Here is a 115,343-nt window from a genome sequence, read left to right as displayed (position 1 = left end):
CTTTGAAAGCAATATTTAACTCCTCGTCGGTCATAACTATACGTTAGCAATGATACTTTCTCCTCCTTTAACTTTTTGATTTAAAGTAACTTTTACTTCGGTTCCCACGGGTAAATATACATCTACTCTAGAACCAAATTTGATAAACCCGCTATCTGAGCCTTGAGTTACTTTTTCACCTTCTTTAGCATAATTTACAATTCTTTTTGCTAATGCCCCAGCAATTTGACGATAAAGAATCTCAACAAAACTGTTTTTTACTACCACAGTAGTTCTTTCATTTTCTTCAGATGCTTTTGGATGCCAGGCAACCAAATATTTTCCAGGATGATATTTACTAAATTTCACCTCACCATTAATAGGATGTCTGGTAACGTGGACATTGATTGGTGACATAAAAATAGATACTTGTAGTCTATTTTCTTTAAAATATTCTTTTTCGAATACCTCTTCGATTACCACTACTTTTCCGTCTACAGGAGCTACAATGGTATTGTCACTTACATCGGTATGTCTCTTTGGATTTCTGAAAAATTGAAGTATCAGTATCAAGAAAACTAGGGTTACAGAAAATATGGCGATGATCCATTCATCTATTTGTATGGAAACATATGCTGCTGCATTAATACCAAGAAAAAGTACTATTGCTACTGAAATGATTTTATAACCTTCTTTATGAAACATGCTTTAAAATTTGTAAAAATGCATATAAAAATGGACTGGCAAATATAATACTATCTAAACGATCAAAAATACCACCATGACCGGGCATAATGGTGCCGCTGTCCTTTACTCCAGCTTGCCTTTTAAATTTGGATTGTATAAGATCACCCAGAGTACCAAAAATACTCATAATTATGCTTATAATCAACCAGGTCGTAACTGAAAGAGAGTCAGTAAATATTGCTATTAAATATCCTGCTAATAGTGTGAATGCAAAACCACCTGCAAATCCTTCAATTGTTTTTTTAGGGGATATGCGTTCTAATAGTTTATGTTTTCCGAAATTTTTACCAACCAAATAGGCAAAGGTGTCATTCGTCCACATCATTAAAAATGGTCCTGCTACTATAATTGGGTTGTAAGTACCTTGATCACAAGGAATGAGTGTTAAAAATACAATCGAGGTAATCAGGTAAAAAATACTGGTGGAGTATTTTCTTTTCTCAAACATCGGTATAATCCTTATCAAAATAAGGTCTCGGACTAAAAATAACTGTGTAATTATAGTAAGTACTAGGAGTGCCAAAGTAATATAAATAGGAATCTCAAAATTAGGTATGTGAAATAAGAGGAGCAATCCAATAAAAATCAGGTAAAGCCAGGATTTTTTTAAATGGATTAATTTTTGAAATTCATAAATACAAATAATACCGAAGATAAGGAATACTCCAATAAAGGTATATTTAGATATAAATATCGAAATCAATAATATCGCGATATAAAAAAAACCCGATAAAGACCTTGTAAGCAGTTCCTTCATATTATAAATCTTCCAGCAGGAGCAAATATAGATTTTTTGAGCTACTTCCGTAGCTTAAGAAGTCTTTTTCTTTTTGCGGCTCGAAGTTTTTGATGGTAGTAATGTTGGAAGGAATTGAGTTCTTGTTTTTTTCTTTAATCCCTTTTAATCCTTCTCCTATACTGCTAACTAATTGACTAGTGGATGCTAGTATGACAAAGTCATCTGGCAACTCAGTAAGTTTTTTTTCTCTTAGTTGATTTGATGATATAAGTATAGCACCGCTATCCGCTATAAGATATTCGCAAGTGGCAAAAAAGAAGGAAGCAGGAGATTTTTTTATGTAATTAAGATTAAATCCTGAAAATTTATGTTCAAGTCCCATATCAAAACAACACACATCTTTTTCGTACCAATCATTTTCTAAAAGAATCTTATCAAAAGAGTCAAGTACTTCATCTTCACTGTCACAATATAAAAACTTGCCTCCATTTCTTTTGAAATTAATCATAAAACTTTCATCAACCGGTAGATTGATTTCAGGCATATATTTACTGCGATCTTCAGCTAGACGTTCCTTACTCTTTTGGTCTGATTTAGATTTTGAGGAAAATATTCTTCTAAATAGACTCATTTTTAGATTCGATCGGGGATTACGGATTAACAATACTTTCAAAGATAAAAAAATCTTAACCCAATATTCTTATTAGGTTAAGATTTTTTTAATTTACTAGTAAAAAATCTAAAAGTACCTTATGAAGGCTCTATAATGGTTTCTTCTTTCTTCCCGAAAGGACGTTTGCCAAATATTTTCTCTAGGTTATCCTTGAAGATTACTTCTTTTTCTAATAATACTTCGGCCAGCTCGGTTAACTTATCTTTATTATTTTCTAATAATTTGATAGCTCGCTGATATTGTTCTTCTATAATATTAGAAATCTCTTTATCAATTAGTTCGCTGGTCTGCTCACTATAAGGTTTGGTAAAACCATATTCACTTTGACCGGAAGAATCATAATATGTTAGATTTCCGATTTTATCATTTAGTCCATAAATGGTTACCATCGCACGTGCTTGTTTGGTCACTTTTTCCAAATCGCTTAAGGCTCCGGTAGAAATTTCATTAAAGATTACCTTTTCTGCCGCACGACCTCCTAATGTAGCGCACATTTCGTCTAGCATTTGGTTAGGACGTACAATGAGTCTTTCTTCTGGAAGATACCAGGCTGCACCAAGCGATTGTCCTCTAGGTACTATGGTAACTTTAACCAAAGGTGCTGCGTGTTCTAGCATCCAACTTACCGTTGCATGACCGGCCTCGTGGAATGCAATGGCACGTTTTTCTTCTGGAGTAACGATTTTGTTTTTCTTTTCTAATCCACCTACTATTCTATCAACTGCATCCAGAAAATCTTGTTTTCCAACGGCTTTATTCCCTTTACGAGCTGCTATAAGAGCTGCTTCGTTACAAACATTTGCAATATCGGCACCAGAGAATCCTGGCGTTTGTTTTGATAAGAAATCAGTATCCAGTCCTTCTTCCTTCTTGAGAGGCTTAAGATGTACTTCAAAAATCTCTTTACGTTCTCTAACATCCGGAAGATCGACATAGATTTGTCTGTCGAAACGACCTGCTCTCATTAAAGCTTTGTCTAAAACATCGGCACGGTTAGTTGCAGCTATTACAATAACGTTTGTATTTGTTCCAAAACCATCCATTTCTGTTAAGAGCTGGTTTAAAGTGTTTTCTCTTTCATCATTAGATCCTGAGAAATTATTTTTTCCTCTTGCTCTACCTATGGCGTCAATTTCATCTATAAAAATAATGGCCGGAGATTTCTCTTTTGCCTGTTTAAATAAATCACGTACTCTAGATGCACCTACACCCACAAACATTTCTACGAAATCTGACCCAGACAAAGAAAAGAAAGGTACTTTCGCTTCTCCTGCAACAGCTTTTGCTAACAAGGTTTTTCCAGTTCCAGGAGGGCCTACAAGCAATGCTCCTTTTGGTATCTTTCCTCCTAGAGATGTGTATTTTTCGGGGTTTTTCAAGAAATCTACAATTTCTTGTACTTCTTCTTTAGCACCTTCTAAACCAGCAACATTTTCGAAAGAAACTTTTACATCTGTGTTTTGATCAAAAAGTTTAGCTTTTGATTTTCCAATATTAAATATTTGACCTCCGGCACCGCCACCAGCACCACCGCTCATTCTTCGCATAATGAAAATCCATACACCAATAATCAATGCAAAAGGAAGGAGTGTGATAAATATATCACCCCACATATTGCTTTCGGTATCGTAGCTAACCTCTGTGGATAACCCATTCTCATTTTTTATTCTAGCGATATCATTCTCAAAATTTTGCAAGTCCCCAAATTCAAATTCATAATCCGGATCATTTGGACTTTTAGGAAGGATAGAGTTATTATTGTTTTTAGAATGTTTTTCTTGACTTTTTGCTTCTTGAGTAAGAAAAACTTTTGCTTTTCGTCTGTTAATTATTAATACACGCTCTACCTCACCATTACTTAAAAAGTTGTTAAAATCAGAAGGTGTAGTCTCAGGGGCAGATCCCATATTACCACCACCCAAAAAATTTAATGCTAAAAATCCAATAATAATTACTGCATAAATCCAATATGCACTAAATTTTGGTTTTTTATTTGGTTCCATTTTTTTATTTTCTTTCGCCATTTATGTTTTTTTAATAGTTTGTTTCTATAGTCGTTGTTTTCGCATCTCCCCATAGTCCTTCAATGTCATAAAATTCTCTGATGTGTTTCTGGAAAACATGTACAACTACATTTACGTAATCAATTAATACCCATTCTGCATTTTCGCTCCCCTCTACATGCCAAGGCTTATCTTTAAGTGATTTGCTTACTGTTTTTTGGATTGAATTAACGATGGCATTTACTTGAGTGTTAGAGGTTCCGTTACATATGACAAAATATTGACAAACTGTATTTTCGATTTCTCTTAAATCCAATATATTAATGTCATTACCTTTTACTTCTTCAATGCCTTTAATAATTTGAGTTATTAACTGATCAGTACCGACTTCTTTTTTAATCATGCATTTTTTTAATTTGTGTAAAGTTATTACTTTTTATGGTTTTAATGTTTGTATTTGCAGACATTTGTAAAAACTTTCACATCGTTATTTATGGATATAATCAAAGTTGATGCCATTGACTCTACAAATAATTTTCTTCGGGATATGAATCGCGAGAAATATTTGCAGAAACCTGTTTGTGTGGTTACAAGAGAACAACTAAAGGGGAAGGGCCAAATGGGTACAATCTGGCAAAGTAATCCCGGAGAAAACCTTACCTGTAGTGTGTTTATGCCTGTTGAAGAATTAGACGTTATCGATCAATTTTATGTTTCTATGACTGTTTCTCTGGCTGTTAATGATACTTTGGATACCTTTTTATTGCCTAAATTATCTATAAAATGGCCAAACGACATTCTGTCAGACAGGTACAAGGTATGTGGAATTTTAATAGAAAATGTTGTTAATAATGGCAGATTACGAGGAGCTATTATCGGGGTTGGAATAAATGTAAATCAAGTTAGTTTTGATAATCTTCCGCTTGCCGGATCTTTGAAACAGCTTTTGGGTAGAAATTTCGATTTAGATGAAGTGTTAACGGTATTGCTGGCAAAGCTGGAGTATAGATTTTCTAATCTCCGACAGGCTGCTTTTGCAAATATTCAAAAGGAGTATGAGGCATTACTTTTTAGAAAAAATAAACCCTCTACATTTTTAGATGTAAAGGGTGATTCTTTTGTTGGTATCATTCAGAACGTCACTTCTTCAGGAAAACTTCAAATACTACTGGAAGATGAAATAGTCAAAAGTTTTGATCTGAAAGAGGTCAGATTGTTATACTAATACTTTGGTAAATTAAATCTTGCTAATATTTTCACTTAATGTATTGATGAAATTTTGGATTGGATTTTTAATCATCATCCCCATCATAGCATTAAACTGACCTTCAAAAATAAGTTGAGTAGTACTTTTTCCATTACCGATATCTACAATATCTGCAGTTAATGTAAATGGTAGTTTGTCACTAGCGGCTCCAAGAATAATCGTACTGTATTCTGTGCTTCCTTTTTGTTCTAAAATGATTTCAGGCATTCCTTTTAGTTGGAAAAGAAATCTTGAGTCACTTAATTTTTCAAATTTCTGTTTGCTTTCCGGCATTAGTTGTTCAAAGTTTTCAACTTTAGTCAAAAAATCAAAAACTTCTTGTTGAGTTTTTTCTACAGTTACTGTAGGGCTTTCTAAGTTCATTGAGATTAAAAATTTATTGATTCCACTCGGCTGGATTTATTCTCCAATTTTGTAGTGTTTTTTGTTGTTCCTCTGTGATATAGTTTGTATCCAAAGCTTGTTCCAGAAGATTTTCATAATTACTTAAAGTGTGCAAAGATAATGCCGCTTCTTCAAAGTTTTTTGAAGCAATATCAAAGCCATAATTAAAAATAGCAACCATTCCTTTCACATTGGCATTTACCTCATTCAATGCTTTCACCGCATTTAAACTACTTTTTCCGGTACTGATTAAATCTTCAACTACTACTACATTCTTTCCTGAAGGTACGATGCCCTCTATCTGATTTTTCCTTCCGTGCTTTTTTGCTTCTGGTCTTACGTAAATAAAAGGCAGATTTAATTGTTCTGCAACCAACATTCCGATGCCGATAGCACCAGTTGCAACTCCAGCGATTACATCTGGTTTGCCATATTTTTCTTCAATAAATTTAGCCAGGTTTTCTCTTAAAAAATTGCGAATCACAGGATATGACAGGGTCACACGATTATCGCAATAAATAGGAGATTTCCATCCAGATGCCCAAGTAAAAGGGTCTTGCGGTTGTAATTTAATTGCATTAATTTGCAACAATAGTTCGGCAGTTTTTTTTGCTGTATTTTTATCGAAAATCATAGTTGCAAATGTATAAAGTTTTTGTGAATAATACCCCCATTATTCTGTCTTCAAAAAAGGAAATTGAAGATTATGAAACAATTCATATTAAAGAGGTAGAATTTTCCAAAATAATAAGAGATATTTTGAAAAAAGAGAATGATGGGATCGAGGCCAAATATCATTTTTATCACAAAACCGAAGAAAAACTTTTGGAACACTTGTATGCCAAATTGCCTGTGGTTATAGCTGGAGGTGGAAAGGTATACAATCCTGAGAACGAAATCTTGTTTATAAAACGTAATGGGAAATGGGATCTGCCAAAAGGAAAAGTTGAAAAAAAAGAACATTTGGAAACAGCAGCAATTCGTGAGGTAGAGGAGGAGACTGGTGTTACCGGATTAGAAATTACTAAATTTTTATATAAAACTCACCACGTATTTAAAAGAAACGGAGAATTTCGGTTAAAAGTAACTTATTGGTTCGAAATGAAAACGGATTTTGACGGAGAACTGGTACCTCAAAAAAATGAAGGAATTACCAAAGTAAAATGGAAAAACAGAAAAAAAGCAAAAAAGGCTTTAATCAATTCGTATGCGAATATAAAAAAGCTTTTTTCACACGACTATTTGTCTTAGCAGACAATCTATTTTTTGTAATGCTATCTAATTAACTTATAGTGAAATCATATATAATACTTCTTTTATCGGTAATTAGTATACAAGCTCAGCCGTACAAAGAATATCCTCCAGTAATTGAAGATTTTAATAAGGATAAGGTCCTAGATACATTATATTCTTTTTATGAAAGTGGAAGTACGTTTGGGGGAACAGATATTAAAATTGTAAATGGTAAGAACAACGAAGTTTTTAAGTTCAGTGATTTTAGTTGTTTCTGTGAAATGAAGCATGTGTATTTGATTCCACCTACATTGAATAAACCTGAGAATGAATCTTTTCTATCTGTAATTCAGGAAAAGTTGTTTCCCATAATTAGAGATGCTCCTGATCCTTCTCTCCAATGGATTATTTACAGTTATTTCGCTAATCAAAAGTTATCACAGAATGAATATTTTGATCTAATGATTTATCCCGAAATCCCTTGGAGTAATGAAAAAATCAAAATACCCGTTGAAAATTATAGCCTCATTCTAAAAGGGGATACATTAGATATATTATTGAATGAAAAAGATTCTTTATCTAAAACATTTGATAAAAAAGGCTTTTTACGATATTGTGGTAGATGTTTATCATATAATAATGTTTCATCGGATTTGGTTGCTAATAACGATATGTATAAGGTTTACAAAACTTCCCATGGTATTTATGTCAAAAAAGGAGTAGAACAAAAATGGTTACTTGTAAACGATCTTGGTTTAACAGGAAGCCCTGAGAAGTTGCGATGGGATTCCGTTCAGCAGGTAATATTGGTGAACAAATACGTAATTGTTCAGTTTTCCGGAGCTCCGGATATATTTGATAGAATTTTTGTTGTCAATATAGAAACTGGTGTGGTGGGAAGATTGAAATATCTATTCAAGCAAAATGTAAAAGAGTATGGTCCAGAATTGGTAAAAGGCAATATGATACGATACAATGACGAAAATGATGAAGAAGAAACATCTTTTTTCGTAAATTATAATGATGTTTTTAATGAACTGGAAAACGTTTCTAGAATATTAAAAAATTGATTAGGTTCTAGCTTTTTACATTGCGGGGGCTCTATTTTGGAAAAGGATCTTTATCCGTCGTATTTTTTTCTACGTTGTATGAAACTTGTGATTATTTGCATTATTTAAAAAATGGCAGTATTGTAAAAAGTGCCGATAAATCCGAATTTGGAATTATTGAAAAAGAGATACAAGCCTCTGGTATTGGGATTAAAATAGATAAGTTGAATTTATAATGATTTCTATTTTAAAACACGATATACAGGATATCTCATATGGGCTTTCTCATAGTTATCAGATTGTTTATGAATCCAATCTAGTTGGGCAAACCAATTTTTGGTAAAAGCAGTATCTTTTTTCTTTTCTTCGAACTTTTGTTTTAACTTTTCATCATGCTTCAATAGCTCGAATGCTTTGTCTTCCCAAACATATGGAGAGAAGCCTTCTTTCTGCTGTAAAATAGTGTCAAAGAAATTCCAATTAAAAAAAGAATCTGGTGCTTCGGGTTCTAATGTCTCTATCAGATATCTAAACCCTTTTTGATCTGTAGGAATGATAATATCTCCTTTTTTAAACGTAATTGTTTCTGTACCTTTTTCAACAGTGGTTGAATAATGTAAATAATGACCTTCATAAGGCATTTTTCGACTTTTGTATTCTTTGATATGATATAGCTCTACTGATAGAGTAGAGTCTTTTTCTAAAGTTTTATACGTTATCTGGTTTAGATCTAATTTTTCAATCACATTCCACCATCCTTTTGGAATGATATAGGCTTTAGGGATTTCTATTTCAGAAGAGGGTTTGAAATAATTTTGGTAACGCACTTCTTTAGCATACGGTTGGTTTTGATCGTATTTTAGTCGCTTAGCACCAGTTATTTCACTATCTACATATATTCCTTCATATCCCTTAAAGCTAAAGCTGGATGCTTTGGCAGTGTCTACGGTCCAGTTTATCGAATATGTGTTTTGTTTTGGTAAATCTGCAAAAGCCTGCTCGCGAAGTGTTCTAATTTTTTTTCCATCTTTTTCGGTGATGTTAATCATAGATTTCATCAATTCATAGGTGCCTTCTACTCTTGGCTTGTAAGGTTTAAGCATATGGGTTTCTACCATCATACCAAGCGTATTCCATAAGGTAGTATATCCAGTAGAATATCGTGGAGAATCCATAAACTGTGTCCAGCCTTTGTCTGGAGTCGTTCCCCAAACATTTACATAAGGTGTAATATCCCAGTTTTTAGTTCTTAATGATGCTTCTAACTGTGGATGCATTTCATTATGTAAATAATCACCAAGAGCTCCATTCAATTTGTTGTGTTGGGTGAATAAATGGGTTAACGTGTATTGATAATCTGCTCCGTTACTTACGTGATTGTCGATGAAAACATCAGGTTGCACTAAATGAAAAATCTTAGCAAAGGTTTGTGCGTTTTTTGTGTCGTTTTTTATAAAATCTCTATTTAGGTCATAATTCCTTGCATTTCCTCTAAACCCATATGTTTTAGGTCCGTTTTGATTAGTGCGCGTTCCGGAGTTCCGATTTAACGCACCACCAATGTTATAGATAGGAATAGTTGTTAAGACTGTATTTTTTGGCGCTTCAATAGTTCCTTTGGCAATATCCCTAAAAAGTAGCATCGTAGCATCAATACCATCACTTTCTCCAGGATGAATTCCGTTATTAATTAATAAGATACGTTTGGTTTTTCTAATTTTTTCGAAATCAAACGCTGCATCAGGATTAAGAGTTACAATATGCAAAGGATTACCACTATCAGTAATTCCTATTTCTTGAATGTCGATTTCTTGATACGTTTCAGCAAGATTTTGATAATAAGAAATCACTTCTGGGTAGGTTGGCGTTTCAGTACCATTACTTTTTTCAAAAACTGTAGTAAAATCAGTGTTTTCTGCAGATTTCTTTTTTGAAGTATTACAAGATATAAATGTTAGTAAGCTGATAGTGAGTAGTGTAATTCGCATAGATGATATGTGTAAGGGATAAATATACTAAGTTTTGTGATTTTTGAATCTTCTATAACGTTTTAGTTGTATTCTAAGCCTAGAATAGGACCTTATTTTACTTGTCAGGACATAAAATAACTGTATTTTTGCACCCTCAAAATAGACTGATTATGACTGAGTTTGTAAGAAAAAGAGTGGCAAATGCCAAAGATGATATTTTATCTGGATTAACGGTGGCGTTAGCTTTAGTTCCCGAAGCGGTTGCTTTTGCTTTTGTAGCAGGAGTAGATCCTTTAGTGGGATTATATGCAGCCTTTATGATTGGATTGATCACGTCTATTTTTGGTGGACGTCCAGGTATGATATCAGGAGCTACTGGTGCACTTGCTGTGGTGATGGTGAGTTTGGTAGCCGAAGGAAATGATATGGGTGCAGAAGGAGAGCAACTCGGATTGTATTATCTTTTTGCTACTGTCATATTAATGGGGATTATCCAGATGTTAGCTGGTGTTTTAAAGCTTGGTAAATTTGTGCGTTTGATTCCGCATCCGGTAATGATGGGATTTGTGAATGGTTTAGCAATTGTAATTTTTCTTTCTCAGTTGGGGATGTTTAAGGAGTATGTAGAAGGGGAAAAAGTTTGGATGCAAGGATCAAATTTAATCTTAATGCTCGGATTTGTATTACTAACAATGGCTATTATGTGGGGATTACCTAAAATTAAGGCAACGGCTAAATTACCCGAAGCTTTGATTGCAATTTTAGTTGTTTCTGCTATTGTTATTTTAGGAAAGCTAGATGTGGCTACAGTGGGTAGTTTTATTAGAGATGGTGGTGGAGAAGGTCTTAAAGGAGGATTGCCACAGTTTCAGTTTGATATTTTTAATAAAGTGCCAATGACTTGGGAAACATTTAAGTTTATAGCTCCTTATGCATTGATTCTCGCAGCTATTGGTTTGATAGAGTCATTAATGACATTGAATCTTATAGATGAATTAACAGAGACAAGAGGAAATTCTAATAGAGAGTGTCTTGCGCAAGGTGGCGCAAATATTGTTACGGGTCTTTTTGGTGGAATGGGAGGCTGTGCCATGATCGGTCAGTCTATTATTAATATCAAAGGTGGTGGGCGAACTCGTTTATCCGGAATCGTTGCTGCGGTTACTTTATTGATGTTTATATTGTTTGCCTCGGGATTGATTGAGCAGGTTCCTATTGCGGCATTAGTAGGTGTTATGTTTATGGTAGTGATTGGTACGTTTGCTTGGTCTAGTTTTAGGATATTGAATAAAATACCCTTAACTGATGCTATTGTACTGATTTCAGTTTCTTTACTAACTGTATTTTTTGATTTGGCAGTTGCAGTAATTGCGGGTGTTATTATGTCTGCATTAGCTTTTGCCTGGGAAAATGCTAAGAAAATTCGTGCCCGAAAACATATCAAAGAAGATGGCACCAAGGTTTATGAAATATGGGGTCCTTTGTTTTTTGGAAGTATTCAGGCTTTTAATTCTAAGTTTGATATAGCAAATGATCCCGAGAACGTAGAGATTGATTTTATAGAATCACGGGTTAGTGATCACTCCGCATTAGAAGCGATTTTCAATCTGGTTGGTAAATATGAAGAAGCAGGTAAAAAAGTTCGTATAAAACATTTGAGCGAAGAATGTCAGGCGTTAATGATTAAAGCTTCTCCTAGATTGGCTAATGTAATAGAACATGATATTGATGACCCAAGATATCACGTGATGGCTAAAGTTATGAAATAAATAAAACGTATATTTCGATAACAAAATCGAAGCTAGTACTACATGGATATTCCTTTTGAACCTGTTGTTTTTGGTGTTAAAGTGAATATCCATCTAGTTTTAGAATATGCTGCTTTTTTTATTGGATTTCGATATTATTTGTATTTAAAGAAAAATACATCTGATCCAATATCTTCTACAAATAGGTTGTCTATAATTATTGGTGCGGTTTTCGGTGCCTTTCTGGGTTCCAGAATCATTGGTTTTTTCGAAGCTCCTTCATCTTTATCTTTTACTCCAGAATATGTAGTGCAAGTATTAAGTGCAAAAACGATAATGGGAGGACTGTTTGGAGGTTTGCTTGGAGTTGAACTAGCCAAGAAAATAATTGGTGAGAAAAAATCCTCGGGAGACTTATTTACGTTTCCGATTATTCTTGGGATAATTATAGGCAGAGTTGGTTGTTTTCTAGCAGGGATCAACGAATTCACTTACGGAAAAGAGACAATTTCTTTTTTAGGAATGGATTTAGGAGATGGTGTGCTAAGATATCCAATTGCACTTTTTGAAGTAATCTTTCTGATGTTGTTATGGATTGTTTTTAAGCGATTTCAAAACAAACTCAATTCAGAGTCAGGGATGCTTTTCAAATATTTCATGATTTCTTATTTTCTGTTTCGTTTTTCGATAGAGTTTTTAAAACCGAATACTTTTTTAATACTAGGACTTAGTAGTATTCAGTATTTATGTATCTTATGCTTGATATATTATCATAAAACGATCCGAAAATTCTTCTATGCCAACTAGAAATTATACGTATTACGATTTTACCTTGAGTTTATGTCCTACCTGTCTAAAAAGAATAGATGCTAAAATTGTTTTTGAGGATGATAAGGTATTTATGTTGAAGCGTTGCCCTGAACACGGGAGATCAAAAGTATTGATAGCAGATGACATTGAGTACTATAAGAATATCAGAAACTACAATAAACCCTCGGAGTTTCCTTATAAATTTAATACAACAACTGATTATGGATGTCCGTACGATTGTGGATTATGTCCTGATCACGAGCAACATTCTTGTTTATCAATCATTGAGGTTACAGATAGGTGTAATTTAACTTGTCCAACTTGTTATGCATCTTCATCACCGCATTACGGAAGACATAGAACGTTGGATGAAATCAAAAAAATGTTGGATACTATTGTCGAAAATGAAAAAGAACCCGATGTTGTTCAGATCAGTGGAGGTGAGCCAACCATCCATCCTCAATTTTTTGAGATCCTTGATTATGCTAAACAATTGCCTATTCGACACTTAATGGTAAATACTAATGGAGTCAGAATTGCTAAGGATATTGGATTTGCTGAACAACTGGCCGGTTATATGCCAGATTTTGAAATTTATTTACAGTTTGATTCTCTAAAAGCTGAGGTTTTACAAAAACTGAGAGGAGAAGATCTAACTAAAATTAGGAAACAGGCAATTAATAATTTAAATCAATTTAATCTTTCTACAACTTTAGTAGTTACCTTAGAAAAAGGATTAAATGATTCAGAAATAGGTGATATCATATCTTTTGCTACCCAACAGAAATGTGTAAGAGGTGTTACACTACAACCTACTCAAATTGCAGGTCGATTGGAAGAATTTGACACCCAAGAGAATCGAATTACTTTGACAGAGGTTCGTAGAAAAATATTAGAGCAGTTTCCTGTTTTTGAATCAGATGATTTAATTCCTGTACCATGTAATCCGGATGCTTTGGTAATGGGTTATGCGTTGAAGGATAAAGATGGAATTATTCCTTTAACACGATATATTAATCCAGCTGATTTATTAGATAACGGTAAAAATACTATAGTTTATGAACAGGATACCGAATTGCACGGCAAAATGCTCGAATTGTTCAGTACCGGAAATTCTGTAGATGTAGCGTCAGAGAATTTAAAATCCATTATGTGTTGTTTGCCGGAGATTGATGCACCGGATCTGGGATACGATAATCTGTTTAGAATTATTATTATGCAATTTATTGATGCATATAATTTTGATGTTAGGGCAATTAAAAAATCTTGTGTTCACATAGTGAATAAGGATTATAAAATTATCCCTTTTGAAACGATGAATTTATTCTATAGAGATGATAAACAAAAGTATTTAGAAGAATTAAGAAAAGAAATGATATGATCAAAAATTCAATTTTTTTAGAGGTAGGAAATCTTGATGGATTAGTATATCTAATCTTATTGATTTTATTAGGTCCACCCATATTTCTGGCACTAATTGGTTTGATTCTCTTTAGAACCAAAAACAGAACGGCAGGAAAAGTGTTTTTTATTCTTGCAGGAGTTTATCTTGTAGTTGGATTAGGGATTTGCGGGGTTTTAATGTCTGGGTTTTAGTTTTAAGCTGTTTTAAAACTATATTTTAATTTTCGAAAGTTAATTAGGGGTAAAAAAATACCGCTATTTTCAAGCAAAAAAATAGCGGTGTGTTGAGTTTGATATATTCAAAAAAATTATGGCAATAATCCCGTAATTTGTGTGGTATCTTTAATGATTGTGTCTTTTGCTTTTTTATCTTCAGTTGCTAATCTAGTATTTTCTTTACTATCTACCATAAAACCATTCTTTATCATTAAAGCCTTGTAAAAATCGGTTTTTGTTTCTTTAGCTGTTGTTTTATTTTTTTTAATTTTAATATCAAAATTGTTTATAGCGATCAGCGTTTCATAAAAATCAACCTTGGTATTCTTAACATCAGTAGCTTCCATCTTTAAAGACTCGATAGATGCAGTTTCCTGAGCATTTACATTAGAGAAAGAGAATAAGATAATGATGGTAAGAATAATGGTTTTCATATTTTGGGGCTTAATGAATTTAATTCCTTTATTTGTACCAAATTTACAGTCAAATAGTTATGTAAAAAAATGTTTTAGAATCTTTTAGATGAAGCGATCTTTTAAATCGATAAACAACACAATTTTTACGGTTTTACCGTATTTTTTAAAACAAAATTTGTGCAAGAAACTATGTTTTGAGTTTTTTTACGCTGAAAATTATTGATGAACAAGGCTGTAACAGGTCTATAGGTAAGAAAAACAATGTTTTATCCCCTGTAGGATAAATATGGTTTAATTATAGTTAAAGATAAAATCTTTCAAACTACATATTTCATTATTCAAATCATTCTTATTCGTAAGTTATCGCTCCTCCTTTTATAAAGACATCAAATAAATCTTCGATTACTTGGGTTGGTATCTCTATCCCATATTCGGTATACATTGCGTCTCTTATATCTATTAGAGATCTTTTGCCATTTGCATAACTGACAATCGTGTTCTGAAAATCATAAATGCGTAATTCTCCAACTTCTCTTTCTCTTAACTGGTTTAATACCTTGTTGATTCCTTCTTCAATTTCTTTATATTTAATAGATTTAAAATCTTCGATAGAGGATAATGCGGCGTAGTACGTAACCAATTCTTTACCTGGAAGTCGTTTGGGGATTAAAGAAGATGCTTTTTCTTCTATGGAAGAAATTTTTCTTTGGAATGAATCAGTCGTTGAAGTATTCACTTTCTCTTGTGCACTTAATCTTAACTGCTGAATACTTAACTTTTCTTTTTCATTATACATATCAATTTTTTGTTGAATGCTTTTTTTTTGATCCTTTCCTTCACTTAAAATAAGACAAGATTTTAGCGCATTTCGTTCTCTTTCATATCCAAATTGTATGATTTTTTCAGCAAAATAAACACTTTGAACAATGTTAGATTCATCGGCTAATAAGATTTCCTTTTTTGCTTTAAACTCATCGTTTTGTAATCTTTTTATTCCATATAATTCAACTAAATCGGCAATATACTGTAGTTGAGGAGTATCGGCGTAAGCAGTCATAATGATCGAAGCTAATCCTGAAAATACAACTCTATGTAGTTGGGTAGGATCTACTTTATCCGGAGTATCTTCACTGGAATGATAAAAATTATCTGGCCAAGTTCCAAATGCAATACCGGGAATACCAAAATCATTAAAGATTTGGTGGTCAGAACCTCTGGTGTAAGGTTCATTGTGCACGTTGATATGATTTCTTGTTCCATTTACAGAAATAATATGAAAATCCTTTCTTTTAGGATATCTTGAGTTATTATAAGTATTTAGGAAGTCTACGATAGACATTGAATATGCATTAATAAAGGATGCATTCCAATCCGGAGTTAAACTAATATCAAAAGAAGAATTGGTTTTAGTAAGATTAGCTCCCAGCATATCCATGTTTAAATTTAGAATTCGCTTTTTAGAGTCATTAGCGTGTCTGGAAAACCAGGCCTCGGTTCCCGAGAATTCCGGTAACCATAAAAAGCGGATAGTTCTTAAGGGTCTTTCAATTTGATTTGTTTCTATAAGGTATTGCAGTGTGCGAACCATTTCAAGGCTTACAGAGCTGCCAGAAGCATTGTCATTAGCACCAGGTTTGTAATGATCTATATGCGCAGTGATAACTATTTCTTCGTTTGGGTATTTAGAGCCAGGAATAGTGCCACTTAATATATTTAGTTCTCCATTTCGGTGTTCTGTATCGATATCAACATAAAGAGTCATTTTTTCATTGGTTTTTAAAACTTCCTGTAGCTCTTTTGCCCTGCGTTGAGAAATCATAAACGCAAATGACTGATTTTCTTTTTCGTCACTCATGGGCATTCCGCTCCAGCCTACCTGATCAGGAAAATCACCTTCCAAGCGATTAGGTTTATCCCAGTATGGAATGGAATAATATGATATGATACCGATTGCTTTTTTCTCCCAAATTGCTTTTCTAATAATCCTATATGGATTACTGGATGTAAGCACAATGTTACCTTCTAGCTTTTTATCTTGATAATCAGAATCAGAAGTTCCAGCACCTATATCAATTAATTCTGTGGTAGTCTGTCTTGAATAGCTATTTGTAGCCAATGACATTGGTAAATCAGCATATGAAGTAATTTTAAATTCATAAGGTGTTTTTGCCCATAACTCCCCTTTTTTGGCAATCCAAAATGGATCTGAACTTTTTCCAAAATATTCGGTTTTGCCATCAGCAGAAAACTTTTCTATAGTTACCTCCTGCAACCCGAATTCTTTTGCTTTGCGAGAAACCCATTCTGTAGCTGTATTGATATCTTTGGTATTTTGTTGCCTATCCCAAGTTGAAATTTGTTGTACGTAAGAATGTGCTCTATCACCAGAACTGTTGTGGATTAGCATCCTGGTAACATCATCTGTAATAATAAGTCCTGTTTTAGGACTAATAGGTCCAAACAGTTCCTTGTTTTTTTTCTGAGCTGAGAGTGTTAGGGATAACAGTGATACTAAAATCACTAAAATATTGTAGTTGTAATTTCTCATTTTTTAATCAAGATGTTGATGTGCGAGATAAGCGGTTATAATTTGATTTACAGAAAGGGAATACTTTTTAAGAAAGTAAATCTATGACAACCAGATTTAAAAATGAATTATATGAACCCTAAATTCGTAAAATTAGTGCCCAAAACATCCTGACCTTGCACTTTTAGCCAATTATTTAAGATTGTGGCATAAATACATCTAAAATCTACCGTATATTTTAAATCACCATTTGCATCCAAATCAGATAGATTAGGTAGTTCGTTATAAATTCCAGGCCTTTTTAATAAACCTCCAATCACAATTACATTATTAGCAGCTCCATGATCCGTTCCAAGACTCCCATTTTGTTTTACGCGACGTCCAAACTCAGAAAAGGTAAGTATTAATGTATCTTTAAACCTGTTATTCTTTTTAAGATCTTTCACCAAAGCTCCAATAGCCTCGGAGTATGTCTTAAGCAATCTGTCCTGACTACTGAGCTGATTAACGTGACTGTCAAAACCACCAAGAGAACTATAGTAAACTCTTGTTTTTAATCCGGATACTATAAAGTCAGCTATTGTTTTGAGGTTTTTAGCAAATGGTGATTGAGGATATTCGGTGTTGGTTTTATACAATTTAGAAGTTTCTTGGATATAAGACGCCGAAGAATAAGTTTCTAACAGGGTTTTATATAGGTACCCTTGATGATTCTCATCCAACATTTCTTTATGCGTATTACTTACAAGATTTTTAAAAAACGGTTCTCGCGTAGTTCTATATAATTGTTTAGAATCAGTAACGGCAATACCGTTCATTCGGTTTCCCTTCATCGCAAGAGATAAGGTACTATCTACTTCTATTGCCTGATACGGATGCTGGCAATTAGCATCGATATATCTGCCTACCCAACCTGTAGATAAATACTGGTTAGTATCACTAGCCGTTTGCCAGATGTCCGTACTTCTAAAATGAGATCTGTTAGGATTAGGATATCCTACATTATTAATGATCGATACTTCTCCCTGATCATATAATTTTGCAATTTCTTTGAGATGATCATTAAAAGATAGATTATTGGTTATTTTTATAGTACGTGCTTCTTTTTTGGCAATATTAGGTCTAAGACTGTGATAGATGTCGTTACTAATAGGTATGATACTATTGAGTCCATCATTGCCACCAGAAAGTTGAATGATAATCACATTTTTATATCCAGATAATTGATCGGGTGTCAGAAATTCCATTCCTTTAAGAAAAGAAGGAACTAGTGCCGTTCCCGATGCAAAAATTGACTGTTTTAAAAAATTCCTTCTGTCCATGATTCTTTAAATGTTAGCAAAGTTGGTATTCTGGCAAGCTCATTAGTTCTATGATGAAGTTTTTAGTGTCTGTTACATCAAGTTTACCAATTACTGCATTAGCACCAGCTGATAATTTAGGTTGTATGACAAAATCTACTAGTTCTTCTTTGCTCTTTGGTTCTAAAGACGATAGGAAGTTATTCCAATTTGGTGTCGCTTTTACTTTTTTCTGAATTTGTGATTTCATCTTTTTATAAAATTGTTGTCTCATCATCGTTGTGGCTTCTTCATCTGTTTCATTATGCCATTCAATCACTCCATTATTTAAGGTTACCGAGGCTAATTTCATTCTTAATAGTAACGTAGAATTGTCGATCCATGATCTTGCACCGGGCCAACCCGCTACATTAGGTGGAAGAAATAACGTTTGATTTAACGTACGTTGCAGATATACAAGGACTTTGGGATCCTTATACACTACCTTAAAAGGTTTGCTAAGTCCTACAATTAATTCTACAGGAGATTTGATTTTAATCCCAATATTTTGAGATTCATAGAACCAATCACTCATAAAAATCTTTCGCATTAGGACTTCCAAATTATAATTGGAGTTATAAAAAGTAAGAACTAAGTCTTCTATATGTTTTGCATTTATTTTTTCATTTACAAAATATCGATAGATCTTTTCTGTGATATATCTGGCAGTTTGTTTTTGATCCAGAAGAATTTTAATAACGTCTTCTCCAGTAAGATTTCCGGTTTTTCCTAAAACCGTTTTGGATCCGAAGTCGTGTTGATTTTTTCTAAAGATAAAAGAACCATTTTTAGAAAAGTTCCATCCGGTAAAGGCTCTTGCTGCTTCTTTGATATCTTTTTCGGTATATCCATTGTCTCTCCCTAGTGTAAAAAGCTCCATGACTTCTCGTGCGAAGTTTTCGTTTGGGTTATTTTTTCGATTTTGTCGGTTATTGAGGAATAATAACATCGCGGGAGATTTTGAAACTTCCATCAACATATCCCCAAAACTTCCTAAAGCACGTTTTCTAATCACATTATTGAGGTGGATACAAGCTCTGGGGGTTCTTAATCGAACGGCAAAATGATCGTGGAAAAACAGTGTCATTTTTTCTCTGAGAACTTGTTTTGTTTCTGTTAATTGTTGTAACCAAAGTATATTGAGTTCTAGCATCTTTTGATTGCGAAGCTTTCGAATTTTTTGACGCTCTTCTCGTGATAAGTTTCTGGGATCTCGAAGCAGCTCGCCAAAATCTAATGATAACGCGGTCTGGTCTTTGCTTTCGGAGAATAACATTTCTACGATATGATTTTTAGAAAGCTTTCTAACAGATTTCAATTCTGAAGGGGTAATTCCGAAACCGGTTCTCCAATAAAGATGTTGTATCTGTTTATCCGATAAAGAAGTATTCATAATCACAGGCTTTATAGTAAGACTGTAATTTGGTTTGAAGGTTTAATGAATCGTCCTAACTTTTATGCTGAATAAGATCCCATTTGTTGCCATATAGATCCTCAAAAACAACAACCGTTCCGTAGATTTCCTCTCTGGGTTCTTCGAGAAAAGATACTCCTTTGGATTTCATGTCACTGTAATCCCTCCAAAAATTATCCGTATATAGGAATAGGAAAACCCTTCCGCCTGTTTGATTTCCAATTGATTTTTCTTGTTCTGGAGTAGCAGCTTCTGCCAGTAGAATTGTAGTCTCAGAATTATTTTCAGGAGCAATGGTAACCCAACGTTTTTTATCACTTAGTTTAGTGTCTTCAATAAGTTTGAAGTTAAGCTTTGCTACATAATAATGAATAGCTTCGTCATAGTTTTTAACGACTAAGGTTATTGCTCCAATATTTCTTTTTACCATTAATCACAGATTATTTCACTTAAGACAGTAGTTTCATTAATGGCATCATTCTGTGTAATATTTTCAGAGAAAATAACAAATCTATCAAGTGCATGAAAGGAAGATCTGGCAGAAACCTCCATCGTATATGTTGCAGGAGTATCAAATTCTACAAAAATATCATGTCCATCATTATCACTTGTAGAGGATTGCCATTTCCATTGGTCAGCAGGACCACTTTTATAAATTTTAAACCAACCATCCTTACTTGCACCATTAGGAGTAGGAGATTGGCCCGTGTCTGCCGGATACACAATGCTTTCTCCTTTCTTTCCGTAAAAACCGGATGCATCTGCAAATCGCAACCACGAATCATTGTGTTCTGTTCCCGATGTACCATTAGTAACTCTAGATCTCCAGATAAACCTGTAGGTTCCGGGATTTGTGATTTTTATTTTGTAAGTAAGAAGGCCATTATCGGGAGCATTTAAAAATTGATTCCCTTTCCATACTAGATAATGTGTTCCAAGAAATCCTGCAACTGCATTTTCTTTTTGCCAATCATTATGGTCTTGAATACTTTCAAATTCTACAACAACTAATCCGTCTTTTTCTTCGTAAACAGCGCTATCTGGACTCTGACAAGTTATAGAACTATCAGTATTATCATCAGATTCATTATCTGTACTACAAGCATAAAGTAGGATAATAGTAAAAATCATTAGTAATCTAGAAATCTTGGATATAGTTTTCATGAAGGTGTTTTTTGGGGTTTTCTAAATTCTATTTTTTTTTAACGATTACAGTGTTAGGAACTAAGCCGGTGTAATCACCTCCATTACGAATTACATCACGAACAATGGACGAAGAGATATAACTTTTTCCTGATGAAGTGAGTAAAAAAACCGTTTCAATCTCAGTCAATTTTCGATTGGTATGTGCAATGGCTTTTTCAAATTCAAAGTCTCCCGGATTGCGTAGACCTCTTAATATAAATTCTGCGTTTTGCTGTTTACAAAAATCTACGGTAAGCCCTTTGTAAGTCATTACCTTTATCTTGGGTTCATCTTTAAATGCTTCTTCTATAAAATGTTTTCTTTCCTCTAAAGAGAACATATATTTTTTTTCAGCATTAACCCCAATAGCCAGAATAATTTCGTCAAAAAGGGTTAGTCCTCTTTCGATAATGTCATAATGTCCTAATGTAATCGGGTCAAATGAACCAGGAAAAACAGCTCTTCTCATAAGTGATCGGTGATAGTTTTTTAATGATAAGTAAAGTTACAAACTTTATGATTAGTATTTTGGCAAATTGCTTATATCTGTTAGTTGTTTTCCTTTATTGCTTCTTCAATAGTGTTAGTTAATAAATCTTGTAAACTGATACCTGCCGCAATTGCCTGTTGAGGTAAAATACTAGCTTCACTAAATCCAGGATTGGTATTCATTTCTACAAAATGCGGTTCGCCATTATGAAAAATATATTCACTTCTAGAAAAGCCTTTCATTTTAAGTATCTGATATATTCTCAAAGCCAAATCTTTTACTTTTCTTTCATCCTCTTTGCTAAGTCTCGCTGGTGTTATTTCTTGTGATTTGCCAAGGTATTTTGCTTCATAATCAAAAAATTCATTTTCAGAAACAATTTCAGTAATTGGTAAAACGGTATCTTTTCCTTTGTAGGTTATAACTCCTACAGAAACTTCTGTTCCACTTAGAAAAGATTCTATAATAATCTCATCATCTTCTTTATATGCAATATCGATAGCAGGAATTAATTCTTGTTCAGTCTTTACCTTGGATACGCCGTAACTGCTTCCTGCTTTATTTGCTTTCACAAAGCAAGGCAATCCTACAGCGTCGATAATAGCTTTTGCGTTTACATCATCTCCTTTGTTGAGAAAATAATTTTTCGCAGTCAGGATTCCGTAAGGTTTTAATACGCTTATACAGTCTCTTTTATTAAAGGTAAGCGCAGCCTGATAAAAGTTGCAAGCAGTTTGCGGAATTCCGATCAGCTCAAAATATGCTTGTAACAAACCATCTTCTCCTGGAGTTCCGTGAACTATGTTAAATGCAGCATCAAAAATTATTTTAGAATTGCCCAGCTGTAATGAAAAATCATTTTTGTCGATTACAGTTTTTTGATCATTGTCATCTACATAAAACCAGGCTTGTTTGGTGATATGAATGCGATAAGCGTTATATAAATTCTTATCCAGATGTTTGTATACCACATTTCCGCTTTTGATAGAAATGTCAAATTCACTGGAATATCCGCCCATAAGGATGGCAATATTTTTCTTCATTTAATGTTGTTTACAAACAAAAATATCATTTATCTAACAACAAAAGATAAAAAGTTTCCATTTTTATATCTTTGCCGAAACTATCAATTAATACATGGATTTTTTTAAAGGACTTTTAAGGTTTATTTGGAGTAAGACATTTCTTATCCAACTTGTAATTGCCATTACTATGGTTGTTATTCTTTGTTTCGTTGCTTTGAAATGGCTAGAAAGTTCTACCAATCACGATCAGAGAATTGTAGTGCCAAGTTTGAGTAAAAAGACATTAGACGAGGTAAAAACATTGCTAGATTCTAAAGACCTGAGATTTGAGGTTCAGGATTCTGCAAACTTTAATCCTGATTTTCCCAGATATTCTGTGATCGAACAAAATCCCGCAGCGGGAAATATGGTAAAGGAAAATAGAAAAATCTATGTGACATTGAATCCTTCGGGATATCGTAAAATTGAGGTGCCTGATGTAATTCGTAAGACTAGAAGGCAAGTGGAGCCCAGATTGGTTGCTCTTGGTTTTAAAATAGGTTCTATCACCTATAAACCTGATCCATCGGATCAGGTGCTGGAGCTAAGACATAAAGGAAAAGCATTGAAACCCGGTGATAAGATAATGAAAACTTCCACTATCGACCTTGTAGTTGGAGACGAAAGTGGGAACTTAAGATTATCTCAATAAACAAGAACTTCAGAAATAAAACACTTTGGAAGAAAATCCTGATATCGAAGATTTAGATCCTAATGAAGATGATCTTTATGAGCATTATCGCTTCGTAGCCGGGGCAGGGCAGGTACCTTTACGAGTAGATAAATTCTTAATGAATTTTGTCGAAAATGCTACCCGTAATAAAATTCAGCAAGCTGCCAAATCTGGAAGCGTTTTTGTAAATGATGTAGCCGTAAAATCCAATCACAAGGTAAAACCTAATGATGTGGTTCGTGTTTTATTCTCACATCCTCCGTATGAGAATTTATTGACTCCGGAGAATATTCCTTTGGATATTGTATTTGAGGACGATGTCTTGTTGGTGGTTAATAAACCTGCCGGAATGGTGGTACATCCAGGTCATGGAAATTATTCCGGAACCCTTATAAATGCTCTGATCTATCATTTTGATAATCTACCAAATAATAGCAGTAATCGACCAGGCTTAGTACACCGAATTGATAAGGATACCAGTGGTTTATTGGTCGTTGCTAAGACTGAGGAGGCGATGACGCATCTGGCAAAGCAGTTTTTTGATAAAACATCAGAGCGCGAATATGTTGCTATTGTTTGGGGTAATCCAACCGAAGACGAAGGAACTATAGAAGGGAATATAGGTCGTCACCCTAAAAATAGATTACAGAATACAGTTTTCGAAGGAGATGACGCAGAAAAAGGCAAACCCGCGGTTACGCATTATCAAGTTTTAGAAAGATTAGGATATGTATCCTTGCTTTCTTGTAAGTTGGAAACAGGGAGAACACATCAGATTCGTGTGCATATGAAGCATATTGGGCATACGCTTTTTAATGATGAACGATACGGTGGAGAAAAAATTCTCAAAGGAACTACATTTACGAAGTATAAACAGTTTGTAGAAAATTGTTTCAAGGTTTTGCCTAGACAAGCTTTGCATGCAAAAACATTAGGATTTGTTCATCCGATAACTGGCGAAAAAATGGATTTCGAAACTTCTATCCCGGAAGACATGGAGCAATGTATCGAACGTTGGAGGAACTATGCTAAGAATCAGTTGTACTAGAATAGAATTGCGTCTAGTCTTTGTCAGATTTTCAATATTAAATAAACGTTACTAAAAACTTTATTTTGAAATAAATAGGGATTGCTCACGAATAAATACTATCTTCGCGCTTTAATATTTTATAATGAATAAAGGAACAGTAAAATTTTTTAATGACTCCAAAGGATTTGGATTCATCACAGAAGAAGGATCAAACAAAGATCATTTTGTACACATTTCAGGCTTAATTGACGAAGTTCGTGAAGGTGACGAAGTAGAGTTTGAACTTAAAGAAGGTAAAAAAGGAATGAACGCGGTAAACGTGAAAGTATTATAATATATACATTTTGACTTTTTTAAAACACAAGCCTGTCTATTTTGATAGGCTTTTTTTATTTTCTGAGGGAATTTATACATAAAACATTTCAATACTTAAATAGATAAGAATTACCTTGGCTGATTTTATTTGTCATCACACTGTTGTATTTTTGAGAAAATAAAAGTTACTTTAATGAAAATTGTAATATCTCCTGCAAAATCACTGGATTTTGAAACCGCATTACCTACCGATAAACATACAAAACCATCTTTTTTAACCGAGGCTGAAAAATTAAATTTGGGACTTCAGAAAAAGACACCAAAAAAATTATCTGATTTGATGAGTATCAGTGATAATCTGGCGCAATTAAACTGGCAACGAAATCAAGATTTTAGTCTTCCTTTTACTACAGAAAATGCAAGACCTGCTGTATATGCTTTTAAGGGTGATGTATACATAGGATTAGATAGTTATACAATTCCGGAAGAAAAGTTGGATGTACTACAGGATACATTAAGGATACTTTCAGGCCTTTATGGAATTCTAAAACCATTGGACTTGATACAGCCTTATCGTTTAGAAATGGGTACCAAGCTTAAAGTGGGGCGTAATAATAATTTGTATGAATTCTGGAAAAAACAAGTTACAGAACAGCTCAATGCTGAGTTGGAAGATGATGAGCTATTTGTAAATCTGGCTAGTAATGAGTATTTCAGTGTTATTGATAAAAAAGCGCTAAAAGTACCGATAATTACTCCACAATTTAAAGATTGGAAAGGTGATAAACTAAAGATGATTAGTTTCTTTGCTAAGAAAGCTCGTGGTATGATGGTACGTTATATTATAGATACAGGAGCAGAAACTGTAGAGGATTTAAAAGGTTTCAATTACGATGGCTACAGTTTTAGCCAAGAGCATACTACCAAACCTAATGAGTTGGTTTTTGTGAGGTAACATTTAGTTCGTTTTGTCATTTTTACTAATAATGCATTCCATTTATAAATGCATCTAATTTTAGTATCTTCAACCCATAGATAGATATCATAAATCATTAGATGCAAAAAATCATACACTTCCTTGATTGGATTGGCGAAAGAACCGGAGTTTTGGTTAGTTGGGTAGCTGTTTTTTTGGCCGTTATTATAGGGTTGGACGTTATCATTCGTTATGTTTTTCAGTTTACGTTTATATGGATGATTGAAACTGAAATCTATTTATTTGGGATTTTATTCTTAGTAGGTTCAGGATATACTTTCAAATATGGAAAGCATGTAAGAGTAGATGTTTTTTATACAAAAATGTCTAAAAAAGGTAAAGCCTGGATTGATCTGATAGGAGGTGTTTGTTTATTAATTCCTTGGTGTTATGTGGTAATTGTGTCATCCTGGTATTATGGGTTATCTTCTTTTATGATGAATGAATCCTCTCCGCAAGCAGGAGGATTACCTGCTTTATATGTGCTTAAGTTTTGTATCACTTTAGGCTTTGTTTTTTTATTACTTCAAGGCATTTCCGAGATGCTAAAATCAATTCAGACTATTACTAATAAAGATAATTAATGGAGTTTTTAGCAATTGTATTATTCGTTATTATCTTTATTTTAATTCTTAAGGGATATCCGGTAGCATTTACCTTAGGAGGTATTTCTGTTGCTTTTGCCTTTGGTGTATCGATTTTTGCCCCCGACTATTTTAGTATGTCTACCTTTTACTTACTGCCTTCCAGAATTATGGGAGTAGTAAACAACTATGTTCTAATGGCTGTTCCATTGTTTATTTTTATGGGAATTATGCTGGAAAAATCAGGATTAGCTCAAAGTTTATTAGAAACCATGGCGATGATGTTTGGTAGGGTACGCGGGGGATTGGCAATTTCGGTAATTATTGTGGGAGCATTATTGGCAGCATCTACCGGAATCGTTGGGGCAACTGTGGTCACCATGGGATTAATAAGTTTACCTACGATGCTGAAAAGAGGTTATAAAACGGAGCTTGCGGTTGGTGTCATTGCTTCTTCAGGAACATTAGGGCAAATTATTCCACCTTCTATTGTATTGGTGCTTTTAGCAGATACAATAAATAGTTCATCTAGAGGAGCTGCATCGGTGGATGTGGGGACATTGTTTTCTGCAGCGTTACTTCCCGGACTCATATTGGTTGGACTTTATATTGTTTATATTTTAATAAAATCATTTATCCATAAAGAGGATGCCCCAAGTATTCCTGCAGAAGAAATAGCAGTCTTTAGAGGTGATAATTTTATTCCTAAAATACTTAAAGTACTATTACTTCCTGTTCTTCTGATAGTTATTGTGTTAGGGTCAATTTTTACAGGAATTGCCTCTCCTACAGAAGCTTCTGCTATTGGAGCATTAGGAGCAACTGTGTTAACCATTATTCAAAAAAAGTTTTCGTTTACGATATTGAAAGAAGTTGCACAAGAGACTACCAGATTGACATCTATGGTATTTTTTATATTACTCGGAGCAACTACATTTACACTAGTTTTTAGAACATTAGGAGGAGATCGATATCTTCAGGAATTAATTATGTCTTCTCAACTAACTCCTTTGATGTTTTTATTGTTAGTAATGATTGTGATTTTTATTGCAGGATTCTTTATTGACTTTATTGAGATTGTTTTTATTATAGTTCCTGTGGTGACACCCGTTTTTAATGCCTTTGATATGAACATGCTTTGGGTAGGAATTTTGATGGCACTGAATTTACAAACTTCCTTTCTTACTCCCCCATTTGGATTTGCATTGTTTTATCTAAAAGGTGTGGCTCCAGAGACAGTCAGGACAAGTCAGATTTATAGAGGGATTATTCCTTTTATTGTAATTCAGTTAATCATTGTGAGTTTAGTTATATTTTTTCCTGAGATTATTTTTATTTCTAAGTAATACACTTTTAATTTATAAAAGGGTTTATTTCTTTTATGATATCATATAAAAAATAGTTATGAATTTGTACAAAGCACAAATGTGGCATATTTCAAGAAGGGTCTTATATAGTGTATTAGCAACTTTTTTTCTGTCCTGTTTGGGCGAACCACCTGCAAATATGAATAATCCTTCATCTTACGATGTGACGAAACCCAATAAAGTATTTCATTGGAAAATGACCACTACTTGGCCACCAAACTTTCCGGTAGTTGGAGAAGTAGCTGAGAAATATGCGGAATGGGTAGATGAACTTTCCAACGGTCAAATAAAAATCAAAGTGTATGGAGGAGGAGAGTTAGTACCTCCTCTGGAAGCCTTTGATGCAGTTTCTCAAGGAACTATTGAGATGGGGTGTGGAGCAGCGTATTACTGGGCAGGAAAAACTCCGGCAGCACAATTCTTTGCTGCAGTGCCTTTTGGAATGAATAGCCAGCAAATAACTTCTTGGTTAGAAGTAGGAGGAGGTTACGAGCTTTGGAAAAAAACCTATGCGCAATTTAATTTAGTTCCTTTTATGGGAGGAAATACGGGAGTCCAAATGGGAGGATGGTTTAATCGAGAGATTAATTCTATAGAAGATTTCAAAGGGTTGAAAATGCGTCTACCCGGAATTGGTGGAAAGGTATTGGAGAAAGCAGGAGGCGCCGCAGTGCTGGTTGCCGGAAGTGAAATTTATACAAGTTTAGAACGTGGTGTTATTGACGCTACAGAGTGGATTGGTCCTTATCACGACTATAAAATGGGGTTTCATAAAATCTCAAAATATTATTACACTCCAGGATGGCACGAAACCGGCTCTCAGTTAGAGTTTTTTATTAATAAAAATCTTCATGATGGTTTACCTCCACATTTACAAGCTGTATTACAAGCCGCATCTAAACGCGCACAAGTTTGGGTATTGTCAGAGTTTGATAAACAGAATGGAATTTATTTAGATAAGTTGGTAAATGAGGAAGGTGTGGAAATTAGGGAATTTTCTAAAGAAACCCTGGACGCATTAAGAGGCTTTACTGATGAAGCTTTACAAGAGATGATAGGAGACGATCCACTATCTAAAGAAGTGTATGAGAGTTACTCCAGCTTTCAGAAAAGAATCTCCAAATGGTCTGAAATTACTGAAAAAGCTTACTACAATAAGATCCAGAAATAATATGCAATCAATGATTTAAACCTGTGGTAAAAGAGCTGAGTAAGCGAACTATCAAAGACTAGTCTTCGGTAGTTTCAACTAATTCCATTTTCTTTTTTAGTCGCATATTTAAAAACTCAACTAGTAAAGAGAAAGCAATTGCAAAGTACAAATACCCTTTAGGGATTGCTCCAATTTCTTGATCAAAAATAACAGCGTGTGATAAATGCGCAGCTTCTGTAATCAGCATAAAACCAATTAAAATCAAAAATGATAGTGCTAGCAACTGCATAGATGGATGTTTGTTGATGAATTTTCTGATACCATTAGCAAAAATCATCATAATTAATATAGAAATTACCACTGCAATAATCATTAATACCAAGGCATCCTGTGGCTTTTCTCCAATTCCATTTGTCATACCAATAGCCGTAAGTATTGAATCTATAGAGAAGATAAAATCAATGATTAGAATTTGAACGAGTGCCTTTTTTAATGAAGTAATTTTTTTGTTTTTTAATTCATTTTCTTCCTTTTGAGGTATATCAACTTTGTCATGAATTTCGGATGTGCTTTTATATAACAAAAAGATACCTCCAAAGAATAAAATTAAGCTTTGCCAACTAATGCCAATACTTAGCCAAGAGTTGTCAATAGTGTAAAAAGGTTCTTTCAATGCTACAAGATAGGAAACACCTAACAGTAAAATAATTCTTTGAACCATGGCAAGAATTAAACCCCAGTTAGTGGCTTTTTTTTGTTGGTGAGCTGGTAGTTTGCTTGCTGCAATAGAGATGAAAACAATATTATCAATACCTAAGATGATTTCTAGAAAGGTAAGGGTTAATAATGCCACCCAAGCATCTGCGTTTGTTAATATATCTAGCATTTGATTCGAAGATTTATACGAAGTAAAACAAAAAAATACAATTCCAACTAATCAGAATTGTATTTTTTAGGTTATTTATCAATGAAATTTGAAATGATCTTTTTTTACAATTTATCAATTTCTTCTTTCAGTTCTTCCTTCGTTTTTCCTGTCTTTTCCTGAAGTTTACCTAACATTTCATCAAATTTACCTTCAGAATATGTAGTGTCATCATCGGTGACTTTTCCATATTTTTGTTTGAACTTTCCTTTCACCTGTTTCCATTTTCCTTCTAATTGATCTGTGTTCATAATATAGCGTTTTAAGTTATTACTTTAATAATACCGCAAGGTCTTTATAATAAGCAATACATCTTAACTCAATTAAAATATTTGTTGATCATAACGGTATTTATAGTCCTAAAAGTTTCATAAATTATTGAAGAGTTCATATCTTATTAAAAATTAGTTGTCTATTGTTTCATTCGGATAATTAATTTGGATAAAAATTATTTATAACTTGATAATAATTACGTTGCAAAGAATTTATCTAATCCATATCTTCGCAGCGAATGTTCGCTAAATATTACTTAAACACAAAATCATTACCATGCAAATCAAAAAGGTTTTAGTTGCCAACCGAGGGGAAATAGCTATCCGAATTTTTAGAGCTTGTACAGAAATTGGCTTACAAACCGTAGGAGTTTACACCTATGAAGATAGATATTCTTTACATCGATATAAAGCAGATGAGGCGTATCAAATAGGAGCAGACAACGAGCCATTAAAACCTTATTTAAACATTGATGCAATCATTAAGGTTGCAAAAAGCAATAATGTAGATGCGATTCACCCAGGGTATGGTTTCCTTTCAGAAAATGCAGATTTTGCTCAAAAATGTAAGGAAAATGATATCATATTTATTGGTCCTAAAGTTTCTGTACTTCGTTCCTTAGGAGATAAAATAATGGCAAAAGAAGTAGCGATTGCCAATAATATTCCTATAATTCAAAGTAATAAAGAAGATCTGACTAATGTAAAAATAGCCATTAAAGAAGCCAAGCGAATTGGTTTTCCGGTGATGCTAAAAGCTGCCTCTGGAGGAGGAGGTAGAGGGATGCGTGTAATTCGAACGGTAGAAGAGTTAGAAAAAGCATATCCAGAATCCCAAAGAGAAGCCTTAAATGCATTTGGTGATGACACTGTTTTTTTAGAAAAATTTGTTGAAAATCCAAAACATATAGAGATACAGATCGTAGCAGATCATCACAGAAATATGGTGCATCTTTTTGAGCGTGATTGTTCTGTTCAAAGACGATATCAAAAAGTGATTGAGTACGCACCTTCTTATGGTGTTGATCAGAAAGTTCTTGATAATTTATACCATTACGCTTTAACAATATGTAAAGCAGTTGATTATAATAATATTGGTACTGTAGAATTTTTGGTAGATGATGATGGTAGTATTTATTTTATTGAAGTAAACCCTAGGGTACAAGTGGAACACACTGTTACCGAAATAGTAACTGGTATTGATTTAATAAAAGCGCAAATATTTATTGCAGGAGGCTACAAACTATCTGATAAACAAATCAAGATAGAAAGTCAGGAGAGTCTTAGAGTGAATGGATATGCTGTGCAATGTAGAATTACTACAGAAGATCCTGAGAACAATTTTAAGCCAGATTATGGAACAATTACTACCTATCGAAGTGCCTCTGGATTTGGAATCCGATTAGATGCAGGAAGCGTGTATCAAGGAGTAACAATTTCGCCGTTTTTTGATTCGATGTTGGTAAAAGTTTCTGCCAATAGTAGAACCTTGGATGGTGCTTGCAGAAAGATGCGAAGAGCATTGTCTGAGTTTAGGATTCGTGGTGTAAAAACAAATATGCCATTTTTAGATAATATCCTTAAGCACGAAACTTTTAGGAAAGGAGCAGTTACGGTTAATTTCATTAGAGATACAAAAAGTCTTTTCATTATAAAAGAATCTCGAAATAGAGCAACCAAATTAGCTAATTTTTTAGGAGATATTATTGTTAATGGTAATCCAGATGTGAAAACTATTGATCCAACAAAAACTTTTGTTGTTCCTAAGATTCCTGAGTTTGATCAATCTAACGGATATCAAAAAGGGACTAAAGATTTGTTGACAGAGTTAGGTCCCGAAAAATTTGCTGCCTGGTTAAAAGATGAAAAGAAAGTTCATTTTACAGATACGACCATGCGTGATGCACATCAGAGCTTACTGGCAACAAGAATGCGAACCTATGATATGCTAAAAGTTGCCGAGGGGTTCGCTAAAAATCATCCGGAAGTATTTAGTATGGAAGTATGGGGAGGTGCTACTTTTGATGTATGTCTAAGATTCTTGAGAGAAAATCCTTGGGAGCGTCTTCGTGCACTGAGAGCAGCCATGCCAAATCTATTATTACAAATGCTCATTCGTGGATCTAACGGTGTTGGATACACAGCGTATCCAGATAATCTCATAGGTAAATTTGTGGAACAATCCTGGGAAAATGGAGTAGATGTTTTCAGAATTTTTGATTCTTTAAACTGGATGAAATCGATTGCACCGTGTATTGAGCACGTGAGAACACGAACACAAGGTTTAGCAGAGGGTTCATTATGTTATACCGGAGATATTTTAGATCCGAAACGCACCAAATATACCTTAGAGTATTACATTCAATTAGCCAAAGATATTGAGAATGCTGGTGCACATATTTTAGGAATTAAAGATATGGCTGGTTTATTGAAGCCGTATGCAGCGTACGAGTTGGTTTCTGCATTGAAGTCTGAAATTAATATTCCGATTCATTTACATACGCATGATACTTCTTCAGTACAATCTGCTACCTATCTAAAGGCAATTGAAGCTGGAGTTGATGTCGTAGATGTAGCTTTAGGAGGACTTTCTGGATTAACAGCACAGCCTAACTTCAATGCAATAATGGAGATGTTAAGGTTTCATGATCGTGAAAACCGGATGGATATAGTAAAGCTGAATGAATATTCTAATTATTGGGAAGCGGTTCGCGAATATTATTATGTATTTGAATCTGGTTTGAAAGCAGGAACAGGTGAAGTATATCAGCACGAAATACCTGGAGGACAATATTCTAACTTAAAACCCCAAGCACAGGGATTAGGGCTGGCCGATCGTTTTCATGAGATTACCAAGATGTATGGTGAGGTCAATAAATTGTTTGGTGATATCGTAAAAGTAACCCCTAGTTCTAAAGTTGTAGGAGATATGGCCCAGTATCTAGTGAGCAACAACCTCACTATAGAGGATGTAAAAGAAAGGGGTGAGACTATTTCTTTTCCTCAATCTGTAGTTAGCTTATTTAAGGGAGAATTAGGTCAACCCGAAGGAGGTTTTCCTAAAGATCTTCAAAAATCAATATTAAAAGATCAGAAACCTTTTACTAATAGACCCAATGCACATCTAGAACCGGTAGATTTTGAAACCGAATTTAAAGACTTCGTAAAAGTTTTCAAAAAAGGAATGGGTAGAGAGTTGGATATCACAGATTTTCTTTCCTATAAACTATATCCAAAAGTATTTACAGGAGCCTATAATCATCACATTAAGTATGGCAATGTGATGAACATTCCTACAAAGAACTTCTTTTATGGAATGAAGCCTGGAGAAGAAATCATCATCGAGTTAGACAAAGGTAAAATCCTTTTGATAGAGCTAATTTCAATCGGTGAACCTCACGAGGATGGTATGGTTACTGTATTCTTCAAAGTTAATGGGCAAACCCGAAATGTAGAAATTAAGGATAATTCCATCAAAGTAGATAAGGTTGTACATCTTAAAGTAGATAAAACTGATACTAAACAGATCGGCGCGCCATTACAGGGATCTTTGTCTTCTATTTTAGTAAAAACCGGTCAGGAAGTAAAAAAGAACGATCCGTTATTTATCATAGAAGCTATGAAAATGGAAACTACGATAACAGCCAATGAAGATGCTGTTATCAAAAAAGTAGTATTAAAATCCGGTATGATGGTAGAGGCTGATGATTTAGTCATCACCTTGAAATAATTATTGATTTATATTACAGAAAAACAGCAAGCCTCTTAAGACTAAGAGGTTTGCTGTTTTTAGTACGATAGTTTTTTATTCTTTAACTATTCGTCTTATAGCATTTCCTTTTTCTCCTTCAATATTGATAAAATATACTCCAGAATTTAAGGATGTAATATCAAAAGAGCTCTTATTTGTCTCGAATACCTTTTTTCCAATAAGATTGTATATAATCGCCTTTTTTATGGGGATAGAAATGTTGATTCTTCCAGTCGTGGGAACAGGATATATACGTAATTTGTTATTGATTATTTCTTGTTCATCAACACTAAATGTTTCTACCAAAAAGCAAGACGATCTTTGGGTACAGCCATTTACTGTGATTTCTACTGCATAATTACCATTTTCTGTTGCCGTAAATGACTGATTTACTTCTCCTGATAAAGCTGTATCAGTATCGCAATCAATCCATTGATAAGATGCTCCTGCTGTATTAGCCGTAAAAGTTGGCATCAAAGAATCATCTACAGAAGCATCAGGTAGATCAAATACTTCAATAGTATCAGAAGCAGTATTGGCACATCCATTGGCATTGGTAAAGCTGTAACTTATGGTATGCACACCCACACCGGCTGTAGCAGGGTCAAAAGAATATGTCAATCCGTTACCATCATCGGTAACTCCGTTTCCAGAATATGTTCCACCGGTTGGAGTTGCACCACCTAATCCATTCTGCACGCCTGCATCAATACAGAGATCTGAAGGAGCAGTAAAGATTACTGTTGGTAGATCAAACACTTCAATAGTGTCCGAAGCAGTATTGGTACATCCATTAGTATTTGTAAAACTATAGGTGATAGTATGAACACCAGCACCAGCTGTAGTCGGATCAAAAGAATATGTCAATCCGTTACCATCATCGGTAACTCCGTTTCCAGAATATGTTCCACCCGTTGGAGTTGCACCACCTAATCCATTCTGCACGCCTGCATCAATACACAAATCTACCGGAGCTGTAAATGTCACTGTCGGTAAATCAAATACTTCTATATCATCTGAAGCAGTATTTGTACATCCGTTGGCATTTGTAAAACTATAGGTGATAGTATGAACACCAGCACCAGCTGTAGTCGGATCAAAAGAATATGTCAATCCGTTACCATCATCGGTAACTCCGTTTCCAGAATATGTTCCACCCGTTGGAGTTGCACCACCTAATCCATTCTGTACACCTGCATCAATACAGAGATCTGAAGGAGCAGTAAGGGTTACTGTTGGTAGGTCAAATACTTCAATAGTATCAGAAGCAGTATTGGCACATCCATTGGCATTGGTAAAGCTGTAACTTATGATATGCACACCCACACCGGCTGTAGCGGGATCAAAAGAATATGTCATTCCGTTACCATCATCGGTAACACCGTTTCCAGAATATGTTCCACCCGTCGGAGTTGCACCACCTAATCCATTCTGCACGCCTGCATCAATACAGAGATCTGAAGGAGCTGTAAAGGTTACTGTTGGTAGCTCAAACACTTCAATAGTGTCCGAAGCAGTATTGGTACATCCATTAGCATTTGTAAAACTATAGGTGATAGTATGAACACCAGCACCAGCTGTAGTCGGATCAAAAGAATATGTCAATCCGTTACCATCATCGGTAACTCCGTTTCCAGAATATGTTCCACCCGTTGGAGTTGCACCACCTAATCCATTCTGTACACCTGCATCAATACACAAATCTACCGGAGCTGTAAATGTCACTGTCGGTAAATCAAATACTTCTATATCATCTGAAGCTGTATTTGCACATCCATTGGCATTGGTAAAGCTATAGGTTATGGTATGCACACCCACACCGGCTGTAGCAGGATCAAAAGAATATGTCAATCCGTTACCATCATCGGCAACTCCGTTTCCAGAATAAGTTCCACCCGTTGGAGTTGCACCACCTAATCCATTCTGCACGCTTGCATCAATACAAAGATCTGAAGGAGCAGTAAAGGTTACTGTTGGTAGATTAAACACTTCAATAGTGTCAGAAGCTGTATTTGTACATCCGTTGGCATTGGTAAAGCTATAGGTTATGGTATGTACACCCACACCGGCTGTAGCAGGGTCAAAAGAATATGTCAATCCGTTACCATCATCGGTAACTCCGTTTCCAGAATATGTTCCCCCCGTTGGAGTTGCACCACCTAATCCATTCTGCACCCCTGCATCAATACAGAGATCTGAAGGAGCAGTAAAGGTTACAGTTGGTAGCTCAAATACTTCTATATCACCTGAAGCTGTATTTGTACATCCGTTGGCATTGGTAAAGCTATAGGTTATGGTATGCACACCCACACCGGCTGTAGCAGGGTCAAAAGAATATGTCAATCCGTTACCATCATCGGTTACTCCGTTTCCAGAATATGTTCCACCCGTTGGAGTTGCACCACCTAATCCATTCTGCACGCCTGCATCAATACAGAGATCTGAAGGAGCAGTAAAGATTACTGTTGGTAGATCAAACACTTCAATAGTGTCATTTGCGCTATTATTGCAAGTACCAGCACTGGTATAGGTAATTGTATGCGTTCCTAAACCTGCAATTACAGGATCAAAGCTATAGGTTGTTCCATTTCCATCATCGATTACTCCAGGACCTGAATAGATACCTCCTGTGGGAGTTGCGCCCCCTAATCCGTTTTGTACACCTGCATCTAAACATACATCTGATGGTGCTGTAAAGGAAACAATATCATTAGCAGTTACGCTAACGCTGACCGTTCCACAGGAAGCCGGAATCACACACAAACCACCTTCTCCTCTAACAAAGTAGGTGGTGCTTGGTACAGAGGGTGATACTACAAACGTATTAGATGTGGTCGATCCAATTTCAGTACCACCACAAGATCCTGTGTATATATGCCATTCTGTAGCATCATTTAGATTTCCTGTGATAGTTAAAGTTGTTGTGTCTCCTTCACAAATGGTCGTTGGATTGTATGTTACGGTTGGTATATCGGGATCGGTACAAGGAATTGCATCAAGATTTACTAGAAATAATAAGTCTGTAGAATCAGTTTGCGAAATTTCTCCTGAAAAGCGCATTCCTCCAGTGTAATCAGGAGTCGACTCATTATCAAAAGCAACTGCAAAACTTAAATTGGAAATATCAAAAGTATACTTCTGACCAGCAATCAGGGTAATATTCAATGAAGAAAAATCAAAAAAAGAATAATCAGTGGAATTAGAAAATGGACTTGTGGGTTGAGCGGATAATGTTCCTAAGACTGAACCACTATATCCTTCTCCCTCATATATGGTTACATCGACAGACTCGCTAATAAATGTCAAAATACCAATAGAATTTAAAATTCCATTACAAGAGGCAGTAAAACTTTGTCCTGCTTGGATTGTGTTTGGAGTAGCACTAATCAGCTGGTCGTCATCATTTTCAACAGAACACTGGCCGTTACTAGCGTGTGCAATAAAAAATATTGCAATTACAAGTATAATTTTTTTCACTTTTTAAGTGTTTTTAATGCACCTTTATGAGTTGTCAACACTTTGTTTAAAAGTTATTAACAATGTAGATCGGGGGCTTATTTATATAAGGATGTCTACTTTTATGACTCTAAGGTTGTTAAATGTTTACGGTGTAAAGATATATAATTATTTTTTGTTAATAACTTTTGTGTTGAAATACGCTGATTTTTTAGAGCAAATTATTTAGATAAAACAGTGTTAATAAGTCATATCGCTTTTTATTTTTTACAATTTCAAAGCTTTTTATACTATTAGTGTTAAATTGTTGAGTTTTATTATTTTTACCGGATGCCATTTTTTTTAATCATTGCCTTACAGGCTTTTTGTATTTATCACGCTATAAAGAATAGAAATGAATACTACTGGTATTTTTTAATCTTATTTTTGCCAGTGATAGGTTGTATCATTTATCTGGTCACTCAAGTGTTTAAAAAGAAAGATTTGAATGTTGTTCAGAATGAGATTGTACAGGTTATCAATCCAACCAAAAAAGTAAATGATCTAAGAAAGCAGGTTGAATTCGCAGATACTTTTCAGAATAGAGTTCATTTAGGTGATGCTTTATATGATATAGAAGACTTTAACACTGGTTTAGGAGAATACGAATTAGCGATTAATGGTGAGTATTATCAAAATCCTGGTGTTGTAAAAAAACTTATAGAAGGATATTTTCAAACAAATCAATTTGATAAAGTTATTTTTTGCGCTGAGCAGATAAAATCAAGATCGGATTTTAGGGGTTCCCGAAGCCAGTTCCTATATGGTTTGGCTTTAGAACAACACGGGAGAGCTGATGAGGCTGAAGAAAATCTCAGGCCTATCGATCAACGTTATTCTAATTATAAAGAGCGTTATATATTAGCTAAATTTCTTATCGATAAGGGTGAAATAATAGATGGTAAAGAGATTTTAAAAGAAATCCAGATAGAATCACAGCATATGTCTAAACCCAACCGAAATATATATCGTGGGGTTGTTAATGATGTGAACAAGCTGCTAGCTTCATTGTAGTAAAAAAAACAAGATTCAGAACGATATCAAGGAGAATCAGGTTGTGAGGATTATAGTATCGAACTTGGGTAGGTCTATTATTTATTTGTAAAGCATTAATAATTCCTTTGCATTTCGCAAAAACTTTCTATTTTTACAAAAATCAAAGTCCCCGATAGCCTTGAAAATCAAACCTATTCAAATATCCTTATTTCTTATACTCGTATTAGGAGGATTATTTGGATTGATGTTTTTAAGCGAAAAAGGGGGTGTCCAGAAAGAACAAATACAAGAAGATGGATTCTCCTACGAGGGGATTTCTCTTAAGTATCCTACCTATAAAACATTTTTGGAACTAGAAAAAGATACTACTCTTACCAAAAAACAGGACATTCTTAAAGTTACTGAAACTGTCGTGCCTGTGGCAGATGAATCTGAATTAGAGCCTGAAACACTTACTGCAGAAGCTATAGCAAAGAAAGATAGTCTTCAAAGACCTGATTTTTCGAAAATTGATACAACGAGAATTGAAAGAATTAAATATCCGGAAAGCAATCCCGATTTTGCAGAAGAGCTAAAAGCTAAGTTATCTTCTAAGTCTTGTAGGATCATCCATTACGGTGATTCACAAATCGAAGGAGATCGAATAACCGGGTATGTACGGAACAGATTACAAGGAATGTTTGGCGGTAGTGGCCCTGGTTTTATTCCTGTAAAACCTGTATATAAACAAATTGCTGCTAATGTGGAACCTAGTGAAAACTGGTTCAGGTATGCAAGATTTGACCCTACACAGGAAAAACTTAAGCATAAAAAATATGGCACTTATATGTCGGTTTCGCGATTTACAGCATATGAAAAAAATCTTCCTGATAGTACTGCTATCGATTCTTTACCTTTAATAAAAGCATCTGTTACTATTGGCAAATCCAGGAAAGCTTATGCTAAATTCAGAAGGTTTACGAATATAGGGCTACATTATGGTAATTGTAACTTCCCTATACAAATTTCAGTATTTAACGATGGAAAGTTAATTCAGCAGGATAGTTTGATCGATGATGGAAAATACCATGAGTATAGCATTAAAACCAATACGACACCAAGTAAACTAAAAATCGAACTAGAAGGAAAAATAAGTGCAGATTTTTATGGATTAACGTTAGATGGTGGATCAAGAGTGCAAATGGATAATGTAGCGATGAGAGGTTCATCTGGGACTATTTTTTCCAGTACAAATGCTTCTACGTATGGTAAGATGGCCAGAAATTTAAAACCTAAGATCATTATTATGCAATATGGGGGTAATACTATGCCATATCTTAAGGATTCTACCAAAGTGGACAATTATGCTAAATCTATCGCCAACCAGATCAACTGGCTAAGACGCAGAACAAAAAATGTGAGTTTTATATTTATTGGGCCTACAGATATGTGCTTACCTATTAATGGTAAGATGGAAACCTATCCATTATTACCATATCTGAATAATAAATTGATGGAAACCTGTTCTAAGAATAATGTAGCTTATTGGAGTATGTATGATGCTATGGGCGGAAAAGGATCCATGCCTTATTGGGTAGAAGAAAAACTGACGGCTAATGATTACATGCATTTTACGTGGAAAGGAACTAAGATTATTTCAGAATTGTTTTTTACGGCGCTATACCTTGATTTAAAAGAAGAACCTAATAATGAGACATAGCATACTATTCTTTTTCTTATTCTTTTTGAGTTTTTCAGTAATAGCTCAGGATTATGTTTTGGATACTATCCAAAATAAATATCCCTTTGTAAACTGGAAAGCAAATCAGATTAAGTTTGTCGATAATGCTCCTTCTTTTGCCAAGCTATTTCAAAAACTAGATACCATCGCGAGAGGGAATAAAGAAAATGTTCATATTTTTCATATTGGAGGATCTCATATACAGGCAGATATTTATTCAAATCGATTAAGAACATATTTACAACATATGAGTCCTACTGCAAAGGGACAGCGCGGATTTATTTATCCATACAAAATCGCCGGGACAAACAATCCTAGTAATTATACAGTAGAGTATGATGGAGATTGGACAGGATATCGCTGCTCTATCAAAAAGGATAGTGTTGCCTGGGGTATGGCAGGAGTGACTGCAGTTTTCAAAGATTCTTTAGCGAACATCAAGATCAAAGCAAATCATAGAGGATATGATTCGCAAAATTATAATTTCAACAGAATTAGAATATTTTATGATAACTGGAGTGATGATTATGAAATTAATTTCAAAGAGTCTGGTCTAATTGCGAATTCTAAAGTCAATAAAGAGGCTCATTTTAAGGAATTTGTTCTTACAAAAACATTAGAAGAATTGGAGTTTTGTGTACGTAGAATCGGAGACGCTGAGCAAGCAGAATTTCTAATGATGGGAATAGAGTTGATGAATGATAATCCTGGTGTACAGTATACCACGATTGGCGTAAATGGTGCAAGTTTCAATTATTATAACCGTTGTAAGTATTTTGATGAACAATTGATGTTGTATAAACCTGATCTATTTATTGTTTCTGTTGGTACCAATGATGGATATCATCCGGATTTTAAGCCAGAGGAATATAGAAGATATTATGAAGATCTTATTTTAAAAGCTCAAAAGGCCAATCCGGATTGCGCAGTTTTGCTAACTGTACCTAATGATTCTTATTACAAAAAACAATACCCAAATCCTAGAACAAGGGTTATGCAAAAAATTATTTATGAATTAGCAAAAAAGCATAAAATGGCTGTTTGGGACTTTTATGAAATTATGGGAGGATTTAACTCCTCTAGAGATTGGTATCAAAATAAATTGATGCCTCGAGACAGAATACATTTTACACAGTTGGGATATAGAATTAAAGCAGACTTACTATTACAGGCATTAACAAATTCGTGGGAAAAAGAGTTACAGTTAGCGCCAAATTCTGTTTTGAATCAAATAATTAATGAATAGATTAAAAGATATTTTTTCTTTTTCAGAGGATTTTCCTTTGATATTTACACAGGCAGATTTCTGGATTTTCTTTGCAGTAATTTATTTTGTGTATGCTATAGTGTATCGTAAAAAGGCAATACGAAGTGCTTACCTTTTTGCAATCAGTTTATTGTTTTATTACAAAACCAGTGGACTATTTATAGGAATATTACTTTTTAGTACGTTCAACGATTTTTTTCTGGGTAAAGCAATTTATCATAGCACATCTGTTACGGTTAAAAAGTTGCTGGTTGCGGTAAGCGTGATCATAAACCTAGGTACTTTAAGTTATTTCAAATATGCCTATTTTTTTACAGAATCATACAACAGTCTTTTTAATACAGATTATCAGGTAATTAATTATCTGGCTCAGTTTGCTAATACTTGGGCTAGTGTAGATTATTTTACTGTAGACACGATTATTTTACCTGTTGGTATTTCTTTTTATACCTTCCAAACGATAAGCTACAGTGTTGATATTTATAGAAGACAAATCAAGCCGTTAAATTCTATTATCGACTTTGGCTTCTTCGTTAGTTTCTTTCCGCAGTTGGTCGCTGGTCCTATTGTTCGTGCAGCAGATTTTGTTCCGCAGATAGGTAAAGAGATTAATATTACTAAAGAAGAATTTGGTAATGCTACTTTTATGATTCTGAAAGGACTTATCAAGAAAATGCTTTTCGCAGATTTTATAGCAATGAATTTTATGGATCGTGTTTTTGATGTGCCCGAGATGTTTTCTGGGTTTACTAATATTATGGCAATGTTTGGGTATTCTTTACAGATTTACGGAGATTTTTCAGGGTATACAGATATAGCTATTGGTTTGGCTTTGCTTATGGGATATAAACTGCCGGTTAATTTTAACTCACCGTACAAAGCTATTCATTGCGGGGATTTCTGGAAACGTTGGCATATATCGCTTTCCAGTTGGTTAAAAGATTATTTATACATCCCAATAGGAGGAAATCGCAATGGAAGTATTTTTTCATATACCTTTATCACGGTCTTTACATTTTTAGGTGCTTTAGCGTTTGCTAATTTTGGAGTAGCTGTATTAGCAACTTCTGTGGTCGGAGTTTTATTGATTGTTACATTGTTCTCATCCAAATTGGCCAAACATTTCAATACCAATGTCAATATCATGATTACTATGCTAGTAGGAGGTTTATGGCACGGAGCATCCTGGAAATTTGTGATTTGGGGAGGTTTAAATGGATTAGGTATTGTTACCTATAAATACTGGCGAAAAATAAGTCCCTACGAAAATTCTAACGCCTGGTATGCTTTATTATGGCGTATTGCACTAACTTTTGTTTTTATAACCTTTACCAGGATTTATTTTAGAGGTAATAGTATGGATCATATCGATCGATTCTATCAAGCTGTCGCTACCAATATGGATTGGACGAATGCGTTAACGGTGCTTTGGGAATATAGAGTCGTTTTTATTGTAATGCTGATAGGATATATTACCCATTGGTTGCCTTATAAAACCAAAGATTGGTTGTTAGATCAGTTTATTAAAAGTAATATGATCATTAAGGGATTAATAGCAACGATTGTGGCAATCATCTGTTATCAAACCTATGCTGCCGATTTTCAACCGTTTATTTACTTTCAGTTTTAGAAAACGTGTTGCTAGTAGGTGTCGGGTTTCGGCTTCGTTCAACTCTCATTAACTTCTTTACTATTTGACTAATACGTGACATCGAGTGTCGCCTCTGGTGGATGTATCGAGATGTTATCTGAGTATAAAAGCTGATAATTAGTTGATGGTTTGACAAAATGAGACCGTGTCTTTTCTACTCAAATTTGAATCATTTATACTCAACATCGAGTGTTTTATACTCAAGTTTAAATGTTTTTTGCTCAAATTCGAGTCATTTGTACTCAAGTTTGAGTGTTTTTTGCTCAAATTCGAGAATCGAATATTCATAAAAAAACTAGAAAGACTCGAGGACGAATCTTTCTGGTTATGTTACCGTATTTTCTTGATTGAAAAGATTATTTTTTAGAAAACCGCTTTTTTAAATCCTCATAAATCGGTTTTGCGCTAGGTACTCCTTTTTTGTTGGCTTCATTTACCTGTCCGTAGTACAATAATGCAGCTTGTAGGGCTTCACTGCCGGCTAATAGTCGCGTGTCATCTACATCAGAAAACAATTGTTCCAGCACATTAGCAATAGGAGTTAATTGGTATACTACGGTTTCATCTTTTAAGAACTCGTCTTTATCCATATAGCCTGGCATAAACTCTGGATTGATTTCTTTATATTCTTTTACCTTTTGTACAGTGGATAAGGATTTATTGCCCATTTTAAAAAGTCCTGCTTTACTCGTTGACTACTCTTACTTAACACTTTATACGCATTACTTTGCACTTAATCATTGGTCTTCGAACTTCGAGGCCTGTCCGCCTAAGGAGGAGCCTCGGTCCTCAGCGCTTCTTCACTTCTTACTACTTTGTACTCATTACTTAATACTTAATACTAACTACTATTTCATAAATCTTTCTACCTTCGTAAATCGTAATTCTTAATTCTTAATTCGTAATTCGTAATTCGTAATTCAAAATTAACTTTGTTTCAGCATATACATCCATACGAACCTTTTTTTCCTGAAGGAGCTACTAAATTGATCGTAGGTACCCTGCCACCGCCACGTTTTACCACAGGAGAATTAAAAGAAGGAGATGTCAATTTTTGTTACGGAAGTATTAGCGGATTGCTCTGGCCGGTTTTAGATCGTATTTTCAATTTAAATCTAAAGTTTGAAACAACGCAAGAAGCTATTAATCAACGAAAGAATTTTCTAGCCTCTCAAGGTATTGGAGTATGTGACATTGTTCATAGTTGTCAGCGTGATAAAATAGATGCTTCTGATTTGGGCATGCAGCATATTCAATTAAGAGATGTAGTATCGTATTTACATCAATATCCAAAAATTAATACCCTTTTGTTTACAGGAGGGAACAGTAAAAATGGACCTGAATATTTTTTTAGAAAACATCTTAAAAACTACCAGTTACAATTAGAATTAGTATCGAATGATATTCCCAGAATACATCAATTCATACTTCCCTCAAAACTGTCATCTAAAGCGGAGTCGAGAGAAAATTCAAATAGAACTATAAAAACAGTTTCCTTAACAGCACCATCCGGGGCTGCTAATCGATCAATTGGAAGTTTACAATCTTATAAAGACTTAAAAAACCAAAACCCGAAATTCAACACCATTGATTTTAGAATGATGCAGTATAGTAAATTCTTTTGACCACATTTTCCCTATCATTTCCCGTATAAACCCCTATTTCATTTCATGATGATATAAAGTATTTTCGGATATGTTTAATCATATCATAAATCATACTAATTTCTGTGGTTTCTCACCGCACTAAAATCACTTTACATGAAAACGTATTTACATAGCTTATTGGATGAGGATAATGACCCGGTTGTTCAAAAATATTTAGAATACATTAAAACAGGATTTCCTAAACCCAAAGGGAAGAAAAAGGATGTGCTGGTCGTAGGCGCAGGAATGGCAGGAATGGTGGCGGCTTCTGTTTTAAGAGAATCAGGACATAACGTTACCATCGTTGAAGCGAATACACGGATAGGTGGAAGAGTTAAAACTTTTAGAAATACAAAAGGAAAAAAATATTGGGAAGACGATACTTTATATGCTGAGGCAGGTGCAATGCGACTACCGAACTTTCATAATATGGTGTTGGAGTACTGCAAGCAGCTCGATGTTCCATTAGAACCTTTCTACTATGTTTCTGTAGATAAAAAAGAGGCATTAAAGAACAAAGAAGAAGGTTACGTGAATTATGAGAAGGACAGTGCCATCTTTCCTAAAAAAACCTTCAATTCCTTCTTATATGTAAATTATCAGCAAGTGGTTCAAAAAGAGTATTATAAAAAAGATGCTGATATCAATAAGTTACTGCATTATAATGTGCAAACCAATAAAGATCCAAACGTTCCGGATGAAAATCAGGCAGCGAATATTTTACTTCACAATGCATTACAACCTCTTAAGGATTTTATAGCTATTAATCCTGTCGAGAATTGGCCTAAACTAATTGAAAAATTAGGAGAATATTCTATGAGACGTTTTCTAAAAGAGTTTACCAATTACTCAGAGAATGCCATAGAGATGATTGCTGTGATCCAAAACTTGGAGTCACGTATGGCCTATGATTTTCTGCAGAGTTTTATTGAGGCTAATATTATTAAAAACGATACTGTTTTTTGGCAAGTAGTCGGAGGAACAGATGTAATTACAGAATCTTTTTACAAAAAACATGAATTAGCAGAAATTACATACCTGGACACAAAAATGACAGATCTTTATTTAAGAGATGGGAAAGTAAGAATTTCTACAGAAATAGAAATAAAACGGGATCCTGCATACTATGAAAAAATAGGATTTGAAAAACAAGAAGTACCGGTAAGTGAGATGGAGTTTGATGAGGTTATTGTGACGATACCATTTTCTGCATTTAGGATGGTACACGTATGGCCTAAATTTTCACAAGATAAAAGAAAAGCGATCAGGGAACTTCACTATGACTCTGCTACAAAAGTTCTGGTTGAATTTAAAGAACGTTGGTGGGAAAAAGATCCCTACAATATTGTGGGTGGTGGAACCATCACTGATTTATCGAACCGTTTTATTTACTATCCAAGTCAGCATATAAACAGAGAAGGAAATGGATTAATGTTAGCCTGTTATTGTTGGGCAGATGATGCCAGAAAATGGGATTCTATGAGTCATAAAGACCGTTATATATATGCATTGGATAACATTGCGGTAGCACACGCACCAGACGATTTGGACGAACAAAGAAGAATTAAATCTTTATCTGTTTTCAATCCAGATGCACCAGAAGATCCAGAATATGTTGACGGAATCAAAGGAGCAGCCACTGTTTCCTGGATGCAGAATCCATATGCTTTTGGAGAAGCAGCCATTTTTAGTCCAGGACAATTACATTTATTACAATCAGCTATCGAAAAACCTGAATGGAACGGAAAAGCACATTTTGCTGGAGAACATACTTCATTAAAACACGCTTGGATAGAAGGTGCAATTGAATCTGGTATAAGAGCGGCATTAGCTGTAAATGAAACTCCGGTAGAACTTTAAAAATCAATCTCATGAAAAAAATAACAGTAGCAAAATATCTACAGCTTCGTTTGGAGGAACTGGGATTGGATGTAGTTTTTGGTGTTGCAGGAAACTATTCAGCGCCCTTTCTAAATACCATTATTGAGGATCCAAACGCAAAAATTAAGATTGTTGGAAACACAAATGAAATAAATGCAGGCCATTGTGTAGATGCATATGCTCGATTAAAAGGCATTGGAGCAGTGGGAGTTACCTATGGAGTAGGTGCATTTAGTGTTTTAAATCCGGTAGCAGGTTCTTATGTAGAACATAATCCCGTACTAGTAATTAATGGAGCTCCCACAAACGCAGAGCAATCAAAAAACTTGGGAGAAGGTTTAATGGCTTCTCATATGACGGGTGATATGTACAGTAATATCAATGTTTTTCGGAATGTGACAGTAGCCGCAGAACAAGTCACAGGAGATGGAGAAGCTCCTTATAAAATAGATGCAGTTCTCAATGCAATGATCAGTTATGGCAGACCCGTTTACCTAGAGGTTTTTGAAGATGTTTGGCGATCAGAATGTGATGCTCCTGATCGTCCTATTACCCGAAAACATAGTGATCAATGTGTATTAATAGCAAAAAGTGCTGCTGCGGCTACTGCCGATTTGATCGAAGCAAAAGATAAACCTATTTTTTGGGCAGGCGTAGAAATTCAGCGTAAAGGACTTCAAAAGAAATTTTTACAACTGGTAGAAGATACAGGTATTGAATTTACAACCTCTATTATGGGAAAATCTATTGTTTCTGAGGATCACCCATTGTTTAAAGGAGTTTTTAACGGAAATGCATCTCCGAGTGATGTCTATGAGCGATTCACTCAAGCCGGATCTAAAATAGGAATTGGTGCGTGGACCACAGGTAAAAATCTTGGAGGATTTAATATATGGGATGATAATACGGTTTTAGCCAATCACTCCGGAATCAGAGTTGGTGCAAAATTTTATGCGAATATGTCCTTAGGAGCTTTTATTGATGCGCTTAGAGAAGAACTCCTGAAACGTAAAGAGAAGTTTAAAAGATTTTCTATGGATGCAGCAGTAAATAACCTGCTGAAGAAATCTGAAAAAATTGAAACTGATGATGGGCTGACCTATGATCAATTCTTTACAAAAATGAATAGTTTTATTACAGCTTCTAATACTGTGGTAGTTGATGCAGGATTTCCTTTATTGGGAGCTCAGGGATTGCATAGAAGTAAACCAAATACCTTTGTTGCACAAGCCAATTGGTTGTCTATAGGGTATTCAGTTCCTGCTGCGATAGGCGTTAAATGTGCTGACCCAAATCAGAGAGTACTGGTGTTTGTAGGCGATGGTGCATTTCAGGAAACTTGTCAGGCAGTTTCTGCTCAGCATCACCTAAAGCATAATACTGTGGTTTTTGTTTTGGATAACAAAATATATGGTATTGAACAAATGCTAGTCAATCCAAACCCATTTAGAGGAAAAGATAAAATAGATTATCCTCAGGAAGATCTTAATAAAGTGTATCCATACAATGATTTAAATAATTGGAAATATGCTAAACTTACAGATGCTTTTGGAGGTATTGGACTTGAAGTTAAAACAGAAAATGATCTGGATATAGCACTGCATCAAATTGATAAATATCCTAACGATAATTTCATTGTACACGTTCATATTCCTAAAACTGACATTCCTAATTCGATAAAATATAGAACCAAAAAAGCAGGAGAAGATGAAACATTAAATCCAGATTGGTCATTGTGTTAAATCATAATAAAGAAGTAATCCTAATATCAATTATTCTTGATTCTTAGGGTTACTTTTTATATCGATAATGACCTATGATTTTATAATCAAACAGACAATCAGCTAGTACCTGTCCACTACCAATATTGTGTACAATCAAGTATCGTTGCTGATCTGAAGATTTTTTATCCACTACCAATCCAATATGGGTGAGTCCGCCTCCTAGACTCCAGCATACAACATCTCCTGGGATGTAATCTGTTGATTTGTCAGAAATCGTTTTGACTTGACCAAACCTTGAAAAGAATGTCATTAGGTTAGGAACTCGTCTGTGATCAATGTTTTTATCAGTTTTTGATAATCCCCAATTTTTTGGATATAAACCAAAATTAGCTTTCATATCCTCGTGTACCTCTTTTTGGAGATCAATACCTACCTTTCTATAGGCTCTGATCACTACATCTGTGCATACACCTTTATCACTAGGAACATCACCATTAGGGTACTTCATAGAAAAGTAGGCAGGATCGTAGGTTACATCTTGTTCGGTCAATGATAAGCTAGCGTCAGACAATCGATAATAGAAGTCTTCCTGAGCAAAAAGAGAGAAAGAAACTTGAAGGAAAAGTAAAAATATGATTCGCTTGTTCATATGGTTATATTTTACATACGTTAACAAAATTAATTTTTTATTATTAAGAAAAATCTTGCATTATAATAGATTAATTCTTTTTTTTGATGCTTATTAAAATAAACTATTAACGATAATTAGTTACAAAGGTTTATTTGATACCCCAATCTTCCTTTTTTTTGATCTTACCTCCTTGGCGAAGGTGACTAAATAAAGTTGCTACTATTTCGTTATGAGAACTTACCGCTTATTTATATTTTTTTATTGTCTGTTAACAAATAGCTATGCTCAGCAAGTTGATATTGATTTTGCTAGAAAAGGACTGCTTTTGTTTAAAGAATTAGGTGTTTTTTCTTCTAATGTTATCGATTTTGATGTTATTGAAGAAAGTAAAATAAACGTACTGTTTGAATCTAATGACAAGAAAAATTTAGTAAGACTCCATAAAAATGGTAAAAAGGATATTCAATTTAATATAACATCTAGTAATTTAGATAATCAAAATACTATACCTGTTGGTATGAGTGCTAAATCCGATGGTACTGTTTTGGTGTTATCTAACTTTTGGAATGGATATAGCTGGATGATTTCTGTTAATGGGTTTTATGAAGATGGAACTATTAATGATGGGTTTGGTAGCAGTGGAGTATATAAAAAGAATATATTAGATAATCTGGATGATAATTATGGGCAGTATATTTATGCTTCCTCTAATGATGAAATCATTGTTATTGCCAAGATAAAAGGTTTAGAAGCTTCAAAAAAACAAGAAAAAATTGCTATTCTTAAGCTATCGGATATTGGTGAGACCTTGTCATCCAGTTTGTATGACGATCATCACTTTACGTTAAACTGCTCTGCCATGGAAAACGACTATCTCTTACTAGCGTATTCTGAGTCGATAGATGACGGGCAGGAACAATCTACGTACTTAGCAGGATTTGATAGTAATCAAATGGCATCAAATAATCTATACTGTCTGACCATAGAAGAAGATTATCAGTCATTTGATCATATAGTACTTTCCAATACAGAACTTTATACTTCTCAAATCGAAAATGAGTCTGAAGGCATATATCGTATACGTAAATATGGTGCAAACGGAAATCTGGATCCTACTTTTTTCGATTCTGGAGAAATGGGATTTAGTGCTGATATTTACAATACTGATTTTGTAGTAACCGAAATAGGAGAAGTTTTTATAATTTCTAAGAGCTTGGACAGTGAATTCGAAATACTAATAAAAAAATTATTACCTAATGGTGAATTAGACACGGATTACGGTAATGAGGGAGTGGCATCCGTTTTGTTAAAATATCCAATTCTTGATTTGAATAAAATACGTTTAGATTCAAAAAATGAATTATATATCTCTGGATCCATGGAGATCGAAGGTGATTCTTTCGGTTTTATCACTAAACTAAAACTCAATATCCAGCAGTTAAAAAAAGAAAAACTAGAAAAATTTATTGATAATTTCTTTTCGAAAGAATAAGTTTTATTTAGATAATTCTTCTAGTTTCTCTTTTTCTGATGCACTAAGCTTATTGATTCCTTCTTTATTTATCTTTTCCAACAATCGGTTTAGTTCCTTCTCTTTTTCCACTTTTGTTACATTATAACGATCATCTACATCAAGCAAACCTTCAGGTTTTTCCGTTAGATTCTTTTTGAATTGCAAAAAGTCGGGTTTCAACCATTTGATGAAAACAAAAATGAGGATGATAGCGATTAGTAAGGGAATGGATATAAAACTCATGAATAAACGATAATACTTAGAAAATTATACCATTTACCATTTGAATTTTCTTTTCCGGTAAATTCAAATGGTAAATGATATTAGATAGAACCTTCATTTATAAAGGACCAAATATAGTTTATTTTCAATTTTTATATGCTATCGTATTTCCTTTACAAAATCGGGGATACTATCAACTCCGTTTTGAGTAAGGTGTTTGATGAAAGCAGAACCGATGATAGCACCTTTAGCGGTTTTGGTTGCTTGAGTAAAGGTTTCATTGTTGCTGATACCGAAGCCAACAATCTGCGAAGCTTTTAAATTCATATTTGCAATGCGTTCAAAATATGCTTCTTGAGTGTTTCCAAACCCAGATGTAGATCCGGTAACACTTGCAGAACTAACCATATAGATAAATCCATTAGAGACGCTGTCTATGAATCTAATACGTTCTTCAGAAGTTTGAGGTGTAATCAGAAATACGTTGATCAATCCATATTTTTCAAAAGTTTCTTGATAGTGTTCGTGATATTCTGCCACCGGTAAATCAGGAATAATTAATCCGTCGATACCAATTTCCTTACATTTTGCACAAAAAGCTTCTACGCCATATTGCATCATAGGATTGAAGTATCCCATAATAATTAGAGGGATGTTTACTGACTGACGAATATTCGCTAGTTGTTCGAATAATAATTTGGTGGTCATTCCGTTTTTTAGAGCAGCTGTAGAACTTTCTTGTATCGTTGGTCCATCAGCTAGTGGATCACTAAAAGGCAGTCCAATTTCTATCATATCAACACCGTTTTCTTCAAGATCCTGAATAATTTTTTTAGTATCGTGTAATGATGGATATCCAGCCGTAAAATAGATAGATAGTAGTTTTTTATTTTGTGCTAAAGCTTTATTAATTCTGTTCATGTTTTTATTAGTACAGAGTAGTCAGTAGTCAGTAGTTAGTATCAATAGAATATCTCAATACTTGGTACTTTGTACTTACTACTAATTATTATAATTTAAAATAATCTATGTAAGTGTTAAGATCTTTGTCTCCACGACCGGATAGGCTTATGACCACAATGTCATCAGGTTTAAACTGTTTGTCATTAAATATAGCCAAGGCGTGTGATGTCTCTATAGCAGGAATAATACCTTCTAATTGTGATAGTTCCAGTCCTGCTGTCATGGCATCTTCATCGGTTACAGAAAAGAACTCACCTCTACCGGTTTTATACAAATGCGAATGTAAAGGCCCTACACCTGGATAATCCAATCCGGCAGAAATCGAATACGGTTCTGTAATTTGTCCATCAGGTGTTTGCATTAATAAGGTTTTGCACCCGTGAATGATTCCTTCTTTACCTAATTGAGATGTAGCAGCGCTTTCTCCACTATTCACGCCTTTTCCGGCCGCTTCTACAGCAATAATTCCTACACTTGGCTCATCAAGAAAATGATAGTATGTTCCTGCAGCATTGCTTCCTCCACCGATACAGGCTACCACATAATCAGGGTTTTCTCTTCCTTCTTTTTCTTTTAACTGCCATTTGATTTCTTCAGAAATGATCGATTGAAATCTTGTCACCATATCCGGATATGGATGAGGTCCAATAGCAGATCCTATGATGTAATGCGTGTCTACCGGATTATTGATCCAATCTCTAATGGCTTCGTTAGTAGCATCTTTTAACGTTTTACTCCCGGATTTTGCAGGTCGTACTTCTGCGCCTAGCATTTTCATACGAGCAACATTGGGTGCCTGACGTTTGATGTCAATCTCTCCCATATATACAATACACTCAATACCCATTAACGCACAAACTGTTGCGGTCGCCACACCGTGTTGTCCGGCTCCCGTTTCTGCAATGATTCTATTTTTACCAAGTTTCTTAGCCACGAGAATTTGTCCAATCGTATTGTTTACTTTGTGTGCACCGGTATGATTTAGGTCTTCTCGTTTTAAATACACCTTGGTATTGTGTTTTTCCGAAAGCCTTTTTGCATAATAAAGCGGTGAGGGGCGACCTACGTAATCTCGTAATAGTTGATGAAATTCCTCTTTAAACGAAGGCTCATTCATAATGTTTAGATAGGTAGATCTTAATTCTTCTACATTAGGATATAACATTTCAGGAATATAAGCTCCACCAAAATCTCCGTAATATCCTTTTTCATTTACTTGATAACTCATCTTAGTTTATAGTTTTTAGTTGATGTTTAATAGTTTTTGGGTATTGAAAAACTATTTGAGATCAACGGATAGCAATTTTTTAAATTTTTCTAAATCATTTATATTTTTTAATCCCGGTTTAATTTCAAATTTACTATTGATATCAATACCATATATCGGTAAATCTGTTTTTAGGATCGCTTTTATTTTGTCAATTTCTTCTAATCCAATTCCACCGCTCAAGATAAATGGGGTAGTGGAATTATAATTTTTCAAAACATTCCAGTCAAAAGTATATCCATTACCACCTTTTTCTTTTCCTTTGGTATCAAAAAGGAAGTAATCAACAATGCCTTCGTAGGGTTTTAGTATCTCAAAATCAAATTCATCTTTGATTGAAAACACCTTGAATATCTCGACTTTGCTCGATATGACAGTAACGGCTGTCTGATCGAATGGAGACAAGACTTTTTTTAATTCTAGTAAAAGTGCTTCGCAAAACTCAGGTGATTCATTTCCATGTAATTGAATAGCTTTGAAATTGTGTTTTTTTACTTTTTCTAAAATAAAATCAATAGACGCATCTACAAAAACTCCTGTTTTTTTAATAGTTTTTGGTAGTTCAGGAATATCTTGATCAAAATTTCTGGGAGATTTTTCATAGAAAATAAATCCAAGGTAGTCTGGTTGTAATCCAGCTACAGCTTCCATATTTTCTTGATATTTCATTCCGCAGACCTTCAATTTCATCTCTGTAAAGCTTTTATGAATTCGATTGCGTTTGCTCCTGGGTTTTCAGTCTTCATGAAATTTTCTCCTATCAAAAAACCTTTGTAGTCATATTGTTGTAAATCCTTAATGGCTTCGATACTACTAATACCACTTTCTGAAACTTTTACAAAATCATCGGGGATATGTTTACTTAGTTCTTTACTCACATCGATACTTACTTCAAAAGTTTTAAGATTGCGATTATTAACTCCTAGCATATCTAGCGACGGCATAACTGATTTCTCCAGTTCTTCTAGATTATGGACTTCTAATAATACATCTAGCGATAGGCTTTTGGCAAACTCAGATAATGATTTTATTTCGTTTCTAGACAACACTGCAGCGATTAATAGAATTACATCTGCACCATATGCTTTGGCTTCTAATAATTGATATTCGTCGATAATAAATTCTTTACGCAACAAGGGCATTGAAGAAGAAGCTCTGGCTAATAATAAATCATCCAAAGATCCTCCAAAATATTTACCATCGGTTAAAACAGACATACCACAAGCTCCGGCGTTCTGATATCCGGTAGCTACATCTTGTACACTTACCGCTTGGTTAATTACTGATTTAGAAGGTGATCTGCGTTTGTGTTCTGCAATAATTCCTGTTTCACTATTACGTAAAGCTGAGGCTAATGAATTAGTCTGACGGTTGAATAACACCGAATTTTCTAATTGACGAACCGGAATTAAACTTTTTCTAAGTTCAACTTCTTTGTATTTATCTGCTACTATTTTATCTAGTATGTTCATTTTTTTACTTGTCATCCAGAATTTGTTTCAGGATCTCATTATTACTTGTTTCTATTATGGATTCAGGTCTTCGCCGGAATGTCACTATAACTAACTTCTACTCAACTCCTGTACTTTCTTCAGGGCCTTTAATCCTTTCCCGGAGAGCAATGATTCTTTTGCTTTTTCGAATCCTTGTATGGGTTCTAATCCTTCTACAGTTGCGATAGCCATACCGGCATTTGCACACACTACATTATTCTGAGCTTCCGTTCCTTTACCGTTAAGGATATTCATAAAAATAGCTGCAGACTCCTCTATAGAATCCCCTCCAACAATTTCTTCCATTTTTAGGGTATGTACTCCAAAATCTTGTGGAGTTAGCATTCCTTCTGTGTTGTTGGATATGGTTTTGGTACTACCGGTCAATGATATTTCATCATATCCGTCTAAAGCGTGAATGATGGTAAAATTTTTATCTGTGTTTTGATATAAATACCCATACATTCTAGCTAATTCTAGGTTGAAAACACCAACGATTTGGTTTTTTGGAAATGCTGGATTGACCATAGGTCCAAGCATGTTGAAGAATGTTTTTACCCCTAATTCTCTTCGTATCGGAGCTACATTTTTCATAGCGGGATGGAACAGAGGAGCGTGCAAAACACAGATCCCCGCTTCATCAATACTACGTTTTAGAAAATCTTTATCATTACTGAATTTGATTCCTAAATGTTCCATCACATTAGAACTTCCGCAGGTAGAAGAAACTCCATAATTACCGTGCTTGGTTACTTTTATTCCTGCTCCTGCCGAGACAAAAGATGAAAGCGTAGAGATGTTAAATGTATCTTTTCCATCACCACCTGTTCCGCAGAGATCGATTGGATTGTATTCGCTAAGATCTATGGCAACACAAAGTTCTAATAGCGCATCTCTAAAACCTTCTAGTTCTTCTACGGTAATACTTCGCATCATATAGACTGTTAGAAAAGAGGCGATCTGGCTTTGGTTGTATTCACCTTTAGAAATGTTAACCAAAACTTGCTTAGCTTCTTCTTTAGAAATAGTCTCGTGATTTATTAATCTATTGAGTAATTGTTTCATTTTAAGCTTTTAATTATTTATCCAGTTTTCTAACATTTTTTTTCCGTCTGGAGTGAGCACAGATTCGGGATGAAATTGTACTCCTCTTACATCTAGTTCTTTGTGTCTTAATGACATGATTTGTCCGTTTTCGTCAAAAGAGGTTGCTTCCAGACAAGAAGGTAGATCTTCTTCGGCAACTACCCAAGAGTGATACCTACCTACGTCGAAAGTTTCATTAAGTCCTTTAAAAAGAATTTCGTCTTTGACTGTCACTTTTACTTCGGTAGCAACACCGTGATAGACATCATCCAGATTTATCAGGCTTCCACCAAAAACTTCTCCGATAGCTTGTTGACCCAAACACACTCCAAATATACTTTTGGTATCTGCATAGGTTTTAATAATCTCTTTTAGTAATCCTGCTTCATCCGGTATTCCCGGTCCTGGTGAAAGCAATATTTTATCAAACAGAGCCACTTCTTCTAATGTCAGTTGGTCATTACGTTTTACGATTACTTCGCAACCCAGATCTTCTAAATAATGAACCAGATTATAAACAAACGAATCGTAGTTGTCAATTACTAATACTTTTTTCATCTCATTGTTCAGGAGTTTATCAGCTCCTTATATTTCTTCAGCTAGTTTTAATGCTTTGGTTAATGCTCCTAGTTTATTGTATACTTCTTGTAATTCGTTTTCTTCGTTGGATTCGTTTACTAATCCTGCTCCGGCCTGCCAATGCAATTGATGATTTTTACTTAAAAAAGTTCTTATCATAATCGCGTGATTAAAATTTCCGGAGAAATCCATAAAACCAATGGCACCACCATAAAAATCACGGTTTACGGTTTCATATTTTTCTATAAGTTGCATCGCCATATGTTTGGGGGCACCGCTTAATGTCCCTGCAGGAAATGTATCAGCAACTACTTGCATTGTTGTGGTATCTTTGTGTTTTTTGCCGGTTACTTTGCTCACCAGGTGAATCACGTGTGAGTAAAATTGTACTTCTCTATAAGTATCGACAGTAACTTCACTTCCGTTCCGGCTTAAGTCGTTACGTGCTAGATCTACCAGCATCACGTGTTCTGCATTTTCTTTCTCGTCGGCAGATAGTTTTTTAGCTAACTCTGCATCTTGTTCATCATTTCCTGTTCTTTTAAAAGTTCCTGCTATTGGATGAATTTCTGCGATGTCATTTTTTACTACGAGTTGCGCTTCTGGTGAACTACCAAATATTTTAAAATCTCCATAATCAAAATAGAATAGGTAGGGAGACGGATTTACGCTGCGTAAAGCTCGATACACATTAAATTCATCACCTTTGAACTTCTGTGAAAAACGCTTTGATAAAACTAGTTGAAAGACATCTCCACGTTGGCAATGTTTCTTAGCTAGAGCTACGTGTTCCTTGTATTGTTCATCATCTAGGTTAGAGGTAGTTTGATCGACGGTTGTAAAATTATAGGATGCAAAGTTTTTTACTTTAAGTAAGGATTCTATTTCTGCAATATTGCTTTCTGATTCATAACAATGCGCAAAAATACAGGCTTCATTTGTAAAGTTACTGATTGCTATAATATTTTGATAAACAGTGTATTGTATGTCTGGTATGTCTATACCACCTTCTTTTTTTGAAATAGAAATATCTTCAAAATATCGAACGGCATCGTAAGAGATATATCCAAACAGACCATTGTTAATGAATTTAAAATCACTTTTGGATGTTTTAAATTGTTTTCCAAATTCTTCTATAATGAGAGGAACATTAGTGTTTTTTGTGATGGGAGTTTCTGTTGTGGTTTTATCAGGAAAAGATTTGTAAATGATTTCATTTTCAATTTTAATAGAGGCAATAGGATTGCAACAGATGTACGAAAAGCTGTTCTCACTACCTCTGTAGTCATTATTTTCTAATAGCAAACTATTAGGAAAACGATCTCTTATTTTTAAATAGACACTTACGGGAGTAATAGTATCCGCTAGAATTTGTTTGAAATGTGTAGTTAATGTATAACTCATGTTACATTTTTGATATTTATAATTTATAAAACCCCTTGAACAACGGAACAAAAAAAAGGCTTGTCGTGATTTGACAAGCCTTTTATATGTTTACTTAACTATATGACAGGAGCTATCTCACGACGTTTTCGTTATAAGATGACCACCACCAAGTATTTGTTAAGATTAAATTCATTATTTAATTTATTGAGTCAAATATATAAATTAATTGTAATTCAAAAAATAAAAAATTACATTTTTAAATTTACAGCTAATTCAAATTCATCATAGATCGTTTTATCCCCTAAATTATCGAAGAAGCTACCAGAACCATATTTGATATCATATTTTGTTCTGTCTACTTTTAGTTTGGTTGAAGCTTTATCTCCGTCAACGGCCAGATCAAAAGTAATAGGATTTGTTTTTCCTTTAATAGTCAGATCTCCGGTAACTTTATAGCCACCATCCATTTTTGATGCGTTCTTAATTACCAGAGTAGCTTTTTTATGATTTTTTACACCAAAGAAATCATCAGAGTTTAAATGCCCTTCTAGTTTTTCTTTTCCTTTTCCAGCTTCAAGATCAGTAACTTCTAACGAAGTCATATCTACTACAAATTCACCTCCGGTTAATTTTTCGTTTTCGAAATTTAGGAATCCACTTGAAAAATTAAGGGTTCCTGTGTGCTCACCAGTCACCTTTTCGCCAGTCCAATTGATTGTGCTTTCAGATGCTTTGATTTCTTTTTTCTGTGCAAAAACTGAAGTTGCGGCCGTTAGAATAAGTGCGAAGACTAATGTGTTTCTTTTGGTTTTCATGATGTTTAAAGTTTAAAATTATAAAAAAGTGTTTACTAACTTAATTTCTTAGTTTATTTAATAAATTATTTAGGGTGATGAGTTCTTCATCAGAAAGAGATGAGGTGATCCTTTTTTCAAAATCATTCATAACAGGACTTACCTTCTCCAGAAATTTTTTTCCATTCTCGGTTATTGTAATTTCTACTTTTCTTCTATTGGTTAGACAGAGTACACGTTTCACCAAATCCTTTTTGATTAGCTTGTCTACTAATCGGGTGGTATTACTCATTTTGCTTACCATTCGTTCCTGAATGGTAGATAAGTTTGCTGGTTTTCCCTTCTGGCCTTTAAGAATTCTTAGTACATTAAACTGTTGAATAGATATATCATATATTTTTAATTCAGAATTGATCTGATCGCTTATCCAGTTTTCTGTATATAAAAGATTTACTATGGCTTTTCTAGAAAGTGGAAGTGTCTCTTTAGTTTTTATAATATCTTCTATATTCATTTGTATGAACAATATTTGTATATACAAATGTAAAAGATTTCTTGTTTGGTTATTGATAAAGAGATACTAATTCTTTGTTAAAAGTTTAATGATTACTGTTGTTAAATACTATTATTGCTTGATTAGTTTTTATCCAAATCCTAAAATTATCTTTATGAACTATTTAAACCTTGTTAATTTCCTTTTTGGTGATCAAGGGTTTTAATAATTTAGTATGATGCATAAATTAATTATATACATAAGTATTACCCTGATGTTGGTAAATTGTAAAGGAGAGCAGAAGGTTGCGATTGAAGCTTCCAATGTTATTTCTGAGAAAGGTGTGGAGATACCTGTGTATGATTTTGAGAATTTTGAACATTTACTCAATATTAATGATGGAAAAACTAGAGTTGTTAATTTTTGGGCTACTTGGTGTAAACCTTGTGTAGCAGAATTGCCGTACTTTGAATTAATAAATAGTAGATATCCAGATGATGAGGTTGAGGTAATTCTGGTAAGTTTAGACCTTCCAAATCACGTAGAGTCTAAACTGATTCCGTTTCTTAGAAAGCAACGTATACAAAGTAAAGTAGTATTGTTAGATGATCCAGATGCTAATAGTTGGATTCCAAAAGTACACGAGAGTTGGTCTGGGTCCATTCCGGCGACTATCATATACAAAAACAATACTTCAAATTTTTATGAGCGTTCCTTTACTTATGACGAATTGGAGAGAGAATTAAAAAAAATATTATAATATCATATGGTTCTAATTTTTTTGAGAAGAACCTTTAATAAAACAAACAAATGAAAACTTTAAAGATTTTAGTAGCAGTTGTTTTAGTAATTGCGGTAAGCGCATTTGCAATTGATAAAGTTAACGTATCAGATAGTGATGCTGGATACACCATTGGTGATTCGGCCACTGATTTCAAACTTAAGAATATTGATGATACTATGGTATCGTTGGAAGATTACAAAGATGCTAAGGGTTTTATTGTCATCTTTACTTGTAATCATTGTCCATATTCTGTAGCATATGAAGATAGAATTATTGCGTTAGATCAAACTTTTAAGTCAAAAGGCTATCCGGTAATCGCTATTAATCCAAACAATCCCAAAGCATATCCAACGGATAGTTTTGAGAATATGAAAGTAAGAGCAAAAGAAAAAGGATTTACTTTTCCTTATTTATTCGATGATGGTCAAAAGATCTATCCTCAGTATGGTGCTACTAAAACACCACACGTTTATCTTCTGGAAAAAACTGCTGAAGGTAACATCGTTCGATATATTGGTGCCATAGACAATAATTATAAAGATGCATCTGCAGCTGATCAAAAATATGTTGAAGATGCGGTCAATGCCTTGCTTGCAGGAGAAAAAGTACCTGTAGAAATTACAAAAGCGATCGGTTGCAGTATAAAGGCATAAGTATTGTACTATAATTTTAGATAAATCATCAATTGCTTTCGTACAATTAACTAAGGACTCTTATATTTGTATTGAAATATATTGGCAAAAAATTAATCTAAAAATATAAAATAAATGGCCGAAGATATTACTCAAGATCAATGGGAAGATCTTATTGCTAATGATAACAATGCAATAATCTTAGATGTTAGAACTGAGGAAGAAGTAGAAGATGGTTATATTCCTAATATGCTTAATTTAGATATACGCCTGGGACAAGGTTTTCTCGATGAAGTAGAGAAGCTTGATAAATCTAAAAATTACTATGTATATTGTCGTTCAGGTGCACGAAGCGCACAAGCTTGTGCTCTCATGGATCAAATGGGTTTTGAAACTACCTATAATCTAATCGGTGGTTTTATGAATTGGGACGGCGAAGTTGCCGAATAATAATAGCTAATCATACTTATGAAAATTAAATCAATACTAACCTTAATCTTTTTTTCAATTTTATTATTGAATTGTAAAGATGCTAATAACAAAGATGCTGCTGTCGTAGAACTTATTACCGTAGAGGAAATGGATTCTCTATTGGAAATGGAAAAAGTACAGCTTATTGATGTTCGTACTCCAAATGAATATGCCGAAGGTCATATCGAAGGAGCGATTAACATAGACTTTAGTGACGAAAATTTTGAAACCTTGATTTCTGAGGTAGATAAATCAAAGCCTGTAGCGGTTTATTGTGGACGTGGAGGAAGAAGCAACAAATGTTCTTCTTATATGAAAAAAGCTGGTTTTACCAAAATTTATGATCTGGATGGAGGTATAACTGAATGGAAATACAAAGGAAAGGATTTGGTAAAATAATTCTAAGATCAATGCCAAAATTCAAATACATATAAACAACAAAACCGACCATTTCTGGTCGGTTTTGTTGTTTATATGCTTGATCTCATTACCTATTGCTTTAGTATTCTAGAATAGAATATATTTTTGCCATTTTTTACTTTAACAATGTAATTACCTGATGTAAGATTCTTTACTAATGAACTTATATCGATAGTCTTTTGCTCATCCTCTTTAGCGGGCTTTTCCATCATTTTCTTTAGTAATTTACCTGTAATATCCCAGATCGAAATTTCTATCTCCTGATTTGAAGCGGCATCGTAACTTAACGTAAGAGAATTTCCTGTAGTAGGGTTCGGATAGATAATCGGATTAGTATCCAGTTTTGTATCGTCCTGAAGATTGGGATTCTGTCGAGAAAGAGAGCTAATAGTTATATCCAGATTTCCGGGAGCAGACCAATTTCCAGCGGCATCTCTAACCAAGCTTTTGATTTTTCCATTACGTCTTCTGATGTCTTTTGTAGCAGCTGATCCTGCTGTAATTGTTTGTGACTGATTTACCCTAAATTTATACACTTTAAGATCATCAAATTCTACCATAGTCTTATTAGTCCTTAAGGATAGGGTACTGCCATTTTTAATCGGAGAGGGATCAGTCCATTTTAGGATGGATTTGTTATTTCTAAAAACTTCGATTACCCCAAATCCTGGGCTATAGGTAATTTTATAGTTTGCCCATTTGTTATCCAACGATACATCATCAATAGCCCTGAAGTTTAGTTGATTATTGATTGTTTCGTAGATCCTTACTTTGTTATCTTCTCCGCTAAACCATATCAGATATGAGTTACCTCTCTGACTAAGATCGGGGGAGTCAGCCATAATGTGAATACCAAATTTTCGAGGGCCACTTGTTGATATGGTTTTTGCAGAGAACTCATATAAATAGGGGAGTCCGGAGTTTTGTGATAAAAACGTATTAAGCTTTGTGTTATCAGAAGAAGTGTTGGACTGGCGCAGATGTCCATTGTTAATAGTCCAATTTCCAGCACCTTTAGTATATCCGGAATAAAAAATATTGAAGTTGTCATTAAAGAATCCATTACCCCGATTTGCATACCAATTACTGCCATACTTTTCCAAAGCCTGATAAAATCTGCGGGTAACTCCTACATTGTCATTATCATTAAAATTTACTGTAAAATCACCAGATTGTGTAGTTCCGCCTGATGCAGATATCGTAGTGGTGGGTGCTTGATTATCAGTTCCTCCAGTTCCCGAACAACCATTATTAATAAGATTTTGCACGCCAGTCCTTACACTTGGTAGAATAGCATACCCGCCATCACCAGGACAGGCAGAACAGCCTCCACCATCTCTATGTCCGGAGATTGTTTTTAACGAGCTATTTATTGAATAGTGATAGGTAGATCCAACAGGGTTGATATTTTCTTTTGAAGCTTTCCATGCAAGTAATTTTTTAAGTGAATTCTGAGTTGCAGTTTTGGGAGTGGCAGAAGAATAATTTCCTAGCATACATACTCCCATAGTATTTCGATTTCTACCACAAAAGTGTGCACCTACAGTATTGTCACCACCTGCTCTTCCTTCATAGATGATTCCATTTGGATCGATTAAAAAATTATACCCAATATCAGACCATCCGTTAGAATTCATATGAAAGTTTTGCACAGATCTTACTCTTGCAGCCCAATCATTGCTGGAGTTAGAACCGAATTCGTGATGAACGATCAGATGTGTTACTTGAGAAGTGGAAAACGAACTACTTGGGGGTCTTGCTCCCCATTGAGATCTGGATACTACTGAAGGCTTTGTACAAGCCGCTTTACCCTGATTTTGGGTCTTGATATTATTGATCTCATCAATTATTTTTTGTGGTGTAACTCCCGGACTATAATGTTTTAGGATTATTTTTTTTAAAATAATTTCCTTTTTTGGCGTAATATCCAGAGCGTATTGAATAAGAGAAGTCGATGAGTCCAAATATAAGAGAGCTGATATTAGGTTTTTATCGTTAAGTTTATCAGAGTGCCCTTCAAAAGGTACTTTTTTCCAAGTAGACCATTTTTTTCCATTCTCTGATGTCCTATAGGAAATGGAAATTACTTCGGGATCCAGATTTACTCCATTTAATTGAAGGTGACTACTAATAAAAGGTTCTGGTTTAATAAGACCAATGTTTACAGGATGTATCTTAATTTTTTTTAAATGTGATGCCTTAGAAATAAGAATACCCTGTTCATTAAACGTTAAATTACTACTATTCAGAATCGCATTTTTTGAATTTAATTCAACAACATTTTCAGATGTTCCTTCCCCCTTGAATCTGACTTCTTGTGAGTATAGTATGCTATTGATTACCATACACAGAATGACGCAGGATATTTTTTTGATTTTTTTCATTGTGAGTTTGTATTTTATGAGTTTATGTTGCAAAGGTGATTTGAAAAAGGAAAAGGGTTCAGATAAGAGGACTTATCATTATCGTTAACTAAATCGATTGAACCCTTTTACACACACATTTTTCAAATTAATTTTTGATAACAGACACGACTTTCGAACCGTTTTTATTGCTTACCTTAATGAAATATTGTCCATTTTGAAAGGAGGTAAAATAGTTGCTAAGATCCAAAGATTGATGTATGGATTCTTTAGAATACTCTCGGAAATATTTCAACACTCGACCTGTGATATCAATAATAGATATCACGGTATAAGCATCCGAGGGAGATTGATAACTCAGGGTTATATCTTTTCCATTGGTTGGATTTGGATATACCTGAATTTTATTTTCTAAAAATGTATCATCCAGTATTTCAGTGTTTTGACGCGTAAGCGAACTAATGGTTATATCCAGATTTCCGGGAGCAGACCAATTACCTGCAGCATCCCGAACCAGACTTTTAATCTTACCATTTCGTCTTCTAATGTCGTCAGTAACACTTGATCCGGCCGATATGGTAGCTGTGCTATTTGCTCTGAATTTATACACTTTTAAATCATCAAATTCTACCATAGTCTTATTAGTCCTTAAGGATAGGGTACTGCCATTTTTAATCGGAGAGGGATCAGTCCATTTTAGGATGGATTTGTTATTTCTAAAAACTTCGATCACCCCAAATCGTGGGCTATAGGTAATTTTATAGTTTGCCCATTTGTTATCCAACGATACATCATCAATAGCCCTGAAGTTTAGTTGATTATTGATTGTTTCGTAGATCCTTACTTTGTTATCTTCTCCGCTAAACCATATCAGATATGAGTTACCTCTCTGACTAAGATCGGGGGAGTCAGCCATAATGTGAATACCAAATTTTCGAGGGCCACTTGTTGATATGGTTTTTGCAGAGAACTCATATAAATAGGGGAGTCCGGAGTTTTGTGATAAAAACGTATTAAGCTTTGTGTTATCAGAAGAAGTGTTGGACTGGCGCAGATGTCCATTGTTTATAGTCCAATTTCCAGCACCTTTAGTATATCCGGAATAAAAAATATTGAAGTTGTCATTAAAGAATCCATTACCCCGATTTGCATACCAATTACTGCCATACTTTTCTAAAGCCTGATAAAATCTGCGGGTTACTCCTACATTATCATTGTCATTAAAACTTGCTGTAAAATCATTAGATTGTGTATTTCCTCCAATCGCATTGATTGAGGTTGTAGGAGCTTGTGTATCGGTAGAAGATCCAAAAGAATTCTTAGAACGATAAATATAATTTTGTCTGGGTTGTCCGGCATCGACAAAAGATCCGGCGGTAGGAGTGTTGCCTCCCGCAGCTCTCCATTCAAAATGGATATGATCCCCTGTAGAGCCTCCAGTAGTTCCTTCTAATGCGATAACCTGCCCTTTTTGTACAGCTTGTCCCTGATTTACTAATAAAGTTTTATTGTGTGCGTAATAGGTGCGTGTACCATCACTATGCCTAATAATCACTAATCTGCCGTATCCGCTAGATAAGTTACCACTAATCCCCGAAAAAGAAACGGTTCCTGCTGCTGATGCTCTTACATTATCATCCCCAGAAAGTGAAGTAGCAAAATCAATGGCTTGATATCCGTGATGCCCTCCAGGTGTAAAATAGCCGCATTGCCCTACGGGACTATGTGAGCCGGTAGGACCAGGAGTTCCGTGTCTGGAGACACAATTTTCCTTACCAAAATCCCAAGGGAGGTAATACGATAAGGCAGATTTTTGTTGAAATGATTGTTCTTTATTCTCTTTGGTATCAGATTTCCATCCTAAGATTTGTAATTTATTTTCTTTGAATTTTAGTAAGGTTTTATATGTTTTGGTTTTAATAGTATAATCATAAATAATATTAGAAATTCCGTGTAAAGGATCTATTTTCTTTTGCGTAGATCCTAAAAAAATAAAGCGATCCCGCTCTGGAGAAAGCAAGGGTGTTGCATTATAAGTAAAAGGGAGAGTAAGTTTTTGAAGCTTGTTTGCCTTGATGTCATAGATAAAGATTCCTTGGTGCTCTTCGGCTGCATCAAGATACAATGCCTCTACAAAAATTTGATGTGGTTTTTTTGTCCAGGCTATAGGTTTAAAGGCGAGCTCTTTTCGATCTCCGTTTTTTTTATGCTGCAGGGTAGTTTGTTGGTTATTTTTAAGATTTACCTTTTGTAGATTAAAAGCACCTCCTATTTGTTCTCTTTCTAAGTATATCCAGATATTAGGATCATACGGACTTTGAAGACCTTGAAAAAAATCAAAACCAGGGGTTGGCTTCATTTGATTATAAATATGATCAGCTTGTAGTACTATTTTATCAATATGAGATCTAAAGTTGAACTGCTCTTGCTTTTGATCTAATATTCTGGGATTTTCAATATTCAAGTTCTGAATATATAGTTCCTGGTTCTTTCTAAAAATTAGTTCTTGGGCATTTGATAAAGAAGCATAAAGTACTAACGCTACTAAGGCTTTAAGTGTAGTGTTTTTCATAATGATGAGTTTGTGTTGTGTGTCTTTGTATACTAAAAAATTGTGTTGTTGATTAGAATGCAAAGTTTTCAATTCGAAAATTATAAACTCTGTCTATGAAAAACATGGGCACAAGTACTCATTTTTAAGTAGCAAGATAAAGGTGAGAATGATGGATGTTTAATGATATACATCTTTTAGTCTCATAGTATACTTAAACAGCGCATTACTTCCGGTAATTTGTAGTTTTTTACAAATGTTCTGACGATGATTCTTTATGGTTTTTTCGCTTTTAAAAAGATCAAAGGCTATTTCTTTATTGGTTTTTCCAAGGGCAACCTGATTTAGTATTTTTACTTCGGTCTTAGAGAGTTGCTCGTGTGATTTATCCAAAACTCCCACTACTGGATTTGCCTCTTCTTTCCACCAGGATTCCCTAAATCTTTTGCTCACATAAGGCTTATTTAAAATTGCTCTTCCAGCACATTTCTTAAGATTTTCTACAGTATCGGCTTTGTATAGAATCCATTTAATTTCCAGATTTTTAAGTTCTTTAATTAGCCAATCTTCTAAGGTAAATGCCATTATGACTATCTTAGTTTTGGTGGCGTGTAATTTGGTGTATTTTGCCAATTCTATTCCGGAGTTATTGGAATGTAAGGTAGCGTCGATAACAATAAAATCCGGTTGACTATCTACAATAACTTTTCTTAAATGGTCTAAGTCACTTATATCTTCATATAAGTTAAATTTCATATCTTCTGGGGCTTCTAACATCGCTCTGATGCCTAGTCGTTTTAACGGATCATCATAAGCGACTATAACATTAAATTCTTGCATAGTTTTAGGGTTTTGTCAAGAAATTTCAGTAATAAGTTGGGTTCGGTTGATACTCTTATCACTGAATGATTTGATTATGTATGCAGGGTAGTAAAGGAATGATGAGTATTACTTTTCTCGGAAAAAATGGTGGATAACAAAAGGAAGTAAAGCAAAGTCTTGAAATTGGTTGGGTTTTTTCATTGATGTTGCGTTTGTGGGTGAACCTGATAAAATTAAATTTTATTTCTATTCTTTGCTTGAAGGATAATTGTTTTTCGATGTAATGCAGTCTTTTAAGTCAAAGTAAATTGGCAAAAGGTTAGTAAATAATTTGACTTTATAGAGACCAATAAGTAAGATTAAATAGGTTAATCTAGCCTTTTGGTAGATTTGTGATAATGGTAATTTTTTATTAAACATATACTTTTTGTAAGTTAAGTCTCACTCTTTTTATGTGTTATTTACGTACGCTGAAGAAGAAACAGAATAGTTTTTTGATGTTATTTACTTGTATAAAAAATGAATTCATTTCGAAAATCATACTTTATGATGTAAAATAGTTTGTTTTAGCAGGCTTTATTCCAGGTAACACAATTGCAACTGAACCAGATAATCATTTAAACAAGATGTAGGCAAAGAAGTTAGATTTTTGTGTAATGGGTAAACAATTAATAAATTTTTCTAAAAATGGATGGTGTAACTACTTTTTTGGGGAATTTTTAACGGTATAATCGTCTGTAAAATAGTATCTTAATTAAAAATAAAATTATGAAAAAAATAATACTTACATTCTTGTTCGTTGTTGGTGTATCTTCTTTATCTGCGAATTGGATGCATATGGTTGCAACCGATTCTCTTTTGACCAACGATAAAAATTTTTCTTTTGAACTTGATGCTACAGCTACGCAGCAATCCATAACAATCTTATCTGATGTTAAAGAACCTATGCTTATAAAAATTATGGATAAATCCGGCTTTATTAGAATACAGAAAGAGCTGCATCTTGATCGTGAAATAGACCTTACAGAATTACAGGTAGGTCTTTACTTGATAAAAGTCCAAGTGGGTAATTATTTTGAAATAAAAAGATTTTATAAAGGTACAGATGGTGTAGACGTTAGATAAAAATTACGTGTTTTGTATACTTTAACTCTAATCCTTTCACGATTTTATCATGACTAAAACTGAATAGCTTTCTTTGGATTCCATAATCTTAGGTATTTCAATTTTTGTATGTGCATTACTTTTCTGCATGATGCACTAGTCGTTGTAGTCTTGTTTGTTTAGTTTAGGATTGTTGTTGTACTTTATTGAAATAGGACTGTTTTTAAAAGAAAATAAAGTATAAGACAAGCTCTACTTGGATTATAATTATTTTTTCCTTAATCGGAATATATGTATTTATATATTTAATTGATAGAGGAAGTCGGTCGTGTTCTAGTGATAGTTGCCTTATTCGTTTTCTTTTAATCTTTGGAGTTATATTATTGACAGTATGCAGATCAATCTTTTTATATATAATTGCAAAATCAGTAAGAAGTAAAATAACATAAGCTTGGTATTTGCACAAAAACAAAAAGCTTCTGAAATTTAGAAGCCTTTTGCATTTTGCAAATCAATAGTATTTTTTAAAATTTAGTCCTAAGAACCCTTCACGATTTTTTTTACGAATTTTGAGTTTCCTTGTTTAAAAATTAAAATATACACTCCACTATTATAAGCAGATAGATCAATTGTCTTGGAAGTTTCACCTGTCGATTTATCAGATATTCTTTGCACAAGTTTACCACTCACGTTAAATACTGAAATGTCAATCAGCTTATCATTCTTGATGCCATCAATATAAACGTGATGTAACATCGGATCTTGATAAATATTTAGTGCGCTTTCAGTAATTTCTGAAATACTTAAGGTGGGTTCAATATTAATTGCGAATTGCAAAGTTTGCGATGTGCTATTGCAATCATTTGTAAAGTTCACTTCTACTGTCCAATTTCCCTCGATGCCATCGTCATTGTCTGAAACAGTTTCAAAAGAGATTTCTTCTGAGGTGTAAGTGGCGTTATCCGGAGCTGTCCAGGTTAGCGAACCGTTATAAAGTGATGATGGTAGTCGTAAATTGATATTACTACCTGCATTAATATTGGTTTGTGAATTGTTTTGCATCGGAACATATCCCGTGTCGTCTATATTTATTTGAGCAGCGTCAGACAAATCAGGATTTGAAGGATGTACGGTTAAGGAAAGGTTTTGTGTACTATCTTCATTACAGGCATTTTGATTTTTATATCTTACGATATAAGTTCCAGAATTAGAAGGCTGTACATTGGTTAGTTGCCAGGCTGTGGATAAATCAGGTGTAGTATCTATGGTTCCGTCAGGGTATTCGATTTCAAAATTGGATGTACCTGCATTTTGTACGCCCAGATAAATATTGGCGCCTTCACAAATTTCCAGATGATCTTGTTGAAACCAACTTGTTCCATCATTTACAAATGGCGTCAGTCCAAGCGGTTCTTGCACATTTAATACAATGGTTGATTGTGCAGTACAGGATCCATTATTATAAGAAACTACGTAAGACCCTGAATCTGAAGTTTGAACATTACTAAAACTCCAAGCTGTTGAAATATCAGGAGTATCATCGATAGTTCCATCGGGATATTGGATCTGCACATTTTCTAATCCGACATTTTGCATACCTAAATAAATATCTTCTCCCAGACAGACATTAAGCGTACTCTGCTGTAACCATTCGGCTCCATTATTTACATAAGGAGTCACTGTTTCATTGCATTGTAGAGGTGACAATGACGCTTCAAAAATTCCTCTTCCGTGTGTTCCGATAAATATTTTGCCTTCATTTAAGTATTGAATTTCTATATCATTGACCGAAGTATTTGGCAGACACCCATATTTTTTCCACTCTTGTGTGCCGTTTTCCAAAAAGAAAACACCATTATACGTTCCTATAAAAATGGAACCAGCCTGGGTATCATAAGTTTCCAACGAGAGCACAGGGATGTTCGGTAAATTATATGAAATGTTTTGCCAACTATTTCCTCCATCAACAGATTTATAAACTTTCCCATTATTGGTATATCCTCCATAAGAGATAAAAACCGTATTTTCATCTGTAGGATGCACTTCTAAATCAGAAATATATTGATTTACCGGAGTAGCACCAGACGTCCAATTCAAACTACTGGCGTCCTTTGCATACACTACATTGTTTCGCGAAGCATACATTTTATCAGAATTTGTTTTTGCAATGGCTATTTGTTCTAAGTCCTGAGATGGGCTGATATTATCTCCAATAACAGTCCAATTAGACCCTTGATCATCAGATGCGTATACGCTGTTGTATCCAATGATAATTCGGTTAGAATTATTAGGATCTAACTTGAAAGGAGTTTCCCAAGCTCCATTTCCATCTTCTCCAGGAGGAGAAATAAAAGTTCGCGTTCCGTTGACCCATTTTCGTAACGCTCCATTTTGAATGGCATAGTAACGATTGGCAGGATTGTTAAAATCAATTTCTTGCCCCATTCCGTCTGCCGTTGGCTCATAACTTTGCCAAGAACCATTAGAGTTTCTAGTTACATTTCCGTTATCTTGAGATCCGGCTCCTAAAATATTCGCATCGGTTTGAGAAACTGCGATATCATAATATTGCGTGATAAACAAATCTGAAGATAAATTGGCAAAAGATCTGTCTGACACAGAATACCTAAAAACACCACCATCATTACAATAATAAATAAAGTCAGGTTGTAACGGGTTTGTGTATATATTTCGTTGATCTACGTGAATAAAAGGAAGACCATCTCGTCCTAACCATTGTGTGGTAGCCTGAAAGTTATCTCCTCCGTCACTAGAAGCATAACATTCAAAGTTACCAACAACGATATTAGAATCAGAATTATTAGCAAACGAAACCACACAGTTCGATTCTGGTAGCGTTTTTTGACTAAAGTTTTGCCCAAAGTCTGATGATACATTCAGGACAGAACCATTGGTAACTGCTACATATCCGGAATTTGTTTTATTTGAAACAGCAATTCTTACCTGTCCACTTCCAAAATCATTACTTAAGCTAAAATTTTGACCATTATCAGTACTCACATAAAATTGCCCGCTAGCACCTCCTGCAAACACATTATTAGAGTTTAAGCTATATCTTACCGCTCTGATGTTTGCATTTATTATTCTAGTCGTGGTGTTAAAATAATCAGTAGTTCTGTATAATCCATTAGAAGTTGCTACCAGAAATTCATTAGCATTATTAGGATTTACATCTATTTCATAAATTCTAATATTCTGTGGCAAGGTAAAAGTCAAGTTGGTAGGAGTAAAGCTTACACCTCCATCGGTCGATTCGTAAATACCAATACCGGCAGGACCATACCAAACGATATCACTCAACGCAATAATAATTCTATCTGGATTAGTAGGGTTTACAATAATATCTGAAACTGCTGTATGAGGCAAATTATCATTTAAATTGATATATGATTGGCCACCGTCTATGGTTTTCCAGATTCCACCAAAAGCAGCACCTACCCAAAAAATATCTGGATTTGTAGGATGAAAACCAATACTACTCACTCTACCCATATCGATTTGATAACCAAAGTTGCCATTATAATTTACAGCGCTCCACTCTGCATTATAATCAGAATCTTGACAATTGGCACTAGAAGAACGTTTTTGCGAAATCTTGGATTGAGTAAAATCTCCTAGAGTACCATCTTCATTTAAGTGATGTTTCCAAAAACTTTTCCATCTTTGGTATTTTACAAAATCACCATCTCTAAAATCACCTTGAGATAATTCTGCAAATGTTAATCCGGGACAGGTAATTTTAAAAAACGTATCGGCTTCTTTTATGATATCATCAAAGGTTCTTTTTCTTCCATCTTTTTTAGAGGTAAAAGGATTAGATAGAATTTCTTGAATGTTTCTGGTAACTTCTTTTTTTTGAGAATGGACTGATATAGAAAGAAGTAATACAATTAGAAATAAAAATCTTTTTTTCATAGTATTGAGGTTTGTGTGTTAACGATAAGTAGATTTAATAGTGCAACTTATTTATTTTTTTCGAAGGGATATATTATGATTTTACCCCAAGTATGTAGTTTTTTATCAAATACCTGTGATTTTGATAACTCCTGAAAGTAACGTTTAGTGTATATTGTGAAAATTAATGACGATAATGTTTATTTGCTGCTAAATTTCTTAATAATGAAAAAAGTATACTTCTTCCTAATGTTTATAGCTATTTGTGCTTGCTCCAACGACGATGAGGATTGTGGGTGCAGAGAGTTTAACTACTTAGACGGAGGTACATTCATGGCCTTTAGTTGTTCAGATGATATTTAATCTTTGGATGAAGATACTTTTGATGAAGCTTTAGAACGTTGTTCTCAGTTTTCATGAACAATTAGTAATTTCAAACTTCTAATGCACAAACTTTAAGTAGCAATACCAAACTTATTGGTGAATGGTCTATTGATAAAATATTTAATTATAATAAAACGAGGTAAATGGGTTATCTAACCTTATTTGATAAAGTCTGTCAATAAAATTTTATTACTTTTAGACCTAAGTGAATACTTGATGATTATGAAGTATTATATAGTATCGTTACTTTTTGCGTGTATAAATATCAGTGCATATTGTCAAATTTTCTATCCTGAAATCGAAAATTACACTATAGAAAACTACAAGGCAGATAACCAAAATTGGGGTATTGATGTTGATGAGCAGGGTGTAGTTTATGTAGCTAATAACAGAGGGCTTTTACGTTATAATGGACATCTGTGGGACTTGTATCCGTTGCCTAATAAAACCATTGTAAGATCTGTATATTGTGATAATGATAGGATATATACCGGTTCTTATGAAGAGTTTGGGTACTGGAGCAAGGATACTTTAGGCTTATATCAGTACACTTCCTTAATAAATCTGCTTAGCCCTGATCATACGTTAGTAAATGAAGATTTTTGGGAAATCATTCAGCACAATAACTCTATATATTTTAGATCTTTTGGCGGGGTGTATGAGTACGATGGTGAACAAATTCGGTTTATCGATGGTAGTCAAGGAGTTGTGGATATTGAAATATTTCAGGATAAAATTTTGATATCTATTAGAAATTCAGGTTTGTATGAACTTAAAGAAGGAGTTTTAAAACCATTTCAATCGGATACAAAAAATCCTGGACTACAAATTATTACAAGTTTAGCTGCTACAAAAGAAATGTTATTTCTTTATGATGAAGGAGAAGGAGGGTTTATCCGAAAAAACAATAAAGTTGTTTCCCTTTCTCCACAAATAAATTCCTTATTAAAAGCGACAATTTTAAATAAAGCATTATTTATAAACGAAAATGAGATTGCTTTCGGAACAATTAAAAAGGGGGTTATTGTTTATAATCTAAGTAGTCAAAAGGCATACACACTGGAAAAATCTTCAGGGTTACATAATAATACAGTGCTTGGACTAAAATTTGATCAAGGACATTTATGGGTGTCATTGGATAACGGAATTACTAATATCAATTTTGAAAATTCGCTATCATATTATACAGATATCACCGGTACTCTGGGAACTGTTTATGATGTAGTTTTTTTTAAAGGATTCTATTATTTGGCAAGTAATACGGGAGTTTATAAACTTTCAGAAGCAGGAAATCTAGAGTTAATTAAAGGCTCTGAAGGACAGGTGTGGGATTTGTTTACTGTGAAAAATCATTTGTTAGCAGGTCACAACAATGGAATATATCGTATAGAGAATGATTCAATTTTTCCTATTGATCTTAGTAATGGAGGAGTCTTTGAGATTACACCAATAGAGGGTCGAAATGAAGAATATCTTTTAGGAACATATTCCGGAATCCTGAAATTAAGTTACAAAGATGGAGAATGGCAAACCCAGCTGGTTGAAAATATTATGTTTCCGGTACAAAAAATTATACAAGAGTCTGATGGGATTATCTGGGCTTCACATCCATACAAGGGTATCTACAGAATAATACTTAATAAAGATCATACTAGGGCAATTGATAAAAAGGATTATGGGACACATGAAAAATTTAAACAATACACAACAGAGCCTTTTCACATAGGGAATCAAGTATTGTTTCAAAATTCTGGTAGGTGGTTTTCATATTTTAAAGAAGGCGATAGCATAGGTGAATACTCGGAATATTCCAAACTATTAGGAAAAGACCTTGTAGGTCGAGACAATGGGCACTATTGGCTTATTGATAAAAATATAGGTGAGAAAATTGTATTTACCGACACGGATTTCACTACGATTTTTCAGTTAAAAACTTCAGAATTACAAAACCGATTAGTTTCCGGATACGAAAAGGTAAATGTTCTTAATGATTCATTACGTGTGTTAAATCTTAATGACGGAATGGTACTGATGAATTTGAGGCTATTAGCCAAAAGTTTAGATAAAGAAATTGTTTATCCTCCAATCGTTGATAAAATAGTTACTCCAAACGGTAACCAAGAGCTTCTGGATAGTTTCACTCTACCTTTTAACGATTCTCGAAATATAACTTTTGAAGTGTATGCGCCATATTCAATAGAAAGAGAGATATCCTATGCGCTTTCGGGTAGGCTGGTACAAGAAGGAGTGCTTGAAAACGGAAAAGTCATTTTGCAAAACTTACCTTACGGAGATTATCAATTAGATTTTAGAAATAAGAATGCTACAACAACAGTGCAGTTTAATATTTCACCACCGTGGTACTTGTCCATATATCTCAAACTAGTTTACACGCTTATTTTTCTTCTTATCATCTTTTTAATTTACAGAAGAAATAAGATTAAAATAAGAAAGCAACAGATAGCGATGCAAAGAGCATATATAAAACAAACTCAAGAGCGAATTGCAAAAATAGAAAAAGAAAATCTGGAACGAGAGGTGTTAGATAAAAAAAGAGAACTCACCAGTTCTACAGCTTCTGTGATCAAAAAAAATGAAATGATTATTGAATTGAGAAATGAATTAAATCGATTAAAAGAGCTCTCACCTAATCAGTATAGGACCAAACGATTATTATCAGTTTCAAAAAATTATTTGGGTGATGACAATGACTGGAAAATTTTTCAATCTAGTTTCAATGATCTTCATAAAGATTTCTTTAAAAAATTATTAGAATCATATCCTAAACTTACTACCAAAGATCTAAAACTCTGCGCTTACATAAAGACCGGTTTAACTACCAAAGAAATTGCTCCATTAATGGGTATTACAGTTCGTGGTGTAGAATTGCATCGCTATCGATTAAGAAAAAAGCTAGAATTGGCAACAGATGATAATTTTCATAATTTTTTAACTCTTTTTTAATCATATTCTTACTTTTTTACCGTAAAATTTACTGCATCACTACTACATCACATTGTTAAAATTTAAGTTTTAGTAATGTTTTTTCTATTTGATTATCAGTTATTTAGTTAAAAAAGTATTTTTTAGACAACTACTCGAGATATCGTTTATTCTCATTGATGTAATTTCACATAAGGAAAACATAACTATAATATGAAACTATCATTTCTTACTATTTTGTTGTTTACTGGGATTCTTCATCAGGGACTGGCACAAAAAATGATCAAAGGTACCGTAACGGATCCAACCGGTACTCCTTTACCGGGAGCCTCAGTACTTATTCAAGGAACAACTACAGGAACACTAAGCGATTTTGATGGAATTTTTGAAATCAAAGCCAAAGAAGGAGCAATTATCGAGATCAGCTATGTCGGTTTTGAAACAACAAACTTCGTTGTTACTAAAGAAGATGAATACACTATTCAACTCAATGAAGAAATTGATCAATTGGATCAGGTAATTGTTGTTGGATATGGAACACAGCGTAAAGCTATTTTGACCAGTTCTGTCTCTTCTGTGGATGGAGATGATCTGGCAGCAGAACCTGTGCTTAATCCTTTGCAAGCACTTCAAGGAAACGCCGCCGGAGTTCAGATCACTTCTTCTGATGCTCCTGGTCAAGCTCCAAATGTTATCATAAGAGGATTAGGAACCATACAAGGAGGAAGAGACCCCTTGTATGTTGTAGATGGTATTCTTACCAATAATATCAATAACATAAATTCTTCTGATATCGAACGTATTGATGTATTAAAGGATGCGGCTTCACTGGCAATTTATGGTAATAGAGGTGCCAATGGTGTGATTATAGTAACTACCAAAAAGGGGAGGTCTGGTAAAATGGAAATTAACTTTGATTCATTTACAGGTTTTCGGGATATAGTTACCAGAGTAGAAATGGCAGATGCATCGTCATTTGTAACTTTTAGTAACGAAGCAAGAAGAAGAGACCTGCGTAGAGATGGTGACCCAAATAATGACAATGACACTACTGGATTTCTCTTAGCAAATCAGCAGTATAATACCAACTGGTTGGATGAGATTACAAGACAGGGGATAATTACGAATAATAACCTCTCTTTGTCTGGTGGATCAGATAACATACGATCCTTTTTTAGTATGGGTTTCAATAAAGAAGAAGGAATTTTATTGGGTAACGACTTTGATCGTTTGACTCTTAGATCCAATACAGATTATAGAATCAGTGATTCATTTACATTCTCTAATAATGTAAGCGTTCAATTAGCAAATGCTACGCCAAAGAGTTTTAATGCATTTACTAATGCATACAAACAGGCTCCGATTATTCCGGTTAGAGACGAGAATGGAAATTTTGGTACATCTATAGGATTAAACAATGTATCCAATCCGGTTAAAGATTTATTTTTTCAGGATGAAGATCAAAAGTTTTTCAAAATACAAGGAACTTTTAAGCTGGATTATAAGGTCATTGAGCCTTTGACAGTAACTTCTCGCTTTTCTATCGAAAATGAATATGCCAGATTTTATCAATTTGTTAACTTATTAGGCTTGTTCTTAGCAGATGATCCCACTCGGACAGAGGCAGATTATTTTCGTGTAGAGGAAGATCTCCCAAGAACCATTTTAAGAGCAGAACAATCGAATATATATCGTTGGTTTTGGGATAACTATTTAACTTTTGATAAACGATTTGCAGATGTACATGGTATAAAAGTTACCTTAGGAATCACCACCGAAGAAGGGAAAAGAGAATTTCTTGTCGGTACAAGAGAAAATGTACCAACCGATAGAAATTTAAGATTCAACCTAAATACCGGAGATTTAGTGGAGCAAACACCTGCCGGGGGATCGATTAGTGACGGTTTTGGTAGATTATTTTCCTACATCGCAAGAGTGAACTATGATTTTAATGACAAATATTTATTAAATGCTTCATATAGAAGAGATGGTGCTAGCAAGTTTACCAGAGGAAAACGTTTTGGAGATTTTTATGCAGTAAGTGCAGGTTGGGTAGTTAGCGAAGAAAGTTTTATGGAAAATAGTATTTTCGATGTACTCAAGTTTAGAGCGAGTTATGGTGAGCTTGGTAATCAAAATACACCTCCAAATATTCTTAATGTGACTACTGGTGATGGAGGGTTTTATTCTTTTGGTCCGGATGAAGAACTACAACAAGGTATAACCATTACCGGGGCTATAGATGAAGAATTAACCTGGGAAATAACCAATGAAATAGATTTTGGTGTTGAATTTTCAGTTTTTAACCGTCGCTTAACCGGAGAGATGGACTATTATAAAAGAACAAATACAAATGCAATTTTGCAAATTCAACTTCCGGACGTTTTTGGATTTGAACCTTTTAATTCTCACGTAGGAGAGATAGTTAATGAAGGGTTTGAAGCTTCTTTCAATTGGTCTGATGCTATCGGTGAACTTCGATATACCTTGAGTTCAAATTTTACTTATAACCAAAACGAATTAACTAAGGTTACGAATCCGTTTTTTAATGAACAGGATGGAGGAAGCATTGACAATGGTCAATTTACAAAGCGAGTTACTGTAGGGAGACCTTTAGGAAGTTTCTTTCTATATGATGTTATCGGAATTGACGATCGTGGAGAATTAGTGTACGATGATGTCAATAATAATGGTATTGTAGATGAGGGAGATAGAAAATATTTTGGCTCGTATATACCTAAAATAGTAATTGGATCAAGTCTAAGTGTGGATTATAAGAATTTTGATTTTTCAATCGAGACGCTCGCCAATCTTGGTAACGAAGTGTACAATGGTAAAAAAGCACAGCGATTCGGAAACGAAAACGTAGAGCAACAGGTTTTTAATAGAAGGTGGACATCTGGCAGACCAAGTAATACAGATCCCATTGCTTCTAATGATGTTCCTCTGTCTTCAACATATTTCCTCGAATCCGGGGATTTCTTCAGAATCAATAATATTACTTTAGGATATACCATACCAGAGGACGCTTCGGGTCCATTTTCTAAAATCAGAGTATATACAACGGCGAGAAACCCAATAATCTTTCAAAAATTCTCAGGATTTACTCCCGAGTTAGTGGGAGATCCATTAGGTACTGCCGGAATCGAATTAAACGCATACCCGTCTTTGCGATCCTTTTATGTAGGTCTGAATGTATCTTTTTAAATCTAGGTTTATGAATGCAACTATAAAAAATGAAATTATTATAACATTACTTACGACCTTACTGTTTATCAGTTTGGTAAGTTGTAGTGAGGATTATCTTGAAATTCCTTCTAATGAGGAAACTGAAGAAGCAATTACATCGGAAAAAGCAACTGAGCTGGTAAACGCAGTCTATAACATTTTTCTTCAATTTTCGATGAGTTCTTTTTCTTGGAATGGTGTTTCAAGTATTACATCCGATGATGCGGATAAAGGAAGTGATCCAGGCGATACCGGAGCAGATAAGAATTTATTGGATGCACTTACATTTGATGCTACCTCTCTTTCTTTTAACGAAGTCTGGGAAGCACATTATGATGGTATTCAAAGAGCCAATCAGGCTTTAAATCGATTGAAGGATTTTGAGATTGAAGATTCGTTAAAAGATAGACTGATAGGAGAAGCTACCTTTCTTCGGGCTCTAATGTATTTTAGACTGGTAAAGACCTTTGGAGGTGTTCCCTTAATCCAAGATGTACCTGACATTAATGCCGATCCAACAACATTGTTACAAAGAGCATCCAGAGAAGAAACGTTTGCCTTTATTGAAGAGGATCTTCTTAACGCCATAGAATTATTACCCGAAAAGAGTCAATACAACATTTCAGAACTAGGTAGAGCTACAAAAGGTGCGGCAAAAGCCCTCTTGGCCAAGGTGAGCATGTATCAGAATAAATGGGAAACCGTACTTACTTTAACCAACGAAATTATTAGCTCGGGAGAATATGGTCTCACACCAAATTATGAAGATATCTGGAAAGCAGAAGAGGAAAATAATCAAGAATCCATTTTTGAAATACAAGGAAGAGGAGAACTTCCGGCTGCTGGAATATTAGAATATAGCGTAAGTCAAGGCGCTAGAGGTCTTGGCGGTTGGGGCTGGGGATTCAATACACCTACTCAAGATCTTGTTAATGCCTATGAACCAGGTGATCTAAGAAGAGATGCCACTATTATTTTTAGAGGAGAAACCTTATTTGATGGTAGAGAAGTGCCAAATACTGTGGTGAATCCAAGATATAATCAAAAGGCATATTCTAGCAGGTTTACAGCGGTTTCTCAAAGTGATAAAAACATACGGGTCCTTCGATATGCAGAAGTTTTGTTAATGAACGCTGAAGCAGCCACTCAGATAGGTGGCGATGCGTTGACACCATTAAACTTGGTTAGAAATCGAGCTGGGCTTTCTAGTCTTAACTCGGTAGATCAAATGGCAGTTTGGAGAGAAAGACGTGTAGAGTTGGCATTTGAACACGATCGCTATTTTGATTTGGTCCGTCAAGGACGAGCGGGAGCCGTTATGAGAGCTCACGGTAAACCATTTATCGATGGAAAACATGAAGTATTTCCCATACCGCAACAGCAAATCAATATCAGCGGGGGATTATTAATCCAAAATAATGGGTATTAAAAATTGTGTTATAGCAAAACACTGAATTGTAAAAAATTGCATAAGAATAATATTATGAATGAATTACAGAAAAGATATAGAAATATGATCGGTATAGGTATTATGATGGGTATGGTATTGCTTTTATTTCAAAATTGTACAGCAGAGGATACCTTGCCACCACCTCCTGATGTTTCTCCTATTGTAGAACAAGAAAATCAGGTACCAGAGATTCCTTTTGAACAGTTATTAGATCTGGTGCAAGAACGTACCTTCAGCTATTTTTGGGATTTTGCAGAACCAGATAGTGGTATGGCAAGGGAGCGATCGCAGAACGGTCCTGATTCCAAATTAATAACCATCGGAGGATCTGGATTTGGAATTGCGTGTTTCCCGGCTGCGGTAAATCGAGGTTGGATAACCAGAGATGAAGCCATACAACGTTTGCAAAAGATTTTAACGTTTCTGGAGAATGCAGAGACGTATCACGGTGTCTATTCGCATTGGTATTCGGGAGATACCGGTCAGACCATTCCTTTTAGTACTTTAGATGATGGTGGTGATATTGTAGAAACGGCTTTTTTGATACAGGGGCTTTTGATTGCCAGACAGTTTTTTACAGAAGACACAGTAGATGAAGGAAATATTCGAAGTAGAATTAGAGCTATTTGGGAAAACGTAGAATGGGATTGGCACGAGAGAGGACAAAACGTAATTACTTGGCATTGGTCAGAAAATTTTGGTTTTGATCTTAATTTACAAGTCCAAGGGTGGAATGAAGCCTTGATAGTGTATATCCTTGGAGCAGCCTCGCCTACGCACCCGATTACAAAAGAAACCTATGATAATGGTTGGGCTCGAAATGGTGACATGACTAATAATAAATCCTTTTTAGGGGTGGTTTTACCTTTGGGCGAAGACCTTGGAGGACCTTTATTCTTCTCTCATTATTCTTTTATTGGCTTGGATCCAAGAAATCTACGTGACCAATATGCTGATTATTTTAGTCAAAACAGAGCACATTCTTTAATCAACTACAATTATTGTGTAGAGAACCCTCAGGGATTTAGAGGGTATAGCAGAGATAGCTGGGGACTAACTGCCAGTGACGAACCAGGCGGCTATGGGGTACATAGTCCTACAGAAGATAATGGAACAATTACTCCAACCGCAGCGTTGTCTGCATTTCCATTCACTCCAGAACAATCCAGACAGGCATTAGAGCATTTCTATTATAAGAAAAATGACCAATTATGGGGAGAATATGGTTTCTATGATGCGTTTAATGAATCGGCAGAGTGGGTTTCTGATGGATATTTGGCAATTGACCAAGGACCCATTATAGCAATGATAGAAAATTATCGAACGCAATTGCTCTGGAATTTGTTTATGAGCGATTCTGATGTGCAGGAAGGATTGACCAAATTAGGATTTACCTTTTGATTTAAAAAGATGAATAGAAATTCAAAAAAAATAGTTTTGACAAGGATCTCATTCGGAATCATAGTAGCCTTTACTTTACTGAGTTGTCAGAAAAATCAGGAGAAATCCTTACAAAACGATCAGAATCTCTTGATCGATAAAAAAGTGGATTCAATAATGAATTTAATGACGCTGCAAGAAAAAATAGGACAAACCGTATTATATTCCAGCACAGAGGATGTTACGGGTCCTGTCTTAGATAAGAATTATCAAACCTATTTAAAAAATGGACAGATTGGTGCAATTTTTAATGCTATGGGATCTGCTTTTACTAGAAAACTCCAAAAAATAGCTGTTGAAGAAACAAGACTAGGCATCCCTCTTATTTTTGGATACGATGTTATTCACGGACACAAAACAATTTTTCCAATTCCTCTGGCAGAATCTTCTAGCTGGGATTTGGATCTTATGAAGAAAACGGCCAGAACGGCTGCATTAGAGGCTTCTGCAGAAGGACTTCATTGGACTTTTGCACCAATGGTAGATATAGCAAGGGATCCCCGATGGGGAAGAATAGCAGAAGGCGCAGGAGAAGATACCTATCTCGGATCTTTGATTGCCAAAGCCAGGATAGAAGGTTTTCAAGGTGATAATCTAGGAGAAAGGCACACAATTATGGCCTGTGCAAAACACTTTGCCGCATACGGCGCAGCACAGGCAGGTAGAGATTATCATACGGTGGATATCTCTCTAAACACTTTATATAATGTCTATTTGCCGCCTTTTAAATCATCTGTAGATGCGGGAGTAGCAACTTTTATGACATCATTTAACGAACTTAATGGAGTACCTGCCACTGGTAATTCTTATTTGTTACAAGATATCCTTAGAGATCAATGGAATTTTGACGGCTTCGTAGTTACAGATTATACTTCTATCAATGAAATGGTACACCATGGATATGCAGAGAATTTGGAAAAGGCAGGAGAAATGGCTTTGAACGCAGGAGTAGATATGGACTTGCAAGGTGGAGTGTATAAAAATCATTTAGAAAATTCAATTAATCAGAAACACGTGGATATCCAAAAATTGGATAGAGCAGTACGAAATATTCTGAGAATGAAGTTTGAACTGGGCCTTTTTGATGACCCATATAAGTATTGTGATGAACAAAAAGAAAAAGAAATAATCCTTCATCCGGATCATTTACAATTAGCAAGAGAAGCTGCCCGAAAATCTATGGTATTATTGAAGAATAAAGAGCAGGTTTTACCCGTAGAAAAAGAAAGTAAAATTGCTTTGATTGGTCCTTTAGCAGCTGATGAATTCCACATTATTGGAAACTGGTCAGCCAAAGGAGATCGAGAAGGAACAGCGGTTAGTGTTAAAGAAGCCTTTGAAGAAAAGGGGATTAGTTTTACATATACTAAAGGTTGTGAAATTGACGGAAATGAAGTGGATTTTTCTGAAGCAATAACCATTGCAAAATCCTCTGATGTAGTAGTGATGGTTATGGGTGAATCAGAACGAATGAGTGGCGAAGCTGCTAGTCGTACCTCGATTCAGCTCCCTGGACAGCAACGAGCGCTAATTAAAGCCATCAAAAAAACAGGAAAACCCATCATTTTGGTATTGTATAATGGAAGACCTCTGGATTTATCCTGGGAAAACGAACAAGTAGAAGGGATTATAGAAGCGTGGTTTCCCGGAACAAGTGGAGGACTGGGTGTAGCCGATGTTTTATTCGGAGATTATAACCCTTCAGGAAAATTGACCGTGACCTTTCCCAGAAATATAGGACAGATACCGATTCACTATGATATCAAAAATACTGGACGTCCCGCAGATATTCCTGGAGCAAATGAACGCTACGTTTCTAAGTATATTGATGTAGAAAATTCGCCTTTATTTCCTTTTGGATACGGACTTAGTTATACAACTTTTGCGTACACGACACCAGAACTAAGTGCTAGAACATTGAATGCAAGCGATAGTCTCAAAATTACAACAACGGTTACAAATACCGGTAATTATGATGGAGAAGAGATTATACAATTATATATAAAGGACCGTTTTGGAAGTATCACGCGTCCTGTTAAAGAATTAAAAGGTTTTCAGAAAGTATTTATTAAAAAAGGAGAGACCAAGACCGTTACCTTTTCAATCACTGCGGATGATCTCAAATTTTATAACAGTGATCTGAAATATGTAAATGAAGAAGGAGATTATGATGTATTTGTCGCCGGTAATTCTGATCATAAATTTACTAATTCATTTAGTTTACAATTGAAATAAATCTCTTAAGACCAAACTGAAACAGAAAATATCTAAAAATCAGAAATTATGAAAAAAATAGTATTTTTTATCGTGTTTATAGCTCATTACGCAGTTGCGCAATGTGTGGCTCCGTTAATTACAGATTTTGAGTGTGACCCTCCGTCTCAGGCATTGCCAGGAACTGTTGTTGCTATTACTAATAATTTTAGTGGTGGGATCAATACCAGTCCTACAATTGGTCAGTATACAGACGATGGAACGCAAGGATTCGATGCATTGGTCATAAATTATGGTGCTCCAATAGATTTATCAACGAACAATGTTCTTCAGTTCAAAATCTATACTCCCACTTCTATTCAGGTATTAGCAAAAATTGAAGGGGGAATGAATCCCGTAGAAATTTATTCCGATTTTTCACAGGTGAACACCTGGGAGGAATTTACATTTGATTTTAGTGCATCTGCTGGTGATGGACACACTACGCTTGTTTTATTCTTTAATCCTACAGTTACTACCGGAACTCCAAATGATTTATACTATTTTGATGATTTGGGATGGGTAAGCCAGAACATATTGGATACACCTGAATTTGTTAAAAACTCGAGACTAATAGCTTATAGTCCTTCGCCTGATGAACTGGTAATCCAGTCTGATGATGGAGTTGATAAGATTTCTTTATTTACGCTAACCGGAGCATTGGCTGCTGTAAAATCAGTATCTCGTCAAAAAGAAACTAGGTTAGATGTCTCTGATTTGACACCGGGAATTTATTTTGCAAAAGTTCAAATGGAAGGGATTGAAGAGAAACTAAAAGTCTTAATACGATAAGATGGAAGAGTAACTTTCTCCAAGAAAAGTTCTGTTAAAAATTAAATATCATGAAAGCATCAAACTTTATTTTTTTTCTAATTATTATCGCATTTTGGAATTTGTCTTGCGAGAGAGAAATACCGACTTTTCCGACCATAAATTATGTTCCCTGTGATGATATTAATGTGGTAGCGGATCCAAATATAGTAACGGATTTTGAATGCCAGTCGAATGTAATCATCGAAAATGTTGAGGTTGTCCGTAATCCTCTGGAAACTGGTATCAATACTAGTAGATTTGTAGGAAAATATCTTGACGGTATAGCGGCTGATGATGCGTTAACGTTTAATTTTTCCGGAATCGATCTGTCCACCAATGGAGTGTTTAAAATGATTATTAAATCCTCGGTAGCAGCAGAAGTTAAAGTAATACTTTCTGGAGGGAGCTCTGATCCTATTGAAGCGATTACTGTACTAAATGGCGAAAATACGTGGGCAGTTTATGAATTTAATTTTAGTAATGAGGATTCTGGCGATTATTCAATGGTACGTATTTTCTTTAATGAAGGAATCACCAGTGATGGAACTGATTTATTTTATTTAGATAATCTGGTTTTTGATGTTTCTGTCTTTGCTCCAGACCCCTGTGAAGGCGTCACTGAAGATCCCTCAGTGATCAATGATTTTGACTGTCAAGAAAATTACGAATTTGGCACTCCGGATGACCCGGTGGTGGAAAAAATTCCAAATCCTGATCCATCAGGTAGTAATACAAGTACATTTGTGGGCTCTTATATTGATAACGGCCAGGAACCTTTTGATGCCTTGATTATTGAATTTGGGCAGCCTATAGATTTATCATTAACTCCACAATTCAGTATTCAGGTTTGGGCACCTATGCAAGGAAATATTATTGCTAAGTTAGAAGGAGGGACAGCTATAGAAAGATCCGTTCAGGTACAGAATGTTAGAGAATGGCAACAGCATACTTTTGATTTTTCGGATGCTCTTAATGCTGGTAATACAACCTTAGTGCTGTTTTTTAACGCAGGTGCTACAAACGGAACTACAGAAGATGTATATTATATTGATGATTTAAAATTTATAAATATTCCTGATCCTTGTGAGGGTGTAGTACCAGATCTTTCCATTATTAGCGATTTTGAATGTCAGCAAAACGTGATGCTCGGTCTGGACCCGATGGTAGACGCTGCACCTGTGGTGGATAATCCGGAAATAGATCCACAAAATTCTAGTGTTTCTGTTGGACAGTATACCGATGATGGTACGGATCGTTTTGATGCACTCATCATCAATTTTGAAGACCCCATCGATCTTTCAGTCAATTCTGTATTTAATATCAAAGTGTATTCCGAAAGACAAATGCCACTCACTGCAAAATTAGAAGGAGGTACTCCGGTAGAGCTTTCCACAACGGTCGACGTGATTAACGAATGGAAAAATTATACCTTTGATTTTGGAGGAGCAATTGGTAATGGAAATACACAATTGACTATATTTTTTAATGCAGGTCAAGCAGATGGGACAATTACAGATACTTATTATATTGACGACCTTCGTTTTACCTCGCAGGAATGTCCGGTAGAGCAATTAGATTGCAGTACCGTCATGACAGACCTAAGCATTATTAACGATTTTGATTGTCAGCAAAATATGCAAATAGGTTTAACAGAACAATCGGTGCCCGTGGTTGCCAACCCTAATATCAGTTGTGAAAACCGAAGCCCAAATGTAGGTGAGTATATTGCCAATGGTACTGAAGCTTTTGATGCTCTGATTACCGATTTTGGGACAGCGATAGATTTGAGTGTAGAGAATCAGTTACAATTAAAAATATTGACTGAGAGAGCTGTGCCACTCGTAGCGAAAATCGAAGGTGGCACCCAGCCTTACGAAACACCACCGATAACCATCGATACGGTAGGAGAGTGGGCCACTTATACCTTTGACTTATCTCCTGGAGCAGGAAATGGAAATACTACACTGGTACTTTTCTTCAATTTTGCTCAAGCAGATGGAACCACAACAGATCTGTATTATTTGGATGATATTCGATTTGTAGCACCTTAAACTTTTCAATATTTTAGATTGTTTTTTGTTAGAAAACGCAGTACTTATGAAGTTACTGCGTTTTTTTATGGCGTTCAAAACTTTGATGTTTTTATAAACTGTTATTGAAAATCAATGGATAAATGGGGAAAAGTAGACTTTTTTGAGATGTATTTTATACGGTAACTCAAAACAACAGAAAGGTAGATTGAATAAATCGATAAGATAGAAATCTTAAGGATCATTTCTTGGAAAATGAAGCAACTGTAAAACCTAGTGAGAATATATCTTTATAAAGAGTATGTGCTGAAGATAAAAATTGGATGGATAGATTTGACCACGCTAGGGCGGAAATCCAACTATTATGCGACGATATTTTAAATCTGGATAAAAACCTAACTTCAAGAGAAATAAGATTAATTCAGCAATTAAAAACTTGTAAACTATTCTTAAAGGTCGAAAGGTACAAAATAGATCAAGAATCAGGGATCAACTATGCTAATGAGAAAATTAATTTCTTATGTCCCGAAATTGAAGAGTTTTTGTTTGTAACTGAAAATATGTATAAAGAAATATGAAGTAAAATTTAATTTTGACGTTGTAGCTCACAAATGTTTTTCTTGCAAAATATTAGGCATTTCAGGTATTGGCAGTTGATGCAAAATGGCCTAAATTATACTTGTAAATATATAATTTAGGCCAAATATCTTTGTAGTTAAATAACTATTTCAGTGTTAAAAACTTAAATGTTCAATGAGCTATAATCACTTAGTAACAATAAGCTTCTCGTTTTTTTGGTAATCTTGAGTCTGAAAGCTTATAATATACAATCCGTTGTTTAAACGAGAGGTTTCTAGATTTTTTAAAGACACTGTGTTCCTACCAGAATCCATCATCCCCAAATCTTCTTTGAAAATGATTTTACCTGTGAGATCATAAATTTTAATAAATGACTCAGAGGGTGATTCTAAAGATATTTCCATCTTTAAATCGGCTAAGTTAGCGCTTGATACAGGATTAGGAAATACTTTTAAAGAATTTAGCAGCGTTACTCCAGAGGTTTTATTGCTTCCAAGACCCGGAATAATAAATTCTTCCCAACTTCTCAAAGCCGTTCGATTGCATCTCATGGATCGATTACCTCTTTCGTGGCTTACGTAACGACCGTTACTTCCCTGGATTCCATATAAGTCACCTCCCAGCGAAACCAATGTAAATTCTTCTGTACTTCCAATGCTGGTTCGATTACAAGTTAGCTGGTTCTCGGTATTTTGAATACTTACATATCTTCCGTTATTCCCCCTTATGGCATAGGTATTTCCACCTCTGGGAACAAATTCAAAAGTCTCCCAGGTTCCCACCACCGTTCTGTTGGCAATCATAGGATTTACACCATTCTCGCTGCTTACATAACGATTAATAGTTCTGGCTCTGATTGTTGTGGTAATATTATTTTGATTACCACCCCCAATAACAGTATCATAATCGTTGTATTTAGTAAAGAAAGATGGATCCAAGCGGTATTGTAACCCAAAGAGCATAGTAGCAAAATCCACTCCTTGAACTGCATTTGCTCTCCAATTTACGTCCTCTTTACTATAACGCCATAAAATTCTCGTTCCAGAACTATTAGGAAGTCGATATATACCTCTTCCTGATCTAAATAGATTGACAAGATCATTTCCTATCTCATTACCTTCATCTATTGGTAAATATCCTGAAATAATATGTGGAGATACAATTTTGGTCCAGTTTTCTTCATCATCATTATAGATACTATTGGCGCGATAGCCATTAATATCATTAGCATCTCCGGCACCTGTACCCCATTCATAACTTAGTCTGGGAATCGGATTAGCATAAAAATCTTCGGATACAAATCGCCACCAGTTTTTATCAGCATTTTTAGCATCCCGCATAGCATTTATAAATGGTGTGTTGGTGGAAAATCCGTTAATAAGGAAATAATTGAACTGTACTATAAAACTGGGAAGAAATCGACCCGGACTATCAGTTAAGGTGGTGTGTTGAAATGTGGCATTGTTTGGGTTTGTGTACACTGCTGTTGCTGTAGGTAGATTATTTGTATTGGTATAAAAATTATTCCATAAGTCTTTAGAAACTTGACCACCAAACTGATTGGCAATATTTGCTACAATCATGTACTCATTAAACGCATTGGTTTCTGAGCCGGCTATTCCGAACCCGGAAGCGTTCGTTTCCCTATAAATTGTTCCAGCACCTGCACTAGCAATAGATCTATCCCAATTTACTCCATTTACCATTTCATCTGCCATTTGGGCGATATAATCTCGTTGTTGTGCAGAAGGTCTGTTGGCTATAGAAGGATCAAGGAAGTAATTTTTTGCGAATAATGCACCAGATACTAATATGGCAGTATCGATAGTACTATATTCAGAATCCCACGCACGCGCTCCGGTAGATAGATCGAAGAAATGTCTGGCAAAACCACTTGCATCTCTATCCAAAGTAAAACCAGCAGTTCTTCCTGTCATAGTTTCCAGTGTTTTGATGAGCTTACCAATCGCATCAGTGTCATAATTATTTTTGTGTGCGATGCAAAGCGATACCAGTCCCATACCTACAGAAGCAGTAGAGCCCGGATGATAATCATCGTTACTGTTAAGCAGTTTTGAATCTCGATAGGTACCATTGCTTAAGCGTAAAGAGCGAAAAACTTCATAAGAATTTCTACCCAATTGTCCCAAAGATCGATTGTTGTCAACAGAATACCCTCGCGCTCTGTTAAATGTGATGTCATCAAAAAAGAAACTATTGGTGTTAGCGGCTTCATTAAAACCAAAAAACAACACCAATGTGTCGTAACCAGCTCCGGTAGGAGCATTGCTAAAATCAAAAGCATAGGTCGTCCAGACTCCGGAATTGCTTATAAAACCTCTACGTTCTAATGCTTGTCCGGTAGCAGAATTTTCGAGTTTGGCTACAATACGAGTAAAAGCATCATTGCCTCCGTTAATTTGTTGCAAGATCTTTATCTGTAATTCGTTAAAGGTGTTGAGATCAAGGAAACCTCCTGGTATACTAGTAGTTAGAAATGCAAAAGGAGCATTTTCTTTTATAAATCGACCAGATCGGGCACTAGTATTTTCTCCGGATGGGTTGGGGTTTACTATGTTGGCAAAAGTACCATTAAAATTGTTCCAGGTTTGGTTACCATTTTCAAAATTTTCCAAAGTTTGCGAATAAACTCCTAGATTAAAGAAGAACATCGCAAAAAATAAGATGTAAGTTTTCATTTTTTTGTGTGTTAAATAAGTTTTGTTCTCAAAGAATTTTTAAATTGTTAAGGCTAAGTTACTTACTACACCTTGTGTTTTGAATGATGTAACAAACTTGAAAATCTTTTAATTTGTAACAAACTGGATATCAATTTATTATATAAAATTAAACTAAATAATTACGCTAAATTTTAACGTATTGCTGTAGTATTGATGTATGCGTTATTAGTGATATTTATATACAAAATTTGAGTATTTCGTAATGAATATGTTATAATTTTGTGTTATTGTGAGGGATTATTGTTTTTTGCGAAATTTATAATCAATTCTTGTCTATGAAAATTGATAAAAATGATATTCCGAAAACTGGATCTAAGTTTTTAACTTATTTGGGGTTTTCAGACAGTTTTTCTTTATTGGTTAATGTGAATGTATATTTTGGTTCGTATTTTTTCTAGGTTATATATGTTTTATAAAATCAAAGGTAGCTTTGTAGATAGTAATTAGGATTCTAGTACATAATTTATAATCATCAAGAAAGACATAAAAATTGTGGTGCAAAAAATGCTCAGTTGATAGTATTTGCCAAAATATCAACTTTATTTCTTTGCCGATTTCCCGGAAAATACAAAATCCCGCCATTTGGCGGGATTGAAGTGGAGTCGGAGAGGGCTGAAGCGATTAGGAAATGTCCTGTGGACATTTACAGCGAAAGAGCCAGCTGGCGCGTATGCCGAATCCCCCGAAAACACAAAATCCTGCCATAAGGCGGGATTGAAGTGGAGTCGGAGAGGGCTGAAGCGATTAGGAAATGTCCTGTGGACATTTACAGCGTAAGAGCCAGCTGGCGCGTATGCCGAATACCCCGAAAACACAAAATCCTGCCATAAGGCAGGATTGAAGTGGAGTCGGAGGGATTCGAACCCTCGTCCAAACAAGTAATACAATAGCTTTCTACACGCTTAGTTTTTGTTTAGGTTTTCGTCTGCTTGCCGGTCAAAAACTACCAACGCACAGCTTAACTTTACTTAAATTTCGCCAAAACATCAAAGTACTATCTTGGCTAGGTTTACTTTTACGAAGCCTCAAAACCGATCGCCGCAAACCAAGGCTATCGAGAGGCTTCCTGCTTGCCCACCTAGTGAGCCGAGGCATTATCCTACTATAATTCGGATTATGCAGCTAGGGCGTAGTTATTCTCGCCGTTTAAAAAAGATGAAACATGATATTAACGAGCTATATTCCAGCGCTCGACGTGCTTACCACCCTATTAATCTCGCTGTCAAAACCAGTCGACCCCAAAACTAATTACGAATGAAGAATTATAAATTTAGATTATTAAAACATCATTAAAAATATGATCTCCTCACTCAAAATGGTTGGCAAAGATAATCATATTTGTCATATCTTAGCCGCGCTTTTACATAAACAAATTATATACCAAACTATATGACTACATTCGGAATTATCAGAGAGCGTAAAAACCCGCCAGATCGTCGGGTGGTCTTTTCTCCAAAAGGTTTGCGTGACACCGTGTCGCGGTTTCCCCAGGCTTCTTTTAAAGTAGAAAGCTCTGATATACGAATTTTTAGCGATGAAGACTATAGAGCTGCTGGCTTTGAGGTTTCAGAAGATCTTTCTGATTGTGACGTGCTATTGGGCGTAAAAGAAGTCCCGATCGATGCATTAATTCCAAACAAAAAGTACTTTTTCTTTTCACATACCATCAAAAAACAACCGTATAACCGAAAATTGTTAAAAGCAATTCTTGATAAAAATATCGAATTATATGATCACGAGGTAATTGTAAACGAAAAAGGCTTTAGACTTATTGGTTTTGGACGATATGCCGGAATTGTGGGTGCATATAATGGTTTTAGAGCTTTTGGACTAAAAAATAACGGTTTTCAGCTTCCTAAAGCAGAAACCTTACCTGATCAAGATGCTTTAGTATTAGCACTATCCAAGATAAGTTTACCAAATATAAAAATTGTTCTTACCGGAAATGGGAAAGTAGGAGGAGGAGCTAAGGAAATCTTGGATGCAATGAAAATTCGAGAGGTCTCAGTAGATGAATACTTAAACGGTACGTTTGATGAAGCCGTGTATACACAAATTGATGTGCTGGATTATAATAAACGTAAAGATGGAAAAGCATTAGATAAAAATGATTTCTATAAGAACCCAGAGGAGTACGTTAGCGATTTTATGAGATTTGCTAAAGTGAGTGATATGTACATTGCAGGACACTTTTTTGGAGATGGCGCACCCTATATTTATACAAGACAGGATGTAAAATCTGATGATTTTAATATTAAAGTAGTGGCAGATGTTTCTTGTGATATAGACGGTCCTGTTGCTACAACATTACGGGCTTCTACCATTGCAGATCCAATTTATGGATATCATCCCGATAGAGAAGAAGAGGTAGATTATAAAGATTCCGAGGCGATAGTAGTGATGGCAGTGGATAATTTACCTTGTGAATTGCCTAAAGATGCTAGTGAAGGCTTTGGAGACATGTTTCTGGAACACGTGATCCCTGCTTTTTTCAACAATGATGCAGACGGTGTACTCCAACGCGCTAGAATGACGCAAGATGGTAAATTAACTTCTAGATATGCATATTTACAGAACTACGTAGATGGAAAAGAATAGTTTTATACAATACAAATCATAATATACATGACGACTCAGGAACTTGTTGATCAAATATGGAAAAAGAAATCTTTTTTGTGTGTAGGTTTGGATGTAGATCTAACCAAAATTCCTAAGCACTTGTTGCAAGAGGAAGATCCTATTTTTGAGTTCAATAAAAAAATAATAGATGCTACGCATCATTTGGCCGTTGCGTATAAACCTAATACAGCCTTTTACGAAGCATATGGTTTAAAAGGTTGGAAATCTTTAGAAAAGACGATTCAGTATTTAAATACCAACCACCCCGAAGTTTTTACCATTGCAGATGCCAAAAGAGGTGATATCGGTAACACAAGCGCCATGTATGCCAAAGCATTTTTTGAAGATCTGAAGTTTGATTCGATAACAGTTGCACCGTATATGGGGAAAGATTCTGTGGAGCCGTTTTTAGCGTTTCAGGGAAAGCATACCATAATGCTTGCATTGACCTCTAATCAAGGTGCATTCGATTTTCAGACTAAGTTTGTAGAAGGAACTGAGCTATATAAGCAGGTACTAAACACATCAAAGAGTTGGCAAAATTCTGAAAACCTAATGTATGTTGTTGGTGCTACCAAGGCAGAATATCTTGCGGATATTAGAAAGATTATTCCTGATAGTTTTTTACTGGTTCCAGGTGTAGGTGCTCAAGGTGGAAATTTACAAGACGTTTGTAAATATGGAATTAATGATCAAATAGGACTGCTAATCAATTCATCAAGAGGAATTATATATGCCTCAAACGAAATGGATTTTGATATTGTTGCAGGAAATAAGGCTAAAGAGCTTCAGGTAGAAATGCAAAAAATTCTAGAGGCCAAAAAATAAAAAAGGAAATTGAATATCTATTCAATTTCCTTTTTCTTTTAAAATCTACCATTTCAAGAAAATAATTCTTGATGATAGATTGAAAAATAATTGTTAACGTCTATTGGCTTTAAAAACTTGTTTTGCATATCCAACAAGTCCGTAAGTGATAAAAAACACTAAAAACGCCATTAAACCATAAATAACAATGTTAAGTAATACTGAATCCATAGCCCCAAGATTTTAAATTAATATTACTTACAATATAAAGTTTTTTTGTAGGAATTCCTAATATTAAAGTGTTAATTATAAAGGGTTTATGATTTATTTATGATTATAAGATCTCTTTTAAAAGAACCATCAGAAAATGAAGTATACTGACCAATTAGGAAGACGTATTGTTTTAGATCAAGTTCCTAAGAGGATTGTATCTTTAGTTCCATCACAGACAGAGCTTCTTGTTGAATTAGGTTTATTTGATCATATTGTAGGAGTTACTAAATTTTGTGTACATCCTGATACTATCAGAAAACAGAAACAAATAGTAGGAGGGACTAAAAATGTGCATCTGGATAAAATCAAAGAATTACGACCAGACATTATTCTTTGTAACAAGGAAGAAAATACTAAAGAAATTGTTGAAGAATTACAAAAGACTTATCCTGTCCATGTTTCTGATATAAGTACTATAGAAGAATCTTTAGAATTAATCGGTCAATATGGAGAAATTTTTGCAAAAGTGAATCAGGCGCGTGAATTAATATTCGAAATCCGATCAGAATTACACAGTTTTTTAGGGTTTATAAAGGATAAGCCCAGAAAAAAAGTAGCCTATTTTATTTGGCGTAATCCATGGATGCTAGCAGGTAATGGAACTTTTATCGATCATATGTTAACGATGAATAACTTTACAAACATATACGGGCATACAAATAGATATCCTGAAATTTCTGAAAATGAATTAAAAAAAATGAAAGATCTTGACCTCATTTTATTATCATCAGAACCATTCCCTTTCTCTGAAAATCATATACGTGAAATTAAGAAACTTAGACCTGACGTTGAAGTAATGCTGGTTGATGGTGAGTATTTTTCGTGGTATGGATCAAGACTGTCCAAAGCATTTGCTTATTTCAAAACGCTGCACTAAGAAGTGTTCAACAATACATTAAATACTGTTAATCATGTTTATGGTGAATAAATAGTGATTATCTTTACAGAGGAAAAGCATATGTTAAACTACACAATATACAGTCATCCAGAGAATACTAATTGGGTAACCTTCGTACATGGAGCAGGTGGTAGTTCTTCTATTTGGTTTAAACAAGTAAGAGAATTTAGAAAGCATTATAATGTATTATTATTGGATTTGAGAGGTCACGGTAATTCTAAACCTGCTATTAAAGATGCCTTTAATTCTAAATATACCTTTGATTCGATTACAGATGATATCGTAGAAGTAATAGATAAAGAACAAATAAAATCATCGCACTTTATTGGAATTTCTCTGGGTACAATATTAATCAGGAACCTTGCAGAAAAACACCCGGATAGAGTGGATAGTATGATTATGGGGGGCGCTATTATGAAATTAAATTTTAGGTCTCAGGTATTGATGAAGTTGGGTATTGTCTTTAAATCTGTAATTCCTTATATGTTTTTATATAAGTTTTTTGCTTTCATTATTATGCCCAAAAAAAATCACAAACAATCCAGATTGCTTTTTGCAAATGAAGCGAAAAAATTATATCAGAAAGAATTTGTACGTTGGTTTAGATTAACCTCAGAGATTAATCCTTTATTACGATTTTTTAGAGATAAGGACATCAAAATACCCACACTTTATGTTATGGGCGAAGAAGATTATTTGTTTCTTCCTTCTATCAGAAAGGTAGTCTCAATCCACGAATTTTCTAATCTTTTTGTAGTAAAAAACTCTGGTCACGTAGTGAACGTTGAACAGCCTGAGGTTTTTAATGAAGAGTCGTTGGCATTTTTACATCAATTCTCGATATAAACAGGATCGGATTGTTGTTCAATTTTTTTAATTTCTTGCAATATTTTACTTGCTTCCTCATGCAAACGGTCACTTTTCTCTTTATCCTTTATAGCTAAGTTGTATGCGGTTTTCATTAATCTGCAGTATTTCTTTTTCAGCTTTTCAAGATTGGTTTTTTCTTTAGCCCAATAAAACATTTTCTTTCTCCTTTTTCTTTTTACAAATGTATTAGTTGAAACTGAAATAGATTCTTAAGAGGTAGTTAAGGTTGTTTAATAGAATATTAAAAAGGGTAATGTAAAATAAATCACACTACCCTTTTTTTATAGCTAATCAAATATTTTGATTTATTAATACCCTTCGTTTTGTTCAAGATTAGGGTTAACATTTCTTTCTCTTTGTGGAATAGGTAGTACCAATCGACTATCATCGAAAGATAATGCTCCGATAGGGACTTCTAGTCGTTTAAAATCATGCAATTTATGTCCTTCAAAAGCTAATTCTTTTAACCTTTCCAGAATGATATCTACATAGGTTACATCAGATAATAAAAAAGCATTGGATCTAAATCTTACAAGATTCACATCATTAATAGGATCTGTACCTACAGTTGTACCTAAAATAAAATTAGACTCAGCGCGAATCAAATGCATCTCTGGTAACCTAATAAAAGGAATGTTTGCATTTCCCAAAATCCATTTATAAGAAGCTATACCAGATCCGGTTTCAGAATCGACATAAAAATAACTCGCCCTCAAGTCGTTAAAATCATCAAATATTCCAAAAAATGCATCCTCGATAGAAATATCAGGATTACCTGGTCTTCCACCGAATCTGTCTGTAGCCCAAAATGTATTCATACTGTTAGCTCCGTCAGAATCTGTTACTTGCCACGCAAATACATCTTCTGTAGAGTTATCATCATTATTGTAAGCATCGTCAAGGTTCTCTGTGATCAAAAATCTTCCTGATTGTATCACTTCATTCGATAAATCTCGTGCTGCCTCATAGTTACCGATTTGCAATTGTATTCTTGCTAACAATGCTTTAGCTGCATTGGCAGATGCAAAAACTCCATTGGTTTCAGGTAGCAGAACAATTGCATCCTCTAAATCATTGATTACGAACTCATACACTTCTCCAATAGTGTTTCTAGATGGGTAAGTAACATCTTCAAGTGTAATAACTGGAGTTCTGATAATAGGAACACCTGGTTCCCCGTCATTAACTCTATTGTTATTATGTTTTGAGAAAAATCGTACTAAATCAAAATAGGTTACGGCTCTTAAAAACTTTGCTTGACCTTCAACAGAATTTCTGCTATCAAGATTTTCAAAAACATCCAGATTGTCTAAAACTATGTTTGCTTGGTTACTAATGTCATATCCATTGAGCCATAAATTAGCTACAAAAGTGTTATTAGTATTAATTACTTTATTGTTGAACTCACCCGGATCAGAAAAAGTTCCATTCCACTGTAATTCCTGATCATTGGCTAATAATTCTGCAATTGTATAGAGCTGTCCTCCATAACTTGCTGCTTGTCCCGCTTGTGCGTATGCGCCAATAAGAATATTAGTTACTTTTTCTGGAGTGTCAAAAGCATCCTCAGTAGTTAATGATTGACTAGGATCAATATCTAATTTATTTTCGCAACTTACCGAGATGATCGCAAGTGTGCATGTTAAGATTATTTTTATATATGTTTTCATGTTTTTTACTTTACGGTTGAAATATTGAATTTTTAAAATTGGATCTTTAGAATTCAATATTTATTCCCAAGGTGTATGTTTTTGCTGGTGGAGCCGAATAGAATGAAATACCGGTTCTAACACCAGAATTACCATTAAAATCTGCTGTTGACTCAGGATCGTATCCTTCGTAATCAGTAATTGTAAATAAGTTAAGACCGCTAAAATAGAATCTTACTTTTTCCATATAAAACTTTTTTGAATACGTAGGATTGATTGTATATCCTAGCGTTATATTTCTTAGTCTTATAAAATCTGCTTCATCCAGATAGCGTGTAGAATCTGCTTGACCATTGTCTTGATTTAATCTGGCTTGGGGCACATTTGTTATATCTCCCGGGTTTTGCCACCTATCTAATTGGTCAAGCGTTTGGTTATCAAAGAATTTACCGTTTCCGGAAGAAAACTTACCGGCCTGATCAAAAATAGAAGCGCCAAACTCTCCTTGAAAAGTAAATTGAAAATCAAACCCTTTTGCTTTTAACGTATTTGTAAATCCAATTTGATAGTCAGGAAATGGATCTCCTGTCACTATTTTATTGGCCTTAGATACGCTGTTAGTTATTGTTTTGTCTAGAGAACCATCAGGGCTTGTTGTATTCGTGTAAAATAAGGCATCCCCGTTAGCCGGATCAACACCAGCATATTCGTATAGATAAAATGAAGAGATGGCTTCACCCTTTCTTATGATGTTTACACCATCAATAATATCTCCACTAGGTAGATCAGTAACTTCATTTTTGTTTTTAGTAAATAATGCTCCTACATTCCAAGTTAATGAAGGTTTAGAAATAATTCGTGCAGTAAGATTTACCTCGAATCCCGTGTTTACGATTTCACCAATATTTCTAACAACAGATGTGAAGCCTGAAGTCCCAGGTAGTGGTTGATTAAATAATAAATCATTCGTGGTTTTGTTGTAATAGTCAAATTCTCCTGAAATGACGTTATTAAATAATCCAAAGTCAACTCCTAGATCATATTGTGTAGTCCTTTCCCAACGTAATTCATCATCTCCTAACTGAATAGGTGACACTCCAAGGCGTTCGTCATAAGTGGTAACACCATAAAGATCTTTACTGGCAAAGTCTCCAATCTCTGCATTACCTGTAACACCCCAACTTCCTCTAAGTTTTAGCTTGTTTAAAAAGTTAGAGTTACTCAAAAAACGTTCGTTACTTACTATCCAAGCTGCAGATGCTGCCGGGAACCACCCAAATTGAGAGTCTTGTCCGAACCTAGATGAACCATCACGACGAATACTTAGATTGAAAAGGTATTTTTCTGCAATAGAAAAACGTGATCTGGCAAAATACGATAAGAAGTTATATTTTGTTTTGTTAGATCCTCCGTTTGTTATCAAAACGGCATTGTCTAATGTTTGTAAATCGTCTGATGGAAATCCTTGCCCTATGGTAAACTGACTTTTACGATTGGTTTCTTCAAAACTTCCTCCCAGTGTAGCAGAAAAATCTACGTTTTCACCAAAAGTTCGTTTGTAACTAAGATAATTAGTCAAGATATATCGTTCTGTAATGGCATTGCTTACCGTACCAACTCCACCTGCAGATGCAAACTCGGTTAAACTCCCAGAGAATCTTTCGGCATTTTGATTGTTAGCATCATAACCAATTTCAGATTTTAATTGTAGGTAATCATTGATATAAAAATCACCATAAATATTCGCTGTTGTTCTCCAAATATCAGTTACAAATCTTCCTGTTTGTTCTTGTCCCAGAAAGTTTTGGAATAATGTAGAATTACCATCCACATTGGCCGTTCCGTCTTCAAGTAAAGCTGGAGTTAGCGGTGATTGCGCTATCGATTGAAGTGGAGAAACAAAAGCATTATCGTTAGACAAGCGATCAATGGTTACTTTAGACAGATTTATGTTTACTCCTACTGTAGACTTTTCTGTGATATCTGCATCTACTTTACCTCTTAAAGTGTAACGATCTAATTCATTTCCTAAAATAATACCTTCTGTTTTATTGTATGAGGTAGAAACAAAGTATTTGATTTTTTCACTTCCTCCGGACGCTGATAAGTCTATATCTTGAGTAATACCTTCTACCAATGCCAGGTCTTGCCAATCTGTATCTACTTCGTTGTTACGCCAGTCGCGACCTAAGGATAATTGATCAAATTTTGTTTCAATCTCACTTAATGAAATACCACTGTTTTGTGCAGCTTCTGTATAAAACTCTACGTATTGCTCAGCATTTAAAAATTCTCTCTTGTTGGTGGCAAAATTCCATCCAGAAGCGGTATTTAAAGTAACCTTTGTATTTCCTGCTTTTCCTTTTTTTGTGGTGATGATAATAACACCATTTGTTCCTCGGGCTCCATAAATTGCTGCTGCCGAAGCATCTTTAAGAAAATCAATAGAATCGATATCGTTTGGATTCAATCCGATTAATGGATTGATAGGAGAGTTGTTGATGGATTCATCATCATTAATTAAAGGAACACCGTCTAAAACGTATAATGGTTCCTGAGATGCACCAACCGTGGCGATACCTCTGATTCTTACTTTAATACCGGATTCTACTCTACCAGAAAGTTGAGTGATTTGAACTCCGGTAACTTTACTGGTCATTAAAGATTGAATACTTGGCGTGTTAATATCCACAATATCATTAGCGCGGATGCTGGATATACTGGATGTAATTTGTTTTTTTGACGAACTACCATATCCAATTAGTACAACCTGATCCAGGCCTTCGACATTATCCTTTAAAGTAACATTGATAACGCTGGATCCTGAAACTATAACTTCTTGTGTTTCAAAACCGACGTAAGAGAATACAAGAGTGTCTCCTGAGTTTGCCTCGATAGAGTAGTTTCCATCAAAATCTGTTTGAACCCCATTATTGGTGTTCTTTACAACAATATTTGTTCCCGGAAGTGGGATACCGGATGCGTCAACAACAGTTCCTGTTATTGTTTTTCCCTGAGCCTGTATAAGTCCAGAGCATAGAAACATAGCCATAGCTATGCTAAGTTTGATTAAGTTTTTCATTGAGGGCGTTTTTAAATCGGGCGCAAAATTACGTTAATCCCGTAATAAAAACATTCCTACATCATCATGAGTGATTAAAAAAAATGATATTATACTGAAGATATGTCAATTTTCACAAGAGGGAAATTTCCTTTTTTTTAATAAAAACAGATATTGCTTGCAGTTCTATTTAAGAAATAGCCAAAAGCTTGTGTTTTTGTGAAAAATTATAAAATCGTTCAAATCGATATTATATTCGTTGAAAAACATGAAGTCGTACCGGATATTTTCTTCTTTCTATAGTTTTCTATCCTGAAGTGCGAAAACTTTTCTCAATAAATCAGTGGTTCTGGAACTTAACTTAGTTCTGATTTCTTTTTCTTCTACAGCAATCATTGTATACACACCGTCCAATGCTTCGCTGGTAACATAGTCTGTAAGATCAGGATTCACATTACTGGTAAAAGGAATGGAGTTGTATTTATTGATGATGTTAGACCAAACTCGATCTGCCCCAACTTTAGAAAGTGAACTTTTGATAACCGGATTAAACTTGGAGTAAAGTGCGGTTTTTGTTGTACCTCTTAAGTATTGAGTGGCTGCATTATTATCACCAAGTAGAATTTGTTTGGCATCATCAAAAGTTATTTGCTTTACGGCATTTACAAAAATTGGAGTCGCTTCTTTAACAGCATCTTCTGCAGCGCGATTAAGAACTTTTAAACCTTCATCTGCTAAATTGTCAAGGCCAATATCTCGCAAAGCTTTGTCTACTTTTTGTAATTCGTCCGGCAATACAATTTTAACTAATTCATTTCTAAAAAAACCATCCTTTTGTGTGAGCTTTGTTACTTGCTTATCAATCCCTTTATCTAATGCTTGTCTTAAACCATTACCTATATCTACATTACTAAGACCCACTGATCCTCCTTCTTGAGGTAAGCTTTCTATTACTTGTTGTAATTCGGCACAACTGGATAATTGAAATATAACGAATGCTAAAAATATTCTTTTCATCTGTTTTTATGTTTATTGTTGTTAATTGTCACACTTCGACATAGCTCAGTGTGGGAATGGAATCGCCATTTCATCATATCGGTTGGTGTCAACCTAGTTGCTATGGCTTATTTCATAATTTCTTATTAGATTTGAGATGATAATGATTCATATGAATTCAAAGTTACTTTTTTTCATACTATCTATTTTAATCATTTCTTGTAAAAATAGAGAAGATCAAATAAAAATAGGGTCACAGACCTCTTATAATTATGATCAATATATAACTATTCTGGGAATTGCTCAAGATGGTGGGTATCCACATATTAATAATACCAGCGAGTTTGAAAATGTTAGAAAAGGTAGATATCACGAAGAGCTGGTGGTCTCTTTAGGAATCATAGATCGACAGGAAGAAAAGAAATTTTTGGTAGAAGCTACTCCTGATATGTCAAAACAATTGGCAATACTTGATGCAGATCATTTGAAGAAAGATCCGATTATTGACGGAGTTTTTTTAACGCACGCACATATAGGCCATTATACAGGTCTTATGTTTTTTGGAAGAGAAGCGATGGGGGCTAAAAATATAAAGGTGTTTGCTATGCCGAAAATGCTATCTTTTCTTGAAAATAATGGACCTTGGTCTCAATTAGTCGATTTACAAAATATAAAGATGAATCCATTGCAGGATGAGATTTCTGTTGATATCACTAAGCACATAAAAGTGACACCATTTTTGGTACCACATCGAGATGAGTTTTCTGAAACCGTTGGATATAGAATTCTTGGTAAAACGAAATCAGCTTTATTTATTCCTGATATTAATAAATGGTCATTATGGGAAAAAAGTATCGTAGATGAAGTGAAAAAAGTGGATTATGCGTTTATTGATGCAACTTTTTTTAAAGACGGAGAAATTCCAAGACCTATGGCAGAGGTTCCTCATCCCTTTATACAAGAAACCGTTGCCTTATTCAAAAATGAGTCAAAAGAGGTGAAATCTAAGATTATATTTATTCACTTTAATCATTCTAATCCCTTAATTGATTCAAAAAATAAACAAAGAATCACCTTAGAAAAAGAAGGGTTCAGATTTGCAAAGACCAATGATGTGTTTGGATTATGAAAAGATAACTGTTTTGTTGTTGTACACTAATACTTTTCTTTCTACGTGATGTTTGATGGCCCTGGATAATACGATCTTTTCCAGATCACGACCTTTCAGAATAAAATCCTGCACATTATGAATATGTGACACTCTTACTATTTCTTGTTCTATGATTGGACCTTCATCAAGGTCAGAGGTTACATAATGACTAGTAGCTCCAATTATTTTTACACCACGTTCATAGGCAGAATGATATGGTTTTGCACCGGGAAAAGCTGGTAAGAACGAATGATGAATGTTGATAATCTTATTAGGAAACTGGTTTACAAAATTTTCAGAAAGGATTTGCATGTATCTTGCCAACACAATAAAATCAATCTTATGTTCTTTTAGCAGGGCTATTTGCATTGCTTCGGCTTCAGCTTTATTGGTTTTATTTACAGGTATGTGTTTAAAAGGAATTTTAAAATTGTCTGCAATAGGTTTCAGATCTTGATGATTACTAATAATCACCGGAATATTTACTTTTAGTTCACCAGATGCGTGTCTTCCTAGAATATCATACAAACAATGATCATATTTAGAAACAAAAAGTGCCATTTTGGGCTTCTTTTCGGCGTCATACATTTCCCAATGCATATTGTAATTATCGGCCACTACATTATTAAAAGATTCTTTAAACAATGCCAGTTTTTCTTCATCCTGATCAAACTCACATTCCAATCTCATAAAAAATTCGCCTAATTCTCTATCTACGTGTTGTTCTATATAAACGGTGTTTCCTTTTTTGGCTAAAATGAAATTGGTTACGGTGGCGATAATGCCTTTTTTATCCAAACAATTAATTAGAAGGGTTGTTTTTTTCATGCACAGGTTGGGTTGACGATTCTATTTTCGGGTTATAAACTTACTATTTAAGTAGCTAAAGGTTATAATAATTTCTTACAAAGCTGTAGTGTTTCATTCGTTTTTAAATAAATTAAAATAGAAGTGAGGTTTTTGTAAATTATTTATAAAAAACAAAGGCTGATTTTAGCAAAAATCAGCCTTCTTTTCATCTGTAATGATATTAGATTTACTTGATATCTTCGATTACATTATTTATTAATGTTTTTACATGATCTTTATGTGCCTTGGACATTTTATCTCCACTTCCGTTAGAAACCATAGATCTGATTCTTTTTAAATTATATAGAGCCATAGATTTAGAAGCATAGGTATAGTTTGGACCTTTTGCCTCGGGCTTGCTAATAATATTAATTAATCTTCTGGTATATTCTAATTGAAGATTTTGTCTGAACGTATTTACTGATCCGGCAGCATCTGCTTGAAAAATAGCATTATTTAGGTCAGTCATAAATTCTGATAATGTATACTTATTTCCATATAATTCAGAATCGGTGATACGTTGCAAGGTATTAGGATGTAGAATATGATCCAATACTCTTTTTTGATATCCTAGTACAAGATCATGGATCTTTGGATCTTCTGGACCACCAAAGAAATTATAACCTCTTCGCTGCATCGCGATATAATTATAAAGATCATTTGGAGCTTTGTAAGCGTCAGGAGCAAATACATATTTTTGTAAAGCAACCATAGCTCTTTTTTGATCTTCGTAACCAACAGGTATGTAGGGCTTGGCATTAGCATCTTGTCCTACCATACTTCTATCTACATAAACACCTCCAATAAATCTAGAAATTACATCCCCAGCTCTTCCATATTGACTTCTTAATATATAAAATGCTTGTCTTAGTTCTTGATAGGATTCTCCTTTTTTGCTGAACTTCAATTTAATCTTATTCATCATATCATTTACTAATTCCATTCTGTTAATAGAATAGGTAATTTGATCATTAGACATATCCCCAATCATAACCCTTGGATCAATAGCTTTTCCTGGAGCACGCATATCATCCGCATCGTTACCAAAAATAAATTCAGGTTTATTGGATTGACTAGCTATTTTTTCTAATTCATTTTCAGAGTCTACAGGAGTGTATCCGTATTGTATAGCCCACTTGTCATAAGGACCTACAGTTGTAGAATAATACTGTCCTTGTTTAGACTTATCATTTGTTACATTAATAGCGGTATAATCCATTACGGATCCGGTAAGACATTTTCCTTTAATGAACTCTGGATTGTTTAACTCTTCTGGCGAGAATAATTGACTCGCTTTCATATTGTGGTTTAATCCTAAGGTATGACCAACCTCGTGCATAATAAGCTCCTTCATGGATTCCATTTTCATACCTTTCATCTCATTATCATTTGCACCATATGCAGTTAGCGCTGCTTGTCCAAACAAAGAGTTTTCTTGCATCAAATGGCCATAAGAACAGTATTGATGTTTATCTTTCGTTATCATTGGATAAGCATTTTCTTCTGTTTGATCACCAACCGTAAGATTAAATAATCTGTCATATATCACAGTTCCTCTATGATATACGTACTCTAACATAATATCTGCTCCTAATATTTCACCTGTTCTTGGATTGACAAAACTAGGGCCATATCCACCAAACGGAGGTCTTGGAGAAGATGTCCATCGTAGTACATTGTAACGAATGTCTCCTGCATCCCAATCAGCGTCGTCTGGTTGAACTTTTACCACCATTGCGTTTTTGAAACCTGCTTTTTCAAAAGCGTTGTTCCATTCTAAAACAGCTTCTTTGATAGTTTCTCGAAACTCTACAGGCGTGGTGTTTTCGATCCACCAAACAATGGGTTGTACAGGCTCAGAAAGTGCCAGGTTTGGATCCTTTTTTATCAGATTCCAGCGATGGATTAAGTCTCTGTAGGGTGTTGGACTCGTAGAAGTCATATCGGTAACTTGCGTAAAAAAGTAACCAATTCTTGGATCATCAAATCTTGGTTGGTAGTCATTGTCCGGCATTGCAATCAAGCTATGTTCTACTTTGATGGTAACATTCCTGCCATCAGTTACTGCTTCAGAACCTCCATTAAGTATATTAGAATTTGAGTATACATAGTGAGTATTTACATTCAGGTTTTCTGGATAATTTTTGATAGTCTTAATCTTTGTTTTTTCTTTGCTTAAAGAACCAACTTTAAAAGCAAATGGTGATTGCCCCGGAAAATTTGGCATTTTGATTTGTTCAAAAGTCTCTTTGAGAAAAAGATCGTCCGACTCTATCAGATATAATCCTTTGTCTTCATCCTGTGCTTCAATTTTCAAACTTGCCATAATACCTTCACTTATATTAGCATTAGATGCTTTAGATAAAGCATTGTTTTTATCGAAATAGAAAGAAGCATTCTGTGTAATAAATTCAATCTTGTTAAAATGTTTTTCGATTTTAAAGACTTTATCGCTTCCATATGCCCCTCTAAAAGCACCGGCTTCTAAAACTCCATCAGAAATTTGACTGAAGTAGATAAATTCTTTCCCGATCTGATCCTTTTTAATGAGCATTTTAGTTGTACCATCGATGGTATCTCTGTACATAGTGAATAAACCTTCAATTTTTTCACTTTTTTTAGTAAGATCTTCAATGGATTTTTCTTTAGAGTCTTTTTTAGCTGCGTCTACTTGCTCCGTTTCCCCTTTTTTTGATTTTTTCTTTTTCTTACGTTGTGCTTCCAGGTCTTGGATCCCTAACCCGAAAACAAAAGCAAGAGATAAGAAAAATAACTTGTTTTTTGATGATGTAATTTTCATTTTAAAATGTATTTGATTTCAATAATTGCGGAATATATTACTTTCCACACTTAGTTAAAAGCGTTTAACAATTGTGTTAACATATTATTAATAGTTATTTGTTGGGTGTAATTGAGTTTTGTTACAAGATTTGGAAAGAATAAGTATTAAATTTGAACTATAAATAATGAAATAAGCCATAGGGTTAAATAAATTATATAATTCTAAAAAAATAATCCTTTTTGGTGCGTATTTCGTAAATTAGCAGCTCTAAAAACACCTTTTATTGTCAATGGAACAAATTGCACCTTACAAACCAAAGAATAAAGTTAGGATCGTTACTGCAGCGTCATTATTTGATGGACACGATGCAGCGATAAATATTATGCGTCGTATTATTCAATCTACAGGAGTAGAAGTCATACACTTAGGACACGACAGAAGTGTTGAAGAAGTGGTGAATTGCGCCATACAAGAAGATGCAAATGCTATCGCTATGACTTCATATCAAGGAGGTCATAATGAGTATTTTAAATATATGTATGATTTGCTTAAAGAAAAAGGTGCATCCCATATTAAAATCTTTGGAGGGGGAGGAGGTGTAATCCTGCCAGAAGAAATTAAAGAGCTCATGGATTATGGAATCACCCGCATCTATTCTCCTGATGATGGACGTGAATTAGGACTGCAAGGAATGATCAATGACCTGGTAAAGCAAGCTGATTTTCCGATTGGTGATAATCTAAACGGAGAAGCTGATCATCTAGCCGATAAAGAAATTGGATCCATTGCCCGTGTGATTTCTGCTGCAGAGAATTTTCCGGAGATAGCAAAAGAAACTCTTGATCAAATACACGAAAAAAACAAAACCTCAAAAACTCCGGTTCTAGGGATTACCGGTACCGGGGGAGCAGGAAAATCTTCTTTGGTAGATGAACTGGTGCGTCGATTTTTAATTGATTTTCCTGAAAAAACAATAGGGTTGATTTCTGTCGATCCGTCTAAACGTAAAACAGGCGGTGCTTTGTTAGGAGATCGTATTCGTATGAATGCAATAAATTCTCCCAGAGTATATATGCGTTCGCTAGCTACCAGACAATCTAATTTGGCCTTGTCTAAATATGTAGCAGAGGCAATCGAGGTTTTAAAAGCAGCAGAATTTGATCTAATAATCCTCGAAACTTCAGGTATAGGGCAATCAGATACAGAGATTCTGGAACATAGTGATACTTCTTTATATGTAATGACTCCAGAGTTTGGTGCAGCCACCCAGTTAGAGAAAATTGATATGCTCGATTTTGCCGATTTAGTAGCGATCAACAAATTCGATAAGAGAGGATCTCTGGATGCGTTAAGAGATGTGAAAAAGCAATATATGCGTAATCATCAGCTATGGGATATTCCACAAGATGATTTACCGGTGTATGGAACTATTGCTTCGCAGTTCAACGATCCCGGAATGAATACGCTTTACAAAGCCATTATGGATAAGGTGGTAGAGAAAACCGGAGCAGATCTAAAATCTGATTTCCATATCTCTAAAGAAATGTCTGAAAAAATATTCGTAATTCCACCAAGTAGAACACGATATTTATCCGAGATTTCAGAGAATAACAGAGCGTACGATAAAACTGCAAATACACAAGTAGAAGTTGCGCAAAAGTTATACGGAATTTACAAAACTCTCTGTAGTGTTGCTAATCTGGATTTTATTGATTTATCTAAAAATGGTATTGATGAAGAAAATCTCAGAAAAGCAAAGAATAATGATAATGAAGTTTTTTTGAAATTATTATTAGCTGAATTTGATCGGGTAAAACTAAACCTGGACCCCCATAATTGGGAAACAATAACAGGTTGGGCGGCAAAGGTTCAGAAGTACAAAGATCCGATATATTCTTTCAAAGTTAGAGATAAGGAAATTAAAATTGAAACACATACAGAGTCGTTATCCCATAGTCAAATTCCAAAAGTAGCGTTACCAAAGTACAAAGCTTGGGGTGATATTCTAAAATGGTGTCTCCAAGAGAATGTTCCCGGGGAGTTTCCTTTTGCATCCGGTTTATACCCTTTTAAACGTACTGGAGAAGATCCAACGCGTATGTTTGCAGGCGAGGGCGGTCCCGAAAGAACCAATAGACGTTTTCATTATGTAAGTTTAGGAATGCCGGCAAAACGTTTGTCAACAGCTTTTGACTCGGTTACTCTTTATGGAAATGATCCTGATCACAGACCAGATATTTATGGTAAAATAGGAAACGCCGGAGTTTCTATCTGTTGTTTGGATGATGCTAAAAAATTATACTCTGGTTTTGATCTTACGCACGCGATGACCTCGGTGAGTATGACCATCAATGGCCCAGCTCCGATGCTATTGGGGTTCTTTATGAATGCCGCCATTGATCAAAATTGTGAAAAGTACATCAAACAAAATAACCTTGAAGCCGAAGTAGAAGCCAAAATCAAGAAGATATATAAAGATAAGGGAGTAGCTAGACCAGCGTATCAAGGTGAACTTCCAGAAGGTAATGACGGATTAGGGTTAATGTTGTTGGGTGTAACCGGTGATCAAGTGTTACCAGCCGATGTGTACGCTGAGATTAAGGCAATGACCTTGAATACTGTTCGTGGAACTGTACAAGCAGATATTTTAAAAGAAGATCAAGCGCAAAATACCTGTATATTCTCTACAGAGTTTGCATTGCGATTAATGGGAGACGTACAAGAATATTTTATCGAAAAGCAGGTACGCAACTTTTATTCTGTTTCTATTTCTGGATATCATATTGCTGAAGCTGGAGCGAATCCAATTACTCAGTTAGCGCTCACTTTAGCTAACGGATTTACCTATGTAGAATATTATCTGAGTAGAGGAATGGATATTAATAAGTTTGGTCCTAACTTATCATTTTTCTTTTCCAATGGTATTGATCCTGAGTACGCTGTAATTGGTAGGGTTGCTCGAAAGGTTTGGGCAAAGGCTTTAAAACATAAATATGGTGCCAATACAAGAGCACAGATGCTTAAATATCATATCCAAACGTCTGGTCGTTCTTTACACGCTCAGGAAATTGATTTTAACGACATCCGTACCACCTTGCAAGCATTATATGCCATCTATGATAACTGTAATTCATTACATACCAATGCCTACGATGAGGCGATTACTACACCAACAGAAGAGTCTGTTCGTAGAGCCATGGCGATTCAGTTGATTATCAATAAAGAATTAGGATTAGCTAAAAACGAAAACCCAATTCAGGGATCTTTTATTATTGAAGAATTAACGGATTTGGTTGAAGAAGCCGTGTTAACTGAGTTTGATAGAATTACAGAACGAGGAGGAGTATTAGGAGCTATGGAAACTATGTACCAGCGCAGTAAAATACAAGAAGAAAGTTTGTATTATGAAACCCTAAAACATAACGGAGAGTTCCCAATTATAGGTGTAAATACATTCTTAAGCTCTAAAGGATCACCAACGGTAACTCCGGGAGAGGTAATCCGCGCCACTGAAGAAGAAAAGCAATATCAGATTACAATGCTAAACGAATTGCATAAAGGAAATGCCAACGAAACATCAGAACTACTCAAAGACCTACAACATAAAGCAATTAATAATCAAAACATTTTTGAAGCATTAATGGAAGTTTGTAAAAAGTGTTCGCTTGGACAAATCACTTCTTCATTATTTGAAGTTGGTGGGCAATATAGACGAAATATGTAAGCAGACTCTTGCTTATGCTTATGCAAAAACTTAGAGATCACTTACCTCAAACTTGTTTTGCGGTCTTTCATCAAATAGGAAAGAGAAAATCCTGTCGACAGACGGGATTTTTCTTTTACTTTAGTTTTTCTATCTTTAGAGAAATAGTAAGGATGTATGCAGAGAGTGGTTTTTATATTTCTTATTTGTACGGCAACTTTTGCTCAAAATTATCAAACAGGAAAAGTTATTGATTCGATATCGGTTTCCAATAATACAAAGGAAACATTTACAATGTATCTACCCGATTCATTTGACCCTGGTTCAGAATCTCCTGTGGTTTTTATTTTTGATCCGGGCGCTCAGGGAAAAAGAGGTATCCGTCCGTTTATCAAAGCCTCTGAGAAGTATGGATACATACTAATATGCTCTAATCACACAAAAAATGGTCCTTATGATCGTAATTTTGAGATCACCAATCGTTTGTTTGAATTTATCTTTGCCAATTTCAAGATAAAACAAAATGAAATGTATGTATCAGGCTTTTCCGGAGGTTCCAGATTAGCTGCTGCCATCGCAGTATTAACAAATCAAATTGCAGGAGTGGTTGGCTGTGGTGCTGGATTTTCGCAGGAACAGGCTCATATTCCAACTTTTCAGCAATTTTCTTATGTTGGTGTATGTGGTAATCGAGACATGAATTATCAGGAAATGATACACGCAAAAGGATATCTTCAAAAATTAAATTTCACGAATACTCTGATTACCTATGATGGAAATCATACCTGGCCACCCGATGACCAAATTTTAGCGGCGTTTGATTGGCTCGAAACGCAGGCACACCTAAAAGGTATTAAGGATATAGAAGCTGACGAACTTTATAAAAGTTATGAAAAAGTATGCCGTACGGCCTTAAAGGCAGAAGAAAACAATGATCTGCTAATTGCGGTCGAAAATTATGAACGTGCAATAAATACTTATAATTCTTTTTATAAGCTAGACAGTGTATCAGATAGATTAAAGAAGATTCATCATAGCAAATCTTACAAAAGCTTGTTGAAGTCAGTGTCTAAAATTTTTGATAAAGAAAAACAGTTAACTAGAAAGTTGACATCCCGAATTTTTGAGGATTATAAAAGTCCTGATCAAATTGATATTGCCTGGTGGGAAAAAGAGCTGAATAAACTAGAGAAGATAAATAAAAACGACGATCCTGAAACAGAAAAAATGCTGGAAAGACTGAAATACCAGCTTTTTGCTACTTCTTATGCTGTTAATCAGATTAGTAATACTAAGTCTAATGAAAAGCAAGAAGAACTCACTGGAATGATTAGAAAACTGGCGTTTAGGAAAAAATAAGCAATATTAAATTATAGGGTCATAATCCAATTACGTTGTAATCGCTTGAACTTCTTGATTTCTTTGCGAAGCAATTTAACAAAATCCCTACCGTTACTTTCTGAATACTCTAAACGTTGACAATTTTTATAAAGTTTGTTTGTAAGATATTCTAACGAAATCGCGTGTTTTAGACGATCATTCTGGAAAGGTTGATTTTCTGCTTTGATAATTTCCGGAACCAAAGAATCAGAATCTTTAATAATATCACCGGTAAAATAAATATAAGGATTTTCGCTTCCATTTTTTTCTAATGGAGCTAAATCATGAACTAGATACTTAGAAACACTTTTGGATAATATTAGTATTTCCAAGGCCTTTTTGTAAAGTCTTATATTTTTTGGGCTTGATTCCATAGCTAAGCCAAATTTAAGAGTATTTAAAACGAAATGGCTTTCAACTCTAAAGTAAAAAGAGTATTTTGCCTTAGAAAATAAGGTATAAGACATAGTTTACTTAAAATAATAATGGATTCAATAAATTGGAAAATTCTTCAATTACTGCAAGAAAATGCAAGATTACCTAATGCAGAAATTGGTAGGAAAGTAGGATTAAGTTCTCCGGCGGTGGCAGAAAGAATTAAAAAGATGGAGGATTATGGTATCATAGAGGGATATACTACAAAAGTTTCCTATGCTAAAACAGGATATCAATTAAAGGCAATTATTACTTTAAGAGCTTTTATGGGGCGTTTAAAGCCTTTTTTGTCAAAAATACCGGAGTTTAGTGAAGTGCTTAATTGTTACAGAATTACGGGTAATGAAAATATTATCATGGAAGTAGTTCTAGAAGATCAAGCACATCTTCAGAGTTTTATCGATAGATTGATCACCTATGGCGAAGCAAAAACACATATTATTTTATCTCACGTAGTAGAAAACAACCCTATTCTTAATAGAAAAGAATGATTAATCCAATATGTGCTATCTTTAGATTGTTATGTATGTTACTTTAGAGCTTTATGTCACCGCGATAGTATGTTTGATTACTGCATTTGTAATTCAAAGGATTTATCATAAAGAAAAGATTAAAAATCAACCTTCTATCTCCATCCAAGGAATAAAATGGTTTGGTTTAGCCATTTTTTTATGGGGTTTCGGAGCTTTAATACATCTCGTACTCGTAGAATTAGTAGAAATTAAATCAACTCATAAGGTAGTTATTTATTTAGGGGTTTTTATATCTTTAGCTAATTCGCTAAGTATTCTACTTTCGCTTCCCTCTATAGAGCATCAGAAGGAACGCAATATAGTTGTTAGACTGGTACAGCGTTTCTCTGAGAAAGAATTTGTAATTCTTTTTAGTGGAGTACTATTGATGATCTCGTTTGTTTTTGTGGTTTCTTCGTATAGTAATACAGAAATAAGCAATAATTTTATTTGGCTTATCGATATTCCGATTTCGTTAATAGTAGCATTTGCATTATTAAACGAACTTAACAAGGCGTTCGCTAATAGAAATATGAAATTTATGGTATTCCCTTGTTTCATGTTATTTGTATTAATTGTGATTGCAGTAACGCATAGGATGATCCCTCAGGATAAAGCTTTAGAGTATATAGATCAAAATTTTTGGAGTTTATTTGGTGTGATCACAGGCTTATCATTTAAGTTTTTATTTATTCTATTATTCTCTATTTTGTTGTATAGTTGGAAATTTCTTTCAGAAAAAGAACTTAAACAAACAGAATTAGAGATGCTTGCTAAAGAAAAAGAAGAGCTGTTAAATAAGCAAGAAAAGCTCTTATTGGCAAATGAAAGTCATTTAGATACTATTTCCTCTCTACAAAAACGACTGAAGGAAAGTGATTTAAAAATTAGATCACTTATGGAGTCGACAAAAATAGAGTTATCGGATCGCCAAAAAGAAGTTCTGGGCAACTTAGGCGTTTGTGGAGCCCATAAGTCCTATACCGAAATTGCAGAAGAGATGAATATCAGCTTAGACGGTTTTCAAACTCACATCTATCAGATTAAAAAGGTGCTTAAGATTAGCGGAGCCGGCGGAAAAGAACAATTAATCGAATTTGCTAAAGCTAACCAACTTCTAAAATATGCCAGCATTATAAATAAAGATGCTGATTAAGCATATGCTTAACCATTCTCAATTTTTAATTTCATCACTACGTAGTCTTTTATGATTAGGTCTTTTACCCAATCTTCGTCTGAAATCATAATATTTAAATCAGATGAAGAAATTAATCACTATATGCTTTTCTTTTTTTACTTATATCTACGCAGGAGCACAAGACCTAAATTCTGTATCTATTGATCAACAGATTAATGATGGATTCAAGAACGCTACAGATTGGTTTGTACATGCAATTTTTGCTGAAATACCCATAACTTCGCAAGTTGGGATACCTTGGGTTTTGGTTGTTTTATTAGTAGGAGCTTCCTACTTTACAATTTATTTTAAAGGGATTAACTTTAGAAGCTTCTGGACTTCTATAAACATCGTTAGAGGGAAATATGATGATTTAGAAGCTTCAGGAGACTTAAAAGTTTCGGCATCAGTTCATACGATAGAAGGGGATCAGCCCGATACGCTAAGAGTAGAGGGCAAAGACGGAGAAGTAAGTCATTTTCAGGCATTAACTGCCGCTTTATCTGCAACCGTAGGATTAGGTAATGTGGCAGGTGTGGCCATTGCTTTATCTATTGGAGGTGCTGGAGCGACCTTTTGGATGATCTTGGTTGGTTTTTTAGGAATGGCGTCTAAGTTTGTCGAGTGTACATTAGGAGTTGCGTATAGAGAAATTGACGAGAACGGTACCGTGTATGGTGGCCCAATGTATTACTTAAGCAAGGGTTTAAAAGAGAGAGGATTTACTACACTTGGAAAAGTGTTGGCTGTGATTTTTGCTATCATGTGTGTAGGTGGGTCTTTTGGAGGCGGTAATATGTTTCAGGCCAATCAAGCATTTAAACTCTTTGAACACGTAACTGGCGCCGAGAATAGTTTTATTTATGGTAAAGGATGGCTATTTGGTTTGGTAATGGCGATTTTTGTGGCAATTGTAATTATCGGAGGAATTAAAAAAATAGCTAAGGTCACTGATAAGATAGTACCTTCTATGGTGGTTGTCTACGTGTTGGCAGTAATTATCGTAATATCCATTAATTATAAAGTAATACCTGATGCGATATATGCTATTATTGATGGCGCATTTAGTGCAAAAGGAATCACGGGCGGGGTAGTAGGTGTTATGATTCAGGGATTCAGAAGAGCGGCTTTTTCTAACGAAGCCGGTATCGGATCAGCTTCCATTGCTCATTCTGCTGTTAAAACCAAATATGCTGCCAGCGAGGGATTAGTAGCGCTGTTAGAACCCTTTATTGATACTGTAGTGATTTGTACGATGACAGCCTTGGTTTTGATCATAACAGGGCAAATTCAGGTAGGAGCCGCAATTTCTGATGAGCAAGGCGTATTGCTCACAGCAAGCGCATTAGAAAGTGGTATTTCGTGGTTTCCCTATATTTTAAGTTTAGCAGTTGTTCTTTTCGCTTTTTCATCCATGATTTCTTGGTCTTACTATGGATATCAGGCTTGGTCATATTTGTTTGGAAGAAAAAAATATGTGGAGTATATCTACAAAACGATATTTTGTATCTGTGTCATTATTGGATCGGCAGCCAGTCTTACGGCAGTAACGGATTTTTCGGATGCCATGATTTTTTCTATGCTGGTTCCTAATATGATCGGGCTATTTCTATTAGCGCCCAGAGTGGTAAAAGAACTTCAAAAATATAAACAAGCTATTTCTAATGATGATTTGATTTAAAATGTTTGTTTATTGTATTCTGGCACAAGATTTGATGATATTTTGATAGATAGAATGTATCAAAATCTTGTGTGAGGACATTGGTTCAAAGGACTAAAGATAGTACAGGAGAAGATAAAAAAAACGCTCAAGGAAAACGCTGAGCGTTTTTTTATGAATAACAGTTTAGAGTGTATTTCTTTTCCTATTTTTAGGAGTATTAAACGTCAACTATGGATAGATTACAAGAGTATCTGGAGATCGCTATCGATAAAATTGTCTTTTTTGCTCCAAGAATTATAGGGGCCGCACTAGTATTTTGGATAGGTTTCAAAATTATCAAAAGAATAGTAAAGCTGATAGAAGCTGCTTTAAAGCGTATGAATATTTCAGATACCATGCGCCCATTTTTAATTTCAATAATTTCAGTATTATTGAAAATTGCTATCTTATTCATAGTGATTTCTATTTTGGGAGCAGATCTATCTGGTTTTGTAGCAATTCTCGCGGCGATTAGCTTTGCAATTGGACTTTCGCTTCAAGGTAGTTTGGGTAATTTTGCATCCGGAATATTAATAATGTTTCTTAAACCATATCAGGTAGAGGATTGGATAGAAGTTGATGATAAGTTTGGAAAAGTTCAAGAAATAGGAATTTTTAGTACAACAGTAAAAACCCCAGGTAATAAAATCCTAATTATTCCTAATTCTAAAATTACTGATGATGTTGTTACAAATTATTCAAGAGAAGGAGTGATCAGATTAGAAATAACGGTAACTATGCCGTATAGCGAAGATTTTCCTAAAATAAAACAGATTATCGAAGACACGTTAAAGGCTATAGATAAAATATTAGATAAACCGGTTCCCGAAATAGGAATTGAAAATTTCGATTCGCATAGTGTTTTGATCGCAGTGAGACCGTATGTGAAACCAGATGATTTTTGGGAGGTAACATTTATTGCACATCAAGAAATTAAAAGAGCATTTAGTGAGCATAATATCAAAGTTGCATATTCTGAAGGTGTTGAGCTGGGAACGATTGGAGGTTAGATTTAGCAATTTATTGTGCTTTAAAGAAATCGAATG

General features: G+C 34.7%; 91 protein-coding genes and 1 other RNA gene (1 of these 92 running past the window's edge). 47 read left to right on the top strand and 45 right to left on the bottom strand.

Annotated features, from left to right (window positions below; genetic code table 11):
- From ACE94K_RS21550 to rsfS, 6 genes are all read right to left on the bottom strand, one after another.
- On the bottom strand, positions 1–34 hold the 5' end (the start) of the coding sequence (locus ACE94K_RS21550; RefSeq protein ID WP_378177485.1) for an acyl-CoA-binding protein. The gene continues 236 nt to the left of window position 1, outside the view; the window shows 34 of its 270 coding nt (coding positions 1–34); it begins with the start codon at positions 32–34; its stop codon lies beyond the left edge, outside the window.
- 2 nt (positions 35–36) lie between these two features.
- Positions 37–684: a phosphatidylserine decarboxylase family protein gene (locus ACE94K_RS21545; RefSeq protein ID WP_378177482.1), complete on the bottom strand. Its 648-nt coding sequence runs from the start codon at positions 682–684 to the stop codon at positions 37–39.
- Positions 674–1,483 (bottom strand): phosphatidate cytidylyltransferase, encoded by an 810-nt coding sequence (locus ACE94K_RS21540; RefSeq protein ID WP_378177479.1) that lies wholly within the window; start codon positions 1,481–1,483, stop codon positions 674–676. The genes ACE94K_RS21545 and ACE94K_RS21540 overlap by 11 nt, the downstream gene beginning before the upstream one ends.
- A gap of 1 nt (position 1,484) precedes the next feature.
- Entirely contained in the window at positions 1,485–2,096 is a 612-nt protein-coding gene (locus ACE94K_RS21535; RefSeq protein ID WP_378177476.1) for an LUD domain-containing protein, read from the bottom strand.
- A 119-nt stretch (positions 2,097–2,215) separates the two neighbouring features.
- Positions 2,216–4,162 carry an ATP-dependent zinc metalloprotease FtsH gene (ftsH, locus tag ACE94K_RS21530; RefSeq protein ID WP_378177473.1) on the bottom strand — a complete coding sequence of 649 codons (1,947 nt, stop codon included), beginning with the start codon at positions 4,160–4,162 and terminating at the stop codon, positions 2,216–2,218.
- A 10-nt stretch (positions 4,163–4,172) separates the two neighbouring features.
- Positions 4,173–4,544 (bottom strand): ribosome silencing factor, encoded by a 372-nt coding sequence (gene rsfS / locus ACE94K_RS21525; protein ID WP_378177470.1) that lies wholly within the window; start codon positions 4,542–4,544, stop codon positions 4,173–4,175.
- 90 nt (positions 4,545–4,634) lie between these two features.
- Here rsfS and ACE94K_RS21520 point away from each other — a divergent pair, with 90 nt between their 5' ends.
- Positions 4,635–5,366 carry a biotin--[acetyl-CoA-carboxylase] ligase gene (locus tag ACE94K_RS21520; protein WP_378177467.1) on the top strand — a complete coding sequence of 244 codons (732 nt, stop codon included), beginning with the start codon at positions 4,635–4,637 and terminating at the stop codon, positions 5,364–5,366.
- A gap of 12 nt (positions 5,367–5,378) precedes the next feature.
- Here the strand turns inward: ACE94K_RS21520 and ACE94K_RS21515 are convergent, their stop codons facing one another.
- Positions 5,379–5,771: an SRPBCC family protein gene (locus ACE94K_RS21515; RefSeq protein ID WP_378177464.1), complete on the bottom strand. Its 393-nt coding sequence runs from the start codon at positions 5,769–5,771 to the stop codon at positions 5,379–5,381.
- 13 nt (positions 5,772–5,784) lie between these two features.
- Complete coding sequence (gene pyrE / locus ACE94K_RS21510; protein ID WP_378177461.1) at positions 5,785–6,426, bottom strand: orotate phosphoribosyltransferase; 642 nt, start codon at positions 6,424–6,426, stop codon at positions 5,785–5,787.
- Between the two features lie 8 nt (positions 6,427–6,434).
- On the opposite strand from pyrE, the gene ACE94K_RS21505 reads away from it, so the two are divergent.
- Together ACE94K_RS21505 and ACE94K_RS21500 are read left to right on the top strand one after the other, a co-directional pair.
- A complete protein-coding gene (locus ACE94K_RS21505) occupies positions 6,435–7,043 on the top strand; it encodes an NUDIX hydrolase (protein ID WP_378177458.1) in 609 nt (202 codons plus the stop codon).
- Positions 7,044–7,084: 41 nt separating this feature from the next.
- Positions 7,085–8,095 carry a hypothetical protein gene (locus ACE94K_RS21500; RefSeq protein WP_378177455.1) on the top strand — a complete coding sequence of 337 codons (1,011 nt, stop codon included), beginning with the start codon at positions 7,085–7,087 and terminating at the stop codon, positions 8,093–8,095.
- Between the two features lie 221 nt (positions 8,096–8,316).
- Here ACE94K_RS21500 and ACE94K_RS21495 read toward each other — a convergent pair whose 3' ends face one another.
- Positions 8,317–10,062: a M14 family metallopeptidase gene (locus tag ACE94K_RS21495; protein WP_378177452.1), complete on the bottom strand. Its 1,746-nt coding sequence runs from the start codon at positions 10,060–10,062 to the stop codon at positions 8,317–8,319.
- A 152-nt stretch (positions 10,063–10,214) separates the two neighbouring features.
- On the opposite strand from ACE94K_RS21495, the gene ACE94K_RS21490 reads away from it, so the two are divergent.
- Genes ACE94K_RS21490 through ACE94K_RS21475 form a run of 4 tightly spaced genes read left to right on the top strand, consistent with a single transcriptional unit; the run spans position 10,215 to position 14,198 of the window.
- Positions 10,215–11,813 carry a SulP family inorganic anion transporter gene (locus tag ACE94K_RS21490; protein WP_378177449.1) on the top strand — a complete coding sequence of 533 codons (1,599 nt, stop codon included), beginning with the start codon at positions 10,215–10,217 and terminating at the stop codon, positions 11,811–11,813.
- Between the two features lie 42 nt (positions 11,814–11,855).
- Positions 11,856–12,599 (top strand): prolipoprotein diacylglyceryl transferase, encoded by a 744-nt coding sequence (locus ACE94K_RS21485; protein WP_378177446.1) that lies wholly within the window; start codon positions 11,856–11,858, stop codon positions 12,597–12,599.
- Positions 12,589–13,983, top strand: coding sequence for a radical SAM protein (locus ACE94K_RS21480; RefSeq protein ID WP_378177443.1), 1,395 nt, complete (start codon positions 12,589–12,591; stop codon positions 13,981–13,983). Before ACE94K_RS21485 ends, ACE94K_RS21480 begins: the two co-directional genes overlap by 11 nt.
- Positions 13,980–14,198, top strand: a complete 219-nt coding sequence (locus tag ACE94K_RS21475; RefSeq protein ID WP_378177440.1) for a hypothetical protein — start codon at positions 13,980–13,982, stop codon at positions 14,196–14,198. Before ACE94K_RS21480 ends, ACE94K_RS21475 begins: the two co-directional genes overlap by 4 nt.
- A gap of 116 nt (positions 14,199–14,314) precedes the next feature.
- On the opposite strand, the gene ACE94K_RS21470 is transcribed toward ACE94K_RS21475, so the two are convergent.
- The 8 genes from ACE94K_RS21470 to ACE94K_RS21435 all read right to left on the bottom strand — a co-directional run bounded on the left by ACE94K_RS21470 (position 14,315) and on the right by ACE94K_RS21435 (position 22,637).
- Entirely contained in the window at positions 14,315–14,656 is a 342-nt protein-coding gene (locus tag ACE94K_RS21470; RefSeq protein ID WP_378177437.1) for a hypothetical protein, read from the bottom strand.
- A gap of 331 nt (positions 14,657–14,987) precedes the next feature.
- Positions 14,988–17,186 (bottom strand): DUF4910 domain-containing protein, encoded by a 2,199-nt coding sequence (locus tag ACE94K_RS21465; RefSeq protein WP_378177434.1) that lies wholly within the window; start codon positions 17,184–17,186, stop codon positions 14,988–14,990.
- Between the two features lie 107 nt (positions 17,187–17,293).
- Positions 17,294–18,487, bottom strand: a complete 1,194-nt coding sequence (locus ACE94K_RS21460; protein ID WP_378177431.1) for a DUF1501 domain-containing protein — start codon at positions 18,485–18,487, stop codon at positions 17,294–17,296.
- 13 nt (positions 18,488–18,500) lie between these two features.
- Positions 18,501–19,898 carry a DUF1800 family protein gene (locus ACE94K_RS21455; protein WP_378177428.1) on the bottom strand — a complete coding sequence of 466 codons (1,398 nt, stop codon included), beginning with the start codon at positions 19,896–19,898 and terminating at the stop codon, positions 18,501–18,503.
- A gap of 55 nt (positions 19,899–19,953) precedes the next feature.
- Positions 19,954–20,349: a VOC family protein gene (locus ACE94K_RS21450; RefSeq protein WP_378177425.1), complete on the bottom strand. Its 396-nt coding sequence runs from the start codon at positions 20,347–20,349 to the stop codon at positions 19,954–19,956.
- Positions 20,349–21,083: a hypothetical protein gene (locus ACE94K_RS21445; protein ID WP_378177423.1), complete on the bottom strand. Its 735-nt coding sequence runs from the start codon at positions 21,081–21,083 to the stop codon at positions 20,349–20,351. The genes ACE94K_RS21450 and ACE94K_RS21445 overlap by 1 nt, the downstream gene beginning before the upstream one ends.
- 28 nt (positions 21,084–21,111) lie before the next feature.
- Positions 21,112–21,573, bottom strand: a complete 462-nt coding sequence (coaD, locus tag ACE94K_RS21440) for a pantetheine-phosphate adenylyltransferase (protein WP_378177420.1) — start codon at positions 21,571–21,573, stop codon at positions 21,112–21,114.
- Positions 21,574–21,653: 80 nt separating this feature from the next.
- Positions 21,654–22,637 carry a D-alanine--D-alanine ligase gene (locus ACE94K_RS21435; protein ID WP_378177417.1) on the bottom strand — a complete coding sequence of 328 codons (984 nt, stop codon included), beginning with the start codon at positions 22,635–22,637 and terminating at the stop codon, positions 21,654–21,656.
- Positions 22,638–22,731: 94 nt separating this feature from the next.
- On the opposite strand from ACE94K_RS21435, the gene ACE94K_RS21430 reads away from it, so the two are divergent.
- The 7 genes from ACE94K_RS21430 to ACE94K_RS21400 all read left to right on the top strand — a co-directional run bounded on the left by ACE94K_RS21430 (position 22,732) and on the right by ACE94K_RS21400 (position 28,774).
- Positions 22,732–23,310 (top strand): PASTA domain-containing protein, encoded by a 579-nt coding sequence (locus ACE94K_RS21430; RefSeq protein ID WP_378177414.1) that lies wholly within the window; start codon positions 22,732–22,734, stop codon positions 23,308–23,310.
- 25 nt (positions 23,311–23,335) lie between these two features.
- Positions 23,336–24,379 (top strand): RluA family pseudouridine synthase, encoded by a 1,044-nt coding sequence (locus ACE94K_RS21425; RefSeq protein ID WP_378177411.1) that lies wholly within the window; start codon positions 23,336–23,338, stop codon positions 24,377–24,379.
- A 124-nt stretch (positions 24,380–24,503) separates the two neighbouring features.
- Entirely contained in the window at positions 24,504–24,695 is a 192-nt protein-coding gene (locus tag ACE94K_RS21420) for a cold-shock protein (protein ID WP_027392365.1), read from the top strand.
- Positions 24,696–24,869: 174 nt separating this feature from the next.
- A complete protein-coding gene (gene yaaA, locus ACE94K_RS21415) occupies positions 24,870–25,631 on the top strand; it encodes a peroxide stress protein YaaA (RefSeq protein ID WP_378177407.1) in 762 nt (253 codons plus the stop codon).
- A gap of 101 nt (positions 25,632–25,732) precedes the next feature.
- Positions 25,733–26,236, top strand: a complete 504-nt coding sequence (locus ACE94K_RS21410) for a TRAP transporter small permease subunit (protein WP_378177404.1) — start codon at positions 25,733–25,735, stop codon at positions 26,234–26,236.
- Positions 26,236–27,582, top strand: coding sequence for a TRAP transporter large permease subunit (locus tag ACE94K_RS21405; protein WP_378177401.1), 1,347 nt, complete (start codon positions 26,236–26,238; stop codon positions 27,580–27,582). Before ACE94K_RS21410 ends, ACE94K_RS21405 begins: the two co-directional genes overlap by 1 nt.
- A gap of 58 nt (positions 27,583–27,640) precedes the next feature.
- Positions 27,641–28,774: a TRAP transporter substrate-binding protein gene (locus ACE94K_RS21400; RefSeq protein ID WP_378177398.1), complete on the top strand. Its 1,134-nt coding sequence runs from the start codon at positions 27,641–27,643 to the stop codon at positions 28,772–28,774.
- A gap of 58 nt (positions 28,775–28,832) precedes the next feature.
- Here the strand turns inward: ACE94K_RS21400 and ACE94K_RS21395 are convergent, their stop codons facing one another.
- Positions 28,833–29,642 (bottom strand): TerC family protein, encoded by an 810-nt coding sequence (locus ACE94K_RS21395; RefSeq protein WP_378177395.1) that lies wholly within the window; start codon positions 29,640–29,642, stop codon positions 28,833–28,835.
- Between the two features lie 104 nt (positions 29,643–29,746).
- Complete coding sequence (locus ACE94K_RS21390; RefSeq protein ID WP_378177392.1) at positions 29,747–29,932, bottom strand: CsbD family protein; 186 nt, start codon at positions 29,930–29,932, stop codon at positions 29,747–29,749.
- 298 nt (positions 29,933–30,230) lie between these two features.
- Between ACE94K_RS21390 and ACE94K_RS21385 the strand changes: the two genes are divergently transcribed.
- On the top strand, positions 30,231–33,683 hold the full coding sequence (locus tag ACE94K_RS21385) for a pyruvate carboxylase (RefSeq protein ID WP_378177389.1): 3,453 nt from the start codon (positions 30,231–30,233) through the stop codon (positions 33,681–33,683).
- 75 nt (positions 33,684–33,758) lie between these two features.
- On the opposite strand, the gene ACE94K_RS21380 is transcribed toward ACE94K_RS21385, so the two are convergent.
- Positions 33,759–37,181 carry a T9SS type A sorting domain-containing protein gene (locus ACE94K_RS21380; protein ID WP_378177386.1) on the bottom strand — a complete coding sequence of 1,141 codons (3,423 nt, stop codon included), beginning with the start codon at positions 37,179–37,181 and terminating at the stop codon, positions 33,759–33,761.
- Positions 37,182–37,490: 309 nt separating this feature from the next.
- Here ACE94K_RS21380 and ACE94K_RS21375 point away from each other — a divergent pair, with 309 nt between their 5' ends.
- The 4 genes from ACE94K_RS21375 (at position 37,491) to ACE94K_RS21360 (ending at position 42,812) form a co-directional block, all read left to right on the top strand.
- Positions 37,491–38,213: a hypothetical protein gene (locus ACE94K_RS21375; RefSeq protein WP_378177383.1), complete on the top strand. Its 723-nt coding sequence runs from the start codon at positions 37,491–37,493 to the stop codon at positions 38,211–38,213.
- 160 nt (positions 38,214–38,373) lie between these two features.
- Positions 38,374–39,894, top strand: coding sequence for a lipase (locus ACE94K_RS21370; RefSeq protein ID WP_378177380.1), 1,521 nt, complete (start codon positions 38,374–38,376; stop codon positions 39,892–39,894).
- Positions 39,884–41,161, top strand: coding sequence for a GDSL-type esterase/lipase family protein (locus ACE94K_RS21365; RefSeq protein ID WP_378177377.1), 1,278 nt, complete (start codon positions 39,884–39,886; stop codon positions 41,159–41,161). The genes ACE94K_RS21370 and ACE94K_RS21365 overlap by 11 nt, the downstream gene beginning before the upstream one ends.
- Positions 41,154–42,812 carry an MBOAT family O-acyltransferase gene (locus ACE94K_RS21360; RefSeq protein ID WP_378177374.1) on the top strand — a complete coding sequence of 553 codons (1,659 nt, stop codon included), beginning with the start codon at positions 41,154–41,156 and terminating at the stop codon, positions 42,810–42,812. Before ACE94K_RS21365 ends, ACE94K_RS21360 begins: the two co-directional genes overlap by 8 nt.
- A 377-nt stretch (positions 42,813–43,189) precedes the next feature.
- Here ACE94K_RS21360 and ACE94K_RS21355 read toward each other — a convergent pair whose 3' ends face one another.
- Complete coding sequence (locus ACE94K_RS21355; RefSeq protein ID WP_378177371.1) at positions 43,190–43,501, bottom strand: hypothetical protein; 312 nt, start codon at positions 43,499–43,501, stop codon at positions 43,190–43,192.
- A 264-nt stretch (positions 43,502–43,765) separates the two neighbouring features.
- On the opposite strand from ACE94K_RS21355, the gene ACE94K_RS21350 reads away from it, so the two are divergent.
- The 3 genes from ACE94K_RS21350 (at position 43,766) to ACE94K_RS21340 (ending at position 48,102) form a co-directional block, all read left to right on the top strand.
- Positions 43,766–44,458: a uracil-DNA glycosylase family protein gene (locus tag ACE94K_RS21350; protein ID WP_378177368.1), complete on the top strand. Its 693-nt coding sequence runs from the start codon at positions 43,766–43,768 to the stop codon at positions 44,456–44,458.
- 135 nt (positions 44,459–44,593) lie between these two features.
- The gene (locus tag ACE94K_RS21345) at positions 44,594–46,339 is read left to right on the top strand and encodes a flavin monoamine oxidase family protein (RefSeq protein WP_378177365.1); all 1,746 of its coding nucleotides are present in this window, start codon (positions 44,594–44,596) and stop codon (positions 46,337–46,339) included.
- Between the two features lie 11 nt (positions 46,340–46,350).
- Positions 46,351–48,102: an alpha-keto acid decarboxylase family protein gene (locus ACE94K_RS21340; protein WP_378177362.1), complete on the top strand. Its 1,752-nt coding sequence runs from the start codon at positions 46,351–46,353 to the stop codon at positions 48,100–48,102.
- A 49-nt stretch (positions 48,103–48,151) separates the two neighbouring features.
- Here the strand turns inward: ACE94K_RS21340 and ACE94K_RS21335 are convergent, their stop codons facing one another.
- Entirely contained in the window at positions 48,152–48,733 is a 582-nt protein-coding gene (locus ACE94K_RS21335; RefSeq protein ID WP_378177359.1) for a DUF1287 domain-containing protein, read from the bottom strand.
- Between the two features lie 211 nt (positions 48,734–48,944).
- Here ACE94K_RS21335 and ACE94K_RS21330 point away from each other — a divergent pair, with 211 nt between their 5' ends.
- On the top strand, positions 48,945–50,207 hold the full coding sequence (locus tag ACE94K_RS21330) for a hypothetical protein (protein WP_378177356.1): 1,263 nt from the start codon (positions 48,945–48,947) through the stop codon (positions 50,205–50,207).
- Between the two features lie 3 nt (positions 50,208–50,210).
- On the opposite strand, the gene ACE94K_RS21325 is transcribed toward ACE94K_RS21330, so the two are convergent.
- The 10 genes from ACE94K_RS21325 to ACE94K_RS21280 all read right to left on the bottom strand — a co-directional run bounded on the left by ACE94K_RS21325 (position 50,211) and on the right by ACE94K_RS21280 (position 58,532).
- Complete coding sequence (locus tag ACE94K_RS21325; protein WP_378177353.1) at positions 50,211–50,471, bottom strand: DUF6576 domain-containing protein; 261 nt, start codon at positions 50,469–50,471, stop codon at positions 50,211–50,213.
- 138 nt (positions 50,472–50,609) lie between these two features.
- Positions 50,610–51,371: a tryptophan synthase subunit alpha gene (gene trpA / locus ACE94K_RS21320; protein WP_378177350.1), complete on the bottom strand. Its 762-nt coding sequence runs from the start codon at positions 51,369–51,371 to the stop codon at positions 50,610–50,612.
- A gap of 88 nt (positions 51,372–51,459) precedes the next feature.
- Positions 51,460–52,641 (bottom strand): tryptophan synthase subunit beta, encoded by a 1,182-nt coding sequence (gene trpB / locus ACE94K_RS21315; protein WP_378177347.1) that lies wholly within the window; start codon positions 52,639–52,641, stop codon positions 51,460–51,462.
- A 51-nt stretch (positions 52,642–52,692) separates the two neighbouring features.
- Positions 52,693–53,370 (bottom strand): phosphoribosylanthranilate isomerase, encoded by a 678-nt coding sequence (locus tag ACE94K_RS21310; protein WP_378177344.1) that lies wholly within the window; start codon positions 53,368–53,370, stop codon positions 52,693–52,695.
- Positions 53,367–54,152, bottom strand: coding sequence for an indole-3-glycerol phosphate synthase TrpC (gene trpC / locus ACE94K_RS21305; protein WP_378177341.1), 786 nt, complete (start codon positions 54,150–54,152; stop codon positions 53,367–53,369). Before trpC ends, ACE94K_RS21310 begins: the two co-directional genes overlap by 4 nt.
- Before the next feature lie 90 nt (positions 54,153–54,242).
- Entirely contained in the window at positions 54,243–55,238 is a 996-nt protein-coding gene (gene trpD, locus ACE94K_RS21300; RefSeq protein WP_378177338.1) for an anthranilate phosphoribosyltransferase, read from the bottom strand.
- Between the two features lie 9 nt (positions 55,239–55,247).
- Positions 55,248–55,817 (bottom strand): anthranilate synthase component II, encoded by a 570-nt coding sequence (locus tag ACE94K_RS21295; protein ID WP_378177335.1) that lies wholly within the window; start codon positions 55,815–55,817, stop codon positions 55,248–55,250.
- Positions 55,818–55,844: 27 nt separating this feature from the next.
- Positions 55,845–57,242, bottom strand: a complete 1,398-nt coding sequence (locus ACE94K_RS21290; RefSeq protein ID WP_378177332.1) for an anthranilate synthase component I family protein — start codon at positions 57,240–57,242, stop codon at positions 55,845–55,847.
- Between the two features lie 230 nt (positions 57,243–57,472).
- Positions 57,473–58,039, bottom strand: coding sequence for a YceI family protein (locus ACE94K_RS21285; RefSeq protein WP_378177329.1), 567 nt, complete (start codon positions 58,037–58,039; stop codon positions 57,473–57,475).
- A gap of 40 nt (positions 58,040–58,079) precedes the next feature.
- A complete protein-coding gene (locus tag ACE94K_RS21280) occupies positions 58,080–58,532 on the bottom strand; it encodes a MarR family winged helix-turn-helix transcriptional regulator (RefSeq protein ID WP_378177326.1) in 453 nt (150 codons plus the stop codon).
- A gap of 214 nt (positions 58,533–58,746) precedes the next feature.
- On the opposite strand from ACE94K_RS21280, the gene ACE94K_RS21275 reads away from it, so the two are divergent.
- From ACE94K_RS21275 to ACE94K_RS21260, 4 genes are all read left to right on the top strand, one after another.
- Positions 58,747–59,271, top strand: a complete 525-nt coding sequence (locus ACE94K_RS21275) for a TlpA family protein disulfide reductase (RefSeq protein WP_378177323.1) — start codon at positions 58,747–58,749, stop codon at positions 59,269–59,271.
- A 50-nt stretch (positions 59,272–59,321) separates the two neighbouring features.
- A complete protein-coding gene (locus tag ACE94K_RS21270; RefSeq protein ID WP_378177320.1) occupies positions 59,322–59,948 on the top strand; it encodes a thioredoxin family protein in 627 nt (208 codons plus the stop codon).
- A gap of 114 nt (positions 59,949–60,062) precedes the next feature.
- On the top strand, positions 60,063–60,377 hold the full coding sequence (locus ACE94K_RS21265) for a rhodanese-like domain-containing protein (RefSeq protein WP_378177317.1): 315 nt from the start codon (positions 60,063–60,065) through the stop codon (positions 60,375–60,377).
- An 18-nt stretch (positions 60,378–60,395) separates the two neighbouring features.
- Entirely contained in the window at positions 60,396–60,797 is a 402-nt protein-coding gene (locus ACE94K_RS21260; protein WP_378177314.1) for a rhodanese-like domain-containing protein, read from the top strand.
- Between the two features lie 92 nt (positions 60,798–60,889).
- Here the strand turns inward: ACE94K_RS21260 and ACE94K_RS21255 are convergent, their stop codons facing one another.
- The 3 genes from ACE94K_RS21255 to ACE94K_RS21245 all read right to left on the bottom strand — a co-directional run bounded on the left by ACE94K_RS21255 (position 60,890) and on the right by ACE94K_RS21245 (position 66,572).
- Positions 60,890–63,202 (bottom strand): N-acetylmuramoyl-L-alanine amidase, encoded by a 2,313-nt coding sequence (locus tag ACE94K_RS21255; protein ID WP_378177311.1) that lies wholly within the window; start codon positions 63,200–63,202, stop codon positions 60,890–60,892.
- Between the two features lie 127 nt (positions 63,203–63,329).
- A complete protein-coding gene (locus ACE94K_RS21250; protein ID WP_378177308.1) occupies positions 63,330–65,753 on the bottom strand; it encodes a peptidoglycan DD-metalloendopeptidase family protein in 2,424 nt (807 codons plus the stop codon).
- Positions 65,754–65,912: 159 nt separating this feature from the next.
- The gene (locus ACE94K_RS21245) at positions 65,913–66,572 is read right to left on the bottom strand and encodes a response regulator transcription factor (protein ID WP_378177305.1); all 660 of its coding nucleotides are present in this window, start codon (positions 66,570–66,572) and stop codon (positions 65,913–65,915) included.
- 750 nt (positions 66,573–67,322) lie between these two features.
- Between ACE94K_RS21245 and ACE94K_RS21240 the strand changes: the two genes are divergently transcribed.
- A complete protein-coding gene (locus ACE94K_RS21240) occupies positions 67,323–67,679 on the top strand; it encodes a T9SS type A sorting domain-containing protein (protein WP_378177302.1) in 357 nt (118 codons plus the stop codon).
- Positions 67,680–68,195: 516 nt separating this feature from the next.
- Here ACE94K_RS21240 and ACE94K_RS21235 read toward each other — a convergent pair.
- The gene (locus ACE94K_RS21235; RefSeq protein ID WP_378177299.1) at positions 68,196–71,594 is read right to left on the bottom strand and encodes a T9SS type A sorting domain-containing protein; all 3,399 of its coding nucleotides are present in this window, start codon (positions 71,592–71,594) and stop codon (positions 68,196–68,198) included.
- Between the two features lie 585 nt (positions 71,595–72,179).
- Between ACE94K_RS21235 and ACE94K_RS21230 the strand changes: the two genes are divergently transcribed.
- From ACE94K_RS21230 to ACE94K_RS21195, 8 genes are all read left to right on the top strand, one after another.
- Positions 72,180–74,921: a LuxR C-terminal-related transcriptional regulator gene (locus ACE94K_RS21230; protein ID WP_378177296.1), complete on the top strand. Its 2,742-nt coding sequence runs from the start codon at positions 72,180–72,182 to the stop codon at positions 74,919–74,921.
- 192 nt (positions 74,922–75,113) lie between these two features.
- Positions 75,114–78,107 carry a SusC/RagA family TonB-linked outer membrane protein gene (locus tag ACE94K_RS21225; RefSeq protein ID WP_378177293.1) on the top strand — a complete coding sequence of 998 codons (2,994 nt, stop codon included), beginning with the start codon at positions 75,114–75,116 and terminating at the stop codon, positions 78,105–78,107.
- Positions 78,108–78,117: 10 nt separating this feature from the next.
- Positions 78,118–79,557 (top strand): RagB/SusD family nutrient uptake outer membrane protein, encoded by a 1,440-nt coding sequence (locus ACE94K_RS21220; protein WP_378177290.1) that lies wholly within the window; start codon positions 78,118–78,120, stop codon positions 79,555–79,557.
- Between the two features lie 54 nt (positions 79,558–79,611).
- Complete coding sequence (locus ACE94K_RS21215; RefSeq protein WP_378177287.1) at positions 79,612–80,979, top strand: glucoamylase family protein; 1,368 nt, start codon at positions 79,612–79,614, stop codon at positions 80,977–80,979.
- A gap of 9 nt (positions 80,980–80,988) precedes the next feature.
- Complete coding sequence (bglX, locus tag ACE94K_RS21210; protein ID WP_378177284.1) at positions 80,989–83,253, top strand: beta-glucosidase BglX; 2,265 nt, start codon at positions 80,989–80,991, stop codon at positions 83,251–83,253.
- 48 nt (positions 83,254–83,301) lie between these two features.
- Positions 83,302–84,063: a T9SS type A sorting domain-containing protein gene (locus ACE94K_RS21205; RefSeq protein WP_378177281.1), complete on the top strand. Its 762-nt coding sequence runs from the start codon at positions 83,302–83,304 to the stop codon at positions 84,061–84,063.
- Between the two features lie 50 nt (positions 84,064–84,113).
- Positions 84,114–86,135 carry a hypothetical protein gene (locus ACE94K_RS21200; RefSeq protein WP_378177278.1) on the top strand — a complete coding sequence of 674 codons (2,022 nt, stop codon included), beginning with the start codon at positions 84,114–84,116 and terminating at the stop codon, positions 86,133–86,135.
- A 302-nt stretch (positions 86,136–86,437) separates the two neighbouring features.
- Positions 86,438–86,692 (top strand): hypothetical protein, encoded by a 255-nt coding sequence (locus ACE94K_RS21195; protein ID WP_378177275.1) that lies wholly within the window; start codon positions 86,438–86,440, stop codon positions 86,690–86,692.
- A gap of 186 nt (positions 86,693–86,878) precedes the next feature.
- Here the strand turns inward: ACE94K_RS21195 and ACE94K_RS21190 are convergent, their stop codons facing one another.
- Positions 86,879–89,392 carry a T9SS type A sorting domain-containing protein gene (locus tag ACE94K_RS21190; protein ID WP_378177272.1) on the bottom strand — a complete coding sequence of 838 codons (2,514 nt, stop codon included), beginning with the start codon at positions 89,390–89,392 and terminating at the stop codon, positions 86,879–86,881.
- Between the two features lie 882 nt (positions 89,393–90,274).
- Positions 90,275–90,674, bottom strand: a transfer-messenger RNA (tmRNA) gene (ssrA, locus tag ACE94K_RS21185).
- 149 nt (positions 90,675–90,823) lie between these two features.
- On the opposite strand from ssrA, the gene ACE94K_RS21180 reads away from it, so the two are divergent.
- The 4 genes from ACE94K_RS21180 (at position 90,824) to ACE94K_RS21165 (ending at position 94,877) form a co-directional block, all read left to right on the top strand.
- Positions 90,824–92,032, top strand: coding sequence for an NAD(P)-dependent oxidoreductase (locus ACE94K_RS21180; protein WP_378177269.1), 1,209 nt, complete (start codon positions 90,824–90,826; stop codon positions 92,030–92,032).
- A 27-nt stretch (positions 92,033–92,059) separates the two neighbouring features.
- Entirely contained in the window at positions 92,060–92,881 is an 822-nt protein-coding gene (pyrF, locus tag ACE94K_RS21175) for an orotidine-5'-phosphate decarboxylase (protein WP_378177266.1), read from the top strand.
- Positions 92,882–93,227: 346 nt separating this feature from the next.
- Complete coding sequence (locus ACE94K_RS21170; RefSeq protein WP_378177263.1) at positions 93,228–94,010, top strand: ABC transporter substrate-binding protein; 783 nt, start codon at positions 93,228–93,230, stop codon at positions 94,008–94,010.
- Positions 94,011–94,091: 81 nt separating this feature from the next.
- The gene (locus tag ACE94K_RS21165) at positions 94,092–94,877 is read left to right on the top strand and encodes an alpha/beta fold hydrolase (RefSeq protein WP_378177260.1); all 786 of its coding nucleotides are present in this window, start codon (positions 94,092–94,094) and stop codon (positions 94,875–94,877) included.
- Here ACE94K_RS21165 and ACE94K_RS21160 read toward each other — a convergent pair.
- The 4 genes from ACE94K_RS21160 to ACE94K_RS21145 all read right to left on the bottom strand — a co-directional run bounded on the left by ACE94K_RS21160 (position 94,862) and on the right by ACE94K_RS21145 (position 100,628).
- Entirely contained in the window at positions 94,862–95,056 is a 195-nt protein-coding gene (locus ACE94K_RS21160) for a Lacal_2735 family protein (RefSeq protein ID WP_378177257.1), read from the bottom strand. The genes ACE94K_RS21165 and ACE94K_RS21160 overlap by 16 nt on opposite strands.
- Positions 95,057–95,209: 153 nt before the next feature.
- Positions 95,210–96,571 carry a RagB/SusD family nutrient uptake outer membrane protein gene (locus ACE94K_RS21155; RefSeq protein ID WP_378177254.1) on the bottom strand — a complete coding sequence of 454 codons (1,362 nt, stop codon included), beginning with the start codon at positions 96,569–96,571 and terminating at the stop codon, positions 95,210–95,212.
- A gap of 46 nt (positions 96,572–96,617) precedes the next feature.
- Positions 96,618–99,632: a SusC/RagA family TonB-linked outer membrane protein gene (locus tag ACE94K_RS21150; RefSeq protein WP_378177251.1), complete on the bottom strand. Its 3,015-nt coding sequence runs from the start codon at positions 99,630–99,632 to the stop codon at positions 96,618–96,620.
- A 276-nt stretch (positions 99,633–99,908) separates the two neighbouring features.
- Complete coding sequence (locus ACE94K_RS21145) at positions 99,909–100,628, bottom strand: DUF4197 domain-containing protein (RefSeq protein WP_378177248.1); 720 nt, start codon at positions 100,626–100,628, stop codon at positions 99,909–99,911.
- A gap of 151 nt (positions 100,629–100,779) precedes the next feature.
- Here ACE94K_RS21145 and ACE94K_RS21140 point away from each other — a divergent pair, with 151 nt between their 5' ends.
- The gene (locus ACE94K_RS21140) at positions 100,780–101,736 is read left to right on the top strand and encodes an MBL fold metallo-hydrolase (protein WP_378177245.1); all 957 of its coding nucleotides are present in this window, start codon (positions 100,780–100,782) and stop codon (positions 101,734–101,736) included.
- Here the strand turns inward: ACE94K_RS21140 and purU are convergent.
- On the bottom strand, positions 101,731–102,585 hold the full coding sequence (gene purU, locus ACE94K_RS21135; RefSeq protein WP_378177243.1) for a formyltetrahydrofolate deformylase: 855 nt from the start codon (positions 102,583–102,585) through the stop codon (positions 101,731–101,733). The two genes, ACE94K_RS21140 and purU, sit on opposite strands and share 6 nt — an antisense overlap.
- A gap of 208 nt (positions 102,586–102,793) precedes the next feature.
- Complete coding sequence (locus tag ACE94K_RS21130) at positions 102,794–105,406, bottom strand: zinc-dependent metalloprotease (RefSeq protein WP_378177240.1); 2,613 nt, start codon at positions 105,404–105,406, stop codon at positions 102,794–102,796.
- 271 nt (positions 105,407–105,677) lie between these two features.
- On the opposite strand from ACE94K_RS21130, the gene ACE94K_RS21125 reads away from it, so the two are divergent.
- Positions 105,678–109,112: a methylmalonyl-CoA mutase family protein gene (locus tag ACE94K_RS21125; RefSeq protein ID WP_378177237.1), complete on the top strand. Its 3,435-nt coding sequence runs from the start codon at positions 105,678–105,680 to the stop codon at positions 109,110–109,112.
- Positions 109,113–109,268: 156 nt separating this feature from the next.
- The gene (locus tag ACE94K_RS21120; RefSeq protein ID WP_378177234.1) at positions 109,269–110,450 is read left to right on the top strand and encodes a hypothetical protein; all 1,182 of its coding nucleotides are present in this window, start codon (positions 109,269–109,271) and stop codon (positions 110,448–110,450) included.
- Positions 110,451–110,461: 11 nt separating this feature from the next.
- Here the strand turns inward: ACE94K_RS21120 and ACE94K_RS21115 are convergent, their stop codons facing one another.
- Positions 110,462–110,845, bottom strand: a complete 384-nt coding sequence (locus tag ACE94K_RS21115) for a hypothetical protein (protein ID WP_378177231.1) — start codon at positions 110,843–110,845, stop codon at positions 110,462–110,464.
- Positions 110,846–110,956: 111 nt separating this feature from the next.
- Here ACE94K_RS21115 and ACE94K_RS21110 point away from each other — a divergent pair, with 111 nt between their 5' ends.
- From ACE94K_RS21110 to ACE94K_RS21095, 4 genes are all read left to right on the top strand, one after another.
- Entirely contained in the window at positions 110,957–111,397 is a 441-nt protein-coding gene (locus ACE94K_RS21110; RefSeq protein ID WP_378177228.1) for an Lrp/AsnC family transcriptional regulator, read from the top strand.
- A 31-nt stretch (positions 111,398–111,428) separates the two neighbouring features.
- Entirely contained in the window at positions 111,429–112,574 is a 1,146-nt protein-coding gene (locus ACE94K_RS21105; protein ID WP_378177226.1) for a helix-turn-helix transcriptional regulator, read from the top strand.
- Between the two features lie 103 nt (positions 112,575–112,677).
- Complete coding sequence (locus tag ACE94K_RS21100) at positions 112,678–114,276, top strand: alanine/glycine:cation symporter family protein (protein ID WP_378177224.1); 1,599 nt, start codon at positions 112,678–112,680, stop codon at positions 114,274–114,276.
- A gap of 212 nt (positions 114,277–114,488) precedes the next feature.
- The gene (locus tag ACE94K_RS21095; RefSeq protein ID WP_378177221.1) at positions 114,489–115,307 is read left to right on the top strand and encodes a mechanosensitive ion channel family protein; all 819 of its coding nucleotides are present in this window, start codon (positions 114,489–114,491) and stop codon (positions 115,305–115,307) included.
- The last annotated feature ends 36 nt before the right edge of the window (positions 115,308–115,343 follow it).

This window comes from Aquimarina besae, assembly GCF_042434905.1.
In the GTDB taxonomy this organism is placed as follows: domain Bacteria; phylum Bacteroidota; class Bacteroidia; order Flavobacteriales; family Flavobacteriaceae; genus Aquimarina.
This window is presented reverse-complemented; position numbering and strand designations above follow the sequence as displayed.

Coding starts and splice junctions, on each gene's coding strand:
- ACE94K_RS21545 (WP_378177482.1), bottom strand. CDS start 684: ATGTTTCATAAAGAAGGTTATAAAATCATTTCAGTAGCAATAGTACTT.
- ACE94K_RS21540 (WP_378177479.1), bottom strand. CDS start 1,483: ATGAAGGAACTGCTTACAAGGTCTTTATCGGGTTTTTTTTATATCGCG.
- ACE94K_RS21535 (WP_378177476.1), bottom strand. CDS start 2,096: ATGAGTCTATTTAGAAGAATATTTTCCTCAAAATCTAAATCAGACCAA.
- ftsH (WP_378177473.1), bottom strand. CDS start 4,162: ATGGCGAAAGAAAATAAAAAAATGGAACCAAATAAAAAACCAAAATTT.
- rsfS (WP_378177470.1), bottom strand. CDS start 4,544: ATGATTAAAAAAGAAGTCGGTACTGATCAGTTAATAACTCAAATTATT.
- ACE94K_RS21520 (WP_378177467.1), top strand. CDS start 4,635: ATGGATATAATCAAAGTTGATGCCATTGACTCTACAAATAATTTTCTT.
- ACE94K_RS21515 (WP_378177464.1), bottom strand. CDS start 5,771: ATGAACTTAGAAAGCCCTACAGTAACTGTAGAAAAAACTCAACAAGAA.
- pyrE (WP_378177461.1), bottom strand. CDS start 6,426: ATGATTTTCGATAAAAATACAGCAAAAAAAACTGCCGAACTATTGTTG.
- ACE94K_RS21505 (WP_378177458.1), top strand. CDS start 6,435: ATGTATAAAGTTTTTGTGAATAATACCCCCATTATTCTGTCTTCAAAA.
- ACE94K_RS21495 (WP_378177452.1), bottom strand. CDS start 10,062: ATGCGAATTACACTACTCACTATCAGCTTACTAACATTTATATCTTGT.
- ACE94K_RS21490 (WP_378177449.1), top strand. CDS start 10,215: ATGACTGAGTTTGTAAGAAAAAGAGTGGCAAATGCCAAAGATGATATT.
- ACE94K_RS21485 (WP_378177446.1), top strand. CDS start 11,856: ATGGATATTCCTTTTGAACCTGTTGTTTTTGGTGTTAAAGTGAATATC.
- ACE94K_RS21480 (WP_378177443.1), top strand. CDS start 12,589: ATGCCAACTAGAAATTATACGTATTACGATTTTACCTTGAGTTTATGT.
- ACE94K_RS21475 (WP_378177440.1), top strand. CDS start 13,980: ATGATCAAAAATTCAATTTTTTTAGAGGTAGGAAATCTTGATGGATTA.
- ACE94K_RS21470 (WP_378177437.1), bottom strand. CDS start 14,656: ATGAAAACCATTATTCTTACCATCATTATCTTATTCTCTTTCTCTAAT.
- ACE94K_RS21465 (WP_378177434.1), bottom strand. CDS start 17,186: ATGAGAAATTACAACTACAATATTTTAGTGATTTTAGTATCACTGTTA.
- ACE94K_RS21460 (WP_378177431.1), bottom strand. CDS start 18,487: ATGGACAGAAGGAATTTTTTAAAACAGTCAATTTTTGCATCGGGAACG.
- ACE94K_RS21455 (WP_378177428.1), bottom strand. CDS start 19,898: ATGAATACTTCTTTATCGGATAAACAGATACAACATCTTTATTGGAGA.
- ACE94K_RS21450 (WP_378177425.1), bottom strand. CDS start 20,349: ATGGTAAAAAGAAATATTGGAGCAATAACCTTAGTCGTTAAAAACTAT.
- ACE94K_RS21445 (WP_378177423.1), bottom strand. CDS start 21,083: ATGAAAACTATATCCAAGATTTCTAGATTACTAATGATTTTTACTATT.
- coaD (WP_378177420.1), bottom strand. CDS start 21,573: ATGAGAAGAGCTGTTTTTCCTGGTTCATTTGACCCGATTACATTAGGA.
- ACE94K_RS21435 (WP_378177417.1), bottom strand. CDS start 22,637: ATGAAGAAAAATATTGCCATCCTTATGGGCGGATATTCCAGTGAATTT.
- ACE94K_RS21430 (WP_378177414.1), top strand. CDS start 22,732: ATGGATTTTTTTAAAGGACTTTTAAGGTTTATTTGGAGTAAGACATTT.
- ACE94K_RS21420 (WP_027392365.1), top strand. CDS start 24,504: ATGAATAAAGGAACAGTAAAATTTTTTAATGACTCCAAAGGATTTGGA.
- yaaA (WP_378177407.1), top strand. CDS start 24,870: ATGAAAATTGTAATATCTCCTGCAAAATCACTGGATTTTGAAACCGCA.
- ACE94K_RS21410 (WP_378177404.1), top strand. CDS start 25,733: ATGCAAAAAATCATACACTTCCTTGATTGGATTGGCGAAAGAACCGGA.
- ACE94K_RS21405 (WP_378177401.1), top strand. CDS start 26,236: ATGGAGTTTTTAGCAATTGTATTATTCGTTATTATCTTTATTTTAATT.
- ACE94K_RS21400 (WP_378177398.1), top strand. CDS start 27,641: ATGAATTTGTACAAAGCACAAATGTGGCATATTTCAAGAAGGGTCTTA.
- ACE94K_RS21395 (WP_378177395.1), bottom strand. CDS start 29,642: ATGCTAGATATATTAACAAACGCAGATGCTTGGGTGGCATTATTAACC.
- ACE94K_RS21390 (WP_378177392.1), bottom strand. CDS start 29,932: ATGAACACAGATCAATTAGAAGGAAAATGGAAACAGGTGAAAGGAAAG.
- ACE94K_RS21385 (WP_378177389.1), top strand. CDS start 30,231: ATGCAAATCAAAAAGGTTTTAGTTGCCAACCGAGGGGAAATAGCTATC.
- ACE94K_RS21375 (WP_378177383.1), top strand. CDS start 37,491: ATGCCATTTTTTTTAATCATTGCCTTACAGGCTTTTTGTATTTATCAC.
- ACE94K_RS21365 (WP_378177377.1), top strand. CDS start 39,884: ATGAGACATAGCATACTATTCTTTTTCTTATTCTTTTTGAGTTTTTCA.
- ACE94K_RS21360 (WP_378177374.1), top strand. CDS start 41,154: ATGAATAGATTAAAAGATATTTTTTCTTTTTCAGAGGATTTTCCTTTG.
- ACE94K_RS21355 (WP_378177371.1), bottom strand. CDS start 43,501: ATGGGCAATAAATCCTTATCCACTGTACAAAAGGTAAAAGAATATAAA.
- ACE94K_RS21345 (WP_378177365.1), top strand. CDS start 44,594: ATGAAAACGTATTTACATAGCTTATTGGATGAGGATAATGACCCGGTT.
- ACE94K_RS21340 (WP_378177362.1), top strand. CDS start 46,351: ATGAAAAAAATAACAGTAGCAAAATATCTACAGCTTCGTTTGGAGGAA.
- ACE94K_RS21335 (WP_378177359.1), bottom strand. CDS start 48,733: ATGAACAAGCGAATCATATTTTTACTTTTCCTTCAAGTTTCTTTCTCT.
- ACE94K_RS21330 (WP_378177356.1), top strand. CDS start 48,945: ATGAGAACTTACCGCTTATTTATATTTTTTTATTGTCTGTTAACAAAT.
- ACE94K_RS21325 (WP_378177353.1), bottom strand. CDS start 50,471: ATGAGTTTTATATCCATTCCCTTACTAATCGCTATCATCCTCATTTTT.
- trpA (WP_378177350.1), bottom strand. CDS start 51,371: ATGAACAGAATTAATAAAGCTTTAGCACAAAATAAAAAACTACTATCT.
- trpB (WP_378177347.1), bottom strand. CDS start 52,641: ATGAGTTATCAAGTAAATGAAAAAGGATATTACGGAGATTTTGGTGGA.
- ACE94K_RS21310 (WP_378177344.1), bottom strand. CDS start 53,370: ATGAAATTGAAGGTCTGCGGAATGAAATATCAAGAAAATATGGAAGCT.
- trpC (WP_378177341.1), bottom strand. CDS start 54,152: ATGAACATACTAGATAAAATAGTAGCAGATAAATACAAAGAAGTTGAA.
- trpD (WP_378177338.1), bottom strand. CDS start 55,238: ATGAAACAATTACTCAATAGATTAATAAATCACGAGACTATTTCTAAA.
- ACE94K_RS21295 (WP_378177335.1), bottom strand. CDS start 55,817: ATGAAAAAAGTATTAGTAATTGACAACTACGATTCGTTTGTTTATAAT.
- ACE94K_RS21290 (WP_378177332.1), bottom strand. CDS start 57,242: ATGAGTTATACATTAACTACACATTTCAAACAAATTCTAGCGGATACT.
- ACE94K_RS21285 (WP_378177329.1), bottom strand. CDS start 58,039: ATGAAAACCAAAAGAAACACATTAGTCTTCGCACTTATTCTAACGGCC.
- ACE94K_RS21280 (WP_378177326.1), bottom strand. CDS start 58,532: ATGAATATAGAAGATATTATAAAAACTAAAGAGACACTTCCACTTTCT.
- ACE94K_RS21275 (WP_378177323.1), top strand. CDS start 58,747: ATGATGCATAAATTAATTATATACATAAGTATTACCCTGATGTTGGTA.
- ACE94K_RS21270 (WP_378177320.1), top strand. CDS start 59,322: ATGAAAACTTTAAAGATTTTAGTAGCAGTTGTTTTAGTAATTGCGGTA.
- ACE94K_RS21265 (WP_378177317.1), top strand. CDS start 60,063: ATGGCCGAAGATATTACTCAAGATCAATGGGAAGATCTTATTGCTAAT.
- ACE94K_RS21260 (WP_378177314.1), top strand. CDS start 60,396: ATGAAAATTAAATCAATACTAACCTTAATCTTTTTTTCAATTTTATTA.
- ACE94K_RS21255 (WP_378177311.1), bottom strand. CDS start 63,202: ATGAAAAAAATCAAAAAAATATCCTGCGTCATTCTGTGTATGGTAATC.
- ACE94K_RS21250 (WP_378177308.1), bottom strand. CDS start 65,753: ATGAAAAACACTACACTTAAAGCCTTAGTAGCGTTAGTACTTTATGCT.
- ACE94K_RS21245 (WP_378177305.1), bottom strand. CDS start 66,572: ATGCAAGAATTTAATGTTATAGTCGCTTATGATGATCCGTTAAAACGA.
- ACE94K_RS21240 (WP_378177302.1), top strand. CDS start 67,323: ATGAAAAAAATAATACTTACATTCTTGTTCGTTGTTGGTGTATCTTCT.
- ACE94K_RS21235 (WP_378177299.1), bottom strand. CDS start 71,594: ATGAAAAAAAGATTTTTATTTCTAATTGTATTACTTCTTTCTATATCA.
- ACE94K_RS21230 (WP_378177296.1), top strand. CDS start 72,180: ATGAAGTATTATATAGTATCGTTACTTTTTGCGTGTATAAATATCAGT.
- ACE94K_RS21225 (WP_378177293.1), top strand. CDS start 75,114: ATGAAACTATCATTTCTTACTATTTTGTTGTTTACTGGGATTCTTCAT.
- ACE94K_RS21220 (WP_378177290.1), top strand. CDS start 78,118: ATGAATGCAACTATAAAAAATGAAATTATTATAACATTACTTACGACC.
- ACE94K_RS21215 (WP_378177287.1), top strand. CDS start 79,612: ATGAATGAATTACAGAAAAGATATAGAAATATGATCGGTATAGGTATT.
- bglX (WP_378177284.1), top strand. CDS start 80,989: ATGAATAGAAATTCAAAAAAAATAGTTTTGACAAGGATCTCATTCGGA.
- ACE94K_RS21205 (WP_378177281.1), top strand. CDS start 83,302: ATGAAAAAAATAGTATTTTTTATCGTGTTTATAGCTCATTACGCAGTT.
- ACE94K_RS21200 (WP_378177278.1), top strand. CDS start 84,114: ATGAAAGCATCAAACTTTATTTTTTTTCTAATTATTATCGCATTTTGG.
- ACE94K_RS21195 (WP_378177275.1), top strand. CDS start 86,438: ATGGATAGATTTGACCACGCTAGGGCGGAAATCCAACTATTATGCGAC.
- ACE94K_RS21190 (WP_378177272.1), bottom strand. CDS start 89,392: ATGAAAACTTACATCTTATTTTTTGCGATGTTCTTCTTTAATCTAGGA.
- ACE94K_RS21180 (WP_378177269.1), top strand. CDS start 90,824: ATGACTACATTCGGAATTATCAGAGAGCGTAAAAACCCGCCAGATCGT.
- pyrF (WP_378177266.1), top strand. CDS start 92,060: ATGACGACTCAGGAACTTGTTGATCAAATATGGAAAAAGAAATCTTTT.
- ACE94K_RS21170 (WP_378177263.1), top strand. CDS start 93,228: ATGAAGTATACTGACCAATTAGGAAGACGTATTGTTTTAGATCAAGTT.
- ACE94K_RS21165 (WP_378177260.1), top strand. CDS start 94,092: ATGTTAAACTACACAATATACAGTCATCCAGAGAATACTAATTGGGTA.
- ACE94K_RS21160 (WP_378177257.1), bottom strand. CDS start 95,056: ATGTTTTATTGGGCTAAAGAAAAAACCAATCTTGAAAAGCTGAAAAAG.
- ACE94K_RS21155 (WP_378177254.1), bottom strand. CDS start 96,571: ATGAAAACATATATAAAAATAATCTTAACATGCACACTTGCGATCATC.
- ACE94K_RS21150 (WP_378177251.1), bottom strand. CDS start 99,632: ATGAAAAACTTAATCAAACTTAGCATAGCTATGGCTATGTTTCTATGC.
- ACE94K_RS21145 (WP_378177248.1), bottom strand. CDS start 100,628: ATGAAAAGAATATTTTTAGCATTCGTTATATTTCAATTATCCAGTTGT.
- ACE94K_RS21140 (WP_378177245.1), top strand. CDS start 100,780: ATGAATTCAAAGTTACTTTTTTTCATACTATCTATTTTAATCATTTCT.
- purU (WP_378177243.1), bottom strand. CDS start 102,585: ATGAAAAAAACAACCCTTCTAATTAATTGTTTGGATAAAAAAGGCATT.
- ACE94K_RS21130 (WP_378177240.1), bottom strand. CDS start 105,406: ATGAAAATTACATCATCAAAAAACAAGTTATTTTTCTTATCTCTTGCT.
- ACE94K_RS21125 (WP_378177237.1), top strand. CDS start 105,678: ATGGAACAAATTGCACCTTACAAACCAAAGAATAAAGTTAGGATCGTT.
- ACE94K_RS21120 (WP_378177234.1), top strand. CDS start 109,269: ATGCAGAGAGTGGTTTTTATATTTCTTATTTGTACGGCAACTTTTGCT.
- ACE94K_RS21115 (WP_378177231.1), bottom strand. CDS start 110,845: ATGGAATCAAGCCCAAAAAATATAAGACTTTACAAAAAGGCCTTGGAA.
- ACE94K_RS21110 (WP_378177228.1), top strand. CDS start 110,957: ATGGATTCAATAAATTGGAAAATTCTTCAATTACTGCAAGAAAATGCA.
- ACE94K_RS21105 (WP_378177226.1), top strand. CDS start 111,429: ATGTATGTTACTTTAGAGCTTTATGTCACCGCGATAGTATGTTTGATT.
- ACE94K_RS21100 (WP_378177224.1), top strand. CDS start 112,678: ATGAAGAAATTAATCACTATATGCTTTTCTTTTTTTACTTATATCTAC.
- ACE94K_RS21095 (WP_378177221.1), top strand. CDS start 114,489: ATGGATAGATTACAAGAGTATCTGGAGATCGCTATCGATAAAATTGTC.